Annotated in this window: 95 protein-coding genes and 2 pseudogenes (2 of these 97 cut by a window edge); 54 read left to right on the forward strand and 43 right to left on the reverse strand. The window is 64.5% G+C overall.

All coding sequences use genetic code 11. The features are described from left to right. The 4 genes from MUN46_RS09390 to MUN46_RS09405 all read right to left on the reverse strand — a co-directional run. Positions 1-735 carry the 5' portion of an IS1634 family transposase gene (locus tag MUN46_RS09390; RefSeq protein ID WP_285230605.1) on the reverse strand. Its footprint begins 234 nt before the window's first position, so 735 of the gene's 969 nt are visible here — the first part of the coding sequence; it begins with the start codon at positions 733-735; its stop codon lies off the left edge, out of view. Between the two features lie 415 nt (positions 736-1,150). Continuing rightward, positions 1,151-1,990: a hypothetical protein gene (locus tag MUN46_RS09395; RefSeq protein WP_243376966.1), complete on the reverse strand. Its 840-nt coding sequence runs from the start codon at positions 1,988-1,990 to the stop codon at positions 1,151-1,153. A 240-nt stretch (positions 1,991-2,230) separates the two neighbouring features. Beyond that, positions 2,231-3,796: an FAD-dependent oxidoreductase gene (locus MUN46_RS09400; protein WP_243376967.1), complete on the reverse strand. Its 1,566-nt coding sequence runs from the start codon at positions 3,794-3,796 to the stop codon at positions 2,231-2,233. Between the two features lie 48 nt (positions 3,797-3,844). Beyond that, positions 3,845-4,198 carry a cytochrome c3 family protein gene (locus MUN46_RS09405; protein WP_243376968.1) on the reverse strand — a complete coding sequence of 118 codons (354 nt, stop codon included), beginning with the start codon at positions 4,196-4,198 and terminating at the stop codon, positions 3,845-3,847. A 133-nt stretch (positions 4,199-4,331) separates the two neighbouring features. Between MUN46_RS09405 and MUN46_RS09410 the strand changes: the two genes are divergently transcribed. The 4 genes from MUN46_RS09410 (at position 4,332) to MUN46_RS09425 (ending at position 7,130) form a co-directional block, all read left to right on the forward strand. Continuing rightward, on the forward strand, positions 4,332-5,252 hold the full coding sequence (locus tag MUN46_RS09410; protein ID WP_243376969.1) for a LysR family transcriptional regulator: 921 nt from the start codon (positions 4,332-4,334) through the stop codon (positions 5,250-5,252). 184 nt (positions 5,253-5,436) lie between these two features. Continuing rightward, a complete protein-coding gene (locus MUN46_RS09415) occupies positions 5,437-6,204 on the forward strand; it encodes a hypothetical protein (protein ID WP_243376970.1) in 768 nt (255 codons plus the stop codon). Positions 6,205-6,230: 26 nt separating this feature from the next. Beyond that, on the forward strand, positions 6,231-6,710 hold the full coding sequence (locus tag MUN46_RS09420) for a hypothetical protein (protein WP_243376971.1): 480 nt from the start codon (positions 6,231-6,233) through the stop codon (positions 6,708-6,710). Positions 6,711-6,788: 78 nt separating this feature from the next. Further along, positions 6,789-7,130, forward strand: a complete 342-nt coding sequence (locus MUN46_RS09425; protein WP_243376972.1) for a hypothetical protein — start codon at positions 6,789-6,791, stop codon at positions 7,128-7,130. Positions 7,131-7,175: 45 nt separating this feature from the next. On the opposite strand, the gene MUN46_RS09430 is transcribed toward MUN46_RS09425, so the two are convergent. From MUN46_RS09430 to MUN46_RS09440, 3 genes are all read right to left on the reverse strand, one after another. After that, positions 7,176-8,057: a DMT family transporter gene (locus MUN46_RS09430; RefSeq protein ID WP_243376973.1), complete on the reverse strand. Its 882-nt coding sequence runs from the start codon at positions 8,055-8,057 to the stop codon at positions 7,176-7,178. Between the two features lie 150 nt (positions 8,058-8,207). Continuing rightward, a complete protein-coding gene (locus tag MUN46_RS09435; RefSeq protein WP_243376974.1) occupies positions 8,208-10,019 on the reverse strand; it encodes an FAD-binding protein in 1,812 nt (603 codons plus the stop codon). Between the two features lie 172 nt (positions 10,020-10,191). Further along, a complete protein-coding gene (locus MUN46_RS09440) occupies positions 10,192-11,523 on the reverse strand; it encodes a sodium-dependent transporter (RefSeq protein WP_243376975.1) in 1,332 nt (443 codons plus the stop codon). A 194-nt stretch (positions 11,524-11,717) separates the two neighbouring features. On the opposite strand from MUN46_RS09440, the gene MUN46_RS09445 reads away from it, so the two are divergent. The 10 genes from MUN46_RS09445 to MUN46_RS09490 all read left to right on the forward strand — a co-directional run bounded on the left by MUN46_RS09445 (position 11,718) and on the right by MUN46_RS09490 (position 22,883). Further along, complete coding sequence (locus tag MUN46_RS09445) at positions 11,718-12,089, forward strand: hypothetical protein (protein WP_243376976.1); 372 nt, start codon at positions 11,718-11,720, stop codon at positions 12,087-12,089. Positions 12,090-12,283: 194 nt separating this feature from the next. Then, positions 12,284-12,997: a DUF6803 family protein gene (locus tag MUN46_RS09450; protein WP_243376977.1), complete on the forward strand. Its 714-nt coding sequence runs from the start codon at positions 12,284-12,286 to the stop codon at positions 12,995-12,997. 203 nt (positions 12,998-13,200) lie between these two features. After that, entirely contained in the window at positions 13,201-13,620 is a 420-nt protein-coding gene (locus tag MUN46_RS09455; protein ID WP_243376978.1) for a PepSY domain-containing protein, read from the forward strand. Between the two features lie 170 nt (positions 13,621-13,790). Beyond that, a complete protein-coding gene (locus MUN46_RS09460; RefSeq protein WP_243376979.1) occupies positions 13,791-14,465 on the forward strand; it encodes a response regulator transcription factor in 675 nt (224 codons plus the stop codon). Further along, positions 14,465-15,931, forward strand: coding sequence for a sensor histidine kinase (locus MUN46_RS09465; RefSeq protein ID WP_243376980.1), 1,467 nt, complete (start codon positions 14,465-14,467; stop codon positions 15,929-15,931). Before MUN46_RS09460 ends, MUN46_RS09465 begins: the two co-directional genes overlap by 1 nt. Before the next feature lie 755 nt (positions 15,932-16,686). After that, entirely contained in the window at positions 16,687-19,248 is a 2,562-nt protein-coding gene (locus tag MUN46_RS09470; RefSeq protein ID WP_243376981.1) for an autotransporter outer membrane beta-barrel domain-containing protein, read from the forward strand. A 777-nt stretch (positions 19,249-20,025) separates the two neighbouring features. Further along, entirely contained in the window at positions 20,026-20,436 is a 411-nt protein-coding gene (locus MUN46_RS09475; RefSeq protein ID WP_243376982.1) for a TIGR04076 family protein, read from the forward strand. Between the two features lie 21 nt (positions 20,437-20,457). Then, a complete protein-coding gene (locus MUN46_RS09480) occupies positions 20,458-21,579 on the forward strand; it encodes a phosphate/phosphite/phosphonate ABC transporter substrate-binding protein (protein ID WP_243376983.1) in 1,122 nt (373 codons plus the stop codon). Between the two features lie 21 nt (positions 21,580-21,600). Continuing rightward, positions 21,601-22,269, forward strand: coding sequence for a sensor histidine kinase (locus tag MUN46_RS09485; protein ID WP_243376984.1), 669 nt, complete (start codon positions 21,601-21,603; stop codon positions 22,267-22,269). Continuing rightward, positions 22,266-22,883 (forward strand): response regulator transcription factor, encoded by a 618-nt coding sequence (locus MUN46_RS09490; RefSeq protein ID WP_243376985.1) that lies wholly within the window; start codon positions 22,266-22,268, stop codon positions 22,881-22,883. Before MUN46_RS09485 ends, MUN46_RS09490 begins: the two co-directional genes overlap by 4 nt. 47 nt (positions 22,884-22,930) lie before the next feature. Here the strand turns inward: MUN46_RS09490 and MUN46_RS09495 are convergent, their stop codons facing one another. Next, the gene (locus tag MUN46_RS09495; RefSeq protein ID WP_281069875.1) at positions 22,931-23,272 is read right to left on the reverse strand and encodes a cytochrome c3 family protein; all 342 of its coding nucleotides are present in this window, start codon (positions 23,270-23,272) and stop codon (positions 22,931-22,933) included. A gap of 239 nt (positions 23,273-23,511) precedes the next feature. On the opposite strand from MUN46_RS09495, the gene MUN46_RS09500 reads away from it, so the two are divergent. Next, positions 23,512-25,101 (forward strand): FAD-dependent oxidoreductase, encoded by a 1,590-nt coding sequence (locus tag MUN46_RS09500; RefSeq protein WP_243376986.1) that lies wholly within the window; start codon positions 23,512-23,514, stop codon positions 25,099-25,101. 225 nt (positions 25,102-25,326) lie between these two features. Here MUN46_RS09500 and MUN46_RS09505 read toward each other — a convergent pair whose 3' ends face one another. After that, on the reverse strand, positions 25,327-26,523 hold the full coding sequence (locus MUN46_RS09505; RefSeq protein WP_243376987.1) for a hypothetical protein: 1,197 nt from the start codon (positions 26,521-26,523) through the stop codon (positions 25,327-25,329). 380 nt (positions 26,524-26,903) lie between these two features. Between MUN46_RS09505 and MUN46_RS09510 the strand changes: the two genes are divergently transcribed. The 6 genes from MUN46_RS09510 (at position 26,904) to MUN46_RS09535 (ending at position 36,448) form a co-directional block, all read left to right on the forward strand. Next, positions 26,904-28,064, forward strand: coding sequence for a 2-hydroxyacyl-CoA dehydratase subunit D (locus MUN46_RS09510; RefSeq protein WP_243376988.1), 1,161 nt, complete (start codon positions 26,904-26,906; stop codon positions 28,062-28,064). A gap of 22 nt (positions 28,065-28,086) precedes the next feature. Beyond that, a complete protein-coding gene (locus tag MUN46_RS09515; RefSeq protein ID WP_243376989.1) occupies positions 28,087-29,412 on the forward strand; it encodes a 2-hydroxyacyl-CoA dehydratase family protein in 1,326 nt (441 codons plus the stop codon). 269 nt (positions 29,413-29,681) lie between these two features. Continuing rightward, positions 29,682-30,476, forward strand: a complete 795-nt coding sequence (locus tag MUN46_RS09520) for an acyl-CoA dehydratase activase (protein WP_243376990.1) — start codon at positions 29,682-29,684, stop codon at positions 30,474-30,476. 24 nt (positions 30,477-30,500) lie between these two features. After that, positions 30,501-31,247, forward strand: a complete 747-nt coding sequence (locus tag MUN46_RS09525) for a hypothetical protein (protein WP_243376991.1) — start codon at positions 30,501-30,503, stop codon at positions 31,245-31,247. Positions 31,248-31,335: 88 nt separating this feature from the next. Beyond that, the gene (locus MUN46_RS09530) at positions 31,336-32,127 is read left to right on the forward strand and encodes an ATP-binding protein (protein WP_243376992.1); all 792 of its coding nucleotides are present in this window, start codon (positions 31,336-31,338) and stop codon (positions 32,125-32,127) included. 238 nt (positions 32,128-32,365) lie between these two features. Next, positions 32,366-36,448: a DEAD/DEAH box helicase gene (locus MUN46_RS09535; RefSeq protein WP_243376993.1), complete on the forward strand. Its 4,083-nt coding sequence runs from the start codon at positions 32,366-32,368 to the stop codon at positions 36,446-36,448. A gap of 48 nt (positions 36,449-36,496) precedes the next feature. Here MUN46_RS09535 and MUN46_RS09540 read toward each other — a convergent pair whose 3' ends face one another. The 4 genes from MUN46_RS09540 to MUN46_RS09555 all read right to left on the reverse strand — a co-directional run bounded on the left by MUN46_RS09540 (position 36,497) and on the right by MUN46_RS09555 (position 40,167). Further along, entirely contained in the window at positions 36,497-36,904 is a 408-nt protein-coding gene (locus MUN46_RS09540; protein ID WP_243376994.1) for a TorD/DmsD family molecular chaperone, read from the reverse strand. Further along, entirely contained in the window at positions 36,904-37,212 is a 309-nt protein-coding gene (locus MUN46_RS09545) for a hypothetical protein (protein WP_243376995.1), read from the reverse strand. The genes MUN46_RS09540 and MUN46_RS09545 overlap by 1 nt, the downstream gene beginning before the upstream one ends. A 127-nt stretch (positions 37,213-37,339) precedes the next feature. Beyond that, complete coding sequence (locus MUN46_RS09550; RefSeq protein WP_243376996.1) at positions 37,340-37,933, reverse strand: 4Fe-4S dicluster domain-containing protein; 594 nt, start codon at positions 37,931-37,933, stop codon at positions 37,340-37,342. A 2-nt stretch (positions 37,934-37,935) separates the two neighbouring features. Next, positions 37,936-40,167 carry a molybdopterin-containing oxidoreductase family protein gene (locus MUN46_RS09555; protein WP_243376997.1) on the reverse strand — a complete coding sequence of 744 codons (2,232 nt, stop codon included), beginning with the start codon at positions 40,165-40,167 and terminating at the stop codon, positions 37,936-37,938. Between the two features lie 508 nt (positions 40,168-40,675). Here MUN46_RS09555 and MUN46_RS09560 point away from each other — a divergent pair. Together MUN46_RS09560 and MUN46_RS09565 are read left to right on the forward strand one after the other, a co-directional pair. Further along, positions 40,676-40,798: pseudogene (locus MUN46_RS09560) on the forward strand (GntR family transcriptional regulator); the annotation flags it as partial. A 12-nt stretch (positions 40,799-40,810) separates the two neighbouring features. Next, positions 40,811-41,371, forward strand: a complete 561-nt coding sequence (locus tag MUN46_RS09565) for a GntR family transcriptional regulator (protein ID WP_281069877.1) — start codon at positions 40,811-40,813, stop codon at positions 41,369-41,371. A 43-nt stretch (positions 41,372-41,414) separates the two neighbouring features. On the opposite strand, the gene MUN46_RS09570 is transcribed toward MUN46_RS09565, so the two are convergent. Then, positions 41,415-42,566 (reverse strand): MFS transporter, encoded by a 1,152-nt coding sequence (locus tag MUN46_RS09570; protein ID WP_243376999.1) that lies wholly within the window; start codon positions 42,564-42,566, stop codon positions 41,415-41,417. Between the two features lie 123 nt (positions 42,567-42,689). Between MUN46_RS09570 and MUN46_RS09575 the strand changes: the two genes are divergently transcribed. Then, the gene (locus tag MUN46_RS09575) at positions 42,690-43,340 is read left to right on the forward strand and encodes an alanyl-tRNA editing protein (protein WP_243377000.1); all 651 of its coding nucleotides are present in this window, start codon (positions 42,690-42,692) and stop codon (positions 43,338-43,340) included. 271 nt (positions 43,341-43,611) lie between these two features. Here MUN46_RS09575 and MUN46_RS09580 read toward each other — a convergent pair whose 3' ends face one another. Further along, positions 43,612-44,187, reverse strand: a complete 576-nt coding sequence (locus MUN46_RS09580; RefSeq protein ID WP_243377001.1) for an NAD(P)H-dependent oxidoreductase — start codon at positions 44,185-44,187, stop codon at positions 43,612-43,614. A 172-nt stretch (positions 44,188-44,359) separates the two neighbouring features. Continuing rightward, positions 44,360-45,487 (reverse strand): porin, encoded by a 1,128-nt coding sequence (locus MUN46_RS09585; RefSeq protein ID WP_243377002.1) that lies wholly within the window; start codon positions 45,485-45,487, stop codon positions 44,360-44,362. 323 nt (positions 45,488-45,810) lie between these two features. Here MUN46_RS09585 and MUN46_RS09590 point away from each other — a divergent pair, with 323 nt between their 5' ends. Together MUN46_RS09590 and MUN46_RS09595 are read left to right on the forward strand one after the other, a co-directional pair. Continuing rightward, entirely contained in the window at positions 45,811-46,533 is a 723-nt protein-coding gene (locus MUN46_RS09590; protein WP_243377003.1) for a Crp/Fnr family transcriptional regulator, read from the forward strand. Between the two features lie 162 nt (positions 46,534-46,695). Continuing rightward, positions 46,696-48,225, forward strand: coding sequence for an FAD-dependent oxidoreductase (locus MUN46_RS09595; RefSeq protein ID WP_243377004.1), 1,530 nt, complete (start codon positions 46,696-46,698; stop codon positions 48,223-48,225). A gap of 128 nt (positions 48,226-48,353) precedes the next feature. Here the strand turns inward: MUN46_RS09595 and MUN46_RS09600 are convergent, their stop codons facing one another. Then, positions 48,354-48,830, reverse strand: coding sequence for a GNAT family N-acetyltransferase (locus tag MUN46_RS09600; protein ID WP_243377050.1), 477 nt, complete (start codon positions 48,828-48,830; stop codon positions 48,354-48,356). A gap of 483 nt (positions 48,831-49,313) precedes the next feature. Here MUN46_RS09600 and MUN46_RS09605 point away from each other — a divergent pair, with 483 nt between their 5' ends. The 3 genes from MUN46_RS09605 to MUN46_RS09615 are packed head-to-tail and all read left to right on the forward strand — an operon-like array spanning position 49,314 to position 50,401. Then, a complete protein-coding gene (locus MUN46_RS09605; RefSeq protein WP_243377005.1) occupies positions 49,314-49,964 on the forward strand; it encodes a porin in 651 nt (216 codons plus the stop codon). Continuing rightward, positions 49,958-50,224 carry a hypothetical protein gene (locus MUN46_RS09610; RefSeq protein ID WP_243377006.1) on the forward strand — a complete coding sequence of 89 codons (267 nt, stop codon included), beginning with the start codon at positions 49,958-49,960 and terminating at the stop codon, positions 50,222-50,224. Before MUN46_RS09605 ends, MUN46_RS09610 begins: the two co-directional genes overlap by 7 nt. A 3-nt stretch (positions 50,225-50,227) precedes the next feature. Then, positions 50,228-50,401 carry a hypothetical protein gene (locus MUN46_RS09615; RefSeq protein WP_243377007.1) on the forward strand — a complete coding sequence of 58 codons (174 nt, stop codon included), beginning with the start codon at positions 50,228-50,230 and terminating at the stop codon, positions 50,399-50,401. A 471-nt stretch (positions 50,402-50,872) separates the two neighbouring features. On the opposite strand, the gene MUN46_RS09620 is transcribed toward MUN46_RS09615, so the two are convergent. The 3 genes from MUN46_RS09620 to MUN46_RS09630 form a co-directional block, all read right to left on the reverse strand. After that, entirely contained in the window at positions 50,873-52,186 is a 1,314-nt protein-coding gene (locus MUN46_RS09620; RefSeq protein ID WP_243377008.1) for a 2-hydroxyacyl-CoA dehydratase family protein, read from the reverse strand. A 20-nt stretch (positions 52,187-52,206) separates the two neighbouring features. After that, positions 52,207-53,358 (reverse strand): 2-hydroxyacyl-CoA dehydratase subunit D, encoded by a 1,152-nt coding sequence (locus tag MUN46_RS09625; protein WP_243377009.1) that lies wholly within the window; start codon positions 53,356-53,358, stop codon positions 52,207-52,209. Between the two features lie 100 nt (positions 53,359-53,458). Continuing rightward, positions 53,459-54,982: an FAD-dependent oxidoreductase gene (locus tag MUN46_RS09630; RefSeq protein WP_243377010.1), complete on the reverse strand. Its 1,524-nt coding sequence runs from the start codon at positions 54,980-54,982 to the stop codon at positions 53,459-53,461. Between the two features lie 199 nt (positions 54,983-55,181). Between MUN46_RS09630 and MUN46_RS09635 the strand changes: the two genes are divergently transcribed. Both MUN46_RS09635 and MUN46_RS09640 read left to right on the forward strand, forming a co-directional pair. Beyond that, on the forward strand, positions 55,182-55,922 hold the full coding sequence (locus tag MUN46_RS09635) for a Crp/Fnr family transcriptional regulator (protein WP_285230607.1): 741 nt from the start codon (positions 55,182-55,184) through the stop codon (positions 55,920-55,922). 1,042 nt (positions 55,923-56,964) lie between these two features. Further along, positions 56,965-61,854 carry an ESPR-type extended signal peptide-containing protein gene (locus MUN46_RS09640; RefSeq protein WP_285230608.1) on the forward strand — a complete coding sequence of 1,630 codons (4,890 nt, stop codon included), beginning with the start codon at positions 56,965-56,967 and terminating at the stop codon, positions 61,852-61,854. Between the two features lie 421 nt (positions 61,855-62,275). Here the strand turns inward: MUN46_RS09640 and MUN46_RS09645 are convergent, their stop codons facing one another. From MUN46_RS09645 to MUN46_RS09655, 3 genes are all read right to left on the reverse strand, one after another. Then, positions 62,276-62,629, reverse strand: a complete 354-nt coding sequence (locus MUN46_RS09645) for a cytochrome c3 family protein (protein WP_243377013.1) — start codon at positions 62,627-62,629, stop codon at positions 62,276-62,278. Between the two features lie 37 nt (positions 62,630-62,666). Beyond that, positions 62,667-64,157 carry an FAD-dependent oxidoreductase gene (locus tag MUN46_RS09650; RefSeq protein ID WP_243377014.1) on the reverse strand — a complete coding sequence of 497 codons (1,491 nt, stop codon included), beginning with the start codon at positions 64,155-64,157 and terminating at the stop codon, positions 62,667-62,669. 164 nt (positions 64,158-64,321) lie between these two features. Continuing rightward, a complete protein-coding gene (locus MUN46_RS09655; RefSeq protein ID WP_243377015.1) occupies positions 64,322-65,797 on the reverse strand; it encodes an ISAs1 family transposase in 1,476 nt (491 codons plus the stop codon). A 411-nt stretch (positions 65,798-66,208) separates the two neighbouring features. Between MUN46_RS09655 and MUN46_RS09660 the strand changes: the two genes are divergently transcribed. From MUN46_RS09660 to MUN46_RS09690, 7 genes and pseudogenes are all read left to right on the forward strand, one after another. Continuing rightward, the gene (locus tag MUN46_RS09660) at positions 66,209-67,318 is read left to right on the forward strand and encodes an alpha/beta hydrolase (protein ID WP_243377016.1); all 1,110 of its coding nucleotides are present in this window, start codon (positions 66,209-66,211) and stop codon (positions 67,316-67,318) included. Between the two features lie 150 nt (positions 67,319-67,468). After that, positions 67,469-69,073, forward strand: a complete 1,605-nt coding sequence (gene cls / locus MUN46_RS09665) for a cardiolipin synthase (protein WP_243377017.1) — start codon at positions 67,469-67,471, stop codon at positions 69,071-69,073. A 118-nt stretch (positions 69,074-69,191) separates the two neighbouring features. Further along, the gene (locus tag MUN46_RS09670) at positions 69,192-69,512 is read left to right on the forward strand and encodes a hypothetical protein (RefSeq protein WP_243377018.1); all 321 of its coding nucleotides are present in this window, start codon (positions 69,192-69,194) and stop codon (positions 69,510-69,512) included. 22 nt (positions 69,513-69,534) lie between these two features. Further along, positions 69,535-69,885, forward strand: coding sequence for a rhodanese-like domain-containing protein (locus tag MUN46_RS09675; protein WP_243377019.1), 351 nt, complete (start codon positions 69,535-69,537; stop codon positions 69,883-69,885). 164 nt (positions 69,886-70,049) lie between these two features. Further along, on the forward strand, positions 70,050-71,030 hold the full coding sequence (locus MUN46_RS09680) for a DUF362 domain-containing protein (protein WP_243377020.1): 981 nt from the start codon (positions 70,050-70,052) through the stop codon (positions 71,028-71,030). A 227-nt stretch (positions 71,031-71,257) separates the two neighbouring features. Continuing rightward, a pseudogene (locus MUN46_RS09685) lies at positions 71,258-72,283 on the forward strand (DUF362 domain-containing protein). Between the two features lie 248 nt (positions 72,284-72,531). Beyond that, positions 72,532-73,053: a cupin domain-containing protein gene (locus tag MUN46_RS09690; protein ID WP_243377021.1), complete on the forward strand. Its 522-nt coding sequence runs from the start codon at positions 72,532-72,534 to the stop codon at positions 73,051-73,053. A 17-nt stretch (positions 73,054-73,070) separates the two neighbouring features. Here MUN46_RS09690 and MUN46_RS09695 read toward each other — a convergent pair whose 3' ends face one another. Both MUN46_RS09695 and MUN46_RS09700 read right to left on the reverse strand, forming a co-directional pair. Beyond that, positions 73,071-73,877, reverse strand: a complete 807-nt coding sequence (locus MUN46_RS09695) for a ZIP family metal transporter (RefSeq protein WP_243377022.1) — start codon at positions 73,875-73,877, stop codon at positions 73,071-73,073. Positions 73,878-73,935: 58 nt separating this feature from the next. After that, positions 73,936-74,886, reverse strand: coding sequence for a LysR family transcriptional regulator (locus MUN46_RS09700; RefSeq protein ID WP_243377051.1), 951 nt, complete (start codon positions 74,884-74,886; stop codon positions 73,936-73,938). Positions 74,887-75,327: 441 nt separating this feature from the next. Between MUN46_RS09700 and MUN46_RS09705 the strand changes: the two genes are divergently transcribed. The 8 genes from MUN46_RS09705 (at position 75,328) to MUN46_RS09740 (ending at position 85,520) form a co-directional block, all read left to right on the forward strand. Further along, positions 75,328-76,431: a porin gene (locus MUN46_RS09705; protein ID WP_243377023.1), complete on the forward strand. Its 1,104-nt coding sequence runs from the start codon at positions 75,328-75,330 to the stop codon at positions 76,429-76,431. Between the two features lie 166 nt (positions 76,432-76,597). Next, entirely contained in the window at positions 76,598-79,264 is a 2,667-nt protein-coding gene (locus MUN46_RS09710; protein ID WP_243377024.1) for a molybdopterin-containing oxidoreductase family protein, read from the forward strand. Between the two features lie 3 nt (positions 79,265-79,267). Beyond that, positions 79,268-79,861 carry a 4Fe-4S dicluster domain-containing protein gene (locus MUN46_RS09715; RefSeq protein WP_243377025.1) on the forward strand — a complete coding sequence of 198 codons (594 nt, stop codon included), beginning with the start codon at positions 79,268-79,270 and terminating at the stop codon, positions 79,859-79,861. Positions 79,862-79,891: 30 nt separating this feature from the next. Further along, positions 79,892-80,716, forward strand: a complete 825-nt coding sequence (locus MUN46_RS09720) for a polysulfide reductase NrfD family protein (protein ID WP_243377026.1) — start codon at positions 79,892-79,894, stop codon at positions 80,714-80,716. A 28-nt stretch (positions 80,717-80,744) separates the two neighbouring features. Then, positions 80,745-81,392, forward strand: coding sequence for a TorD/DmsD family molecular chaperone (locus MUN46_RS09725; protein WP_243377027.1), 648 nt, complete (start codon positions 80,745-80,747; stop codon positions 81,390-81,392). Between the two features lie 113 nt (positions 81,393-81,505). Continuing rightward, positions 81,506-82,153, forward strand: coding sequence for a 4Fe-4S dicluster domain-containing protein (locus tag MUN46_RS09730; protein ID WP_243377028.1), 648 nt, complete (start codon positions 81,506-81,508; stop codon positions 82,151-82,153). After that, the gene (locus MUN46_RS09735) at positions 82,150-84,354 is read left to right on the forward strand and encodes an FAD-dependent oxidoreductase (protein ID WP_243377029.1); all 2,205 of its coding nucleotides are present in this window, start codon (positions 82,150-82,152) and stop codon (positions 84,352-84,354) included. The genes MUN46_RS09730 and MUN46_RS09735 overlap by 4 nt, the downstream gene beginning before the upstream one ends. A 56-nt stretch (positions 84,355-84,410) precedes the next feature. After that, positions 84,411-85,520, forward strand: a complete 1,110-nt coding sequence (locus MUN46_RS09740; protein WP_243377030.1) for a 4Fe-4S dicluster domain-containing protein — start codon at positions 84,411-84,413, stop codon at positions 85,518-85,520. 62 nt (positions 85,521-85,582) lie between these two features. Here the strand turns inward: MUN46_RS09740 and mmuM are convergent, their stop codons facing one another. The 4 genes from mmuM to MUN46_RS09760 form a co-directional block, all read right to left on the reverse strand. Continuing rightward, entirely contained in the window at positions 85,583-86,539 is a 957-nt protein-coding gene (gene mmuM, locus MUN46_RS09745) for a homocysteine S-methyltransferase (RefSeq protein ID WP_243377031.1), read from the reverse strand. Positions 86,540-86,603: 64 nt separating this feature from the next. Then, a complete protein-coding gene (locus MUN46_RS09750; protein ID WP_243377032.1) occupies positions 86,604-87,254 on the reverse strand; it encodes an NAD(P)-dependent oxidoreductase in 651 nt (216 codons plus the stop codon). Between the two features lie 73 nt (positions 87,255-87,327). Next, positions 87,328-87,711 carry a cupin domain-containing protein gene (locus MUN46_RS09755; protein WP_237979230.1) on the reverse strand — a complete coding sequence of 128 codons (384 nt, stop codon included), beginning with the start codon at positions 87,709-87,711 and terminating at the stop codon, positions 87,328-87,330. Between the two features lie 59 nt (positions 87,712-87,770). Next, positions 87,771-88,220 (reverse strand): MarR family winged helix-turn-helix transcriptional regulator, encoded by a 450-nt coding sequence (locus MUN46_RS09760; RefSeq protein ID WP_243377033.1) that lies wholly within the window; start codon positions 88,218-88,220, stop codon positions 87,771-87,773. Between the two features lie 127 nt (positions 88,221-88,347). Between MUN46_RS09760 and MUN46_RS09765 the strand changes: the two genes are divergently transcribed. Continuing rightward, positions 88,348-88,998, forward strand: coding sequence for a nitroreductase (locus MUN46_RS09765; protein ID WP_243377034.1), 651 nt, complete (start codon positions 88,348-88,350; stop codon positions 88,996-88,998). Here the strand turns inward: MUN46_RS09765 and MUN46_RS09770 are convergent. From MUN46_RS09770 to MUN46_RS09785, 4 genes are all read right to left on the reverse strand, one after another. Next, on the reverse strand, positions 88,995-90,713 hold the full coding sequence (locus MUN46_RS09770) for an ATP-dependent nuclease (RefSeq protein WP_243377035.1): 1,719 nt from the start codon (positions 90,711-90,713) through the stop codon (positions 88,995-88,997). The genes MUN46_RS09765 and MUN46_RS09770 overlap by 4 nt on opposite strands. A 131-nt stretch (positions 90,714-90,844) precedes the next feature. Beyond that, a complete protein-coding gene (locus tag MUN46_RS09775) occupies positions 90,845-92,155 on the reverse strand; it encodes a ferric reductase-like transmembrane domain-containing protein (RefSeq protein WP_243377036.1) in 1,311 nt (436 codons plus the stop codon). Positions 92,156-92,244: 89 nt separating this feature from the next. Beyond that, complete coding sequence (locus MUN46_RS09780) at positions 92,245-92,661, reverse strand: deoxycytidylate deaminase (RefSeq protein ID WP_237979225.1); 417 nt, start codon at positions 92,659-92,661, stop codon at positions 92,245-92,247. A 66-nt stretch (positions 92,662-92,727) separates the two neighbouring features. Then, positions 92,728-95,229, reverse strand: coding sequence for an excinuclease ABC subunit UvrA (locus MUN46_RS09785; protein ID WP_243377037.1), 2,502 nt, complete (start codon positions 95,227-95,229; stop codon positions 92,728-92,730). 149 nt (positions 95,230-95,378) lie between these two features. Between MUN46_RS09785 and MUN46_RS09790 the strand changes: the two genes are divergently transcribed. Next, on the forward strand, positions 95,379-96,038 hold the full coding sequence (locus tag MUN46_RS09790; protein ID WP_285230609.1) for a cyclase family protein: 660 nt from the start codon (positions 95,379-95,381) through the stop codon (positions 96,036-96,038). On the opposite strand, the gene MUN46_RS09795 is transcribed toward MUN46_RS09790, so the two are convergent. After that, positions 96,035-96,721, reverse strand: a complete 687-nt coding sequence (locus tag MUN46_RS09795) for an alpha/beta hydrolase-fold protein (protein WP_243377039.1) — start codon at positions 96,719-96,721, stop codon at positions 96,035-96,037. The two genes, MUN46_RS09790 and MUN46_RS09795, sit on opposite strands and share 4 nt — an antisense overlap. A gap of 153 nt (positions 96,722-96,874) precedes the next feature. Between MUN46_RS09795 and MUN46_RS09800 the strand changes: the two genes are divergently transcribed. Further along, positions 96,875-98,173 carry an NRAMP family divalent metal transporter gene (locus tag MUN46_RS09800; protein WP_243377040.1) on the forward strand — a complete coding sequence of 433 codons (1,299 nt, stop codon included), beginning with the start codon at positions 96,875-96,877 and terminating at the stop codon, positions 98,171-98,173. A gap of 118 nt (positions 98,174-98,291) precedes the next feature. After that, positions 98,292-100,289: an LTA synthase family protein gene (locus MUN46_RS09805; protein WP_243377041.1), complete on the forward strand. Its 1,998-nt coding sequence runs from the start codon at positions 98,292-98,294 to the stop codon at positions 100,287-100,289. Positions 100,290-100,318: 29 nt separating this feature from the next. Here MUN46_RS09805 and MUN46_RS09810 read toward each other — a convergent pair whose 3' ends face one another. The 8 genes from MUN46_RS09810 to MUN46_RS09845 form a co-directional block, all read right to left on the reverse strand. Next, positions 100,319-101,500: a sugar transporter gene (locus tag MUN46_RS09810; RefSeq protein ID WP_243377042.1), complete on the reverse strand. Its 1,182-nt coding sequence runs from the start codon at positions 101,498-101,500 to the stop codon at positions 100,319-100,321. An 85-nt stretch (positions 101,501-101,585) separates the two neighbouring features. Next, on the reverse strand, positions 101,586-101,867 hold the full coding sequence (locus MUN46_RS09815; RefSeq protein WP_285230610.1) for a DksA/TraR family C4-type zinc finger protein: 282 nt from the start codon (positions 101,865-101,867) through the stop codon (positions 101,586-101,588). Positions 101,868-101,948: 81 nt separating this feature from the next. Continuing rightward, complete coding sequence (locus MUN46_RS09820) at positions 101,949-102,734, reverse strand: ABC transporter ATP-binding protein (RefSeq protein WP_243377044.1); 786 nt, start codon at positions 102,732-102,734, stop codon at positions 101,949-101,951. A gap of 23 nt (positions 102,735-102,757) precedes the next feature. Further along, complete coding sequence (locus MUN46_RS09825) at positions 102,758-103,762, reverse strand: FecCD family ABC transporter permease (RefSeq protein ID WP_243377045.1); 1,005 nt, start codon at positions 103,760-103,762, stop codon at positions 102,758-102,760. Positions 103,763-103,775: 13 nt separating this feature from the next. After that, the gene (locus MUN46_RS09830; RefSeq protein WP_243377046.1) at positions 103,776-104,885 is read right to left on the reverse strand and encodes an ABC transporter substrate-binding protein; all 1,110 of its coding nucleotides are present in this window, start codon (positions 104,883-104,885) and stop codon (positions 103,776-103,778) included. Positions 104,886-104,906: 21 nt separating this feature from the next. Continuing rightward, complete coding sequence (locus tag MUN46_RS09835; RefSeq protein ID WP_243377047.1) at positions 104,907-106,115, reverse strand: nitrogenase component 1; 1,209 nt, start codon at positions 106,113-106,115, stop codon at positions 104,907-104,909. Next, on the reverse strand, positions 106,112-107,443 hold the full coding sequence (locus tag MUN46_RS09840) for a nitrogenase component 1 family protein (protein ID WP_243377048.1): 1,332 nt from the start codon (positions 107,441-107,443) through the stop codon (positions 106,112-106,114). Before MUN46_RS09840 ends, MUN46_RS09835 begins: the two co-directional genes overlap by 4 nt. A gap of 18 nt (positions 107,444-107,461) precedes the next feature. After that, positions 107,462-108,265 carry a nitrogenase iron protein NifH gene (locus MUN46_RS09845; RefSeq protein ID WP_243377049.1) on the reverse strand — a complete coding sequence of 268 codons (804 nt, stop codon included), beginning with the start codon at positions 108,263-108,265 and terminating at the stop codon, positions 107,462-107,464. Positions 108,266-108,646: 381 nt separating this feature from the next. Between MUN46_RS09845 and MUN46_RS09850 the strand changes: the two genes are divergently transcribed. From MUN46_RS09850 to MUN46_RS09865, 4 genes are all read left to right on the forward strand, one after another. Beyond that, positions 108,647-109,894, forward strand: a complete 1,248-nt coding sequence (locus MUN46_RS09850) for an IS256 family transposase (RefSeq protein WP_285230521.1) — start codon at positions 108,647-108,649, stop codon at positions 109,892-109,894. 267 nt (positions 109,895-110,161) lie between these two features. Then, entirely contained in the window at positions 110,162-111,841 is a 1,680-nt protein-coding gene (locus tag MUN46_RS09855; protein ID WP_243376752.1) for an ATP-binding protein, read from the forward strand. Between the two features lie 197 nt (positions 111,842-112,038). Continuing rightward, on the forward strand, positions 112,039-112,782 hold the full coding sequence (locus MUN46_RS09860; RefSeq protein WP_243376751.1) for an endonuclease: 744 nt from the start codon (positions 112,039-112,041) through the stop codon (positions 112,780-112,782). 119 nt (positions 112,783-112,901) lie between these two features. After that, the gene (locus MUN46_RS09865; protein WP_243376750.1) at positions 112,902-113,759 is read left to right on the forward strand and encodes a lysozyme inhibitor LprI family protein; all 858 of its coding nucleotides are present in this window, start codon (positions 112,902-112,904) and stop codon (positions 113,757-113,759) included. A 309-nt stretch (positions 113,760-114,068) separates the two neighbouring features. Here the strand turns inward: MUN46_RS09865 and MUN46_RS09870 are convergent, their stop codons facing one another. After that, positions 114,069-114,099, reverse strand: partial view of a DUF2721 domain-containing protein gene (locus MUN46_RS09870; RefSeq protein WP_243376749.1) — the final stretch only. The gene runs 419 nt beyond the window's last position; 31 of the gene's 450 nt are visible here — the last part of the coding sequence; its start codon lies beyond the right edge, outside the window; the stop codon is at positions 114,069-114,071.

Raw genomic sequence — 114,099 nt, forward strand, 5'->3', positions numbered from 1 at the left:
CACGAGTCCGAGAACTACCTGGACCTCGTTGACCTTGTGGTCCTTGCTCAGCCCGAACTGGCGCAGCTCGCCTTCTTTCCGGCTCTCAAAGGCATATGTCGTCACGTCATAAAAGGCGGCTGAGACCGTGCGGTTCAGCCTGCTGCTGATCTCGCGGTTAAGGTGTTTGACAATCGCTTCCTTGTCCTCCGCAAGCCGGTCGAGCACCCGGTACACGACATTGTTGTCTGCGATGCCGTCGAACGGCACGATGCTTGAGCCGCGCTCCTCGAAGGCTTTTTTCTTGCTGCCCGGACTGACGATCCTTTGCGAGCACAGCAGGAACGCTGCCTTGTCGTACGAATACTCGATTTTGCGCTTGCTCTGCAGATAGCGGAACACCTGCGGCAGATTCAGATCGTCCTTCCATACCTGCCGAATGACGGCAGCGCCGAGCTTCAGCCTTGCGGCGCACGAATAGTCAGCGCCTTTTTGGGACTGCTCGAGCTTGCGGATTCTTGTCTGGGCCGAGTTGTCTAGCTCCTCCAGCCTGGCCTTCCTGACCGCCTCGTTCTCGGCTGCCACGCGGGCACGCAGGTTCTTGAGATAGTCGGGATCTTCTTGCTCAAGGACGTCGAGGTTGCCGTGATTCTCCAAGAGCCGCGACCGGGGCTTGCCGTCCGCATTGCGGTAGCTCTCGACAACGCGGACGTACTTGCGCCCCTGGGTCGTGACGATGGCAACGTGTTTGGACATGGAGAGCTCCCGGTAACTGACTCTGGATACCAGCATTATACCACTAATGGACTACATTGTAACTACGTAGAGTGTAAAATTTTTGCCCCGCCGACCCAATGCCGACGGGGCTTTACTCAATTTTTAGCTGAAAAAGACGGGAGCTTTAAGCGCTGTTTTTCCTGTTTGTTTCACCTTCCGGCGCGCGCCCGGCCCTCTCTCCCCGGGCGTGCGCCGGATTTTTTTCCTTCTTTAAAGACGATCAAATGCGGACGCCCTTTTCGGGGGAAGCACAGAGGGAACAGCCGCGGCGAGGCATCACAGGAAGAGCTCGAAGGACGCCGCCGTCGTCAGCAGAGCATCCGCTCCACTCTGGGGCACCGGCGCTGCTGCGCCTGTGAAGTGAAATAAGCCGTCCTCCGAACCGGGGTGCACTTCAGCGGGTGGCCGCAAACATTTCCTCGTACGCCCAGTCGGCCACCTCTCCGTTCAAGTCAAGGTAGGCACTGAACACGAGCCTCATTCCCTCGCAGACATCGCCGGGATCCGCACTTCTAGGCTCGTTCAGCGCGGAAAGAAGAATGAGCTTCCGCTTGTCGGAGATCCCCGAGAGCCTCGCCTCCAGGGCTTTTTCCAGCGCTTGGTCCGCAAGCTCCTTCTGCGCCGCAGTCGGACGGCGCACGGGCGGATTGCCCTTCACCTCAGCCAGCGTCGCGCGAACTCCCCGATCCATCTGCGCCCTGAAAGCCTGAAGGCTGAGGCCATTGAGGAAAAGGTGGTTTGCGGCTGCAAGCTCCGTAGAACTCGCGAGCGTTGGATCATTCAGTATCTGGGCGCGGCAGGCGCGACTGTTGGGCGAGGTGAGAATCCGACGCAGGTACAAAGCGATGAGCGCGCGCTGGTCTTCATAAGGCAGGCGACTCGCGCCCTTGTCCGAGAGCGAGCTAAAGAGGTTCCGGCCCAGGCTTGCGGAAAGCTCGTTTGCTTTAGCAGAATCCTTCATTGAAAACACCCCGACCTGCCTCAGCTGGCTCACCGCATAGCGGGCAAAGTCTGGATCCGCAAAGAGCCGCTTCACAGCTTCGGCCGCCACCCGGTTTTTTTCCGCAGGCTCAAGCCGCTCCGTCCGAGCGTAGTAAGACTCAAAGTCGACCTTTTGCATTTCACGCGAGAGGTAGACCGCAATCTGCTCGTCGGTAGGAGCAGGAACCTCAGCAGGAGCTGCCCCTGCGGCAAGCATCAGCGCGCAGAAAACCGGTATGAAGATTTTTCTCATGTTCTGGACACCTTCGCGGCGGAAATCGGGCCCGGCCCCCGTGCGGAGCAGCCCCTCGCTTCTATTGTAGGGAAGCGCCCTCCCCGCGGACGGAAAAACAAATGCGCTGGAAAGCTGAAGGCAGAGAAAAAAGCGGCGCGGGGAGCTGCCCCGCGCTTTAAGGAATAACGCCGCGCTCCCTGGTTTCCCCAAAAAGAGTGCGGCGGGGCTTTCGCCCGAGGAGAGATTCTGTTCTAAGAATCAGAGCGGTTTTTCAGCCGCGGCGCTCGCGCCCGCGATCTGGCCGTAGACCAGGGCCTCGCAGACGTTGGAGGACCCTTGGTAGATGGAGCCCCAGATCGAGCCCAGCTCGCCCGCGACGAAGAGGTGCGGGATCGGGCGGTTGTAGACGTCCATCACGCGGGCCTTCGCGTCGCGCTTCGGACCGCCCTGGGTGTTGAGCAGCGCCGGGTAGCACTCGATCGCGTAGTACGGGCCCTTTTCGGCAAGCGGCGCGGAAAGCGTCGGGACGTCGGTGCCGGCGAAGGCGGACTTGCCCGTCTTCTTGATCTTGCGGCCGAACTCGGTGTCGGCTCCCGCCCTGATGTCCTTGTTCCAGCGCGCGACCTGGGCCTTGAGGTTCTCGGCCGGGACCTTGATCATCTTCGCGAGCTCGTCGAGCGTGTCGGCCTTCTTCACGATGCCGCTCTTGATCTCAGCCGAGCTGTCCGCGCTCCAGTGGTAGCCTTCGATCCCGGCCGCGTACCCGTACTTGAAGTGGGTGGGCCGTCCGGCGAGCCGCCCCGCCTCGTCCATCACGATGTAGCAGGGAATCGCGGGATAGCGGTGATGCACGCCGTCCAGCTGGTTCACGGCGTAGATGAAGCCGTGGAAGTCGACGCCCGCCTCGTTGCAGAAGCGTTTCCCGTCCTGGTTCACGATGATGTAGTTCGGGGTCATCATGGTGACGAAGACCGCGGCCTTGCAGCCCGGGATCCTGATCCCGAGCGGGCAGGAGTAGGAGGTCATGTGCCACATGCGGGCGCCCATCGAGGCCGCCATCCGAAGCCCGTCGCCGGTGTTGCCGGGGTTGCCGAGCCCGAGCACCTTCGTGCCCTGGCAGAAATTCTGCAGCGACTGCTTGTCGTATTCGTAGCCGCCGGTGGTGAGAATGACGCCGCGGCGGGCCCTGATGCGCACCACGCGGCCCTCGTGCCGGGCGGTCGCGCCGACCACCGTATTGCCCTCACGGATGAGCTCCAGCGCGGGCGAGCTGAGCCAGGTCTCGATCTTTCTCTCCTCGACGCATTTCTTGAGCGCGGCGATCAGCTCGATGCCGCCCGACTTCTTCCCGCCCACGCGGTACTTCGTGATGTTGTCGGCGTGCGGCAGGTACGGATAGTTCGCGTGGCCCGTGACGCGCAGCCTCGCCCCCGGTGCGATCCGCTTGAAGAACTCGGGGAGCTTTACCGCGCCTTCGCAGAAGGTCTTCACGAGCTCGCCGTCCATCTCGTTGTCGGCGAAGAGGAAGGTCTTCTCGAGGTACTCGTAGGCCTGGCCCGCGTCCTTCGGGATGATGAAGCCGCCGCCGGAGGCCTCGGTGTTGCCGCCCGCGCGGGGCATTTTCTCAATGAGCAGCACCTTCGCGCCCGCGTCGTGGGCGGTGATCGCGGCCGCGGCTCCCGCGCCGCCGTAGCCGATCACGAGCACGTCGGTCGTGACGTCGAATTTTTCCCCGCTTTCAGAGGCGTGCGCCTGCAGGGCGGGAATCGAGGCGGCGGAGGCCGCGGCAAGTTTCAGAAATGAGCGTTTGGTCAGTGACGGCATGATTTTCTCTCCTTGGGTGTTAAAAATGAGCAACCGCTTCCCGGGCGGTCACTTGATGTGAAGTTCCTTGCTGAAATCGTGGCAGCGGGCGCACTCGAGCACCGGCTTCTGGTGGCCGCGGTGGCACTTCGTGCACTCGATTTCGCCCAGATGCGAGTCGTGGGGATTCACCTCGAGCGAGTCGGTCTTCTCAGCGAGCTTCGCGTAGGTGCCGCCGTGGCAGGCGAGGCACGTTTCCTTTTTCACGGTCCGGGGGCCTTTGGCGGTCTGGTCGGAGCCGTGGCAGGACTCGCACTTCACGCCCGCCTTCACGTGGCGGTCGGCGAGCATCGGAGTGTCCGCGGCAAAAGCCGCGGAAGACATCAAAATCAGGGCCAGGGCCGTTAAAGCGCCTTTCATCATGGCGGTTCTCTCCTCATTCTTTTCCGAGCGTTGTTTTTATTCGGTTTACGCTTCGGATGACGGAGAAAAGGCTATCCTAAAGATCTAGCTCCGGCTTCGGAATTTTCAAAGGCTGAATTTGTAATAGACAAAAATGAGGCACTATTCCCTTACCGACATCGAGCTCTTTCTCGCCGTCTCCGATGAAGAAAACCTCACCCGGGGCGCCTCGCGCGTGGGACTTTCGCCATCCTCGGCCTCGATCCGGCTCAAGAACATTGAGGAAGCGCTTCAGGTGAAGCTTTTCATCAGGCGAAAAAACGGGCTCGAGCTCACGCGGGCGGGACGGGTCGCGGCGCAGGAGGCAAGGCGCGTTGTCAAAGACCTTGACGCGCTTGAAGCGAGCCTCTCCCCCTTCGCGCAGATGGAAAAGGGCATCCTTCGGATCGCGGCGAACTACGGAGCCTCGGTCGACTTCCTGCCCGACGACATTTCCGAGTACCTCGTCGAAAACCCGCTCGCGCGGATCGTGCTCGAGCAGAAGAGCTCGCTTGATGTCGTAAAGACCGTGGCCGAGGGCCGCGCGGACCTCGGAGTCGGAGCCTACGAGGGCGACTATCCCGGAGTCGAATTCCGGCCCTACCGCGAGGACCGCCTGGTGCTCGCCGTCCCCGCGGGGCACGAGCTCGCCGGGAGAAAGGAAATAGCCTTTGCCGAGAGCCTCGCCTACCCCTTCGTGTCGCTCACCGACGAGAGCGCGATGCAGCGCTTCATCTTCGAGCACGCGGGCGAAGAGGGCAGCCCCATCACGCCCAAGGTTCAGGTGGACAACCAGCGGCTCCTGATGAAGCTTGTCTCGAGGAAAGTGGGGATCGCGGTCCTCAGCACCCGGGGCGCGTCCGGCAATTTCTGGCCCGGGGTCCGGTTCGTGAGGCTCACGAACCGGTGGGCCGAGTGCCATCTGCGCATCGCGCTCAGCCGCAGCGCGGAGCTTCGGGGGCCGGGCGCGGACCGCTTCGTCGAGTTCCTCGAAAAGCGCCGGGGCAAGGCGGCCTCAGCCAGCGCCGCCTCCTGAGGACTCCGGCCGAAGGCGGCGGTCCCGGTCCTTTTCCCCGCGCACCTCGCAACGGGTCCGCCCTGCGGCAGCCCCCGCTTTGGTCACAAATTTGTGATTTCGCCTTCTGAGCCCCGGACGGATTCTTATCCCCTAAAATGTCTCTTTACAATTATTAATTTTTGTAAATACAAAGGAGAGATCCGTGGCTTCAAAATTTCTGGCCCCCGCCGCCCTCTGCGCGCTCGCTCTCGGCGGATGCGCGATCACCTCTTCGGTCAACGAAGTGAACAAGGGCGTTTACACCATTTCGTCTCTCGGGAGCCTGGGACAGCCCGGTAGCGACCTTCTCGATGAGCTCTATGAAAAGGGGCACAAGTACTGCGACGAGAAAAAGCTGCAGTTCAAGCTCCTGAGCCAGCAGACCAACAACGGAACCTACACGGGGACCTCCCGCCCCTTCTCCGCCCCGTCGACCTCGGGCGGGGGCTTCTGGGGCGGGTTCAACCAGGGCATCTCGAACATGGTCATCCCGACCGGAACCTACGGCCGGGCGAGGATCTATTTCACCTGCGTGAATCCCGAGGCCGAAGCGGGCGCCGCGGACTCCTCCGAGCCCAAATTCCGGAAAATCTTCTCCTCGCCCCACCACACCACGTACTACATTCCGGGATTGACCCAAAAGGGAGTGAATCAACTCGACGGATCAACGCTCTACCAGATCGCCGTTGCGAAAGATTATGCCGAGAAGCAGAGCAGCGGCGCGCTGAGCTCCATCATGTCCTACGGGCTCTACTGCTCGAACGGCCTCATGCTGCCGCTTGAAAATCGGCTCTATGAAGAGCATTTCCCCTCGAACAAGCAATTTTCGAGCGAGAAATTCAGTGCGGCCCACCAGCCCGCCCCGTCCCTGCTGGAGAACGCCCTTAAAAACCAGGAATACACGTCCATCTACCAGGAGCTCTGCCGTTAAGGCGGCTATTGTCGGAGCATCACGTTATGCAGCTTCTTAAATTCCTTGCCGCCTCGGCTCTTTCGTTCGCTCTTGTCTCGGCCGCCTGGGCGGAGACCTACTCGGCCACCCTGAGCCGAAAAGATTCCAATATCTATGAAACAAACCCTTCGAGCCTGATCATTAAGACGAAATATTGTTATGAATACGCTTCGTACGATGACAGTCTCATCGACACGGACCGCAGAACGGTCTACTTCAAGGATTCCAGGGAAACCTGCGACCTTGATTCTGTCTATCGCCCCGTCCACCCCTCTTCGGGAAGATACAAGGCGGAAGTGAGTCGGGAAGATGGCAACTGGTACCGAACAGATGCCGGCCTTTATCTGAAAACCGAGAATTGCCTTGAACTCGCACTGAGCGAAGAAGTGTCGATCCGCCTTACGAGCTTCGGTTCGGGGCACGTGAAGTTCGACAACGGAAACACCTGCGGTATCGACGGGGTGTATCAGAAACTCAGTTTATAAGTCAGCGCGGGCCCGGGAACCCCCGGGCCTTTCCTCTTGAACTCAATTTCCCCGTCCCCCGGGACGGGCCGGAGCCAGATGATGAAAAAACTCCTTGTCCTTTCCATTGCCCTTTGCCTTCCCTTTGCGCAGGCCTGCGCGGAGCACATCCGCAGCGACGGCATGGGCGGCTTCTATACCGATCAGGGGCACGTGAGAAGCGACGGCATGGGAGGCTACTACCACCCGAACGGCGACCACCAGCGAAGCGACGGCTTTGGCGGCTATTACCACAATAACGGCAGCCACACCCGAAGCGACGGTTTCGGGGGCTATTACACCCAGGACGGCGGCCACATCAGGAGCGACGGCTTCGGCGGCTATTATCTTCCGAACGGCGAGCACCAGAGGAGCGACGGCATGGGAGGGTTCTACCGCTGAACCCCCGCGGGCTGCCTTTCCTTTCAGACCGGAGGCTGAATAAGCCTAAGCGCCCGCGGAGCGCCTCTCGGAGAGGAGCCGCATCACGCTTGCGGCCGCGCCCGAGGCGAACACAACCGCCATCCCGGCCACTGAGAACAGGTCCGGAGACTCGCCGAAAAAGAGGATGCCCGCGAGCGTCGCAAAGAGAATCCCGGAAAAGTCGTAGATGGAGTTCAGAATCGGGTGCCCGTAGGTCCAGGCGTAGGTCATCGCGATCTGCGCGATGACGGCGCTCACCCCGACGCCAAGGAGCGGCGCGATATGCCGCGGCTCCACCGCGTGAAAGCCCTCGGACCCCGCCGCGGTCGCGGCGAACCCCGCAAGCACCCCGGCCAGCATGAAGTAAAACACCGTGCGCTCCCGGGGCTCCTTCTGGCCTGCGAGCTCGCGCAGCGACCAGGAGACGCAGGCCCCGCAGAAGGCCGCCCCGAGCCCCAGGGCGACCCCGACCGGGTCAAAGCCCGAGGCGCCGGGGCGCGCGATGAGCAGCACGCCCCCGAACCCGGCCGCGGTCACGGCAACGAGCGGCCACTCGACGGGCCTGCGCCGGGCGAGGCTCGAAGCGATGAAAAACACGATGAAAATGAGCGCGCTGCTGTAGGAGATGGACTGCGCGAGCCCGAGCGGCAGCAGCTTCAGCGCCGAGACCTCAAGCGCAAAGCAGAGGGTGCCCGCCGCGCAGCGCTTCAGGTGCGAGAGCGGATAGCGGGTGCCGAAGGCGACCTTTTTCCTCACCATCACCGCGGTCATGAAGACAAGCCCTACGAGCGAGCGGTAGAAGACCACTTCCCAGGCCGAGAAATGCCCCGTGCAGATTTTGGCAAAAAGCGCCATCAGCATGAAGAAAAAACACGCTGCGAGCATCCAAAGCGATCGGACGGCCATAGTCTCCGGAATCCAGCGGGAAGGGAAAAGGGACGGCAGAGAAAAAAAGAAGCGGGGCGGACCCGATGGAGGGCGCACTCCGCTTCATTCTACCGGCCGGGGAGAGAAAGGAGACGCGAAAGCCCTCCCTTCTCTATTTCCCCCGCTCCTTTACTTCTGCCGGTTCTTCAGCGCGCTTTCGGCTGCGACGTAGCCCGAGACGATCACCCAGGTGTTCTTGAGCGTCGTCAGGGCGTCAGCGCCGTTTGCGCCGCCCACCACAGAGCCCGCGCCGAAGAGGTTCCCGATCGGCTTGCCCTGCGTGTTGAGGATCCTCATCTGGGCGTCGGCCTTGAGGCCTCCCAGCGTCGTCTGATAGCGGCCCTTCTGCTCGACGATGTGGTAGGGGCCCTCGCCGATCGCCTTGAGGGTCTTGCGGCCGAAGGCCTTGTCCTCGCCCGCCTTCACCGAAGCGTTCCAGTCGGCGATCGTCTGCTTCAGGCCCTGGGCATTGATGCCCATCTCTTGCGCGCAGTGATCGATCGTGCCCTCGCAGATCACGGGGCGGCCGTGGTTGCGGATCGACTTCCAGGACTCGAAAATCGCGGCCGAGGTGACCGTGTGGTCGTCAACCGCCTTCTTCTGGTAGATCTTCCAGGCCGCGTCGTCCATCACGAGGTACATGATGTAGTTCTTCTGCGCGAGGGTGGCGCGGGCGAGGTCCTTGAGCGAGCTGTTCTCGTTGATGAAGCGCCGCCCGTCGGAGTTCACGTAGATCGCGCTGTTGCGCACCGCAAGGGTCGAGGAGCCGGTCGTGTCCATCGAGCGGCCGGGCTGCACTTCGATCCCGTTCGGGTAGATCGTGATGCAGTCCATGTTGATCTTGTCGGCCCCGATCGCGCGGGCCATCTTGAAGCCGTCGCCGGTTTCGGTGGGGAGCCCGTAGAAGAGCGCATGCTTCGCCTGCTCGGGCACCATCGCCGGGTCGCCGCCGTAGCCGCCGGAGGCGAGGATGTAGGACTTCGCCTTGAAGTTATAAGGCTGGCTGTTCACGCCCGAGGCCTTCACGCCGATCACGTTCCCCGCCTTGTCGGTCACAAACGAGGTCGCGCGGGTGTCGGTCATGATGATGCCGCCGTGCTTCTTATAGATGTCGAGCATCTGCTCCTGCCAGTGCAGGGAGTTGCCCTTCGCGCTGATCTGTCGCGCCGCGCTGTGGCCCGGGAACTTCACCCAGGCCGCGCCGTACTGGATGTGCAGGTCGTCGATCAGCCAGTCGCCCACCTCGCCCGTGCGCTGCGCGGTCATGCGCGCGAGCACCGGGTCGTTGCGGTTGTCGCCGCCCTTCAGCATGTCCTTGTAAAGCAGCTCGGGCGAGTCGTGCTGCTCCTTGATCACTTCCTTCTGATAGCGGGTGCCGGTGGCCGCGTAGCCGCCGTGGTTGAGGGCCGAGACCCCGCCCACCGCCGCGCGCTTTTCCATGAGGATCACCTTCTTGCCGGCAAGCGCCGACTTCACCGCGGCCGTGATGCCGCCGTTGCCCGCGCCGATCACGAGGATGTCGGTGCTCACTTCCCTGGGCGCCGCGCCCGCGAGCGACTTGTGCTTCATCGGCTTCGTGAACCCGCTCACGTCAGCGCCGGTGCTCTTTAAGGCCGCGGCCACCGCGTTGATGATGCCCATCGAGGAGAGCGTCGCGCCGCCCACCGCGTCGACCTTCACCGTCTGGTTGTCGACGATTTCCTTCGGGACGCGCGAGAAGGCCGGGTCGGAAATGCCGACCGACTCCTTGTGGCTGAGGACCTTCACCTGCGTGATGCGGCCGGCCTTGGTCGTCACCTCGACCTTCACGGGGCCGTTGCGGCCCATGCTCTCTCCGGTCCAGCTGCCGTCAGGCACCGCGGCCGAAGCGGCGCCCGAAGCGCCGGCAAAAAGCGAGGCCAGGGCGGCCGCAAGGGCGAGCCGCTTCATTTTCATCTGCATATTTTTCTCTCCAATATGAAAGCCCCGAAAGCGCCCGCCGGTTCCCTTAAGCGGGGAGGAAGGCGGGGCCGGGCTCACGGGGAGGAGATGGTATACCGGAGGCAAGCCGCCCCGCATCAGGGGCATCCCGGGCGGCTTTTCCCGCACCAGGATCCGTGGAAACCCTCCCCTGTCAGGCAAGCCCCGTCACAAGCACCGCGATCACGAGAACCGGGCAGGCGACCGTGAGCAGCACCCGGAAAAGCCGGTACCAGCCCTCCGGAAGGCTCGAGCCGGTCGCGACAGCCCGCCTGAAGGCAGGCCAGCAGAAGACGCTCGCGAGAAGGGCAACGGCAAGGCCCCCGAGCGGAAGCGAAATGTTGGACGTGAGGAAGTCGCACCACTCGAAGGGGTTGCGGCCGAGGAACTTCGAGTCCGCAAGCGGCCCGAAGGAGAGCGAGCAGAAGATCCCCACCGCCATCACGGCCACCGAGCAGAGCCCCGCTGCGGCCGAGCGCGAGAGCCCGTGCTCGTCCACGAGGAACGCCGCGTCGAGCTCCAGGAGCGACACCGAGCTCGTGAGCGCGGCAAAGGCGAGGCACGCGTAGAAGGCGATCGCGAAGAGTCCCCCCGCGGGCAGCTGCGCGAAGACCGCGGGCATCGTGACGAAGGTGAGCCCGGGGCCGGCGGCCGGGTCGAGCCCGAAGGCGAAGACCGAGGGCATCACCATGAGGGCCCCGAGGATCGAGGCGAGCGTCGTGAGCCCCACGATCTCGGCGCAGGAGCGAAGGATCCGGCTGTCCTGCGGGAGGTAGGAGCCGTAGGTCATCATGCAGCCGCAGCCCACGCAAAGGGAAAAGAACGTGAAGCCTAAGGCCGCGTAGAGGCTCTCGCGGGTGAAGGCCTCGGGCCGGAAGGCAAAGAGGTAGGCAAGCCCCTTCCCCGCCCCGGGGAGCGTGAGGCCGCGCACGATGAGCACGAGCATCAGGATGAAAAGCGCGGGCATCAGCACGCGCGAGAGCCGCTCGATCCCCTTGTTCACCCGAAGCGCGACGATCCCGGCCGTGAGCGCGAGGAAAAGCGCCTGGTAGCCGATCGCGAGGGTCGGGTTGCCGCTCACCGAAGCGAAGCGGGCCCCGAGCTGCGCCTGGTCGGTGACGAGCCCGCGCCCGATCAGGGCGTCGACGAGGTAGGCGATGGTCCAGCCCCCGATCGCCGAGTAGAAGGCGAGGACGAGAAGGCCGGTGGCGACTCCCATGTAGCCCACCGGCACCCAGCGCGGGCCGCCCAGCTTCCTCATCGTGGTCACGATGGAGCCGCGCCCCATGTAGCCCAGCGTGATCTCGGCCGTGAGGAACACGAACCCGAGCGTGAGCGACAGGAGCACGTAGGGGAGCACGAAGGCCGACCCCCCGTTGCTGCCCGCGAGCCACGGGAACTTCCAGATCGCCCCCAGCCCCACGGCGGCTCCGGCCGACGCAAGGACAAAACCGGCTTTCGAAGCCCAGGTCGCCCGCTCTGACATTTGCGCATCCTCCTGTTAGCAATTGCAACAGGCAACCTTATCACAATGCCCGGCGCTGCTGTCCCGGGAGCGCCCTCCGGGCCAGCTCTTCCTTAACATATCGAAACACGGCGGCGTTGACGCCCCGCCCCGGCAAAGGTAGAGTCCCTGACTGAAAGAATTCTCATTTGGGGATCTCCTCCACACTCTTGCTCATGGTTCACGCGAACGCTTTTCTGAGGACGGCGCTTGGAGCGCTCTTCCTCCTCGTTCTGGCCGCGGCGCTGCTGCTGCGGCCGGGCGCCGCCGTGAGCATGATGGCGGAGGGCCCGACCGCTTCAGCCGCTGCGGCCGCAGCCGCGCAGGGCGCGCACGCCTGCTGCCCGGACGGCACCATGCGGCTTCGCGCGCATGCCGCCGCCCCGCAGGGGGGCGGCTTCCACCACTTCTGCTGCGAGCTCACGCTCGCCGCGGGCGAAGCCCCCGAGGGCTCGGCGGCCCCGGCCCCGCAGGCCCCCTTCCCGGCGGCGAGGCTTCCGGCTCCGAAGCTCCTTGCGGCCGGCATCTACCGGCCGCCGATCGCCTGATTCTCCCGTCGCTGCGGCGCCGATTCCTGTTTGCGCCGCCTCTCTTCGGTCCTGCACCCGCTGGGGAAGGCACAAACGCCTCAGGCGGCCCCCGGGGGTCCGAAGAGCGCATGAAGCGCCCCCGGTCGCAGAACTTTTCGACCGCCCTGGGCCAAAGCTTTTATTCATTTGAAAAATTGACTGGAGAATTTCCTATGTCCATGACGCATTACATGGAACTGCTCATGGTGAACTCGCCCTGGAACCTGATTCTTTTCATGGCGATTCCCGTGATCCTTGCCGAAACCATTGCCATTACCGAACTCATCAACCTCTTCTCCCCTGGCCGGCACCCGGCCCTTGTCACCCTGAACCGCGTCTGCGGCGTGCTGGCGGGGCTCGTCTTCCTCGCGATCGGCCTCTACCTGATCCCCTCCGTCGTGGTGCCGGTGACCGAGTTGAAGCAGTGGCGCACCTGGGTTGACGTGGTCTCGGTGCTGGCCTACCTGCTGGCCGGGATCCCGATGATCCTCATCGCGCTGCTGCACGCGCGGGTGCTGATGCGCAGCGCCGCCGAGCGCGCCCGCCAGGGCTTCCACATCGGCTGCGTGGCCGCCTTCCTCGTGCTCTCGCACGTCGCCATGATCTTCGGCATGGTGGACCCCGCGATCGCGGGCTGGCAGGATCCGGCCGGCACGATGCAGATGCAGCACATGCACGGCTCCATGAACGCGGACGACCCCATGGGAGGCCACAAGATGGGCGAGGCTCCGGCCCCGCAGCCCATGCCGATGCAGGGCCAGATGGGCGAGCCCGGGGCCGGCTGCCCCTTCCACGGCGGCGCCGCCTCTTCGCCTGCTGACCCGGGCGCGGCCCACGAGCACATGGGGCACCAGGGCATGAACATGGGCGGCTCCGCGAAACCGTAACAAAGCGGGCGGCTTTTCTACACTTTTTTACCCCGACTTAGGGAAAACTAAGGAAAAGCTACCCGTGGGCTAAGTTTCGCCGCTTAGACTTCGTGTCAAGAGATGAGGGAGCGCGGCCCCGCCAAAGCGGCGGAACCTTTCCGCCCAAGGGGCCGCCCCCTCTTTGAACACTTGAACGCAACCACTACTGGAGGACATCCATCATGAAGAAAAGCGCTGCCGTTTTGATTGCCGCCGCCACTCTCGCCCTTTCCGGCGCCGCCTTCGCGGCCTCGGACGCTCCGGCCCCGAGGCCTCTGGGCGGCCCCGCCTACGGCCAGAACGTCAACCCGAAGATCGCCATGGCCGAGGCCGTGGCCACGGCTGAGAAGGCCTACGGCGGCCAGAGCCGCCGCGCGCAGCTGCGCGGCTCGCACTACGGCCTCGTCTGGGACGTGCTTCTGCAGGACAAGGACGGGAAGATGATCTCCGCGCTCGTCGACGCGCAGAGCGGCAAGATCCAGGCGGCCTTCGACCTCGGCAACCGCAGCACGAACGGCTACGGCTGCCCCTTCGGACCCATGGGGCCGCGCGGCCACTGGGGCATGGGCCCGGGCATGATGGGCGGCCGCGGCTGCTACTGAGCCGCACGCCTCAAAGGGGAGCGGCTGCCCGCGCTCCCCGCTTAAACTAGAGGGGCCGGAGAGAGACTTCCGCCCCCTCTTGTTTCCTGCCACGGAAGCCGCCCCGGCGCGGCTTCCGTTTTTCTTTTTTTCTGCGGGACGGGAGGGACGCCCTTCCCCCCTCTGGCGCCATGAAGATCCTGCTTATCGAAGACGACCCTTTCATCGCGCGGGCGCTCTGCGCCGCGCTGGAGAGCGAGGCGCACACCGTGCTCTGGGCCCCCTCGGGGCCCGAGGGGCTCGAGGCCGTGAAAAGCGGCTCGCCCGAGGCGGTGCTGCTGGACCTGGGGCTGCCGGGCATGGACGGGATCGACGTCCTGAAGAGCATCCGCGCGATGCCCAGGCCCCTGTGCGACCTCCCGGTGATCGTGGTCACAGCGCGCGAGGCGCTCGAGAGCCGGCTCGAGGGGCTGGACGCCGGCGCGGACGACTACGTGCTCAAGCCCTTCCACACCTCGGAGCTGCTCGCAAGGCTCCGGGCGGTCATGCGCCGCAAGGCTCCGATCGCCGAGGAGGTGCTGCGCTCGGGAAAGCTCGCGCTCAACACCGTCACCCACGAGTGCACGGTGGGCGGCACCACGGTGACCCTTTCCAAGCGCGAATACGCACTTCTCGCCGCCCTTCTCGTGCGCCCCGGGGCGATCCTCTCGCGCCGCGCGCTCGAGGAAAAGCTCTACGCGCCGGGCGACGAGCCCGAGGGGAACGCAATCGAGTACCTGATCCACGTGCTTCGCAAAAAAATTGGCCCCGGCTTCATTGAAAACATCCGCGGGCTCGGCTGGCGCATCAGGAAGGAGAGCGCCTGATGGCCCCGCAGCGCTCGAAGTCGCTTCTGTCGCGCACGCTGCTTGCGGTGGCCGTCTCGACCGTGCTCGTCATGGCGGCGGCCCTCGCCCTCCTGTTCCAGAACGTCCGGACCGACGCGCTCGCCACCCGCGACGCGCATCTCGAGGACATGGCCGTGGCGCTCGCGCGCGCGGACGTCGCCAACGTGATTCCCGGGGCGCTCACCATGGCCCCCGAGCAGTTCGAGAAGCGCCTTGACTCCGACGAGCCCCTTGTCGTGCGGCGCCGCCGCATGATGATGATGCCGGGCGAGACCGTGTTCGTGAACCCCATGAAGCGCACCGAAATTCCGGCGGGCGAGCCGGTGGCGATCCGCATGATGACGCTGCAGGGCCAGACCGTGCACGTTGCCTTCAATTCGCCGCTCCGGTCCGGCCTCACCACGCGGCACGTGGACGGCGAAGACCTGCGGATCTGCGTGGTCTTCCTGCCCACCGGGCGCTACACGGCGGTGGCCGAGCCGCTGCAGCAGCGCGACCGCTCGGCGATGAAGGCGGCGGCCGCCGCGGTGCTGCCGCTGGCCGCGCTGCTGCCGGTGCTGCTGGGCGTGATCGCCTGGGTCCTCTGGCGGGCTCTGAAGCCCCTGGACGCCGCCACGCGCGAGGTGGCCTCGCGGCGCGCGGCCAATCTGGAGCCTCTTTCCGTCGAAGGCGTCCCCGATGAGATCCGGCCCTTCGTGAACGCCGTGAACGCGCTCCTCGCCCGGGTGCGGGAGGCGAGGACCCGGGAGATCCGCTTCACCGCGGACGCCGCGCACGAAATCCGCTCGCCGCTCACCGCGCTCACGCTCGAGGCCGAGCACCTCGACCGCATCACGGATTCGCCCGAAGCGAAGCCCGTCGTGCGGCGGCTGCGCGAAGGGCTCGAGCGCTCGGTAAAGCAGGTCTCGCAGCTGCTTCTTTTCGCGCGGGCGCAAAGCGGCGAGGCCCCGGAGCTGCTGCGCCGCGACGCCCGCCCCTGGTACCTCTCGGAGCTCGCGGGCGAGGCGCTCGAGCCGCTGCTCGACCAGATCGAGAAAAAGGGCCTGAAGTTCTCGGCCGAGGGGCTGGATGAAAAGGGCGAGCAGCCCGTCTCGGGCGTAAGCCGCGCCCCGGCCTTCGCGATTTTGAGAAACCTCCTGGAAAACGCCGTGCACTACACGCCCGAAGGCGGCTCGGTCACGCTCGAGGCGAAGCGCACGGACCAGGGCCTCTCGCTCACCGTCCGGGACACGGGGCCGGGGATCCCGGAGTCCGAGCGGGAGCGGGTGTTCGATCCCTTCTACCGGATCAAGGGCACGGGAGTGGCGGGCACGGGCCTGGGGCTTGCGATCGTGAAGAGCTACGCCGACATGGCAGGCGGCACCGTGGCGCTTTCCGACGCAAGACCGGGTGAGAGACCGCCGGGGCTGTGCGCGGAGGTGTTCCTGCCCGCCTCGAAGGACTGACCTCCCCTTTTGCTTCATCTTCACGCGCGGCCCTAAAACAGCGGGAAAAAGAGTAAGCCGCGCAGACGTTCAACAAAAGCGGAAACAGGACCTTCGGAAACGGTCTGCGGCAGCCCGCCGCCGTCGCTGCGCCGGAAGCCCGAGGGGCCTTCGAACCGCCGGAGACGTACTGCCCTGAGCGAAGAATGAATCGACCCAGCCCCTCCACAAGCCTGAGGCCTTTCGCCGATTAGGCGGTCCGGCGGACACTCTGGCAGCGGATCCGCAGCGACAGGCTCCGTCCGAGTGACGTCACCCGCTTCAGCCGCCCGTCCATCTCCTGCCCTGCGCCGGCTCTGAGGAGGCGGCTGCCTTTGAGCGAAAAGCTCTCAGCCCCGCGGCGGACCGGGCTGAAGCTTCCGGACGGCTCCCTCGCCTCGGTTCGCTGCAAACAGGGATAAACGCCTGCAGTCGAATCAGTCCGGCGATTGGTCCGCAAGGCCTGATTTTCCCGTTCCTCCAAGAGCTCTGCGTCCGAAAATCCCGTTTCTTTGCTACCCGAAGCAACAGCCCCCTCGAGAGCGGGCTTCGCTCTTGTTTTGCTCTGTCCCCTGAGGGCACTGAAGCTTACAATAAAATTTACATGTATTAATTTTTCTTTACAAATATTAAATCCAGGCTTTATCTCAAAGGCCGCATTCAAAGGAGGAGAAATGAGAGTGGCTGAAAATTCAAGAGTTTGTATAAGGGGGGCATGGACAGAGATTGCCGCAGCGGTGTTTGCAGCCTGTACAGGACTGGCCGCGCTCCCGGCGGGCGCTGCTCAGATTGAGCTTCATGATGCAACCATTACAGAAAGGAGCCAGTCGCTTTCCAATGCCGAAGGCTACTATGTAAAAGACGGAAACCAAGCGACAATCACGTATACAGCCAGCAGCAGCGCGACCGAGCTCTTTTACAAAACATCGGTTGACCTCAACAATTCGGGCCGGCTCAATATCAAGGAAACGCTGAATTACTCGCTTTACAGTCCCATCTGGACGACTTATTTCCATGGCGGGAGCGATTCCGCCCTGGATATCGAGGCCTCGACCACCCAAAGTTACTCATCAATTCTCGGCAACTTTGATTTTGACACCAATGCAAGAATCGCTGCTGACGGCAAGCACAATGTCCTGATCGACGTGGGCACGGCGAGCTTGGTCAACAACATGGAGCCGTATCACTACGCCATTTACACCTCATACCGGGACAACGGCCAGCCAGGCGCATGGGTAGAGGTGAAGGCGAAGAAAATAACGCTTAAGGCCGGCGAAGCCGTTTTCGCTCAATCAGGCAACCGAGTGACCCTGAGCGGCTTTAACAACCTGGACATCACCTCGGGGACCAAATCCGCGATCCGCACTTTGAGTGATTCCACAGTCGAAGTTCTCGGCAACTCCGGCAGCACGGCGACCATTTCCAATGACGGCAGCAAATACGCCGCCATCCAGAGCGGCCAGGCGGGCGCCTCCACTGTCCTGAAGGCCGGTAGCCTCATCATGAACTCGACCAACAACTCGGCGGTCGATGCGGAAGTCGGCTCGGTGGCCATTCAGGCCGATCAGATCCAGGCCGAGACCGGCGTGACCGGAACGCAGTCTGTAAACACCTCCTCCAACAGCGGCGGCAACGGCAATGTCTTTGTGGTCAAGAGCAACGGCGAAGTCACCTTTAAAAACTTCAACGGCAGCTCCGATCCCTCCAGCTTCAAGGCGACGGGCAATATTTATGTGGAAGACGGCGGCAAGGCAGTCTTCCCCTTTGCCGGCTCTTCTTCCTCCCTCACGGGCGGTGCGCTCGTTGAGGGCGGAAGCGCCGCCCTCCAGTTTAAGAACGGCGCGTCCTGGAACATGACCATGGACAGCTCGGTTTCCAACCTGGAGGTGGAGAGCGCAGCGATCAACGTCGGCTACAACGCGCCGGAAGGCACCTACCGGAAGCTCACGATCGGAACGCTCACCGGCAGCGACGGCACGTTCAGCCTACGGGCGGATGTGAACGCCGACAAAGCCGACCAGATCATTATCACGGACAAGGCGAGCGGCAGCCACAAGCTCTTTGTCGCGGGCAGCGGCTCCGAGCCGCTGCCTGAGGCGATGTCTACCTTCCTCGTCCAGGAGACCGCCTCTACCGTCAGCGCGGGCAGCGACGCGACCTTCGCGCTTGCAAACCAAGGCGGCTATGTGAATGTGATCGATCAGGGCAATTACGTCTACACCCTCGCCGACCGCACGGTCGACACCGACTCCGGCCAGGCCCGCGAATGGTACCTGAAGCGCGTGGAGCGGCCCGTCGAGCCGGTCACTCCGGACGAGCCGGTCACTCCCGTCGAACCGGCCAATCCGGACAAGCCCGTCGTTCCGACGGTCCCCATACTGTCGCCTTCAGCCGCTACAGTGCTTGCCATGGGCAGCTCCAGCAGCATGACATCCAACTTCATCACGGGGCTCGATGACCTGAGGAAGCGCCTCGGAGACGCCCGTCATCAGGACGGGACGGGGCTGTGGGCGAGCGCGGGCGGCAGCTATTCGAGGTTCACGGGCTACCAGGGGAAGGTGCTTCGCAAGAGCGCCTTCCGCGTGAACGTGGGCGCGGACCGCAAGGCAGGAGACTGGATTCTCGGCGGCTACTTCCACTTCACGACCTCGGACGACAAGGCCCGCAACGACTGGAACACGAGCCGCGGCGACTCGAACTCGCAGAGTTTCTCGCTCTATGCGACCCGGCTCTTTGCGGGCGGCAGCTACCTCGACATCGTCGCGGGCGCCGACCTCTATCACCAGGAGATGCGCGGCACGATGCTTGACGGCCGCAACTTCAAGGGCAATTACACGACCCACGGCTTCGGAGTATCCGTGGAGGGCGGCCATCAGTTCTGCTTCGGCGAGAGGGGGGCGTGGTTTGTGGAGCCTTCGCTGCAGGCGTCCTGGTATCGCGCCGAAGGCGCGGACTACCGGCTCACGAACGGCATGAAGGTGGATGAGGACAACATGACAAGCGTCACGGGCCGCGCGGGCGTCCTCGCGGGCCGGCGCTTCTTCGGGGCTGACGGGAACTTCACGGGCGACCTCTACGTCAGGGGCGGCGTGCTCTACGAGTTCAACGGCGACCAGACGGTGCACGTGAACGGCGAAAAGTACGACGTGGACGGACTTGGAGCTCGCGGCTACGCGGGCATCGGCGGCGAGAAGTACCTCAACAAGAGCGTGAAGCTCTACGGGTACCTCGAGACGCAGCACGGCCACCGTTATGCCACCGAGCTTGAGGGACTGCTGGGGCTGAAGGTCTCCTTCTGAGCCCTTGAAGCAGGCACGCCTTGAGCAAACCGCCTCCGGCCCCTCCGCCGGAGGCGATTTTTTCCCTGACTTTTATGAAGCGGCGTCGTTTTCGGGGACGCAAAGTAGCCCAAAGCAATGCCCATGCCATTGGAATCAGAGCGCGGGCCTCTGCGAGAGGCTTTTACAAGGGGGCCGGAGAGCCGGGAATTTCAAAGGAGCCCTTTGTGTTTGTTCCATTTTCAATCAGGGCTTTTGGGGGCAGGATTGCCTGGGCTTAAGTCACCGAACGCTGGAAACCGCTTCGTAAAGCCGTGCTCTGCTGACTGGGCCACGGCCCTGTTGGTGACTGCGGTGCGGCCAGGCCCCGCAGCGTCAGGTCCGACGGAATTGATGCGGCCGACCGAAAAGCTCCTGACAAACTTATTGAACCGCAGCGCCCGAAACGCATTCGTCTCCGGGGTGAGAAACCGGCAGACTCCCTCTGAAATTTAGTGCGCAAGGGGCCGGGCCAAGGCCGGGATCGCGAGAAGCTGCCCGCCCGAGGACCGGGCCTGGGGCTCACGGGTCGTGAAGACCTACGCCGACATGGCAGGCGGCACTGTGACGCTTTCCGACGCGAGACCGGGGGAGAGCCCGCCGGGGCTCTGTGCGGAGGTGTTCCTGCCCGCCTCGAAGAACTGACGCCCCGCGTCCCCCGCGCAGGGCCCCGGGCTAAAATGACCCGGGGGAGCCGCCCCTCAAGCGTCCGGAAACAGAAAAAAAAAGCGGTCCCCGCCCTCAAAAGGAGAGCCCGCCATGAAGCACGAATGCAGGATCACGGTCCTCGAGACCAAGGTCTTCCCCGACTACCAGCAAAAGTACCTCGCCAACCCGCACTCAGGCCCCTGCCCCTGCTTCAAGGCGGGCGACACCTTCCTGCTGCGGCGGGACGAAGAGCAGGACGACTTCTACCACCTCATGAACGGGCGGTTCTGCGGCGAGGCCTGGGACGCGATCAGCAGGTACGTCTACACGGCGCTGCAGGGCGGCTCCATCATGCACCGCTGGACAAACGACGAGCGGGTGATGATCGCCTGCTGCAACGACGGCACGAGGCCCGTGATCTTCAAGATCGAGAGGATCGACATCCCGGAAACCGACGAAGAGCGCGAGTGGCTCTCGAAGCAGAACTTTAAAAACGGCGCAGACTCGGCCCATACGGGCTGAAAAAAAGGCAAAAGCGGGCCCATGGACAAACCTCTGCATCTCCCGCCCTCCCCGAGGCCGCGCGCCCGGGCGGCGCTTTTCGCGCTCGCGGCGGCACTCGCCGCGCCTGCCTCCCCCCTGACCGCCCAGGCCGCCCCGGTGCGGCTCGGGGTGAGCGAATTCGCGGACCTCTCCGTGAACGCCCCGATCCTGTCCGCCACCGAGCGGCTCCTTTCCGAGGCGCTGGGAGAGAAAAACCTCGAAGTGCGCACCTATACGGTCGCGGGGCTGCAGGCCGCGGCGAAGGCGGGGGACGTCGACATCATCATCTCCTCGGCCGGCACCTACCGGAGGCTTGCGCTCGAGGGCGCGGGGCTCGTGAACCTCGCCTCCGTCGCCTCGGACCGCTCCCCCGACCCCAACTACGCCGACGGCTCCGTCTTCTTCGTGAAAAAGGAGCGCGCCGACCTGCAGCACATCGCCGACCTCAGGGGAAAGACGGTCGCCGCGAACCACGCCTACGGGTTCTCGGGCTGGCAGATCGCGCTGGGGGAGCTGCGGCGCCGGGGCTTTGACGAGACGAAGTTCTTCGGGGCCGTCCAGTTCCAGGGCCACGAGGTCCGGGGCGTGATCGAGGCGGTGCGCTCGGGCCGGGCCGACGCGGGGATCGTGCGAAGCTGCCTGCTCGAAGACCTGAAGGAGGCCGGACGCGAGTTCCGGGTGCTCGACCCCCGCGAGGGCGACGCGAGGCTTGCCTGCGCGCACTCGACCGACCTCTACCCCAACTGGACGGTGTCCATCCTGCCCGGCACCCCGCCCGAGGTGAGCCGCCGGGTCGCGAAGGCGCTTTTTTTCATGCCGGAGATCGAAAACGGGCTTCGCTGGAGCGTCGCGACCGACTTCCGGGCCGTCGACCGGCTGCTGCTCGAGCTGAAGATCGGGCCCTACGCCTACCTGCGCGAGTTCAGCCTGCGGCGCTTCGTCACGGAGCACGCGCTGCCGATCGGGATCGGGCTTTGCCTTCTCGCCGCGCTCCTGCTGCACTCGGTCACGGTGGGCTGGCTCGTGAGGCGCCGCACCTCCGAACTCGAAGAGGCGCTCGAGAGGGAAAAGCGGCTCGAGCGCGAGCGCGCCCTTGCCGCCTCGAGGCTAGAAGATCTGTAGAAAGAAAGCATCATCGGACAGATGTCCTCGATCATCGCCCACGAGCTGCGCCAGCCGCTGGCCACGATCTCGATGTACTGCTACGGGCTCATCCGCCGCATCGAGGACGGGCGCGCGGACCGCGGGACCGTCGTCACTTCGCTGCAGAAAATCAGCGAGCAGAACGAGCGGGCCTCGGACATCGTGCGGCAGGTGCGCTCCTACGCGAAGGGCAACCGCGAGCGCAGCCCCCAGGACCTCGCGGCGCTTGCCCGCGCGGCGGCCTCCGACATGGCCAAGACGCTGCAGGGGAGCAAAACGAGGCTCACGCTCCGGATCCCGCCCGGACCCGTTCCGGTGCTCACGAGCCCGCTTGAGATCCGGATCATCGTGACGAACCTGCTGCGAAACGCCGCGCAGGCGCTCAAGGACGCCCCGCAGGGGGACATCGTGCTCGCGCTGCGGCGCGAGGGCGGCGAGGCCCTCCTTGAGGTGAGCGACAACGGCCCGCGGATCGACGACGCCCGCTGGCAGGCGATGACCGAGGAGCGGCCCGCCACGACCAAGGCCTCGGGGCTCGGCCTCGGGCTTTCAATCGTGCGCTCGATCGCCCGCGACCACGGAGGCCGCGTGGAGCTCGAGCGGCTCGACCCCCGGGGGCTTCTCGTGCGGGTGGCTTTCAGGCTTTTGGAACAGGGAGAAAAATCATGACGGCGCTCATCCGCCTTGTGGACGACGACCCCGCGGTGCTCGACGGGCTCACTTTCCTGCTGGAAGGCGAGGGCTGGGAGGTGAAGGCCTACGGCAGCCCGGGCGAGTTCCTCCGGGAGGACGCCCCCTCGAGGCCCGGCTGCCTCATCCTCGACATCAACATGCCGGGCACCTCCGGGTTCGACCTGCAGCGGGTGATGAACGAGCGCGGGTACCGCCTGCCCATCATTTTCCTCACCGGGCACGGCAGCATCGAGTCGGCGATTTCCGCCATCCGGCACGGCGCGGTCGAGTTCCTCGAGAAGACCGCGGACAACGCCCGGATACTCGAGGCCGTGCGGAGCGCGGTCGGGAAGTCGAGCAGCGGCTTTGCGAACCTCGACGTCGAGCCCTTCGAGGCGAAAAAGAGGGTGGCGCAGCTCACCGAGCGCGAGCGCTCGATCGCCCTCATGGTCGCCGCGGGCCTTCTCAACCGCCAGGCGGCCGAGCGGCTGGGGATCTCGGTGCGCACCGTGGAGGCGCACCGCCTCACCCTTTTTCGGAAGCTGGGCGTGAAAAGCGCCCCGGAGCTCACGACGCTGCTCGAGCTCGCGGGCGAGAAAATCGAGCGCTGAGGCAAAAAAAAGCTGGGCGCCCCCTTTTCATCCCGAAGCCCCGGAGCTCACGGCACCTTCATCGAGAACTCGTGGCACTGGTCGCACACGAGGAGGGGCTTTTTGTGGCCGGAATGACACTTGTCGCAGGCGCCCTCGCCCAGGTGCGAGTCGTGCGGGTTCACGTCGAGGTTTTCCGTCGTCTTCGCCAGGGCCTTGTAGCTGCCGCCGTGGCACTTGAGGCAGCTGTTCATGTCCGGGGCCTTGTCCTTGCCGGCCGTGTGGCAGCTCTCGCAGGCGACTCCGCGAGCGGCATGCCGGTCCGCGAGGAACTTCTGTTCGGCCGCTCCCGCGGTGGCCGAAAGCAGGAGCCCCGCGAGCGCCGCGGCGAGGATGAGCGTGTTCTTCATGGTCTTTCTCCTTTGTTCTTTTCTTTCCGGCGCCGCCCCAGGCGGCCGCCATGATGCACATTGTGTACCTCCGCACTACTTAAGTAGGTTGACGGGCGGCAAAACAATAATTATTAATAAATCAATATGTTATCTTGTTTTCCGTTGACGCTTCGCAAGGTACTTAAGTAGTTTCGTAAGCACAATGTCCTAAGCAGTCCGGCTGAAGCGGGCTGATCCGACACCAAGGAGAAGACAAGATGATCAAGCTGTCCAAGAGAAACTTTCTGAAGGGTGGCGCGGCCGCGGCGGCCGCGGCCCTGTGCGGCGCCGAGGCCCAGGCCCGCCCCGCGCAGCTTCCGAAGAGCTGGGACATCACGACCGACGTCGTGGTGCTCGGCTACGGCGGCGCGGGCGCCTGCGCTGCGATCACGGCGAAGGACGCCGGCGCGCAGGTGATGATCTTCGAGAAGATGGAGCAGGGCGGCGGCAACACCGCGGTCTCCTCGGGCGGCATGATGATCCCGAACGACGCCGACAAGGCGATCTCCTACCTCCTGAAGACATTCGACTTCGCCAATTCCGAAAAAGACGAGAAGCAGGTCCGCGCGTTCGTGGCCGAGGCCATGAAGTCGAAGGACTTCCTCTTGTCGCTGCGGCCCGAGCAGAAACTCTACATCTATGGCCACGCGGGCTTCCAGAACATTCCGGGCGCCGAGGCGATCGACAAGTGGCGCTTCCGCACCCCGAAGGGCTCGAAGCTGCGCGGCGGGGACGTCCTCTTCTCCAACTACCGCTACGCGGTCGAGGAAGTGCGCAAGATCCCGGTCACCTACAAGGCCCGGGCCCTCGAGCTCATCCAGGAAAACGGCGAGGTGCTCGGCGCCGTGATTGAAATCAACGGACAGAAGAAGACGGTCCGCGCGAAGCGCGCCGTGATTCTCGCCACCGGCGGCTTCGAATTCGATGACGTGATGCTCTCCAACTACACGATGGGCCAGAAGTTCCACCGCCTCGGCAGCCCCGGCAACACCGGCGACGGCATCCGCATGGCCCAGGCCGCGGGCGCCGACCTCTGGCACATGAATGCCCTCTCCTGCCCGCTCGGCGTCCAGGTTCCGGGCCTGAAGACTGCGCTGCAGTTCGGCATGCTTGCCCCGAGCTACATCTTCGTCGACCAGGACGGCCGCCGGTTCGTGAACGAGAAGTTCGACAACCACACGGGCGTCTACGCGGTGAACGTGCTCGACGCCGTGAAGCACCGCTATCCGCGCATCCCCTGCTACGCCGTCTTCGATGAGGCGGCCCGCAGGGAAGGCACCGTGGTGGGCGGCGCGACCTCGGGCTTCGCGATCAACCGCGAGGGCTACCGCTGGAGCCGCGACAACTCGGTCGAGATCGAAAAGGGCATCGTGAAGAAGGCCTCGACGCTCGAGGAGCTCGCGAAGGTGATCGGCGTGCCGGCCGAGAATCTCGCCGCCACCGTGAAGCGCTGGAACGAGCAGATCACCGCGGGCGCCGACAAGGACTTCGGCCGCCCGATCAAGAAGAAGGGCAAGGCGGTCTTCGAAGGCCGCGACGCGCCGATCCTCGCCCGGCCCCTGGGCGACGGCCCCTACTACGCGGTCGCGCTCTACCCGAGCCTCCTCAACACGCAGGGCGGCCCGCGCAGAAACGGCCTGGGCCAGGTGCTCAACCCCTTCAAGCGCCCGATTCCGCGCCTTTACAGCGCGGGCGAGCTCGGATCCATGTGGGGCCACATCTACCAGGGCGCGACGAACAACTCCGAGGCCTGCGTCTTCGGGCGGATCGCCGGCCGCACGGCCGCGGCCGAAAAGCCCTGGTGCTGAGTTCCGCGGGGCGGGCTTAAGGTGCGGCGCTTTTTTAAAGGGGCCTCTCTCCTCCCCTTGAATGAAAGCTCCGCCCCGTTTCCCCCGGAGCCCCTTTTCTTAAGCCGCTGTCCGAGCGCTTCGGGCAGCGGCTTTTCCGCTCAAGGGAAAACGCTCCCATGCAGGCGGGGCTTCCTTTTTCCCTGCCGCCCGCAGGCTCCGTCCGCCCCGCGGCAGTATTCCGCCCTACGCTGAAGGGCCGGCCGCGGTCTCTGCGGAGGAAGTGAGCGCCGGGCGCTGCGCCGGGGGTTCTTCTTTCTGCGCCCTCTTTTCTTTCTGTTTCCGCTCCCATTCCTGATTCCTTTCGATAAAGACGGGCTCCTGTTCGAGCACGATCTCCTCGAGCCGCTTAAACGCCGCCTTATAGGCCTGCTTCTCAAAGTGGAATTCAAAATCGTACGGATAAACGGAGCGCTTCACCTGCGAGTGCGTGAAATGAAACCAAACCACCTCCCCGGGCCGCTCGAGGCAGACCGCGGTAACGCCCCATTGGACAGGGCTCAGGCATTCTGCGCTGAAGCAGAGGGACAGATAGCTGCGCTCCGGCTTCTTTTCGGATTTCTCAGGCCTTAAATAAGACAGCAGGCCCTGGGCGTGCATATGCCCGTATTCATCGTCCGGGTTCCCGGGCTCCCTTCCGTCGAACCGGGCCTCGGCCTCGACGATCATCGCATCGAGCCTGCGGCCGTCGACGAGGATCCTCACGGCAGGATTTTTGGGCCATCCTTCCCTCAGCGCCCATTTTTCTCCGGCTGCGGCAGCGTCAAAAGACTCGAACTGGAGCGTGTTGAATTTTTGCCCTGCGGCCGATCCATCCGGCTCCCCCCGCGAGGGCTGGCACAACTCCAGCTCTTTCCATTTTTCATCTGATTCCTGACCCGCTTCAGAACGTATGCGCTCCTCCTCGCGCGCGAGCTCCGCGAGCCTGTCGAGCGCCGCCTCATAGGCCGCCTTCTCAAAATGGAATTCAAGATCGTACGGATAAATGGAGCGCTTCACCTGCGTGTGCGTGAACTGGAGCCAGACAACCTCCTGCGGCTTTTCCTCGCAGAGGGCGTACACGCCCCAGCAGTCCGTGTACTGGCAGGCATGGCAGCAGCTGAGATCCGCCCAATGGGTTTCGCCGGGCCTCAGGCCTTTGCGGGGCCTGAGCCCTCCCAGCAGCACTCGGGCAGACATGTGGCCGTATTCACTGTCCGCCCTCCAGGGAGACAGTCCTTCGAACCGCGCCTCGGCTTCAACGAGAATCGCGTTGAGGTCCCGGCCGTCGATGAGGATCCTCACGGCAGGATTGCTGGAGAAACCAGGGTCCAGCGCCCACTCTTCACCAGCCGCGACGGCGTCAAAGAGCTCGAATTGAAGCGTGTTGAATTTCCGTTCCATGGCTGGCTCCTCTTTGTTCCCTGACGCCCGAGGGCATGCTTCCAATATAAATCCCGAAAGTGACCGGGAGCTGAAGCGGGGATCGGGCGGGGATGGGCTTCCCCGGCGCTTCGGGGCCGCCCTCCCTCCTTAGAAACTGTCGATTGGACAACGGTTTCAAATCCCTCCGGAGGCTAATCTGTTTTTAGTTAGAAATAACTAGAAGAAGGCGGCCTTACGCCCGATGGTTTCCTTGCGGAAAGACCCCCCTCTTCCGGATTCAGGCGCCCTGTGGGGCCCCCGGTTCCCGGGGATTCGCTCCCGGCGCGCAGAAGAAAAAAGGAAGAGCCCCGAGCCTGCAAAAAAGCAGCCGGGGTTCGCACAAACAGGAGGCATCTCTCATGAAACGGACAAAACCGACCCCGGTGCTTGACTGGTTCAAGCGTACGGCCCAGGTGCTTGAGAATCCCGAAACCAAAGCCTGGAAGGCCGCGGGCGGGAAAGTGATCGGCATGTTCTATCCCGACACGCCCGTGGAGCTGCTCGAGGCGGCCGGCGCGATGACCTTTTCCTTCCGCGGGAACACCGCCGAAGGCACGGAGATGGCCGACGCCTACTTCAAGCCGCTCGCCTGCGAGTTCACGCGCGCGACCTTCAACGAGATCCTCGAGGGCAGGTACGGGTTCCTCGACGGAGCGGTCTGGTTCAACAACTGCGACCACATGCGCCGCATCTGGGACAACTGGAAGGCCTGCAGGAAGGACTGCCCGGCCTACTCCTTCATCTATTTTCCGAAGAAGAGGGACGACAACGGCTACGGCTTCTTCAAGGACCAGGTGCGCGCGATGATCGCGGCGACCGAGGAGCGCTTCGGCGTCAAAATCACCCCGGAGAAGGTCCGCGAGGCGATCCGCGCGACGAACGAAACCCGCCGCCTCATCCGGGAGCTCTATGAGCTGAAGAAGGGCGAAGAGGTGTACCTGGACGGCGCCGAGACCGCCTCGGTCCTCATGACGCTCAGCTCCGTGCCTCGCGCCGTGGCGAACGAAAAGCTCGCCGCGCTCATCAAAGAGCTCAGGGCCGGGGAAGAAACCGTGCGGCCCGCCTGCCGCTTCTTCTACGACGGCTTCCACGCCGACCGCCCCGAGATCATCGGGATGCTCGAGCAGGACGGCGGCGTTGTGGTCTGCGACTCGCAGGGCAACGGGCTTGCCTCCGCGGCCTGCGACATTCCCGAGGAGGGCGACCCGATCGAGAACGTCATGCACTATTACTACTGGGACAAGGTGCCGCAGCCGCGCGTCTTCGGCACGCAGAAGCAGAGGCTCGACCGGGTCGAGGCGCTCTGCCGCGAGTTCAAGTGCCAGGGCGTGATCGCGATGCGCATCGCCTTCTGCGACCAGGAGGCCTTCGAGCAGCTCATGCTGCTGTGGCGCGCGAAGAAGAACGGCGTCCCCTTCATGCAGCTTGAGACCACCTACAGGCCCGAAGGCATCGGCCAGATCCGCACCCGCATCCAGGCCTTCCAGGAAAGCATCGCCTCGCGCACCGCGGCCGCCTGACAGAGAACAAAGGACAAAGAAAATGACAGAAGCGAAAACTGACCTTTCCAAACTCGACGGCACCGAGCGCACCCAGGAGTACGTCGACCGCCTGAACGGCATTCTCGCGCAGATGTCCAAGGCGCCGGCCGAGCAGAGGAACCCGATCGTCGAGGCCCTGCTCGGGCTCTTCCGCGACTGGAACCAGGACAAGATCAAGGCTTACCGCGAGGGAAAGCCCATTGCCGTCACCTGGTACGGCAACGCCCCCGAGATCCTCAACGGCATGGGCATCCTCAACTACAACCCGGTGGTCGACCTCATGATGCACCTCGGGTTCACGAACTACGCCGACGCCTACAAGTGCGACTCGTTCCCGCTCGACGGCAACGTCTGCTCGCTCATCCGCTACGCGATCTACGCCGTGCAGAACAGGCTGCTCGTGAAGCCCTCGGTCATCATCGCGATGGGCGAGCCCTGCGACGGCGAGCTCATGGTGCACCAGGCGATGAAGGAAAGCGACTTCTTCGGCAGCGCCCCGATCTACCAGATCGACCCCTCCTACGGGCACGACAGGAAGGACTTCGAGTACGTCGCCCGGCAGCTGAAGGAAATGGCCCACTGGCTTGAGAAGGTGACCGGCGCGAAGTACGACTTCAAGCGCGTGGCCACCGTGGTGGACGAGACCAACGAGCAGTACCGGATCTGGAAGGAGATCAACGAGTGCATGAAGGCCTCGCCCGCGCCGTTGCCGGGCTTCACGGTGCCGGAGGTGATGTGGCCGCTCACCCAGCACCTGCCCGCCGGCGACCCGCGCTGCACGGCGGTGGCCCGGATGCTGCTCGGGGCCGCGCAGGAGAACGTGAAGAAGCACGTGGGCCCGGTGATGAAGAACGAGATCCGGATCGTCTGGCCCGACCTCGATCCGCTCTGGAACGGACCGCTCACCGAGTGGCTCGCGAAGAAGTGGAACGCGACCGTCGTGATGACCGACCAGCAGTACTCGAAGCCCTACGAGGTGATCGACACGAGCAGCGAGGACGCGATGTTCTACGGGCTCGCCCGCCGCGCGGTCTTTGAGGTCCCGATGATCCGCCAGGGCCGCGGCTTCGTCGACGTGCTGATCGAGGACCTCACCGACATGATCAACGAGTACCACCCCGACGTCGTGATCGCCCCGGGCCACATGGGCCACAAGGACAAGGCGGGCAACACGCAGTTCCTGAAGAAGGTCTGCCGCGACATGGGCGTGCCGCTGCTCAACCTCACGACGAGCCTCTTTGACGAGCGCTACACGCCGCTCGAGAAGGTGGAGAACGACATCAGCAACTTCCTGTCCGTGAACGGCTTCAAGCCCAATCCGGACTAAGCTGCCTGAAGCCTCCCCGGCGGGGCCCTTCCCCGCCGGAGAAACAGCCCTGCCATCCCGCCGCCCCGGTCCATCCGGAGGCGGCGGGATCGCTTTTGGGAGGATACGAACCTGCTGCGGGCCCCATGGACACAAAGAGAAGTGTCAGTTGGGCAACGGTCCGCTCTTCCTCTCTCGGGTAACCTATCCATAGATAAAAATAATTAGTCGAAGTCCGGCGCGCCTCTCCGAAAGGGAAGCGCTTTCAGCCCGGAAGCAAGGAGTACGAAATGAACATCTACGCAGGCCTTGATCTTGGCAGCACCACGGGAAAGGTCGTCCTGATCGACGACGAGAAGAAGATCCTCGGCTGGTCCATCGTCCCCGCCGTGGGCGGTCCTGAGAAGACCGCGGCGCGGGCCCGCACGGAGGCCTTCCTCAAGGCGGGGCTGCCGCAGGACACTCCGGTCGCCTACCTCACCGCGACCGGCTACGGCCGCAACAGCTTCCAGCAGAAGAACGAGGAGATCTCGGAGATCTCCTGCCACGCGCTCGGCGCCCACGAGCTTGCGCCCTCGGTGCGCACGATCGTCGACATCGGCGGCCAGGACTGCAAGGTGATTTCAATCAACAGCCGCGGCCGCGTGATGGACTTCCAGATGAACGACCGGTGCTCCGCCGGCACCGGCCGCTTCTTCGAGGTGATCGCGCGGGTACTCGGCATCTCGCTCACCGAGCTCTCGGAAAACGCCCTCAAGTCCTCGAACCCGAGCCCGATCTCCAAGCAGTGCTCAGTCTTCGCCGAGTCCGAGGTGATCTCGCTCGTGAACCAGGACGTGCCGCTGCCCGACATCTGCGCGGGCGTGACCGAATCGATCGCGCGCCGCATCAAGGGCATGATCTACAAGGTGGGGCTCGAGGAGGACCTCGCGCTCACCGGCGGCTGCGCCCAGAACAAGGCGCTCGCCCTCGCGCTTGAGCGGCACCTCGGGGTGAAGCTCGCTCGTCTTTCGGAAAACCCCCAGATCATGGGCGCCTTCGGCGCCGCGATCTTCGCCCTCGAGCACTCGAAGGCCGCCGCCTGACAAAGATAAGAGGCAGAAAAAGCAATGAGCACGCTGGAAAAAGAAGTGGGAGAGCTGCAGAAGGCGCTGGAAGGGCGCGCCGCGGAAACCTTATCGACCGCGGGGATCGAGCCCGCGGCGAGAAACGGCCGCGCGGGCCTCATCCTCGAAGGCGAGGCGCGGGCGAACCTGGGCTCGCCCGAGATCCCGAGCGCCCGCTACCTCCTCTATTCGAACGCGGAGCTGCCCGGCGGCGACCGCGTGAGGCTCATCGGGCGGGAGCTCTCGGAGCTTCCCCGCGAGCCCGTCGCCTTCGCGCAGGCCGCGGTCCTCTACGGGCCCGGGGTCACCTCGGAGGTCTTCTACCAGTTCATGCAGCGCCACCAGAGGCTCCTCGACCAGCCGGGCTTCATGGTGAAGACCGCGAAGGACAAGCTGATGGCCCGGGTCCTGCCGGAGGCCGCAGCCAAAGGACTCGAGGCGGTCTCCGCCACCTTCCTCGACCGCGTCCACGCGGCCTTCCCGCAGGTGCAGGCGGTGGATCTCCTCTGGGTGACCGGAAACGAGGCTCTCGTGAAGGAGCTCGAGGCGAAGGCCGAGGCCGCCTCCGAACTTCTCACCTCGATCAAGGCCGGGGTCTGGAAGGAGCGCGGGTTTGACTACAAGTCCTGCCAGCTCGCGGGCCACTGCGGCTCGTGCGCCGACAAGAAGACCTGCTCCTCCATCCGGCAGATGGAGGCGAGGGTGAAGCTCAAGCACCGGCGCGAGGCCGCCTCGCAGGCCGCCGCCTGAAAGGCGCGGCCGATCGTAATTTTCATTCCTCGCCCGGGGTCCCAAAGGGGCCCCGGGGCGAACTTAAAGAAAGAAAAGGACAGGGAAAATGGCTGAAAAGCATATCCAGGGCAAAATTGTTGCCGTCTGCGGCAAGGGCGGAGTGGGGAAAACCGCCTTCACCACGATGCTCACTCGAGTGCTGAAGGACGACCCCGCGACCGGGCGGCTCCTCGTGGTCGACGCGGACCCCGCGATGGGGCTGCTCTACGCGCTGGGCGTCGACACCAGCAAGTCGATCGGCGCGGTGAGGGAGAAGATCCTCGAGGCGGCCGAGAAAGGCACCGCGGGAGAGAAGGCCGAGGTGGCCGAGCAGCTCGACTACCTGATCCTCAACGCGCTGCAGGAGGCCGACGGCTTCTCCTACCTCGCCATGGGCCACATGAACGCAAAGGGCTGCTTCTGCTCGGTGAACGACCTGCTGCACGACTCGCTCGCCCAGCTCGTGAACCAGTTCGACACGATCCTCATCGACGGCGAGGCGGGCATCGAGCAGATCAACCGCCAGGTGACCGACCACGTGAACACGCTGCTGCTCGTCACCGACTCGTCCTTCCGCGGCCAGCAGACCGTGAAGACGATCGAGAAGCTCGTCGCCGACGGCTACGTCCCGGCCTGCGAGCGCATGGGCGTGGTGCTCAACCGCATCCCCGGCGACGAGCGCTCGAACGAGGACCTGAAGAAGGTCTTCAACCTGCCCGTCTACGGCTTCATCCCCTTTGACAGCGAGGTGGAGCAGTTCGACCGCAGGGGCGAGTCCCTCATGGGGCTGCCCGCGGGGAACGCGGCCCTCAAGGCCGTGCGCGCGACGATCGCGGCGGTCGACGCAAGCGAGCGCTGAAAATAAGCGCAAGCCTTCTGAAAGCTCTGAAGCCGGCATGAAGCGCCCGGTCCCTTTGAAGGGGCCGGGCGCTTTGCCTTCAGGCGAAGACTTCGGCGGCTGCCGCAAAGAGCGCGGGCCCCTTCGCCAGCCGCATGGGAACTACAATGTGAGAAACGCCCGGGATCCGCCCGGGAGACTCACCTTTCCCGGCAGGGGCCCCGGCCTTCCAGGAGTCCCTCCGAAGGATTTTCCCATCGTGAACTTCAAAGACCTTCCCGACCTCGTCCGATCACTCCTGCAGCTGCTTGCGCTTCTTGGCGTTCCCGCGTTTCCCACGGAGATGAAGGCGGCGCTCGCGCGCAGCGGCATGACCAACAAAGAGGCCGCAAAGTGGGTGGAAACGCTGGAAAAGGAGGGCTGGATCGAGCCTTCCGGCGTCAAATTTCAATTCTCTTCCCGGGGATACCTCGAGCTCGCCCGAGCCCTGAGCCCCGAAGAGCTCGAAGCGGCGGACACAGGGATGCTGTACTACTTTCACAGCTACCTGAATCCCGAGTCCGCCCGGGCGGTCCTCGTCGGAATGTCGAAATGCCTGCGCGGCCTTCCCCTGGACTCAAGGGACCGGCTTCGCCTGCAGGACTACCTGGTCACGATGCTGCTGGAGACCCGCGGCGACCTTCTCCTCGTGATTTTCCTCACCCCCGGGTTCGAACCGATGCTGCCGCTCATCCCACCCCAGGCGGTCGAAGCCTTTTACGGCAATGTCCTCGCCCAAGCCGAGGACGAGATTCCTCTGCGCGACGACGCTCTGGAGCGGCTCAGCTCCGGCCTTCAGGCAAGCGCCTTGGGCGAAGGCAGCAGGCAGGCGCTCGCCGACGAGCTCACGCTGCGCCAGGACTTCGTCCAGCACGGCAGACCCAGCGAATGCCTCGCCCGAATGCATGCAGGAACCGAGCCCTATGACGTCCTGCAGGCGATCCTGCTGCTGCAGGAAGGGCGCGACGACGAAGCCCTCAAGCTGATCAAGGAGACCCGAAGGCGCTTTGACGGCAGCGACCTCTTCGACCACTACCTCAGCAACTTCGTGCTCGGAGCCGCGCTCTACCGCAAAAAGGACAAGCCCGCGGTCTACCGGTCTCTGGGCGCGATCGCAAACCGATGCCGCAGGCTTGAGTCGCCCCTGCGGGGCCTCGCGCTGCTTGTGATCTGCGAGATGGCCCTGAACCGCCAGGTCTCCGAAGACACTCTGACCCGCGTGAAAAGCTTCTGCCTGGACCGCGACGCCCATGGTTACCTCGCAAAGGCCCTGGTCCGCTCGATCTGCCTTCATTTCCATGTCCTCTCAGCAAAGGAGGCGGGGCTCAACCTGAAGGCCTGCAGAAGCCTCGCCGAGGAGCCGAACTCCCCGAAGTTCATCGACGCGCAGCTGCTCGCCGCCCTCGGGATGAAGGAGGAGGAAAAGCGCCTCTACGAGCGCTGGGGCGTGAAGGGGCTGCTGCCGCCCTTTGCGAGCAAGCCCCAGTGGGAGAGCCTCCTTGAAAGCCTCAGCGTGCGCTGCGGCATGATGAAGAAAAAGGCCAGGCCTGCCGAGGCCGGCGCGGTGCGAGAGCGGATCGTCTACCTGGTCGACCCTGAGACCTTCACCGTCGCGCCGCTTCTGCAGAAGTCCAAAAACGGGGCGTCATGGAGCCGGGGCCGCAACGTCGCGCTTTCCAACTTCAAAAAGGCTGCGCTGCCCTGCATGACGGCCGAGGACCGGTCGGCGGCGCAGCTCACCCAGAGATACATGAGCTGGGAAGGGCCGGTCTATTCGCTCAGAGGCGCTGAGGTCCTCCTGCGGCTGGCCGGATGCGGCCGGGTGTTCAACGCCAGCAATCCCGAAGAACGCTTCGAGATCCAGACCGCGCCCCTCGTCCTCACCGTCCGGAAAAACGAGGATGGCAGCTACACCCCTTCGGCGAACCTCGGCTCGGGCGATGACGAGGCCGACCCCGGTGACATCCCGTCCGTCATCGTGCAGAGCCGCACCGACCGGGGCGTCACGCTCACCGCGGTGAGCGGCCCGCAGCGCGACATCCTGCAGGAGCTCCTCACGATGCCCTCCTTCCCCCCGGAGGCGAAGGAGAAGCTCTCGGCCTTCCTGGCCGAGGTCTGCCCGGTGCTCCCGGTGGTCTCCGACCTGATCGGATCCGAGTCGGCTGCGCCCTCGCGCCAGGGCTCGAGCGTCGTCACCTTCCGGGTCTCGCCCTCGGGGAAGGAGGACTTCCTCATCCGCGCCGACGTTTTCCCGCTCCCGGGGGTGGAGTTCGCCTGCCGCCCGGGCGAGGGGCGCGAGAGCCTCTTTCTGCCGACCCGCGAGGGCCAGGTGCAGGTGCTGCGCGACCTGAAGCTCGAGTCGCAGCACTACGAGGCGGCGCTCTCCGAGCTCTCAGGCCTCGGCTCCTGCATGGAAGGGCCCGGCAGCTGGCGCTGCGGGCTCGAGGACTGCCTCGACTTCCTGGGGGCGCTTCAGCGCTGTCCCAAGGGTTCCGTCGAGGTCCAGTGGCCCGCAGGCGGGAAGCTCACTCGATCGCGCGGGCGCATTTCCTTTGACTCGCTCAGGATCTCGGCCGGCCGCGCCGGGGCCTGGCTCGAGCTCGGGGGCGAGGTCGACGTGGACGGCCGCTCGCTCATGACGATCTCGCAGCTCCTCGAGGCGGTCCGCGCCGCAAAGGGCCGCTACGTGCGGCTCTCGGAGGACAGCTACGCGGAGGTCTCGGAGGCGCTGAAAAAACGGCTTCGCGCGGTCTCGCTCCTTGCAAGGGAAAAAGGCGGGAAGGTGGAGCTTCCCTCCGTCACGGCCCCGTTCCTGCAGGACTTGAGGCGCGGGGGCGCGGCGCTCAGCGCCGACCAGGCCGCCGACGCCCTCTTCGAGCGCATCGACGAGGCCTCGAAGCTTTATCCGAAAATCCCCCAGGACCTTCGCGCGGACCTGCGCGACTACCAGGCCGAGGGCTACCGCTGGATGTCGCGGCTCGCGAGCTGGGGGGCCGGGGCGTGCCTCGCCGACGACATGGGGCTCGGGAAGACGGTGCAGGCGATCGCGCTCCTCCTCTCCCGCGCAAAGGAGGGGCCGGCGCTCATCGTCACGCCCGCCTCGGTCCTTTACAACTGGAAGAGCGAGCTCGGGCGCTTCGCGCCGGGGCTTCGCTGCGTGATGTTGGGAGCCGGAAACCGCGAAAAGACCGTGCGGGAGGCCGGCGCGGGCGACGTGCTTCTCACGACCTACGGGCTTCTCGCGAGCGAATCCGACCTTTTCGCGGGCCGCGCCTGGCGCACGGCGGTGCTCGACGAAGCCCACATGATCCGCAACCGCGGCACCAAGACCGCGCAGGCGGCGCAGCGGCTTGACGCCGCCTTCCGCCTCATCCTCACGGGCACCCCGGTGCAGAACAACCTGAGCGAGATCTGGAGTCTCTTCGAATTCATCAACCCGGGGCTGCTCGGCAGCTTCGAAGCCTTCACCGGGCGCTTCATCACGCCGATTGAAGTCCGCCACGAGCCGGGGGCCCGGCAGACGCTGCGGCAGATCATCTCGCCCTTCGTGCTGCGCCGCACCAAGGCCTCGGTCCTTGAGGAGCTGCCGCAGAAGACCGAAATCACGCTCCCGGTGGAGCTGAGCGAGGCCGAGCGCGCGCTCTATGAAAAGATCCGCTCCGAAGCCCTGATCCGGGCCGAGGAGAAGGAGACGAGCACGATCGACCTCCTTGCCACGCTGATGAAGTTGCGGCAGGCCGCGTGCAGCCCGAAGCTCATCGATCCCTCGCTTCCGTTCGAGTCCTCCAAGGAGGAGGCCTTCATGGGGCTCGTGCGCAACCTCATCGCCGCCGGCCACCGCGCGCTCGTCTTCAGCCAGTTCACGAGCCACCTCGCCCTGATCCGCCAGGCGCTCGACAAGGCGGGGATCCCGTACCTCTACATGGACGGCGCGGTGCGCGCCTCCGAGCGCGCCGCGCTTGCCGAAGAATTCCAGAAGGGCGGGACGCCGCTTTTCCTCATCAGCCTCAAGGCGGGCGGCACGGGCCTCAACCTCACGGCGGCCGACTACGTGATCCACCTCGACCCCTGGTGGAACCCGTCGGTCGAGGACCAGGCCTCGGACCGCGCCTACCGCATCGGGCAGACGATGCCGGTCACGATCTACAGGTTGATCGCGCGCGGCACGGTCGAAGAGCGGATCCTCGAGCTGCACAGGACGAAAAAGCAGCTCTCGGACGCGCTGCTCGAAGGAACCGACGCCCCGAAGTCGCTCTCGCGCGAGGACATCGTGAAGCTGCTCGAGCAGTCGACGGGGGAGTAAGACTCCTCGAAAACGCGCAGGCCCCCTTAGGAGAGGGGGGCCTGCGCTTCAAAAGCCTGGGGCGGCGGGGACAGCAGCCGCCTGCCTTTCCTTTTTTCCTTTTAAGGCGGAGGCCTGCTCCTCCCCGCTTCCCAGCAGCTCCCCTTCGAGCTGCAGGAAACCCTCGGTGATCAAGGAGGCCGCCTTGTAGAAGTCCGTCCCCGGGCACTTCCTCACGTCCGCGCAGAAGGCGGGAACCCAGGGCGAGAGGTGCTCGGCGAGGGACTTCTTCTGCTCCCCCGAGGTCTTCTCCGCGGCCGCCGCATCGCCCTTTCCCCGCGCGGCGCGCTCCTCGGCGATGAGGTTCGCCATGAACTCGAGCTCAAGCCCCAGGTGGTCTTCCGGGAGGTCCTTGTCCTTTTTGGCAAAGCCCTTCTCGCTGTAGATCCGGCAGACCTTCTCCCAGGCCTCCTGCATCACGAGGTGGTCCTTGCTCGTGTAGACGGACTCGATCGGGAAGGCCGCGCCCCCTCGTAGATCCCGGCCGCGAGGAAGATCCTCGCGTAGTCGACCGCGAGGTCGGTGACGGGGTCTTCGCCGGGCGAGGCGAGGTACTTCCTCATCCGGCCGTAGCCCTCATCGAGCGCGGCGTTTCCGGTCGACTCCGGGAAGGCCATCTTCCGGACCGCCTCCCAGAGCGGCGCGTCGACCTCGCTTCGATAGAGCCGGCCGAGAAACCGGTAGAGGCCCTCGCGGTTCGCGAGAATGAGCTCAGTTTCATCCATTTGTCGTTCCTTTCGTTTGAAAGAAAGGTGGGCGGAGCGGCTCCGTCCCCTTCCCTTTGCGTCTCGATCCTGCGGAGGCCGAGGGGGGCTTCAGCAGCCCCCGCCTCCCCTGCGCCCCCCAAAAAGCTTACTTCGGCTTTGCGGGGTTCGACTGCCAGGTCGCGGTCTTCTTGTGCAGGATGTAGCGCACCGTGGGCTTGTTGCCGTAGTCGGGAAGCGAATGCACGTTTTCCTTGCCTGCGGCGGCGAGGACCTTCGAGACGTTGCTCTTCGGGTCGTCCACGTCGCCAAAAAAGCGGCAGCGGGCCGTGCAGGCCTTCACGCAGGCGGGCTGCTCGCCCACGGCCTGGAGGTGCTCGCAGAGCGTGCACTTCTCCACCACCTTCTTCTCCGCGTTGTAGGAGCGGGCGCCGTAGGGGCAGGCCTTCATGCAGGCCTTGCAGCCGATGCACTTCTCCTTGTCGATGCGGATCTGGCCGTCGGCGGTGCGGTAGGTCGCCTTCGTGGGGCAGACCTTCACGCAGGGCGCGTCCCTGCAGACCTGGCAGACCGCGGGGAGGAAATACTCCTTCAGGTTCGGGAACTTCCCCATCGGGCCCACGTCGATCACGCGGGTGTAGTACATGCCGAGCGGCACGCCGTTTTCAAGCTTGCAGGCGATCTCGCAGGCGAGGCAGCCGTTGCAGCGGTCGAGATCGATCACGAGTGTTTTCTGGGCCATGATTAGAACTCCACATTCTTTGTCGGATCAGAAGGCTTGGGCAGCCACGCCTTGAACTGTTCGGGCCTCGTCCAGACGCCCTTCGGGGCGCCCGGGGCCTTCGAAATCCGCACCTGGTAGCCGCGAAGCGTGTAGGTGCCCACGAACGCGTTGAACGGCGGGTCGTTCTTCGACAGGCAGTTCACGTTCATCTCCTTCCAGCCGCGGGTCGCGGTGTGAAGGTTCTCCGGGTTCCAGAAGCGCTCCATGTAGACCACGCCGGGGTTCACGCCCTGAGTGACCCTCACGCGCGCCGTGATCTTGCCGCGGCGGCTCTCGACATAGGCCCAGTCGCCGTGCTTCACGCCGTACTTCTTCGCCGCGTCCGGATGCACCCAGATCTCCGGCACCGGATAGATCTCGCGCATGAACGGCACGTTGCGCAGCGTCCCGTGGTGGTACATCGGGATGCGGCCGTTGGTCATCACGAGCGGATACTGCTTCGTGATCGGACGCAGCGGGCTCTCGGCGGGCTCGTGGTACTGCGGCAGCGGATCGTAGTCGTGCGAGGCGGGCGGCAGCTTCTCCTTCGCGTAGGGAGCGCCGGTGCGGCCGAGGTTGATGAAGACCTCGCCGTAGAGCTCGAGCTTGCCGGACGGCGTATGGAACCCCTTCGGCTTGCCGGTCTTCGGATCCTTCTGGCTGTAGACGTGGTACTGGTTCCACTTGTCAAACGGCATCCAGGTGTAGGGGTTGTGCGCGAGGAGCTTCTTCCAGGTGAGCCCGATCCTGGAGAGGTTCATGTCGAGCAGCTGCTCCATCGAGTCCCAGTACGGGACGTCGAGCTTGCCGCCGTGGGCCTTCATCCAGGCCGCGTCGCGGGCCTTTTTGCAGTTCTCGTGCCCGAGCTCCGCCAGCCGCTTCACGAGCTGGCCCCAGAAGAGCGTCTCGTCGCAGGTCTCCCAGAGGTGGGTGACCGCCTGGCGCGCGAACACCATGTTGAGGTTCTCGACCAGCATGTTGGTCTCGAGCCACTCGGTGGCCGGCAGCAGCATGTCCGCGTACATCGAGAACGAGGTCGGGTACATGTACATGTGCACGATGAAGTCGAGCTTCTTCATCGCGGGCTCCCAGGAGGAGGCGTTGCCAAGCACCGCGAACTTGTTGCCGGAGCGCTCGATCCAGATGTGCGGCTGGTAGGGCTTGCCCGTCTTGATCGCGTGCAGCACGGCCGGGATCTGCGCGGCGTCCCACTGCAGGAGCCCCTTGTACTCGATGCCGCCCAGGCGCTTCTTGAGCTGGCCCTTCGGAAGGATGAAGGAGCAGGCGGTGGCAAGGCTTCCGGCCGGCACCACGTTGCTCGAGGGGCGGCGCTGCATGAGCGCGCCGGGCTTCTCCACGTTGCCCATGAGGGCGTTCAGGATGCAGGCGCCCATGGCCGCCTCGACCGAGTCCTGGTTCTGGTCGGTCGCGACGCCAAGCGAAATGCCGCCCGGGCCCGAGACGTAGATCTTGATCGCCTGCTCGATCTTCTTTGGCTCAAGCCAGCAGGTCTTGCCCGCCTTCTCAAGCGTCCAGGGCTCGCAGCGCTCCTTCAAGAGCCTGAAGCCCGTCTTGCAGGCGATGCCGTTTACGGCGTGCTCGTCGGCGATCGAGGTCGTGGGGCCGCCGTACATGAGGCCGAAGGCGAGCGTGCGCGGCAGGAAGCACTGCGCGCAGCCCGGCTCGAAGAAGTTGGGGGTGCCGAACGTGTTGGCGAAGCGGCGCACGCCGCGGAAGGCGGGGTTGCCGCCGCCGCCCGTGGAGACGAGAACCGACTCGGCGCCCCACTTGCGGCGCGCCTCCATCAGCTTCTTGGCGATGATGTCGATCGCCTCCTTCCAGGAGATGCGCTTCCACTTGTTCTCGCCCCTCCTGCCCACGCGGATCAGGGGGTACTTGTTGCGGTTCGGATTGTAGAGAGCCCAGACGCCGGCCAGCCCCTTCGCGCAGAGCGTGCCCTTGCTCATCGGGAACTCGGGGTTGCCCTCGACCTTCACCACGCGGCCGTTGCGCACGTGGGCGAGCACGCCGCAGTTGTGAATGCAGGCGCGGCAGCTGGTCTTCACGATTTTGGTTTCGTCCTTGCGGCGGGCCGGGGCGGCGTGGGCCTGCGCGACAAGCCCCTCGCCCGAGGGGCCGGCGACCGCGGCCGCGATGCCGGTGATCGATGTGGCCTGGAGAAAACTTCTCCTCGATATCAGGGACTGCTCCATGTTCTGTCTCCTATTGTTGCAGTCGACGGCCCCGCCCCACTGGAGTTATTGGAGTTGCCGGGCGCAGGCCGTTCGTATCAATTCAGTCTTGGCTGAATTGGCCAGACCATCCCACAAACAGGTCACTCCGTCAAAAATCCGTTATGGCAAAACAGGATAGCGATATAGAATAAACAGGATTTGATAAAGGTTTTCCCAGTCTTAAATCCGACTTGAAAGATCGGGATAACTGCGCTCACTGGTTTGATTTGATTTGTAAAAATATTTAAAGGATCCCCGCCGCCCGGAAACCGGGCCTATATGGCCGGAGCTATATAAGCCGCAGCTTCAGCAGTCCGCACCCAAAGTCAGGTAACTGACTTTGACGCCACGGAAGCGGTTTCCCCGGATCCTTCCAACCCGACAGAAAGCAGCATCATGAAAACACCACCGCTTTACTTGAACGCCAGGCAGCAGATCCTCGAGCGGATCCGCCGGGGCGAGTGGAAGCCGGGCTCGAGAATTCCCGGCGGGCTCGAGAATTCCCGGCGAGCTCGAGCTCGCGGCGCTGCTGGGCGTGAGCCAGGGCACCGTGCGCCGGGCGGTGCACGAGCTCTGCGAGCGCAACATCCTGATCAAGCGCCAGGGCAGCGGCACCTACGTGATGAGCCCGCGGGAGAACTTCGAATTCTTCAAGGACCGGATCAACTGGCTCGTCCCCGACGACCCGCGCGCGGGCATCCGGCTCGGGAACCTCGTGCGGGTCGAGCGGCTCGAGGCGCCGCTGCGGGTGGCCGAGCGGCTGGGGCTCCCCGCCGGCAGCGAAGTCTTCCACATCCGCCGCCTCTACAAGTACGAGCGCGAGACGACCGTCTCCACGTTCGACGACGTCTACCTGCCCGCCGGGCTCTTTCCGGGGCTTACCGAAGAGATGCTGCGAAAGACGAGCGACGCGGTGCGAAGCCTCTACCCCTTCTACGAGTCGCACTACGGGCTTGCGGTGGCCTACATGGAGGACGAGGGCCGGGCGGTGCTCTTAAACCACAAGCAGGCCGTTTTCGCCGACGTCCCCATGCCCTACCCCGCGATCAGCGTGGAGCGCCGCTCCTACACGCTCGACGGCCGGATCGTGGAGCTGCGCATCATGGTGAGCGTCACCGACCGGCAGAAAATGGTCCAGCGCTTCGGCACGGATCCGAGGGACCTGAAGGAGACAAAGGACTGAGAGCCCCCTCCGCAGGCCGCCCGGGGACTCCGGCGGCCGCGCTTTACTTCCTGAAGGCGAGGCTGCCGGCCGCCAGGAGCAGCGCGAAGGCGATCGGGATCAGGAACGCCTTTTCCATCCCGATCGAGTCGGAGACCGAGCCCAGCAGCGGCGGCAGGAACAGCAGCGTCCCGTAGCCGATCGTCGAGACCGCCGAGCAGGCCGCCCCCGGGTCGACGCCCGGGCAGCTGCCCGCGCGGCTCATCACGATCGGGACGGCCGGGGCCACGCCCGCGCCGGCCAGGAAGAACCCGGCCAGGCAGACCGCGGGGCTGTCCGCGGCAATCGCGACCACAAAGCCCGCGGCGACGAGCAGCCCGCCCGCGGCAAGCAGCGTCGCGTCGCCCAGGCGCTCGCGCAGGTGGTCGGTGAAGAGCCGCACGAGCGCCATCGCCGCGGCCGCGGCCCCGAAGCTGAGCGCCGCGGTCGACTCCGGCGCCCCCTTGACCGAATGCAGGAAGATGCTCCCCCAGTCGCCCACCACGCCCTCGCTCGAAAAGGCGCAGATCTCCATGAAGCCGCAGAAATAAACGAACAAGGGCAGGCGCGGGCGCCGCGCGGCGTCCCGCCTGGGGATGTCCTCCTGCAGGTGCCGCCCGGCCGGGGCCCGGCAGGCGAGGCACACGAGCGAGAAAAAGAGGAAGTTCGCAAAGGCCCCGGCGCCCGCCCAGGCGAAGGCCGCGCCCAGCGCAGCCCCCAGAATGCAGCCGAGGCTGTAGCCCGCCTGCATCCGCCCCATGAGGCGGCTGCGGCTGTGCGCCTCGAGCAGGATCGCCTGCGTGTTCATGCAGACGTCGAAGATGGCGACCGCAAGCCCCAGGCCCGCAAAGACCGCGAAAAGCGAGAACTTTCCGGGGGCGAGCCCCGCCAGCGGCAGGAGCAGGAACAGCGCAGCCGAGGAGACCCGCAGGAGCCGCGCCGAGGTGTAGCGGCGGATGAGCCGCCCGCAGAACAGCAGCCCGGTGACCGAGGCCGCCCCGAGGCAAAGGAGCGCGAGCCCCACCTCCGCGTCCCCGATCCCTGCCCCCGCCTTGATGGCGGGCATGCGCGAGGTGAGCAGCGAATAGTACCCGCCCGCGGCCGTAAAGAAGAAAAAGCAGCTCAGAGCGTCCGACGGCAGCAGCCGGCCCCGATTGGTCACAAGCGCACCCTTCAAGAAAAAAGTCCTGAAAGTTCCGAGTTTATCGGCCCTCTCCCCGGTCCGCAAGAGGCCGCGCGGGCGCTGTTTTAAAATGATCCGCTGCTTACGCTTTTTTTATTTTGCTGAAGGACCGCGCCCATGCCCACCGAAAGGCTTTACTACGCGCCAGGCTGCCTTGAGGCGGACTGCCGCGTCATCTCCTGCTCCCCTCTTGAGGGAGGACTCTTTGCCATCGTGCTCGACCGCACGCCCTTCCACCCGAAGGGCGGGGGCCAGCCCGCGGACCGCGGCACGCTTGCGGGCGTGCCGGTCGAGGCGGTCTACGAGGACGGCTCGGGCTGCATCGTGCATGCCGCGGCGGGCCCCCTGGCCGAGGGCTCCTGCGTCCGCGCCCGGGTCGACGAGGCCGCGCGGACCCTGCACTCGAGGCTGCACTCCGCGGCCCACCTCTTCTCCGCCTGGCTTGAGTCGCGGGGCTGGCAGGCGGTGAAGGGCGACCACTTCCCCGGCCAGAGCCGCGTGGTGTTCAAGCCCCGGGACGCCGGCAGTCCCCCGCCCCTGCCCGAGGCGCACGAAATCGAAGAGTTCCTGGAAAAGACCGCCGAAGAGAAGCTGCCCTTCAGGCAGAGCGTCGACGCCCGGGGCTGGCGCACCGTCACCTGGGGGAGCCTCCCCGCCTATCCCTGCGGGGGCACGCACGTTGCAGACACCTCCGGGATCGGGACGATCCGGGTGACGAAAATCAGGTTCCGGAAGGGCGAGCTCTCCGTCTCTTACGAAGCCGCCTGAAGCGGCGGGCCCGGCGCGGGTTCGCGCGCCCGCCCGAAAAAAAAGGCCTTCGGCTCTGCAGAGAACCGAAGGCTTAAATCTAGGAGACTGACCCGAAGGAAAGGAGCGGCAGGCCGTCGCCGGCTGCTTTTTCTTTCCTCCCGCAGAAGGAGGCCCAGGAGACATGGGGCCCCGTTCCATACTTGAGTACTTTACTCGGATTTAAGGAAAAATCAATACCCGAGCAATCCAGTACACAATTTTTTACTTTTCCCTTTCCCCCGGCCGGTCATCAGGCCTTCCCGAACACGCGGGTGAGGTGCTCCTTCCAGCGCGCGAGGTCGGAGTCGATCTTCGGATTCTTCACAACGTCGTTGCAGGCAAAGGAAGGCAGCGGCTTCATGCCGAGGAACTGGTTCGCCTTGTGCAGACCGAAGAAGGTCGCGTCCATCCCGCGCCCCTCGAAAAACTCCTTCGGGTCCGTAAAGGCCGTGCGGGGCGCGTTCCAGGTGGCCGAAATCATGTAGCGCTTGTCGGTGAGCAGCCCCCCGGTGCCGTAGTTGTGCTCGGGGTTGTCGCGGTGACGCCCGTCGCCCGTGATCATGCCGGGGCCGAACACCAGGTCCTCGTAGTTCTTCAAGGCGGCCGGGGGCTCCATCCACCAGGCCGGGAACTGGTAGATCACGGCGTCGGCCCAGAGGATCTTCTGCCTTTCCTTCTCGGGCTCGTACGGATCCTGCAGCCGGGTGATCTGCACCTTATGCCCCAGGGCTTCCAGCGTCTCGCGCGCGGTGTCGGCAAGCAGGTGGTTGAGGCCGCCCCGGGAGCTGCCGTAGGCCAGGCCGCTGTCAACGATGAAAACATTCATGAGAAAGACTCCTTAAAAAAACGTCAGGGTTCTGCGGGTGAATGTAACTCTTTTGCCCGAAGGTCCCGAGGCCGCAGACGAAAAGCCGCCGCATCGGGGGGACAGTTCAGTTCACCCCCTCAAAGCGGCGGCTTTTCCTAAAGCGGAGAGGCCTCTGTCCGGGCCCAGACTCTTAGAAGCGGTGGCGGATGCCCACGAACACCTGCTGGGTGTCATTGCCCGGGGCGCTCGTTGCGAAGTGCTCGGCGCTGTCAGGGCCGGCCTCAATCGCGAACTGCGCGTTGTCTTCCTGGATCAGGGCCTCGACGCCCGCGTAGAGCATCGTGCGCTTGGAGAGGTCATAGTCGAAGCGCGCGCCGAAGCTGTAGGCGTCGGACTTCTTGAGCGTCCTGTTCTTGTAGTAGGCCGCGGTGGTGTTGAGCCTGCCGCCCAGCATCGGGGTGGTGGTGCCGATCTGCACGATCCAGAAGTCATTGCGGGCCGCCGTGTCGTTGCCTTCCTTCCACTCGAACTGGATCGCGGGCTTCGTGAACCCGAAGTCGTAGCTCATGGCGAGCTCATAGTACTGGTCGTGGCCGCGGCCCGTGCGGTAGAACCCCGGAGTCGGGGTCGAGAGGTTCTGGTAGAGGGCGCTGCCCATGATGAAGAGCGGTCCCTTCGCGTACTGCAGGGCGATGTTGTAGACGTTGCCGTTCGAGCTCGAGGTCTTGTCGCCCTCGCCGAAGGCCATGTAGGCCATCGCGGAGAAGCCCGCGTAGCTCGGGGTGGCCCAGAAGATCGAGTTGTTGCGGCGCACCAGGTCGTCATTGGTGGGGTCGGAGCCGCCCATCGTGGCGCCCGGGCCCGGATAGAAGAACGGAGAGGAGGCGGTGCCCAGCGACAGCCCGTTCACGTCGCTCATCGCCCAGGTGAGGAAGTGGGGCGTGTACTGGCGGCCGAACGAAATCTGGCCGAAGTGGCGGTTCTGCAGGCCCACCCAGGCTTCGCGGTGGAAGATCCTGTTGGTGTTGCCGGCGTAGGACTGGGCGTAGGTGCCGTCGTCGGCGAGGAACCCGGACTCGAGCTTGAAGACGGCCTTCGTGCCGCCCCAGACCGGGAGGTCCTCCTCACCCTTGAAGCCGAAGTAGCTGCCGGTCGAGCCGCCGGAGCTCAGGGCCGAGCTCACGGTGCCGCTGTCGTTGTTCACGGCGACGTATTCATCGATCGCACCGTAGACGGTGACGGAAGGGGCGGCCTGGGCCGCGGCGGCTCCGAGCCCCAGTGCGGCCGCGCAGGCGGCGGCAACGAGTGATTTGCGCATTTGTCTTCTCCTTTGTCTTGAAGTCTCGGATTCCAGCCGCGGCGAAACAGCGGAAATCCGGCTCCTGATAAGGCAAAGATATGAAAATTCGAAAACCAACTGCGTTGCCTAGGCGACAGTTTGTGAAAAATGGGAGGTTTTGCCCGCAGGGAGGCAGATGTGCTGTTGCTTTTTTGCAACAACCTGAAGAGTTCTTCCTGAAAACGTGGCCTGCCGCACAGAAAATTCTGGCCTCCGAGGCCAATCGCCGCTACTATGGGCCTTACCCTCCCAGGCTCCCCCCGTAAGCAGCCGGGAAAGGCCTCTTTTTAGGAGAGCAATCCGTGCGTCAGGTTTTTCTCAGCCGCCCTTGGATCCATCATGAAGAGCCCGGCCCTCTGGCCGCCATCTTTGAAAAATACGGCGTCCGCCGCAAACTGCCGAAGGGGCACCTCTTCACCCACGGCGGGGAGCAGGGCGACGTGAGCTATCTCGTGAAGGGCATGGCGTTCTTTTCCATTCCGGACAATGAGGACCGGGACCGGATCTTCGCCCTGCTGCCGCCCCACCGGGTGATCGGCGACCTAGACGCCCTCACGGAGTTCCACCTCAACATCATCGCGGTGACCGCCCGCCCCTCCGAGGTCCTCACGGTGTCCGGCGACCTCTACCGGCGCGAAGTCCTGAAGGACCCCAAGCTGCTCTATCTCTATACGCGCAGCGCGATCACCAAGGAAGAAGCCCATATGGAAGGGCTTTTCGCGAACTTCACCTTCCCGCTCGAAAAGCGCCTGATCGCGCTTTTCTCCGCCATCATCGGCACCTACTACCCCTTAAAGCCCCAGGACTGGAATCCGCTGCCCCTTAACCTCACGACCTTCGAGATCGCCGACATCGTCGCCTCCAACCGCTCGACGATCAGCACCATTGTGAACGAGTGGGTCGACAAGGGGCTCGCCCGCCGGGACGGCAGGCGACTGGTGCTTCACGGCGCCCTTTTTGAAAACGACTACGACTGGACGCGGGAGCTCGACCAGGCGCAGCGCCGGCGGATGCTCGGGAAATAAGGCCAGAGAATCTTCCCGTCCCAGCCCTCAGCGTTTTTTTGTTGCTCAGTCGACACCGCTTCCGTGCTTCTCTTTATATCCTTTTCCTTATGGGCGGAAAGAGCCGGGCGGATTCTTCGCCTCCTGCTTTCCGCAGCACAGCAGACAAAGGAGATGTCACCTATGAGCTTCAAGAGATTCCTGTCCAAGACGGCGGTGGCGGCGGCTGTCATCGCGATGGCCGGCGCTGCGGGCGCCGCTGAGAACAGCCTGGCGGCCGACGTGGTCGTCGTGGGCGGCGGCGCGGCCGGCATGGCCGCCGCCACGGCCTCGGTCGACGCGGGCCTGAAGACGGTGCTGCTTGAAAAGAACGCCTTCGTCGGCGGCGGTGCCGCCCTGGCCGAAGGGCTCTTTGGCGCCCAGACCGAGTGGCAGAGGCTGAGGAACTACTCGCTGCCGGTCGACTACGCCTACGACCGAATCATGAACTTCACCCACTACAAGGCGAACGGCGCCCTGGTGAAGCGCTTCCTTCGGGGCTCTGCCGGCAACCTCGACTGGCTCGCCGCCCATGGGATGAAATTCAACCTCACGCAGATGTCCACCACGGAGCTCATCTCCTGGCACGTCGTCGGCCCCTACAAGGGAACGGAGCACGGCGCGGCCTACATCCAGCTGCTCAATGACTACGTGCTCGCCCACGGCGGCAAGATTTACACCAATACCCCGGCCAAGTCCCTCATCAAGGAAGGCGGCAGGGTTGTGGGCGTGAAGGCCGCGGACAACAAGGGCAACACCTACACGATCCGCGCGAAGGCGGTCGTGATCGCCTCGGGCGGCTACGGCAACAGCCCCGAGAAGCTGCGCGACTGGGCGCACGTGAACCCGAAGCTCGTGCAGCCGACCGCGCCCCTTAACAAGACGGGCGACGGCATCGTGATGGCCCGCGAGGCGGGTGCGGCCCCGGGACCCGTGGGACTCATGCTGCATCCCGGCACTGAGGGCAAGGGCATCAAGTTCCTGGGCGACCTCTACTCTCTCACCTGGGCCCCGCGCAGCATGTGGGTGAACGCCGACGGCAACCGCTTCGTGCGTGAGACCGTGGTGCACGAGTTCTCCGACACCGGCAACGCCCTCATCGCGCAGCGCGGCGAATACGCCTGGGCGATCTTCGACGAGAACCAGGTGAAGTTCTACGAGACCAAGGGCATCGACAACGGCGTGGGCGTCCTGATCCCGACCGGCAAGAAGCTCACCAACCTCAGGAAGGAAATGGCCGAGGCTGACGCCGCCAACTCCGACGGCTTCAAGAGCGCCGCCACCCTGGACGAGCTCGCCGCGAAGATCGGAGTTCCGGAAAAGAACTTCAAGGCCGCGGTCGAGCAGTACAACAAGGCCTGCGAAGTGGGCTACGACGCCGCCTTCCAGAAGGAGTCTCCGTGGCTGGTGCCGCTCAAGAAGGGGCCGTTCCACGCGCTTCGCGTGAAGCCCTACCACTTCACCTCCTACGGCGGCGTGGTGGTCGACCAGTACCTGCGTGCCCTTGACACGAACGGCAAGCCGATCACCGGCCTTTACGTGACCGGCATGGACGCGTCCGGCACCTACGGCGACACCTACCCGGTGTTCACCTCCGGCAACGCCTTCGGCTTCTCCTCCTGGTCCGGCCACGCAGCCGTCACCCAGGCGATCAAGGATCTGAAGCTCAAGTAACCGTCTGAAACTCTCTCCACTCAGACGGAGCCGCCGGGGCTCAAAAACAGTCCCGGCGGCTTTTCTTTTGTCATCCCTCAAAAGCGCCTCTCCCCCTCTCGGGAGGGGCCGGCGGTACGCGGCCCGCGCTACTCCTGCGCGAGCTTTCTCAGGGCCTCGCCTTCCACCCGATAGTTCGTCCAGTCCGACATCGGGCGCGCTCCCCGCGACAAGTAAAAGCGGATGGAGGGCTCGTTCCAGTCGAGACAGGTCCACTCGAGCCTGCCGCAGCCTTCCTCCAGGGCGATTCCGGCCAGGCGCTTCAAAATGGCGCCCCCGATCCCCCTGCCGCGGAACTCCGGCAGGACAAAGAGGTCTTCCAGATAGATCCCCGCCCGGCCGAGGAAGGTTGAAAAATTGTAGAAATAGACCGCAAAGCCCGCCTCCCGGCCCTCCACCATGGCAAAAAGCACCCTGGCCTTCTTTTTGTCAAAGAGCCATTCCTCGAGCACCGCCTCGGTGGCCGTCACCTGATCCTGCAGACGCTCATAGGCCGCAAGCGCGCGGATCATTTGCAGGATGACCCCCACGTCCTTTCTCTGCGCCTGCCGGAACGTCACCGCCATTTCAGCGGAATTCTCGCCCATAGTTCTTTTCTCCTCTTCTCTTCAGGCTCCGGAAAAACGCGGGCCGTTATCTTTGCCGAAATACAGTGCTTCTTTTCAGTATAGAAACCCGCCAGCCCGCGGCGGCCCCGGAGGAGGTTGTTTCCAAAGTGTTTCTGATTCTCGCATTTGGTTGCACTTCAGAAAGGTTTTTTGCAGGCCCCGCAGGTATAGTTTCAGGCATGGGAATCAAGCGTTCCCCTGCGAATCGGCACCGCCCCGAACCGCAGTATTCTGCATGGCGGACTCTCCTTTGAATGTGTTTTTCCGGCAGCTTTGCAAAAAGTCTGCCGGTTTTTTTTGCCTGCTGCCGCACCTTCTCTCCCATCGGCCGTGCAGCTGCCCCGCGGACGCTCCTTGAACTGCCGTTAACAAAAAAACATCGATAAATCAATCCTCTCTATAGACTTTAATTCAGGAGAATTTGTCTTCAAAGAGAGCTAGATGAATAAAGCCGCAAAGTTCTTCGCTACGGCGGCTGTCCTTGCCGTGAGCGCTTCCTCAGGAACCTCCTCTTACCTGAAGATCAACGGCACCGTAGACACATTCATCGCCGTCAACCGTATGGGCAGCGAGTACTCGAGCGCGCTTTCAAGCGGCGGCGTCAACGCGACGCACATCGGAATGCAAGGAGTGGAAGACCTTCAAAACGGCAGCCAAGTGTTCTTTAACCTTGACACCGCGTTTTACATCGACCAAGGCTCGTACAGCGGGACGAACGACGGCCGTACATTGTTCGACCGGGAGGCCGAGGTCGGCATCCGCGGCTACTGGGGTCCGCTCTCGTTTGGACGCCAGTACACGCCGCACTTCCTCACCTTCCTCTTCTACGACCCAACAGGCCTTTCAATCGGCTCTTCGGACTCGAGCTTCTTCATGGCAGGTCCCGCGAGCACCTGCGGCGACAACGGCGAGCTCAGCCGAATCAACAACTCTTTCTCCTATGTTCTTCCCACTTCGATAGGCCTCACTAATTTCCTCTTCATGTCTTTGGGCGAGCAGACTGCCGGCCGCGGCTCAAAATCGAGCACCAAGGGAAATTTGTACAACTCTATGCGGCGAAGTTCGACCACGGCGCTTTCTCGGCCATGGTGAGCTTCCTTTATCAGAACCGGATCCAAACCGTCATTTCCCATGAGCCCTACGACGTCAAGTGGCTCAACGCCTCCATGAGCTACGACTTAGGCTTTACGAAGCCTGTGCTGCAGTTTGAAAAGAAATGGGGCTCCGCAGAAAATGGATCCAGCAGCTTCTGGATGGTCCAAGCCGGAACTTCGACCCCGGTCGCGGGAGGCCTCTGGATGGTTTCAGGCTTCTATTTCAAGAATCAGTCTCGCAGAAAAGCCGACGCGTGATCAGTGGGCACCAAGTACAACTATCCACTGTCCAAGCGCACTCGCATCTACTGCGGCATCCAGGCAGTTTTCAATGAAGACAACGCGGGCTATGCGGTCGAAGCGGGAACCGACTGCTCCCTGCACTTCAATTTCGCCCCGACGGACTTCCTCTACAAGACCAACTACCGCGGCTAGGACGCTCAAACGGTGTTTGCCGGCATCAGCCACGAATTTTGACCGGACCCGCCGGCCAAACCGCAGTCCTTCCGCTTTTAGAGCCCCGGTGACGACCGGAGGCTTTAGATTCGAGCTTTGGCTGCAGGGCCGCCGCTCGCCCTGCGCTCTTAGCGCAGCCCTGCCGCCGAAGCCGAGGCTGCCATGGACGATCTGTCCCGCTGCGGTTTGCTCCCCCGAGGGAAAGAGCGCTTCTAAAAGAACCACGCCGGAGCTGGAGGAAGGGAAACAGGTTCAGCAGATCCGGGTCTGCCCCGGCCCGTCGGGCAGCGCACCCCAGAACCGCATCCGGCTGAGCAACGGTTTTCATCCCGGGGAAAGCAGGTGCTGAAAAGGCCTTCAGGAGAGGCCTGGCATCTCCTGAAGGCCTTGTTAAGCTTCTCCCGCGCGGGCCCGGCCACTGCCTGAAGGCAGGTCCGGGCCCCTCGGGTCTCAGCGCTGCTCGCGAAGCGGCTTCCAGCCGTGCGCGCTGAAGAAGTTCGAGATGTCGCTCGTCATCTTGTCGAAGTTCCCGCAGCGCGAGTCAAACAGATCGGTCGTCATGCTGAGCAGCGGGACGTCCAGATCCCGGCAGGCCTCGCGCAGGAACTTCGCGATGCCTGACTGGTCCTTGTGGCCCATGTGGCCGGGGAAGATCACGCAGTTCGCGTTGAGGTTCTGCACTTCGCGCGTGAGGTCTTCCGTAAAGAGGTCGACGGTTCCGCGTCCCTGCCGGATCATCGGCACCTCGGTCGTGCCCCTTCTTGCAAGCCCGAGCAACGTGCTCTCTTCGCTCGAAGTGTCGATCCACTCATAGGGCGTGAGTCCGGTAAACGACCCCACCACTACGGCGCCCCACTCCTTTGCGAGCCAGTCGGCAAGCCTCATGTCCCAGAGCGGATTGAGATCCGGCCAGTAGACGCGGATCTGTTCGTGCGGCACCGCGCCGACGTGATTCGCCGCGTTTTTCTTCGCCATGTCGAGCACCGCGCGCATCGCCTGCGTGACGCGCTTGTCGCCGCAGGGGATCAGGTGCTGCATCAGGTACCAGAAGGCGTCGTTCACCGCAAAGGAGGGCAGCGGGCAGGGAATGGCCGACGCGCACTGGTTCACCTGCTTCCAGAGGTCGTACTGGACGTTGGTCTCGTCAACCACGGCCTTGAGCTTTTCAAAGCTGTACTTCACGCCGCAGTGTTTCTCGTAGAAGGCGATCAGCTCGCGCAGCTGATCGGCGACATAGCGGTAGTCCCGCTCGGTCGTCCCGTAGGTGGGGTCGATCTGATAGACGGGGGCGCCCGCCGCCGCTCCGATCTCCTCCCAGGACTGATGGATCATGAGCTGCCCGTCGCAGGGCTCGGCCATGGCAACGAAAGCCGTGGGCTTTGGCATCAGGTGATTTTTCATCGCGTAGATGCCGAAGCGGATCAGCGTGCAGACGTGGGGATCGAAGTCGAGCTTGTCTAGCTCGTAGGCGTCGGCGTGATTTGTCACTCCGAGGTGAAAGAAGATGTCGGAAATCGGGTTGTAGTCGACAATGCCCATCGAGTCCGAGATCTCGGGCAGGTTTCCGTACCAGCTCACGATGAAGGGCTCGCCCGCCGCTGCCGCGTGCAGCACGCGCTGGTCGCGCTCGCGAAGGGCCTCAAGCAGGAAAATCGCGAGCGGGTTCTGCTGCTCGGCGGGCAGCGCCTTCATCTGGTCGATCATCCCGGTGAGGCGGGTGACGTACTCCTCGATTCGCTCCGTGCCTGGAATCTTTGCTGTCATTTTCTTGTTTCTCCACTTTTTCAGGACCCGCGCGAGCTGCGGATGCTTTCGACAAAAGCCTGGATGCGGGTTGCGAGCTGACCCCGGTTCTGCAGGATGTAGTCCGTCTCTAGCTCGAGTGACGGAATCCCCTGTTTTTCGAGAACCGGGCGCAGCATGTACTGCTCGAAGGCCCAGAGGTCGCACATCGTAAGGCGGGTCACAATGACGCCGTCCACCGCGTAATCTTTCACGAGCCGCAGCAGGTGCCCGGCGCGCGCCGGAGCTGTTCCGAACTTGCGCGGCATCGCGGGGGTCTCCTCGAAGTAGTAGCTCACGAGAGCCTCGAACGGATCCGCGTCCTCGCGGACGTCAAGCTCGCAGGACTGCTCGCCAAAGCCCGTGCTGTCGACCACAATCTGGCCGCCCTCGCTCTCGAGCGTCTCAAAGAACAGCGGCTCGTCGGCATGGGCTCCCATGTAGAGAAGCCGCACCCCGGGCTCGAACGTTTCCGCGCACGACTTGAGCGAAGCGATCAGCTCCCGAAGCAGCGCGTTGTAGTCTTCAACCGGCAGGGACTTCCCGGCCATCATCACGAGCAGGAGCTCCGTGCCGGTAAGGGCGATGCGCCTGCCCTTCTGCATCGCATAGAGCTCGCGCTGCAGGCGGCGCTTTTCGTTGTGCAGGCGGATCGCTGCGCGCAACCGCTCCTCATTGAGGGCGACACAGAACCTTTCCTCGGTTCTGTGCAGGAAGTCGCGGATCTGCTCCGCATAGAAGCGCCTGGCCAGCTCCCCGCCCTTTTTCGGAGCATAGATGAAGCTGTAGACAGGGGAGACGGGCCTGCGGACCCAGTTGTCATAGATGCGCCGCATGTGGTCGCAGCTGTTGTAAATCACCGCGCCGTCAAGGAAGTCCCACTTTCCATTCAGGATTTCGTTGAAGGTGTGGCGGGTGTAGCCGCAGGTGAGCTCCCTGAAATACGGGTCCGCGAGCTCGGTTCCGTCCGAGCCGGTGCCCCGCAGAAGCACGGGGACGGCGCCCGCCGCGCTGATGATTTCCTCGGGCACCTCGTCGTAGAGCACCCCGACAATCTTCCGGCCTGCTTTCTTCGCGCGCTCCAGATAAGGGTTCCCGATGGTGCGGGCCGCCGACATCAGGGTCTCGAGCGCCGGTATGGCTTTTTGTCTCATATCCTTCTCCTGCGAGAAGCCGCCCGGGAGGAGCGCAGAGCGCCCTTCGGGGACGGCGGGTCTTTTTTTCAGAAGCGGAGGACGCGCCTCCGCTTCCTTTTCATTTCCCCATATCCTTCAGGGCAGTCTCGGCCGCCGCTTTGCCCGACCAGGCCGCAAAGCCGAAGAGATGGCCCGAGGTCCAGGTGGTGTAGGTGTCGCCGTACATCCGGCCCGTCTCGGCCCCGACCGCATAAAGCCCTGGAATCGGCCGGTCGTCGCCGTCAACCACGCGCAGGCTGCGGTCGGTGCGGGTGCCGCCCAGCGTGCAGAACCAGTAGGGGCGCAGCCTCAGGGCGTAGAGCCTGCCCTTTCCGATCGGGCGCAGCCACTGCGTGAGCTTGAAGAACTCGCCGTCGTACTTCTCCTCGGCCGCGCGGTTGTAGGTCTCGAGCGTCTTTTTGAGCGCGGAGGGCGGCACGCCGATGGCCCGGGCGAGCTCCTCGGCCGTGGCCCCCGACTTCACGGCGTCGCTGCCCTGAGCGATCGCCGCATTGATTTCGCTGCGGATGTTGGGCAGCTTGGTCATCGTCGGGATGATGACGCCCACGCCGACGTCGGCGCCCTGGGTCTTCATGTAGTCGATCGCGGCGTCATCGAAGATCACCCAGCCTTCGCTGTGCAGCTGCGAGGCGATCGCATTGCCGGCCAGGGCGAACTCGAATGAAAGGGTCTCGGGGGCGAAGCGCTCGCCGTGATCGTTCACCCAGAGGTTTGCAGGCTGCCAGCTCATCACGTAAAGATTGCTCAGAAACTTGATGCCCCTGCCCTCGGTGCCGGGATGCATGACCGCGGTCGCCGCGGTCTGCGCGCCTCCTGCAGCCTTCGCCATGAGGAAGCCGTCGCCGGTCTTATGCAGCGGGACGCTCGACTTCACGCGTGCGGGATCGTAGCCTAAGAGGCTGCGGACCAGCTCCGGGTTGTCGCCAAAGCCCCCGGTGGCGAGGATGACGGCAGAGGCCGAAATGTCAAGCTCGCCCGCCGCACCTTCAGCCTTCACGCCGGCCACGCGCCCGTTTTTCATGATGAGGCTCTTGGCCGGCGTGCTCAGCAAGGTCTTCACCCCAAGCTTCGCGGCCGAGTCCGCAAGGGCGTGGACGTAGGCCGCCCCGTGCTGGTCGCCCTTGTACTGCCCGATCACGTGCCAAGTGAGGGTTTCAGAGGGGCTCACCTGGATGGCCTCGAACTTCACGCCGTGCTGAGCGACCCAGTCCAGGGTCGGGGCCGACTGCTCGAGGTAGAGCCTGCGGAACTTCGCATCGGACTTGAAGTGATCGAAGCGCTGCAGGTATTCGGCCGCATGCGGGATGGAAAGCCCGTAGTTCTTCGCCCTCTGCCAGCGCGACTCGATGCCGAAGAGCCCCTCGGCGAAAGCCGCGCCGCCGCCCACCACCCCGTTTTTCTCAAGCAGCACCACCTTTGCGCCAAGCTCCGCAGCGCGGACCGCGGCCGCAAGCCCGGAGCCGCCGCCCCCGACCACAACCACGTCTGCCGAAACCGCCTGGGCCGCGGCCCAGGCGGGAACAGACGCGCAGGCCCCTAGCACTCCTGCCGCCGCGAGCTTGAGAAAACCTCTTCTCTTCATCTCCCCTCCCCCTTCAAAAGAACTAATTCGGATGAATGAAATCTTAGGCAGAGCCCTTTTCCGGAGCCGTGCGGCAGCGCACACTGAAGAAGCCACTGTGTCCTGGCAGACGGTTTCGGGCTCCTGCGGGCGCCGGGGGATGGTTCCTTTTCTTTTTTTAGGCTAGATTTCCAAAAGGCTTCTTTGCAGCACTTTGACTTTGAAAACCTTGCTTGAACAGACTATTTTTCAGACCGCCCCCTGGGTCATGCCCGAGGAGCCCCGGGAAATCCAGGACATCTTCCGTTCAAAGGGAAAGCCCGTCCGCTTCTCGCTCGGCGAGATGATTCCCCACGGGATCGAGAAGGCGGCCGTTCATCTCCTCACGAAGGGCGTGGTCCTTTTCGGCTACTACGACGCCGGCGACCGGCTTCAGGTCTTCAACATCCTGCTGCCGGGGCGCTGCGTGGGGGAGTTCGACGCAGCGGCCTGCCCGGACAGATCGGTCGCCTTCCCGATCAACGCCGCCTGCGTACGGCCCGTCGAGGCGCTCAGCCTTGACCGCTGCGAGTATGTGTCGGCCCTGCGAAGCTCGACCTCCCTCATGGAGACGGCCATGCGCTCCTGCATCTGGAAGCACCACTGCACGATGGAAGGCATGATCTGCAACTACACGCTGCCTGTCGAGATGCGGCTGCGGGTACTGCTCTACTCGCTCATCGAGGCCTACTACCGGCTCTCCGAGGGCGGCTGGAACCCGATTCCGGTGCCCCTCAGCGTGACCGCGTTTGCGACCGTTGTCTCAAGCAACCGCTCCTGGGTGAGCCGTTTGTTCTCCCAGTGGAGCTCCGAGGGACTTCTTAAAAAAGACGGCAGGATGCTGCTCGTGCACTCCTCGCTCTTCGATCCCATCAGGGGAAACAAGAATCTGCGGGAGATCGCCCGGACGCGGGCGGCCTGACCGCCGGGCTCCTCTCCTGCCCGCGCCCCGGGCCGCCAGCCGCGTAAAGCCGCCTCTCCTGACGCAAAGCCCCCGCTTCTTCCAGGGGACCAAGCGCTTGAAAAGCGCCTCTGGCCATCAAGCTGAAGGCCGCTGCTTTCCTAACGTATCTCCTGTTTCCGGCAGAGGCCCAGGCGTCCGCCTCAGGACAAGCGGGAGGAGCCCGGGAAATAAAGAGAGCTCGCCCCCAATCTCAATTCATGAAATGGCCGGTCCCTGAGGCGGATCCTTGCCTGTAAATGGAGTACTCTGCACACATAATTGAAAGATTTGCTTATATATCGAGAAATTAAAGATCTTTTGAACAGCTTCCGCTTCTTTTTCTAAAAAATCGTTTAATTTTAAATTAATTCATTCTCAATATCTTACAAATCTGCTTTGGCCGCTTCCTAGCCGTTTTCCTTTGATGGAACATCCCTCTAAGAAAAAATTCCTTTATTTTTAAGCACTAACTTATTAATTATATATTTTTTGATTGCAATCAATAGCTTCTCAATGTGCTTTTGTTACATTCATCCACGGAAGCGCCGGAATTTTCTGCATCAGCTTTTGAAGCCTGAAACCGAGGCGGCCGGGGACACCCCCGCCGGCCCCGCTATTCATACGGAGAAAGGATCAGCCGTGAAGCACAGCCTGCCGAGACCTGCTGCGAGTCAAAGCAAGACAGACGCCCGCCCCGCGCGGACGCGCATCGCTGCTTCCAGACGCAGCCCGCCCTCCAGGGCTTTTTTTTACATCCCGCGCAGTCTTCTTTCCGCTTTCCCTCCGGCGCGTGCGTCAGCCGCAGGTATTTATTAGCTGTTCATCAGATTCACGACTCTGCTAGTGCCGGAGTCAAAGGGAGTCCTCTACTTCCTCCCTGGTGTTCAGGCACTAAAGCGAATTTTTCAGCAGTCCCTGTTTGGGGTCTTTCCGCAAGGTGTACGCGCGGACGGACCCGATTCAGGACTCAAAGAATTTCCGCTAGTTTTTTCTCAAACCGAATCAAAGGAGCTTTTTTCATATGAACAAAATCTACAGAGTTGTCTGGGACACCTCCCGAAATATGTTCGTCGTTGCGAGCGAATTCGCGAGGGCTCATAAGAAGGGCGCCCGCAAAGCCGCGACGGCAGTTCTTCTTGGTGGAATCGCCGCGGCCGGGGTGGGAGAAACAGCCTATGCGGCTACGATTGCTGACTCACCCACTGGCATAGTCATCAAGGAGCTGGACGGAGGGACCTTGATTACGGTGACAGAAACAACCGGGAAAACTGTAATTCAGGACAAGACGGGCGACTATACATTTACCCTTAACCCGCAAGATGGAACCATCTCCAACTCAGTCCCTTCGTCCGACGGCTCGACAACAACCACAACCACTAAGACTCTTTCAAAACTTATTCAATCAGGAGAAGACGCCGAGCTGAACACTGTCACCGCCACAACATTGACCGAGACTGCTCAAATTGGCTCTACCGGAAAGAGTCTGTCTGATCTCGTGACTGACACCGCAACCAACAAGGCTGCCATTGAAAAGAAAGCTGACGCAACCGGCGGAACCCTGACTGATGCAACCATTACCGGTGCTTCAAAAATTGAGGGCTCCACGTCAATGGACACTACGGGCAATATCAAAACCACAGGGACGTTGTCTGCCGGCAGCATCGACGGCAACACACAAGTCGGCGGAGCCTCTCTCACAGACATCAAGACCAAAGCCCTCGATGCGGTCCAGTATGATTCAACGACAAGCCAGCTGTCCTATGGAGGAAGCACCGGCACCAGCAAGACTGTTGACAACCTTAAGTTGAACGGGACTTTGAACGCGGGAGCGACCACAGTCTCCAGCCTTGACGCCGGTGCAGGAGCCATCAAGACCACGGGCGCCCTTCAGGCGGGTTCCGCCGCCGTTACGGGTGCTCTTTCGGCCGGCGAGACAACACTCACCAGTACGCTCGATGTCGTCGGCGCCACTAATCTCAAAAGCAGCCTGACGGTCGCCGGTGCCACAACTCTTAATGACACACAGGTAAAAGGCGATCTCACGGCTACCGGGCAGATCAAGGGCAAGACCGGCTACTTCGGCAATGAGACCCAGCACGTCTCCGTTGCTGACGGCAACATCACAGCTACCGGAAAGATGACGGCTGCCACCGGAAGCATCGGGGCTGTCAGCTTCACTTCTGACGGTAATGTAAGCGGCGTCAACACCCTGAGTGCAAATACCATTTCCAGTACCAACGGAGGCAAGCTGGGAACCGTGCAGATCACTTCTGACGGGAACGTCTCCGGCGTCAATAAACTGACCGCTACAAGCGGAAGCATTGGAACCGTCGACGTCTCCTCTGACGGGAATGTGACTGGAGTCAATAATATGACCGTCGCAGGTACGACGACTACCCGCGATCTCACCGTTACAGGAACCTTCAACACCGACAAGGTACATGTCGGACATGAAGACGACAACTATACCGATATCGATAAGGGCAAGATTTCGAACAAGTCTTCCTCCACGACTCAGTCGGAATCTGCTTCGCTGGACTACAGCGGTCTTGAACTGAAGCTGAATGACTCTTCCGACAGCTCGCAGCTCGGCCTTAACGCCACTTCCAGCAACGTCAGCCTCTCTGTGACTGACAAAGATGGCAACTCCGCTTCCTCGGATGTGACCGCCACCTCCATCACGAATAAGGTGGCAGACAAAGCAGGGACCAACTCCGTCACTGAGGCCAGCACGCTTCAGAACGGTGCTGCCCAAAAGAGCACGACGGTGGCCGGCACATCTTCCTCCACTTCTATCGTTCAGACGGCTGAAAACATCACGCTGACGGCCTCGAACGGCACAGTCAAGACTGCCGCTCAGACGATAGAGAATACCTCGACGGGTGACACCACCAACACGGTCGGCGGCAACCAGACCACCACGGTCAAGGGCGACGTGACCGAAGACTACCAGTCCAACCAGACCACCAAAGTCGCCGGCAACCAGAGCAATGAAGTCAAAGGCACTCTCACGGAGAAAGTGACCGGGGATGTGAGCGAGACTTACGGCTCGAACCTGACCACTTCCGTCGCCAAGGATCAGACCACTACTGTGGGCGGTGCCCAGGTTACCAATATCACCAAAGATCAGACCACCACGGTCGGCGGCGCCAGGACTGACACCGTCACCGGCAAGGTCACCGAGGACTTCAAGTCCGACATGGAGACCAAGGTGGCCGGCTCCCAGATGACCAGCGTCACCAAGGACCAGACCACGACGGTGGGCGGCGCCAGGACTGACACCGTCACCGGCAAGGTTACCGAGGACTTCAAGTCCGACATGGAGACCAAGGTGGCCGGCTCCCAGGTGACCAGCGTCACCAAGGACCAGACCACCACGGTCAAAGGCAACCAGGCCAACAACGTTGACGGCAAGCTCTCCGAGACCGTCAAGGGCGACGTGACCGAGGACTACCAGTCCAACCAGACCACCACGGTCGCCAAGAACCAGACCACCACGGTCAAAGGCAACCAGGCCAACAACGTTGACGGCAAGCTCTCCGAGACCGTCAAGGGCGACGTGACCGAGGACTACCAGTCCAACCAGACCACCACGGTCGCCAAGAACCAGACCACCACGGTCAAGGGCAACCAGGCCAACAACGTTGACGGCAAGCTCTCCGAGACCGTCAAGGGCGACGTGACCGAGGACTACCAGTCCAACCAGACCACCACGGTCGCCAAGAACCAGACCACCACGGTCAAGGGCAACCAGGCCAACAACGTTGACGGCAAGCTCTCCGAGACCGTCAAGGGCGATGTGACCGAGGACTACCAGTCCAACCAGACCACCACGGTCGCCAAGAACCAGACCACCACGGTCAAGGGCAACCAGGCCAACAACGTTGACGGCAAGCTCTCCGAGACCGTCAAGGGCGATGTGACTGAGGACTACCAGTCCAACCAGACCACCACGGTCGCCAAGAACCAGACCACCACGGTCAAGGGCAACCAGGCCAACAACGTTGACGGCAAGCTCTCCGAGACCGTCAAGGGCGACGTGACCGAGGACTACCAGTCCAACCAGGCCACCACGGTCGCCAAGAACCAGTCCACCACGGTCAACGGCAACCAGAGCAACACGGTCGCCGGAACGCTCACGGAGAAAGTGACCGGGGATGTGAACGAAACCTACGACTCGAACCAGGCCACCACGGTCAAAGGCAACCAGAGCAACACGGTCGCCGGAACGCTCACGGAGAAAGTGACCGGGGATGTGAACGAAACCTACGACTCGAACCAGACCACCACGGTCGCCAAGAACCAGACCACCACGGTCAAAGGCAACCAGGCCAACAACGTTGACGGCAAGCTCTCCGAGACCGTCAAGGGCGATGTGACCGAGGACTACCAGTCCAACCAGACCACCACGGTCGCCAAGAACCAGACCACCACGGTCAAAGGCAACCAGGCCAACAACGTTGACGGCAAGCTCTCCGAGACCGTCAAGGGCGACGTGACCGAGGACTACCAGTCCAACCAGACCACCACGGTCGCCAAGAACCAGACCACCACGGTCAAGGGCAACCAGGCCAACAACGTTGACGGCAAGCTCTCCGAGACCGTCAAGGGCGATGTGACCGAGGACTACCGGTCCAACCAGACCACCACGGTCGCCAAGAACCAGACCACCACGGTCAAGGGCAACCAGGCCAACAACGTTGACGGCAAGCTCTCCGAGACCGTCAAGGGCGACGTAACCGAGGACTACCAGTCCAACCAGGCCACCACGGTCGCCAAGAACCAGTCCACCACGGTCAACGGCAACCAGAGCAACACGGTCGCCGGAACGCTCACGGAGAAAGTGACCGGGGATGTGAACGAAACCTACGACTCGAACCAGACCACCACGGTCGCCAAGAACCAGACCACCACGGTCAAGGGCAACCAGGCCAACAACGTTGACGGCAAGCTCTCCGAGACTGTCAAGGGCGATGTGATCGAGGACTACCAGTCCAATCAGACCACCACGGTCGGAGGAAACCGGAGCAGCACGGTCGCAGGAACGCTTACGGAGACTGTAGCCGGCCTTGTGACGGAGAACTACAACGGCGGCCAGACGACCAATGTCACCGGCGACCGGACGATCACCATTACCGGCAATCAGAGCGCTACGATTGGCGGCAATCTTGACAACCGTGTCACCGGCGCCATCACCAACAGCGCCCAGTCAATCGCCAATACGACGGTCGGCGATCTGACCAACACGGTCGGTGGAAACCTGACCAACAACGTCACCGGAGCTTACGGAGTCACTGCTGGATCCATCAGCAACATGTCCAGCACGACGATTGTCCAGCAGGCTGGACAGTCCATCACGCATACGGTCGGCTCGACCAGCATCGTGATGACCGACGGCAAGGTCGACGCAGGCGGAGCTCAGTTCACCAACCTCGCTCCGGGAACCCTCTCCAAGGATTCCACCGATGCCGTAGTCGGCAGCCAGCTGTGGGCGACGAACCGCCGCATTGACAATCTCAATGAAGACATTGACAAGTCCGGCGCCGCAGCCGCTGCTCTGGCCGCTCTGCACCCGCTTGATTTTGATCCGGAGCACCGGTTCTCGATTTCCGCGGGTCTCGGTCACTACAAGAGCAGGGAAGGCGTTTCGGTCGGCGCCTTCTGGTACCCGACTGACACGGGCAATCTGCTGATTTCGGCAGGTTACGCCGCTTCGGGCTCGGACAGCCATATGGTGAATATGGGCGTTTCCTACCGCTTCGGCGGCAGCTATAAGCGTCCGGCCGACAGCCAGGCCAAACTGGCAGAAGCCGAAGCGAAGAACCGCGCCCTCGAGGCCAAGCTTGCGGCTCTGCAGACGAAGTTCGACGCTCTGGCATCGAAGGTGGACTCGCTGACTGCCGCCAAGTAACAAAAAGGCAAAACAGCCTGCCGGGCTGCTCCATCCGAATCGGAACTTTCGGATTCCGCAGCCCCGGCAGAGGTTCACAGGCCCTTCAGACATCTTTATCTGAAGGGCCATTCTTTATTCTGTCCGGCCCAGAGCCTCTTCTGGACTCTGCCCTGCGGGTTCATCCTGCGCGGTCCGGGCATGGCCCGGTTCAGCCGCCGGCACTAAAAAAAACTCCTCGGGACCTCGCAGGGCCCCGAGGAGCGCTCGGACAAAAAAACAGGAAAGGCCTTTTAAAATTAATTCTTTCCCCGGTTGAGCGACCCGCACCGTGTCCGACTGGCACGGTGCCGTCTCTGGTGCTCAGGCCAGCCCGGTCCGGGATTGCGGCCCACACATCGAAAGACCGCAGCGCACAGGGGCCGCAGCCTTTCGACCCTCCTTATTTTGGCTGCATGTCGAACTTGTGGCAGTCATTGCACATCAGGACAGGCTTCTGGTGCCCCTTGTGGCAAGCCGTGCACTTCACCTCTCCCAGGTGCGAGTCATGGGGGTTCATCTTCATGGCCGCGGTTTTCTGCGCCACTTTCTCATAGGAGCCGTGGCAGGCAAGGCATTTCTCCGTCTTCACCCTGGAGCCGGGAGCGGGCGTCTTCACGCCGTGGCAGCTTTCGCATGTTGCGCCGCGGGCCACATGGCGGTCGGCCAGATACGGGCCGCCCGCGGCCATGGCCTGCGCGGCAAGGGCGAGCCCCGCGGCAGCCAGCAGGGCAGCAGTGAGTTTCCTAAGCATCATGTTCTCCTTTTCTTATATGTTCCTGCGCCGCTGCGGCTCAGATCTTCGCGGCCTTCGCCCGGGCGGCCATCTGCTCGGCCGCGATATGGCCGAAGACGGTCGCGCCCCCGAGCTGGGAGCCGCCGATGTAGTCGCGGAAGAAAAGGCCTCCGGCGGCGTTACCCGCCGCGTAGAGCCCGGGAATCGTGTTGCCGTCCAGATCCTGGACCTCGGCCTTCGTGTTGATGAGCGGGCCGCCGAAGGTAGCCGTCATGCCGCCTTCAAACGGAATCGCGTAGAACGGGGCCTTTTCGATCTTCGCGGGCTTCCTGTACGTGTTGGGGGGATTGAGCTTTTCAAGCGAATGGGCCTCAACCGCCCGGTTGAAGGCATCGACGGATGCTCGCGTCGCCTCGGGCGGCAGCCCCACCTTTTTGCAGAGCTCCTCGATCGAGTCGGCCTTGCCGTAGGGGTTATGCAGGCGCTCGAACTTCGGGATCGTGGTGCCCAGCACGGGGCAGTCCGCGTCCACGATGGCGAACGCTTTGTTCTCAATAGTCTTCTCGGCGCAGGTCTTCGCCTTGATCACATAGGTGTTCTGCTCGTTCATGAAGCGCTGCCCGCGCAGATCCACGATGATGCCCCGCATCGAGTTGAGGACGTCGGCGGGATTCACATGCGTCTCGGCCACGATGGGGCCGGCGTGGAACTGGTCCATGTTGACAAGCTTCGCGCGCAACGGCTTCGTGAGCGAGATGTTCTCGCCCGTGGTGCTGCGCGAGCCTCGGATCGCAAGCCTCGAGGCCCAGCCCCCGATGTACATGTCGGTCATCTCGGGGTTGGCGGAAAAGCCCCCCGTCGCGATCAGCACGCCGCCCTTCGCGCGGAAGATTCTGCGGCCGCCCTCGGCCTTCGCCACCACGCCGGTCACGGCGCCTGTCCGGTCGGTGAGCAGCCTCACCGCGGGATGCTCGAAGAAAAATTCAATGTTTTTTCTCTGCCTCGCGGCCTTGAGCAGCGTCTTCACCAGCGTGCCGCCCCCGGTTCCGCCGCCTTTGGTCACGCGGTGACCGCGCCCGAGCCGCGGCCAGGGGCTCATCCGGATCTTCTCGAACTTCACGCCGATTTTATCGGCGAGCCAGTCGACGTCCGGCCCGATGCGGTCGGCGTAGGTCTCGGTGAGCCTGCGGTCGGCGCGGCCGGCCGAAACCTTCATCATGTCGGCGATGAACGCCTCCCTCGAGTCCTTGATGCCCTGTGCCTTCTGCTGCTTCGTATTCCAGGCGTTGAGCGTCCCCAGCGCGTAGATCGCGTTCCCGTCGGGCCGCTCCCGCTTTTCGAGCACGGCCACCCTCGCCCCGAGGTCTGCGGCCCAGATCGCAGCAACCAGCCCCGCGCAGCCGGCGCCAATGATCACCGCGTCAAACTCCCGCCCCTCGGCCCGCGCCGCGCGGCGGGCCCCCGGAGCAGCCAGGGCCGGAAAGCTACCGGCCGCCGCCAGCGCCACCGCGCCGCCGATGAGCGAGCGCCTTGTGAGATCGAGCTTCATCTTCTCTCCTCCTTCTTTTTTTCTGCTAAGGGCGCACGGCGCGGCCTTCCTGCAGCGTCTCTGCACCGCACCGGGCGTAAATCTGCTGTTCTAAAGGAAAATTGTACTGCTGGGCTCGCGGAAAAAGCCACGCCCCTCCCACAGCCTCAGGTACCTGACAGGGCCTACGCATGAACAGCCGCCTGGTAAACCCTCGCTAAAGCGGCGAGAGCCGTTTGAGCAGAGCGCAGTTTGTTCATCCAACGCTTTTTGCTTGTGGGCTCAGCGGCTGATTCTTTGCTCTCTTCATTCTGAAGCTTGTTCAGCACCCCGACGGCAAATTTGTTGAGCAGGACGCGGTTGTAAAGGTAGTTCGCATTTTTGCACTGCGTTCGGTCCTGCTGGAAATCCACGTCGAGGACGTAATGTAGCTCGTTCTCCACACCCCGGTGCCTCCTGACCGCCCGTGCGGCCTGCTCGGCAATCAGCCGGCTGTCCCAGCGCAGCGTGGTGATGAAGTAGCGCTCCTGGCTGGATTCTCTGCCGGTCTTTTTGTCTGTTGACTCGGTCACTGCTGCGACGATGCAGCCTTCCTCCAGTCCAATCCAGTGCCCGCACTGCGCCGGCCCGAGCACGGATCCCGGCAGGACGCGAACGCTCCTGCGCTCCAGTCTGCCGTGCTCCAGCGCGGCGCCTCCCGTCCAGGACCTGGCCCGGGTTTCAGTGACGTCCAGAAACGCCATCCGGATGTCATGCCAGAGGGTTTTCTGATTTTCCCTGACCGCCAGGCAGTAATCGGCCCCGGCTTCCACCAGGGATTTGGCAAAACTCCTCTGCGTATTCATGGCATCCGCGGTCACAACGCACCCGCTCAGGTCCAGTCCTTCGACCATGGAGGCCGCATGGGTGATTTCATTTTCCTTCTCGCCCACGACCTTCTGGCACAGCGCCACTCCGTTTTCCGTGTCATGGAAGGCCAGCGCAAAGCGGCCCGAGGCGGCTTTTTCCGTACGACTTGCCCGAACGGCCTGGCCGTCAACGGCCGCAACGCGCGAGAGATATTGGTCCAGCAGCGGGGTGACCAGGCGTTTGTAAAACGAGGCAAATTCGGCCGGGTCAATCAGCATCAGCAGACGCCTGACCGTGTCATGCGGGATGTTTTCCCTGGGAAAATCATCGAAGAGCGCTTCCAAGGCCGGGCGGCTCGATGCCCAGAAATCGGCGATCTGCACGCAGCTGGTCTGTCCCGAAAGACTGGCAAGAAGCGAAACGAGATAAACGTAGTCCAGCGGATATACGACCTTGGACTGTTGACGACTGTCCTTGACTTTTGACGCGGAATCAAGCGCTGCCTTTACGCCGTCGGGCACTGGTTTCGTTTCCGCGGCCGTCTGCTTTCCCGTTCGAGCAGACGATTTCTCTGCGGCTCTGGCGGCTGTCTCCTTCAGTTCCTTGACCTGCTGCTTGAGCAGGTAGCTCTTGGAGAACTGAAACTTTCCGTCAACCACGACGCCGACCTGCGTGCGGATCTCCTTCCCGCGCTTCTTCGACGAATCGTAGACATACTTCGATTTGAAAACGTAGTAGCGCTTGTTGGTGGCGTTCCAGTTCACTCGGCAGCCTTCGGGAATCAGCTTCAGGATCTTCTGGTCGACGGGCATTGGGGCCTCCTATGATCTTGATCTATTATAATATATATTATATGTATATTTATAAAAGTCACGGCCTATCCCTTGAGTTTTCAAAATTTTCATTTTTTAGAGCTTGTCTTTCATGCGTTCGCCCTGGGCACCTGACCGCCGCCTTTTCTCCCGCGCCAGGAAGCTTGTTTCAGGCAAAAAAGAAAGGGGCCGCCCGGCCTTCAAGGCAGCCCGAAGCCGCGGAAAGCGCCGGAATCTAAAGCCACGTCCGCTCCAGGGGCGAAGAAGGCCCCGCTGTTTCGCAAAGTTCATAAAAAGATCAATTAAGGCAGTTTCCCGGTGACGCTCCGTGGGAACATTTCTCCTGTTCATTTCCGCCCGGCCCGCGCGCTAAAGCGCAGAAGGTAGGCCGGGCGCGGCAAGGAGACAGCAATGGACAAGAAGCGTTTCATCCGAGGGGCCCTTGGCGCCCTTTCCTCCGGCGTCATCGCGCTGGGCGACGGAACGGCCGCCGCTGCGGACACCCCCGGGCCCTCGCGGGCGCCGGCGGAAACCATCCAGGCCTCGAGCCTCTCCCAGGCCTGGGACAAAGTCTTTCCCGAGGACGCCCGGGTCGCCCACCGCAAGGTGGTCTTTCACAACCGCTACGGCATCACGCTCGTGGGCGACCTCTACGAGCCCAGAGCCCGCTCCGCCGGGCAGAAGCTGCCGGCGATTGCGCTTGCAGGCCCCTTCGGCGCGGTGAAGGAGCAGGTCTCGGGCCGCTACGCGCAGGAGCTCGCCGCCCGCGGGTTCCTCACGCTCGCCTTCGATCCGTCGTTCACGGGCGAGAGCGCCGGGCAGCCGCGCAACACCACCTCCCCCGACATCAACACGGAGGACTTTTCCGCCGCGGTGGATTACCTGCTCAACAATCCTGAAACGGACAGAGGGCGCGTGGGCATCCTCGGCATCTGCGGCTGGGGCGGCTTTGCCCTCAACGCCGCGGCGCAGGATCCCCGGATCCGCGCCACGGTGACCTCCACCATGTACGACATGAGCCGCAACATCGCCAACGGCTACTTCGACAACGGCAAGCCCAAGGAGGAGCTGCGGGCCTCCCGGATCGCCGCGAGAAAGAGAATCAGCGCCCAGCGCACGGCCGACTACAGGACGGGCCTCTACGCCATGGCGGGCGGCGTCCCGGAGAAGCTTCCCGCCGGCGCGCCGCAGTTCGTGCGCGACTACCACGACTTCTACAAGACAAAGCGCGGCTACCACCCGAGGTCCTTCGGCTCCACGACCGGCTCGACCCTGAGCTCGCTGCTCGCCTTCATGAACACCCCGATCAACGTCTACGCCGGCGAGATCGAGACCCCGGTGCTCCTGATCCACGGCGAGAAGGCGCACTCGCGCTACTACAGCGAGGATGTCTACAGGCGCCTCACGGGGCAGAACAAGGAGCTGCTCATCGTCCCGGGGGCGGTGCACACCGACCTCTACGACCGCATGGACGTGATCCCGTTTGACCGGATCGAGGCGTTCTTCAGGAAGAACCTCTGAAAGCCCGCCCTCTCTTTCTTTAATCCCGCCCAGCCCCCTGCAGGGGCCGGACGCTCCTCTCCCTCCCGCCCTGCAAGGCTCCGCCTGAAAGAGGAGCCTTTCATCCCAAAGCCTCTTAGAATCAGCCCTTGAAGAGGGGAGGAGCCGGCATTGAGCAGCACGCAGGAATTTTTCAACAGGGCGAAGCGCAGGACCGCGGACCGGGGGCTGCGCCTGCTCAAGCAGGGCAGGCGCGGCTTCTGGGGGCTGCTGTTCAGCCGCACGGGATTTCTTCTGGTCCTCATCGCCGTGCAGGCCGCGTTCCTGTTCCTCCTCGCCTACCGGCTCGCGGGCTACGCGACGGACTACATCTTCGTGTGGATGGCGGTGAGCGTTCCCATCGTGCTCGCGCTCATCAACAGCCGCATGGACTCGAGCGCGAAGATCACCTGGCTCTTTCTCATCCTGGTGCTGCCGGTGCTGGGAGTGCTGCTCCTGCTCTACACCAAGTACGACATCGGGCACCGCAAGCTCAAGCGCTCGGCCCGCGAAATCGTGAGGACGACCCGGCACGCGATCCGGCAGGACCCGGGCACCTGGGAGCGGCTGCGCTACCTTCACCCCGAGACCGCGGGGATCGCGCGCTTTCTTGCCCGCACCGGCTGCTACCCCGTCTACGAGGCAAGCGGCGTGAAGTACTTCCCGATGGCCGAGCCCGCCTTCGAGGACATGCTCGATCGGCTCGAGCGCGCGAAGAAATTCATCTACCTCGAGTACTTCATCATCGAGGAGGGAATCATGTGGGGCCGCATCCTCGAGATCCTCGCGAAAAAGGCGGCCGAGGGGCTCGACGTGCGGGTGCTCTACGACGGAACCTGCGAATTTTCGAGGCTTCCGGGCGACTATCCCGAAAAGCTCCGGGCGCTGGGGATCCGCTGCCGGGTCTTCTCCCCCGCCTGCCCGTTTCTCACCACGCGGTTCAACTTCCGCGACCACAGGAAGATCATGGTGATCGACGGGGAGACCGCCTACACGGGGGGCTTCAACCTTGCCGACGAATACATCAACCTGCACTGCCCCTACGGCGTCTGGAAGGACGCGGAGGTGCGGATCACGGGGCGGGCGGTGGCCACCTTCACGCTGATCTTCCTGCAGATGTGGGCCGACGAGCAGGAGATCGACTCGCTGCCGGACGCGAGGCTGTCCTCCCCGGACGACCCCTCGGGCACGGGCTTCGTGATCCCCTTTGCCGACAATCCGATGGACTCCTACAAGGTGGGCGAGAGCGTCTACCTGTCGATCCTCAACCGGGCCCACCACTACGTGCACATCATGACCCCGTACCTGATTCTGGACGGCGAGCTCGAGACCGCGCTGCGGCTCGCCTCGAGCCTCGGGATCGACGTGAAGATCATCGTGCCGGGGAAAAACGACAACCCGTTTGCCGACGCCCTGGCGCGCTCGCACTACCTGGGGCTGCTCGAGGCGGGGGTGAAGATCTACGAGTACACGCCGGGCTTCGTCCACTCGAAGGTCTGCACGAGCGACGGGGGCCGCGCCTTCGTGGGCACGATCAACCTCGACTACCGCAGCCTCTACCACCACTTCGAGTGCGGGGTGTTCCTGCGCGAGGCGGACTGCATTTCGGACATCGAGGCCGACTTCCAGGCCACTCTCAGGCAGTGCCGCCGCATCACCCGCCGCAGCGTCCGGCGCGAGAAAACGGGCCGCAGGCTCCTCGGGGCCGTGCTCAAGGTGATCGCGCCGCTGATGTGAGCCCCTCAAGGCCGCCCGCGGGCCTCGTCCGGGCGCCCTTTCAGGCCTAGAATCGGGGCAGTGCGGCAGAGCGCCTTTTTCCCGCTCTCTGCGCAATCCCTTTTTTTGGAGAATCAAGATGATGCGCCAGATGCTTATCGTGCTTGCGGCCGGAGCCTTCAGCGCGGCCTCCTGGGCCGCCGCGTCCACGCCCGCCGCTGCCTCCAGCCCCGCCGCGGCCGGCTCCTCCCCCAGCGCCGCCTCCCAGGCGGGCGAAGCCGTGAAGGACACGGGCCGCAGCGTCGGCCACTTCTTCCGCGACGCGACCCGCGAGACCGGCCACTTCTTCCGCGACACCACGAAAAAGATCGGGCACGCCACCTCCGGCGCCGTGAAGGGCGCGAAGGAAGGGCTCGAGGGGTCGGAGGCGGCCTCCTCGAAAAGCAGCAAAAGCCGCTGACCGGCGCCAGGGAGCACAGACCGTGCCGCAGCAGAAGAATCTGGGAGGGCTCGCCCCGCAGGCCGCCCTCGAGTACATGGAGAAGACGCCGGACCTCGTCATCGTGAACGTCGCAGGCCGGGGCTTTTACGACCGAAACCACTTCGAGGGGGAAGTGAACATCCCCACCGAGGACCTGGGAGAGGAGGAGTCGAAGAAAAGGCTGCTTGCGCTGCCCAAGGGGCGGCCCGTCATGCTGCACTGCCGCCGGGGCCGCATGGTGGTGGGCTGGTTCGAGACCCTCCGGCAGCTGCGGCCCGACATCCCCGAGGTATCCTACATCGCGGGCGTGCCGCCCTTTGACGAGTACAACGACTGGAAGCGGGGCTGGTGAGCGGAAAAGGCCCGCCCCCGCGCCGCCCGTGGATTGCTGCCCGAAACCGGACCCGGATCATGAAGCATCCTTTGAAGCAGCCAGCCGCATGACCCGGGCGGCCTATTTTCCTAGAATCCTTCCATTCACTGGATGGCCCTTGATCAGTTCAGGAGAGAAAAAAAATGACCTTTGCTAACAGCTCGCCCCAGGAAGGCCCGGAAGCCGCCCCCTTCAGGCAGGCCCCGGTGGTCGGCTGCCGCCGCGTTTCCGCCGCCCAGGCCGGCGCGGACACGGCGAAGGTTTATTTCTCGCGCAAAATCGACGCCGAGACCCTCATCCGGCTCTACAGGCTCGTGAACGCCGGCATCACCGGCAAAGTGGGCATCAAGCTGCACACCGGCGAAAAGCACGGCCCCAACATCCTGCCGCGCGACATGGTGCGCGCCTTCCAGGCCCAGATCCCCGGCAGCGCGATCGTCGAGTGCAACACGCTCTACCACGGCGACCGCTTCACCACCGAGGACCACCGCGAAACGCTCAGGGTGAACGGCTGGACCTTCTGCCCGGTCGACATCATGGACGAGGACGACAGGTACGTGAACTTCCCGGTGAAGGACGGCCTTCGCCTCAAGGAAGTCGCGATGGGGGCTCACCTCGCGGACTACGACTCGCTCGTCGTCCTCACGCACTTCAAGGGCCACGCAATGGGCGGCTTCGGCGGCTCGCTCAAGAACATCGCGATCGGCTACGCCTCGGGCCACCTCGGCAAGGCCCAGGTGCACGGCGTGGGCATCGACAACCAGCCTGAGGACTGGAACGCCTGGCCCGCAAAGGAACCGCTCATGGAGACGATGGCGGACTCCGGCAAGGCGGTCTGCGACCATTTCGGGCGTCACATCACGTTCCTCAACGTCCTGCGCCGCATGTCGGTCGACTGCGACTGCGCGGGCACGAGCGCGGCCGAGCCCACCATCCCCGACATCGGGATCCTCGCCTCGACCGACATCCTCGCGATCGACCAGGCCTCCTGCGACCTCGTCTACGGCTCGGGCCACAACCACGACCTCGTGGAGCGCATGGAGTCGCGCCACGGGCTGGCGCAGCTCACCGCCATGCGCAGGAACCGCATGGGAGCCGGGACCTACCAGCTGATCGAAATTTAAAGCGCGGGAAAGCCTCCGCACTGATTCAGCGGGCCTGCCTCCGGAGCGCCGGAAGCAGGCCTTTTTGAATTCCCCCTGCCGAAGCTTGGCCTGCGCCCTGCCATGCACAATTTTCATCCTTTTTCATGTTAAAAAATAATCGAATGCATTCAAAAACTTAGTGATATAGTCCATGACAGGCGGCCGGGGATCTCTCCCCGGGCGCCAGAGCACAGGGAGAATATTTCATGAACGTTTCCAAGCGCACCCTTCTGAAGGGGGCGGGCGCTGCCGCCCTCGCCACCATCGTCCCGGCGGAGAGCCAGGCCGCCGGCTCTGCCTTCAGGCAGGCCCCGGTCGTCGGCTGCCGCCGGGTCTCCGCCGCCCAGGCCGGCGCTGGGACCGCCAGGGTCTACTTCTCACGAAAAATCGACGCCGAGACCCTCATCCGGCTCTACAGGCTCGTGAACGCCGGCATCACGGGCAGGGTGGGCATCAAGCTGCACACCGGCGAAAAGCACGGCCCCAACATCCTGCCGCGCGACATGGTGCGCGCCTTCCAGGCCCAGATCCCGAACAGCGCGATCGTCGAGTGCAACACGCTCTACCACGGCGACCGCTACACCACGAAGGGCCACCTCGAGACCCTGAAGGTGAACGGCTGGACCTTCTGCCCGGTCGACATCATGGACGCGGACGACAAGTACGTGGACTTCCCCGTGAAGAACGGCCTGAGGCTCAAGAAGGTCGCCATGGGGGCGCATCTCGCCAATTACGACTCGCTCGTCGTCCTCACGCACTTCAAGGGCCACGCGATGGGCGGCTTCGGCGGCTCGCTCAAAAACATCGCGATCGGCTGCGCCTCGGGCCGCGTCGGCAAGGCCGAAGTCCACGGGGTGAAGCCCTGATCGAGCAGCCTCAACTGGGGCGCGATGCCCATGAAGGAAGAGTTCATGGAGCTCATGGCCGACTCCGGCAAGGCGACCTGCGATCACTTCGGTCGCCACATCACGTTCCTCAACGTCCTGCGCCGCATGTCGGTTGACTGCGACTGCGCGGGCACGAGCGCGGCCGAGCCCACCATCCCCGACATCGGGATCCTCGCCTCAACCGACATCCTCGCGATCGACCAGGCCTCCTGCGACCTCGTCTACGGCTCGGGCCACAACCACGACCTCGTGGAGCGCATGGAGTCGCGCCACGGGCTTGCGCAGCTCGACGCGATGCGGCGAAACCGCATGGGGGCCGCGACCTACCAGCTGATCGAAATCTAAAGCGCGGAAAAGCCTCCGCACTGATTCATCGGGCCTGCCTCCGGAGCGCCGGAAGCAGGCCTTTTTCGTGAGCCGGAAATGGAGGTGAAAAGCGCCATGTTTTATGCAAACAAATGATTATAAAAATTATTAATGCATAATTTTTATTGTTTGAGGCAGGTTTTGAACAAGGACCGCCGCCTCAGCCGGAAGCGCAATCCCCGAGGCCCGGGTCCGACGCCTTTTTCTGCCCCTTTTTGGGCACAGCCATGAAAAAAACGAGCCTCTTCCTTCAGGCCGCGCTCCTTGCCGCCTCGCTTTCCGCCCTCCCCGCCGCGCACGCGGCCGAAGCGCCCGCGCCCGACGCGCAGACCGTGCACGAAATCACTCGGCCGCTCCAGAAGGCGGGCGGCACCGTCTTTCCGATCGGCCGCCTCAACACGGGCTACGCGAAATACTTCACGGGCACCACCTGTCTCGCGGGGCTGGGCGGCGACAAAGCGCTCGGGGTCTCGAACGTCACCTTCGCCCCGGGCGTGATCAGCCGCTGGCACATCCACACCAGCTCCTGCCAGGTCCTCACGGCGGTCTCCGGGCGCGGCTGCTACCAGATCTGGGGCGAGCCCGCGCGCGAAGTGAAGCCGGGCGACACGGTCACGATCCCCGCGGGCACGAAGCACTGGCACGGCGCGGCCAGGGACGGCTGGTACCAGCACCTCTCGATCATGGCGCCGTCCAAAACGGAGTGGCTGGAGCCGGTCGACCCCGCCGAGTACGCGCGGCTTAAGTAAGTCCCTGAGGCGCGCCTTCAGCCGAGCGCGGTGTCCAGCACCATCATGAGCAGGAACCCGCCCAGCACGGAGAGCGTCCCCTCGTGATGGCGCGAGTCGAGCGAGCAGGCGGGGATGAGCTCCTCGACCACCACGTACATCATGGCGCCCGCCGCGAAGGCGAGCAGCCACGGCATCATGGGGCCGGCCGACCCCGCGAAAAGCGCGGCCGCAATGCCGAACACCGGCTCGGCCGCCCCCGACATCACGCCCCAGAAGAAGGCCCGGCCGCGCGTTTTCCCGGCCTCAAGCAGCGGCAGCGACACCGCCGCCCCTTCGGGGATGTTCTGGATCCCGATGCCCAGCGCCAGCGCCGCGGCGGCCGAAATCTCGGCCGGGTCCTCGGTCAGCCCCGCAAGCGCCGCGGTAAGCCCCACCGACATCCCCTCGGGCACGTTGTGCAGCGTGATCGCGAAGACCAAGAGCGCGGTCCGGGGCAGCCTCGACTTCGGGCCCTCGGGCGAGGCCTCCATCGGGTGCTGGTGCGGCAGCAGCCGGTCCATGAAAAGCAGAAAGAGAGCGCCGGCCGCAAAGCCCCCGGCGGGCGGCAGCCATCCGGGCAGCCCCAGCTTCACCGCGCCCTCGGCCGCGGGGATGAGAAGGCTCCAGACCGAGGCCGCGATCATGATCCCCGCGGCGAACCCGAGCGAAGCGCGCTGCAGGACGGGCGAGGCCCTGCGGCCTGAGAAAAGGGCGACCGCGGCGCCGAGCGCCGTCATCGCGAAGGCAAAGCCCGTGCCCTTTGCGGCATAGAGCAGGGCGTCAGTGGGAATGGAGAAAATCATGGCAGTTAAATAAGAATAATTCTCATTTTCAAATAATACCGGAACTCTCACGCGCCCGTCAGCCCTTCCCGAAAAGCTTGTAGAGCACGGACTCGGCCTGCCCCGTGCGCCCGCGCGCCGCCTCCTTCTCCTTTTTGCACCACCAGAGCGCGAAGGCGTGCAGCTCGTCGGAGAGCCCCTCGCGGTCGCGCCGGGTCACGATCGAGAGCTCCTGGGGCTTTCGCCTCCAGCCGCGCAGCACCGGCACCACCTCGCCCGACTCGAGCTGCGGCAGCAGGTGCTGCGGCACGCAGTCGATCACGATGCCCAGGCCCTCGAGCATCATGTGGTTGAGCGTGAGCTGAGCGTCGGTCATGAAGACGTTCTTCCATTTTAGAGCCGGCGAGATCTCGCCCGCCCTGTCGTAGAGGTAGCTCGTCCTCTGGTGCATGCCCTGCCGCAGCAGCAGCCCCGTGTGGTTCTTCAGATCCTCGATGGTCTTCGGCTCCCCGCAGCGCTCGATGTAGCCGCGGGAGGCGAGCGGGACGGCCACCGCCTGGATGCAGAACCGGATCACGAGCTCGGGGCTCGCGATCGGGCGGTCGATGAGGGCGACGTCGACGCGCCCCGAGAGCACGTCCTCCACGGGGCAGGAGGAGCGCAGGTAAAAGTGCACCCCCGGGTGCTCCAGCGAGTACCGGAAGAGCTGGTCGTGCAGGTAGCACTGGTTGAGGTCGGTGGGGGCCGCCACCGTGATGATGCTGTTCGTGTCCTCGTCGAAGAGCTCCCGCAGGTCGAGAAAGCCGCTCGAGAGCGGGTTCACCGTGTCGGCCACCACGTGGCCCCGGGGCGTGAGCTTGAAGGGCCGCTTCGAGCGGTCGAACAGCGCGTAGCCGAGCGCCTGCTCGATCTCGGCCACCATGTGCGAGACCGCAGGCGAGTCCAGGTCCAGGAGCCGGGCCGCCACCGAGATGGACCCGGTTTTGGCCACGGCGAGAAAAGCCCGCCAGGCGAGCAGATTGTCAAGCACTGACTTCAATGAAACACCTCGCAGCGGGGAGTGCCGCGGGCTCCCCGCCCGCGTCCCCTCGTTGTTTTTTAAAGCCAGCCTGTCAGTCATCCTGCCTTCGACTATACGCAAAAAAGCCTCCGCAGGAAAGTGCCCGGACCTCCGCCCGGTTGACTGACTTCGCAGCTTCGGGGCCTGCTGAAGGACTTAGCTGTCTACGCCCGAAGGCCTAATCAAATTAACGTATTTCCAATTTAACTTGGCGTTTTGCCGTTTCGGAAAAAAAGCTCAGACCCCAAAATTTTTAAGCGGGTGGAGAGGGGTCCCTCTGGCCGAAAAGCCCGGCCTGTCAGGCATCCGCCCCGCCTTCACCCGCCAGGAGACATAAACCGTTCCCGCCCGCAGCCCGGGGCTGCCCCCCGGCGGACAAGAAAGCGGGCGGCATTCAAAGGAGAGCTTTTCATGCAGAAGAAGTCACTCGTCGCGCTGGGCATCCTCAGCGCCCTGTCCATGGGCGCCTCGGCCGCTCAGGTTCAGCTCTACGGCATCATCGACAACAGCCTGGTGTTCGAGTCCGTGAACGCGAAGGACGGCGCGGGCCGCACCAACACCCTCTACATGTCCTCGGGCGAAGAGCTGGGCTCGCGCTGGGGGCTGCGCGGCTTTGAGGACCTCGGCAACGGCAACCGCGTGGGCTTCGACCTCCAGAGCGGCATCCGCACCGACGACGGCACCTATCAGAGGGGCCGCGCCTTCGCCCGCGAGGCCTCGATCTACTGGAAGAGCAACTACGGCAAGCTCAGCCTCGGCCGCATGGACGCGATCATCGGCACCCGCACCTCCGCGGGCAAGATCGCCTTCCTGAGCGCCTGGGGCGACGGCTACGGGCCTTACAACCCGAGCCTTGCCAACGTGATCTCGGAAGCCGATTACGTTGACAACGCCATTTTCTACGAATCCCCGTCGTTTTCGAACTTCACGCTGCGCCTGCAGTACAGCATGAAGATGGACAGCACCGCCACCGGCACTGAGAACAAGGCGAACTCCAACCGCTACGCCGGCGCCACCCTCACCTACGACAGCGGGAAGCTGAAGGGCGTGATCGGCTACGACCGCACCTTCTACGGGCACACCGCGGGCGAGGATCCCGACGACGGCTACACGGTGACGGCCGGCGGCATGTACGACTTCGGATTCATGGACCTGCACCTCGGCCTGCAGTACTTCGACGAAGTGAAGGCGAGCACGATCCGCGGCCTCTCCTCCTGGGCCGACGTGCCCGCGAAGGTGAAGGGCTGGGGCGCCACGCTCTCTGCGGGCTTCCCCGTCTGGGGCGGCAAGTTCATCGCCGCGCTCTCCTACCTGGACGGCGAGAACGCCGACAGCGTGAAGGCTGACACCGACGTGAAGCGCATGGTGGGCGGCGTGGGCTACCAGTATCCGTTCAGCCAGCGCACGCACATGTACGGCATCCTCGCCGCCGGCCGCGACGAGGTGAAGGTCTCGGGCGACAAGGTGAAGCCCGACTACTACAAGGCTGTGATCGGCATCCGCCACAGCTTCTGATCCGGCCGGGAAAAGCGGCTCACGGGACCGGCTGATTCCCCGGAAGCCGCCTGAAACGCAAGCAGCAAAACCGGCCCTCTCGCCCGTTCTCCGGGGAGCGGCCGCCGCCTTTCTGTAAGGCGCGGCCGCGGCAGAGCGGGAGATACAAGAAAAATGGAGACAACCCATGAGAAAACTGGCTCTTTCTAGACGCAGCTTCATCCAGGCCGCAGCCGGAACCGCCGCCTTAAGCGCGATGCCCGACGGGCTCGTGGCTGAAGCGCAGGCGGCGCAGAAGCAGCACGCCGCGGCCCGCGACGGCACGAAGATCGTGAAGACCTGCTGCCGCGCCTGCATTCACAACTGCGGCGTGCTCGTGCACGTGCGCAACGGCCGCGTGGTGAAGATCGAAGGCAACCCCGAATACGGCATGACCCGCGGGTCCATCTGCCCGAAGGGCCTCACCGGCATCCAGGCCCTCTACAACCCCAACCGCAACAAGTACCCGATGATCCGCGTGGGCAAGCGCGGAGAAAACCGCTGGAAGCGCGTGTCCTGGAAGGAGGCGATCGACATCCTCGCCAGGAAGCTGATGGAGACCCGCCGCAAGTACGGCGCGGAGGCCGTCATGTGCACGACGGGCGGCGGCGGCAACCCCGCCTTCCGCTCGATCGCCCGCTTCTGCAACATCTTCGGCACCCCGAACTGGTACGAGCCGGGCTGCGCGCAGTGCTACCTGCCGCGCACCCTTGCCTTCGGCATCCAGTACGGCGGCCCCTCGACCTCGATCGCCGACGAGGCGTGCCTCGACATCTACAACGCAAAAGCGCCCTTCAAGAGCCTCGTCTTCTGGGGCACGGACGTCTCCTGGAGCTGCCCGGCAGGCGGCGGCCAGGCCACGGCCGACATGCGCGCCCGCGGCGTGAAGACCGTCTGCGTCGACCCGCGCTTCGTGCCTGAGGCTCAGAAGGCGGACGTGTGGCTGCCGATCCGCCCGGGCACCGACGTCGCCCTGATGATGTCCTGGATCAAGTACATCCTCGACCACAACCTCTACGACCACGAGTTCGTCATGAAGTGGACGAACCTGCCCTACCTCGTCAACACCAAGACGAAGATGTTCCTGCACGGCAATGACATCGAAAAGGGCGGAAACCCCAAGGACTACGTGGTCTGGGACAAGAAGACGAAGAAGGCCCGCCCCCTGTCCTACCCCTGGAACAACGCCTACGACGTGGAGTTGGACGGCGAGCACACCGTGAACGGCGTCGCCTGCAAGACGGGCTTCAGGCTCTTGAAAGAGCGCTGCGCCTCCTGGACGCTCGAGAAGGCCGGCAAGATCTGCTTCCTCGACCCGAAGAAGATCGAAGAGGCGATCAAGATCTACGTGAAGGGCCCGGGCGGCATTTCGCTTGGCGTCGCGACCGACCAGTGCCCGAACTCCGTTGAGGCGGCCAAGGGCGTCGTGATCCTCAACTCCATCATGGGCTACGTGGAAAAGCCCGGCACGCTGATGCAGCGCTTCCCGACCCCGGGCTGCGCCCCGGCCAACTCGCTCGCCCCGCGCGCCACCTTCATGCTGCCCAAGGGCCAGCTCCCCAAGAGGCTGGGCAGCAACGAGTACAAGGGACTGCTGCAGTGGAGCGCCGGCCACGTCACCTCGTTCCTGAACGCGATCCTCACCGGCAAGCCCTACCAGCCGCGCGTCTGGATCGAGCGCTCCGGCAACAAGATGGGCGTTCTCGCGAACCCGCAGGCCTGGGTGCCCGCCTTCAAGAAGATGGACTACATGGTGCACATGTACATGTACCCCACCTCCTTCACGAACTACTGCGACATGGTGCTGCCGGTGACCGAGTGGCTCGAGACGAACCACATCGTCGAGTGCCTGAACAAGATCTTCGCGCGCCAGGAGGTGGTGCACCTCTGGGAGACGGTCGACGAGACGCTCATCTGGTCGAAGATCCTGCTGCGCTGCGCCGACCTCGGGCACGAGAACTGCATCAAGGCAAAAGACCCGAAGATCATGGGCGACGAGCTGCCGCTGTGGAACTCCATGGAGGAGCTGCTCGACGCGAAGCTCAAGAAGCGCGGCCTCACCTGGAAGAAGCTGCTCGCGCACAACCCCTACACCTGGATGCCGTTCGACAAGTGGAGCGGCTACAGGGTCTACGAGCGCAAGAACCCGAAGACGGGGCTGCCGGTGGGCTTCCATACGCCTTCGGGCAAGCTCGAGCTCTACGGCGAGGTCTACATCACGCTCGGCCGCACCGGCAAGCCCTACGCCGACCAGCCGCTGCCGCCCGCCTCGCACGACTACGATCCGCTGCCCTTCTACATGGAGCCCTCGGAGTCGCCGCTGCGCGCCGCCGACAAGGCCTATCCGCTCACGATGACCAACGGGCGCCTGCCGATCTTCCACCACGGCACGCTGCGCAACACGCCCTGGACGCGCGAGCTCTATCCGGTGCCCGAGATCTGGGTGAACCCGGTCGCAGCGAAGAAGTACGGCATCAAGCACGGAGGCTGGACCTGGGTCGAGAGCCGCCGCGGCAAGATCCGCGCCGTCGCCCGCGTGACCGAGGGCATTCCCCCGACCACGGTGTACATGGAGCGCTTCTGGCTGCCTGAGAACCTGCACAAGAAGACGGGCGGCTGGCAGGAAGTGAACGTGAACTGCCTGTCGAAGAACACCGCGCCCTTCAACGAAGTGGTCGGCACCTACACGCTGCGCGGCTATCAGGTCCGCATCTCGCCTGCGAAGAGCGCCCCGGAAGGCGCCTGGACCAAGCCCGAGCAGTTCAAGGTGTGGCTGCCGCAGCCTTCTGACCCCACCAAGCATCCGGAGTTCTAAACCATGGCACAGAAAACATTAGTCATCGACCTCGACCGCTGCACGGGCTGCCATGCCTGCGAAATCGCCTGCAAGCAGGAAAACAACGTCCCGCTCGGCATGTACTACAACAAGGTGCTCGCCATCGGCCCGATGGGCAAGTATCCGAACATCCACCAGTACTACCTGCCCGCGGTCTGCCAGGTCTGCAAGGACGCGCCCTGCGTGAAGGTCTGCCCGACGGGGGCCTCGTACCGCACCGCCGACGGCCAGATCATGATCAACAAGGAGAAGTGCATCGGCTGCAAGCGCTGCATGGCCGCCTGCCCGTACGGCGCGCGCACCTTCAACGCCGAAAAGAAGGTGGTGGAGAAGTGCACGCTGTGCGACCACCTCCAGGCGATCGGCGAAAAGCCCGCCTGCGTGAAGGCCTGCTGCGCCCACGCCCGCTTCTTCGGCGATCTTGACGACCCGAACAGCGACGTCTCCAGGGCGATCCGGCACGCCGGCGCCGAGAACGTGCACAGCCTGCCTGACTTCGGCAACAAGCCCACGGTCCGCTACATTCTGCACAAGAAGACGGCGACGTGGCAGAAAAATCCGCCTAAGATGAGCTAATAAAGCGGCGAAAAAAAGAGGCTGAACACTATGGGAAACGAATGGGCCATGATGCTGTTTACCTCGCTCGTGTGTCTCTCGGCGGGGCTCTCCGTAGTCACCGCGCTGGGCGAGTGGAGGGACTATCCCCTCGCGCCGCTCGTGCGCACGGGCGAGGCCGCGGCAGCGCTTCTCGCCCTGGGGTTCCTCTCCATTTTGTTCAGCCTCGGACGTCCCCAGCTCTTCATCGGGATGCTGGGCAACGCCGCCTCCTCATTTTTTCCGGTCGCAGTCCTGATGGCGCTCGCCTTCGCGGCGCTCTTCGGGTTCTGCGCGGCGCACTACCGGGGGGCCGAGTTCTCGACCACCCGGGGGTTCGCGCTCGCCGCGGGGATTTGCTCTTCTCTCCTGGTCCTCGCGGCGGGCCGGACCATGGTGATGCCGTGGCGCGAGGCCTGGAACACGCCGATCATACCGGCGGCGTTCCTCGCCTGGGCCTTCGCCTGCTGCTGCTACGCGGCGCAGGCCCTTTCCGCAGTCACTGGGCGGAGCGCGCGCCTCGGGCGCGCGTCCCGCTTTGCATGGGCGGTGCCGGCCGTGCTTGTCGCGGCCTACATCGCCTTCCTTTTCACGAGCGAGGCGCTCCGCGAGGATGAGACCGCCTGGGAGCCCCTCACAGGGAGCCTCGCCCCCATTTTCTGGCTGGGAGTCGCGGGAGCAGGCATCGTGCTGCCCGCCGTCCTCACCTGGCGCGGCAAAGGCTCCGCGCGCGCCTGCCTTGCCGCGATGATCCTCACCGTCGCGGGAGCGGCGGCCTTCCACATGGTCGTCTGGCAGCTCGGGATGCCCTCCTGGGACTTCTTCTCAGCCTCTTGAAACACAATTCACCGGGAGTTCTGCACAGATGGATCCGATTGCCGAAAACATGAAAAGCCGCGAGGACATGTACCGCCTCCTCGGGCGCTTCTACTACAAGGAGGCCGACGCGGACTTCATCAGGCAGCTGCGGGGCCTGAGCTTCAGCCAGACCGGCAGCCCCTCCTTTGACGAGGGCGCGAAGCTGCTCGCCTCGGCCGTGTCCGCCATCGACCCCGAGGGGAACCTGGACGGCCTCGCCGCGGACTACGCCCGGATCTTCCTCGGAGCGGGAGTGGTCGACGAGGTGTCGGCCTTCCCCTTCGAGTCCGTCTACACGAGCCCGAAGCACCTGGTCGCGCAGGACGCCTACGAGGAGGTCTACAAGATCTTTGAGAAGGCGGGGCTCGCGAAGGCCGACCGCGACCTGCTGGAGGACCACGCCGCGCTGGAGCTCGCCTACATGGCGCGCCTTTGCGCGAAGGCGCGCGAAAGCGCCGAAAAAAAGGATGAGAAAGGCCTCGACGCGGCGGTCGAGGAGCAGGCCGAATTCCTGCAGAAGCACATCCTCAACTGGATGCCGGGCTTCTGCGCGGACATCCGCAGATGCCCCGGGGGAGACTTCTACAAGGCGGCCTCCCTTCTGACCGAGGGGTTCCTGGGGCTTGAGAAGGAGGGACTTGAGGAGAGCGCCTGAAACACCCAAAAAAAACAGCGAACGCATGCTTCGGGAGCCGGCCCCTAAAAAACAAAACAACTTCGGGCGCCGGCCCCTCTCGCATCTTCACCTGAATACGGGAGCGAGGAAAAGTGGCAGACAAGGAGACGACAAAGACAAGGGCGGGCGGCCCGGCCCTGAGCCGCCGTGAGGCCCTCGCGGCGGCCGGCGGCATCGCCGGCATGCTCGCGCTCGGGGGCGCCGCGGCCTGCACCGAGGGCAGACCCCTGGTGCGGCCGCCGGGAGCGGCGCGCGAGAAGGACTTTCTCGCGCTTTGCATCAAATGCGACCGCTGCACGAGCGCCTGCCCGCTGCACGCGATCGGCCCGGCCTCCATCACGGACGGGTTCGTGCAGATGCGGACCCCCAGGATGGACTTTCACCACGGCTGGTGCAACTTCTGCATGAAGTGCACCGAGGCCTGCCCCACCGGGGCGCTCGAGCCCCTTGCGGAGCCCGGGCCCTTCGATCACCCGAAGGCGATCGGAACGGCCGAAATCACCAGGAACTGCATCGCGCTTGCCAGGGGCGGCTGCACCAAGTGCTACGAGGCCTGCAACGAGGGCGCGATCACCCTGAACGACGACAACGTGCCGGTGGTCGACCCGGAGCTCTGCACGGGCTGCGGGCTCTGCGTGCTGGTGTGCCCCGCCAACGTCCTCGGCTCCTTCTCGGGCTCGAGCGAGCGCGGGGTCGAGATCCGCCCTCCGAAGGGAAAGAAGGGAGGGGCTGACAAATGAAAATCAGGAAAATCTCCCGGCTGCGCTGGTTCACGGCGCTCGCCTTCATCGTCCTCGCGGCCGCCGGCATGGCCTGGCACACCGGCTGGGGGACGCTCTCGTCCTTCGGCTGGAAGTCGATCGCCGCGGTCTGCCCGCTGGGCGGGCTCGAAACCCTGATCGCGGGGCACTCGCTCACGCTGCGGGCCGCGGTGGGCCTCGTGATCGTGCTCGCGCTGGTCGCGCTCTTCGGCCGCATCTTCTGCGGCTGGATGTGCCCGACCCCGCTCATCCGCAAAACCTTCGGCGCAAAGGACGACCGCCTCCCGCGCCGGGAAGGCGCGGGGCGCGTGATCCCCATCTATCCGGAAAAGGCGGCCGCGAAGGCTTCTTCCCGCATCCCGAAGAACACGCCCCTTTACATCCTCGTGGGCGCCCTGGGCTCGACCGCGGTCTTCGGCTTCCCGGTCTTCTGCCTCATCTGCCCGGTGGGGCTCACCTTCGGCGTGGTGATCGGCGCCTGGAGGCTCTTCCAGTTCAATATCGGCGACTGGTCGATCCTGCTTTTCGTCGCGCTGCTCGCCCTTGAGCTTTTCGCTCTGCGGCGCTGGTGCGCGTCCTTCTGCCCGCTGGGGGCGCTGATGTCGCTGCTCTCGCGCGCGAACCGCACGTTCAGGCCCGTGATCGACGAGTCGAAATGCCTGCGGGCCAAGGGTCTCGACTGCAACGTCTGCCGCAGCGCCTGCCCCGAGGGCATCGACCTCACGAAGCCCGCGACGGCCGAGGAGCTCGCGCGCTGCACGAAGTGCCACGCCTGCTCGGACGCCTGCGCCGAAGGGGCGATCAGCTTCCCGCTCTTTTCGAGGGCCGGGGCCTGCGCCTCAGGCCTGAAGCCCGCGGCGGCGGCCGCAGCCCCCGCGGCCCCCGCCCCGGCCGCTCCGGCCCCGGAGGCTGCCGCCTCCCAGGCAAAGGAAGAGCCGCAGCGGCCCTTCGCGCTCAAGGAAGCGCTCCTTGAGAGCCGCCGCTGCATCATGTGCGGCGAGTGCGAGCGGGTCTGCCCGATGGGCAACCCGATCCCCGAGTGGATGGAGAAGCTGCGCGAGGGGCGTCCCCGCGAGGCCGCAAGGCTCATGCTGGGCCCGGGCTCGATGCCCGAGATCTGCTCGCGGGTCTGCCCGACCGAGCGGCTTTGCGAGCGCTCGTGCTCGCGCGCCGAGCACGGGGACGCGATCCAGATCCACTTGATCGAGCGCGCCGTCGCCGATGCGGCCTTGAAGCGCGGGGATCTGCCGCGGCGCATCAGAAAGAACGGACGGCGCGCGGCCGTGGTCGGGGCGGGCCCCGCGGGCCTTGCCTGCGCGGACGTGCTCGCGCACGCGGGCTTTGCCGTCACGGTCTACGACAAGAACGCGCAGTGCGGCGGGCTGCTCTTCTACGGCATTCCCGCCTTCAAGCTGGAGCGCGGCCTCGTGCTCGCGAGGCGCCGCGCGCTCGAGGCCCTGGGGGTTGTCTTCAGGCTCGGAACCGCGGTTGGAAAGGACGTTGGCTGGAAGAAGCTGCTCGATGAAAACGACGCGGTCTTTGCGGCCTGCGGAGCCGAAAAGAGCGTCGCGCTTGACGTCCCGAACGCGGGGGCCGAGGGCGTGAGCCCCGCGATCGGGTTCCTGCGCGAGGCGGCGAGGGCCGCCGCGGAAGAGCCCGGAGCGAAGGCTCCCCTCTGCCGCGGCCTGCGCGTCCTCGTCCTCGGAGGCGGCGACACGGCGGTCGACTGCGCCGAGAGGGCGCTGGAACTCGGCGCCGCCTCGGTCACCCTCGCCTACCGCGGGGAAGAGACGAAGATGCGCGCCTCGCGCTCAGGCGTCCTGAGGCTCAAAGAGCGCGGCGTGAAGTTCCTCTTTGGCGCCTCGCCCGCCGCGGTTCTCGCGCCTGAGGGGCGCGCGGCCGGAGTATCCTTCGCCGACAGGCGCGAAGAGCCGGCCGACCTCGTCCTTGCCGCCTTCGGCTTCAGGGCGGCGCCCGTTCCGGAGCTTCAGGCGCTGGGCGCCCGCTTCGACGCGAGGGGCCGGCTCGTGACCGGCAGGGACAGCGCCCGCACCGATATTTCCAGGCTCTACGCCGGAGGCGACGCCGTGCGCGGCGCCGCGCTCGTGGTCGAGGCCGTCTCGGACGGCCGCCGCGCGGGGCTTGAGATCGAGCGCGACCTCGGAAAGAGCCGCCCCTGACGAGCCTTGAGGCATAGAAAAAAACAGGAGACAAAGAGGCTTCAAAGATGCAGCAAATGGATCAGTCAGAGCCAAAGAAGGAGGAGAAGCAGGAGCTGCCCCTTGAGATAGACCGGGGGAGGTGCGTGCGCTTCAGGCACGCCTCCGGCACCTGCGACGCGTGCGTGAAGGCCTGCGGCAGCGGCGCCCTCGTCCTCCGGGACGGGCTTTTCCGGGTCTTTCCGCAGAAGTGCACGCAGTGCGGCGCCTGCGCCGCAGCCTGCCCCCTGGGGGCGGTGCGGCTCCCCCCGCCGGTCCGCCCTCCGCGCGAGGAGATCCTGCGCGCCGCAGGGAAAGAGAAAAGCCTCGTGCTCTCCTGCTCCAGGGCCGCGGAAGGCGGCCGGGGCCTGCGGCTGAAGTGCCTGCTCGCGCTCGACCGCGAGACGCTCATCGAGGCCTTCGCCTCGGGCGCGGACGAGATCGAGTTCGTCGCCGGGAAATGCGCTTCCTGCCCGAGGAAAAGCCCCCGCACGCTTGAAGAGCGGATGAAGGAAGTGCAGGAGGCGGCCTGCGCCGCGGGCTTTGAGCCGCGCTTTGCGCTGCGGGTGAACCCGGGCGGGATCGAGCTCGGGCGGCGCTTCCTTTTCAGGCGCCTCGCGCAGCGCGTCGCCGAACCCGAAAAGGAAGCGGAGGTCACGCTGCAGCCCAACATCGCCGACTACTGCAACCCGGAGGACGACCGCTCGAAGCACGAGATCCCGCCGCGGCGCTCGCGGCTGATTGAAGCCCTCGCGAAGCTCAGGGAGCGCTCGGGCGGAGCGGGCGACGCAGCCGCAAAGACCGCGGGCAAAGTCTTTTTCAAGCCCCGGATCGACGCCGCGGAGTGCGCCGACTGCCTCATGTGCGCCGCGGCCTGCCCCACGGGCGCGATCCGGCTTGAAAAGGACGACAAGGGCACGAGGCTTTACACGAACGCCCGCGCCTGCGCGGGCTGCGGCCTGTGCCTGGACCTCTGCTACAAAAACGCTGTGAAGCTCGAGCCCGCCTCTCTTGAGGAGGCGGCCTCGGGCGAAGAGACGCTGGAGTGCGAGCACGCGGCCGGGGAGGACTCCGGCGACAGCTCGGGCGGCGCCGACGACTGGGGAAAGCTCGAGAGCATGTTCACGGTTCCGGTCTACAGGACCTGAAAAAAGAGAGCCGGACAGCAGGGAGAAAAGCGCCTTTCGGGAGCTCCCGAAAGGCGCTTTTTTCAGCTCTCTGCGGCCCGCGCCTTTTCGACCAGCGCGGCGATCGCGCGGATGTCGGCGGGCAGCGTCCGGCAGCATCCCCCGAGGCAGCGCGCGCCCAGCGCGAGCCAGGCGGGAACGAACCGCTCCCAGCCTTCGGCGGAGCCCGCGCCGCCTCCGCCGCAGAGGCACTTCCAGGTCTTCGAGCCCCCGTCCCAGGCCCCGCCCGAATTGGGATAGGCGATGAGGGGCTTGCCCGTCCCGCGGGCAAGGAGCCTTAAAGCCCCGGCGACCTTCTCCCGGGGCACGCAGTTCACGCCTGCCGCCTCCACCTGAGGGACGGCGTCGAGTACCCGCGCGAGCTCGGCAAGCGGCGTGCCGTCGGGCAGCCGCGTCCCGCTCGGATCCAGCGTCACCGTGACCCAGCAGGTGAGCGGGAACTCCTCGAGCAGCGAGAGCTCCGCCTCGATTTCGTCCAGCCTCGGCTGGGTTTCAAAGGCGATCAGGTCGGCCCCTGCGTGAAAAAGCGCCTCAAGCCTCAGGCGGTGGAAGCGCCGGTAGTCCTCCGCCGAAAGCCTGTAGGCGCCCGTGTATTCGGAGCCGTCGGCAAGAAAGGCGCCGTAGGGGCCGGCCGAGCCCGCCACGAGCGTGCCGGAAAAGCCGGGACCGGAATCGCGCGCGGCCCCGCGCGCGAGCTCAACGGAACGCCCGATGAGCGCCGCGGCTTCCCCGGGGCCGATCCCCCTTCGGGCAAAACCCGCCTCGGAAGCCTGATAGCTCGCCGTAATCGCGATGTCCGCCCCGGCCTCGAAATAGCTTCGGTGGACCGCGCGTATCTCCTGCGGGGAGTCGACGAGCGCCTTCGCCGTCCAGAGCGGGTCCTTCAGGTCGAGCCCCCGGACCTCGAGGGCAGTCGACATGGCCCCGTCGATCACGGCAAAGCGCCGCTTTTCGAGTAGTTCAGACAGCGGAGCGCGCATCGTTATTCCTCCTCTCAAAGCCGGACCCCGCCCCGGCGTCCGAGGCTGGCCTTTTTCGGGGCTTTTAGTACCCGATCGTGAAGCGCTCCCGGTGGTGGGCGGGCTGCTCGAGCTCGTCGACCATCGCCTTGGCGTAGTCGGCGTAGGAGATGTGGCTCGTCCCGGTCTTCGGATCCACGATCAGGTCGTCGCCGCCCAGCCGGTAGGCTCCGGTGCGGGCTCCCTCCTCGAACTGCCCAGCGGGCGAGAAAAACACCCAGTCGATGTCCTTTTCCTCTCTCAGGGTGTTGAGGTAGAAATCCCCGAGCGGGCGGACGCCGTCCATGATAGCCTCCGGAATCGCCCCGGAATCGACCACCCGCAGCCCCGGGGCGCAGAAAAGCGTGCCCGCGCCGCCCACGATCAGAAGCCGGCCCGCGCCGGAGGCCTTTGCGGCCTCGAGGATCTTCGGGTAGTTCTCTTTGATGAGCTTGCCGATCTCAGGATTCGCCCAGCCCGGGTTGTAGGCGGAAATCACCGCGTCCGCGCCCTTTTCAGCCGCGGCGAGCTCTTTTTCCTCGGCCACGTCGAGGCTCACGGCCTCAAGGCCCGGCGACTTCTGGAGCTTCGAGACATCCCGCACCACGGCCTTCACCTTGTGCCCGCGCCCGAGCAGTTCCTTCAAAATGGCGCGTCCGACCGTGCCGGTCGCGCCGATCAATACCACATATGCCATTTTTTTATCCTTTCGATGAGTTAGAAATGAGAGTGTCTGGGTGCAGGGGCAGCCCGCCCCCGCCTTTCCGCTTTTACTGCCAGGGCGCCTTCTGGTCCTTCACGATCTGGCCGTCGGTCATCGTGAAGCCCTGGAGGCTCCCGGCCCGCGCCTGGATGCAGATGTAGGTGAGCCCTTCCTTGTCCGAGGCACGAATCGCGCGGGCGCCCTGCGGGTCGATGCGGAAGGCCGTGCCGGCCTTGATCGGCGTCACCGTGCCGTCGACGTAGAGCTCGCCGCTGCCCTCGGTCACAACGTAGATCTCCTCGTTGCCGGTGTGGCGGTGCACGAAGGGGACGCCGCGGCTGCCGGCCGGCAGCCGGTTCACGGACACCTCGGCCGAGGTGAGGGAGAGCGCGTCATGGAGCTCGACGCGGGGAGCGGAGACATCCGTCTGGGTCACTTTGAAATTCGTCATGTTTTTGTCCTTATTTTGTTCGAAAACGAACGATTGATTGAAAAAAATCCCTTGTTTTTTTACTTCTGCCTGCCGTCTTCCCCGGCGAACGAAGCGGCGCAGCGCTCGAGGAAGTCCTCGAGCGCGGCCACCTCGTGGCCGCGCAGATTCCGGGTGAGCCGCTCATTGAGCCGCCGCGAGATGCGCTCCTCGCGCTCCCTGAAGGCGCGGCCCTTCTCGGTGAGCCAGACGCCCACCGCGCGGCTGTCCTCCTCGGAGGGGCGCTTTTCGATGTAGCCCGCGGCTGCGAGCCGGTCAACCAGCACCGACACCGTGGACTTGGTCCTGCGGGCCGCGCGGGCGAGCTCCGACACGCTCAGGCCGTCCCGAAGGTAAAGCGAGTTGAGGATGTCCCCGTGGGCGGGCGTGAGATCTGCGGCGCCCTCCCTGCGGAGCTCCCCGCGGAGGAACTCGTTCGCGTTCTCAAGGAGCCGCGAAGCGAGCCAGACAATTTTTGTGTTCTGTTCCATGGAGTGAAAATATAGTTCGTATACGAACAATTGTCAAGTCCTCTTCCTCGCCGGGGAAAATGCCCCCGGGGTTAGACTTTTCCCGTGGCGGGGAAAAATCCTTCAGCCTCCTTTCGGGAGAAAAGTCATGGAATTCTCTGAACTCGTGAAAGCCCGGCACTCGGTGCGGCTCTTTCGGCCCGACCCGGTGCCTGCAGAAGTTCTTCGCTCCATCGTGCGTGACGCGCAGCGCGCTCCCTCCACCGTAAACGCCCAGGACTGGCGCGTCTGGATCGCGGTGGGCGGGGCCCTTGAGGCGATTCGCTCCGAATACCAGGCGAGAACCAGCAGGAACGAGCCGCGTCGCCCGGACTTTCCGCCCACCTCCGGCGCGGGGTGGTCTGCGGCCGCCCGCGCCCGCCAGAAGGCCTTCTCGGCCTCGCGCACGGCTGCCGGCCTCAACGCGGTGAAGATGGCCTCCCAGGCGCAGCTCTTCCACGCGCCGGCGGTCGCCTACATCACGATCCCGGACCCCGCGAACCTCTGGGCGGTCCTGGACGCCGGGGGCTTTGAAGCGATGTTCCTGCTTTCCGCCGCGAACCACGGCCTGGGCGCGGTCCCGGCCTACAACCTCGTCACCTGGCCCGGCCCAGTCAAGAGCGTTCTGGGGATCCCGGAGAGCGAAAAGCTCGCGATCGGGATTGCGCTCGGCTACGAGGAGGACTGCCCGCTCAACCGCTTCCGCTCGAGCCGCGCGCCGCTCGAGGACTTTCTCGTGATCCGGGACGAGGCGGCCTAAGCGGGGGCGAGCCAGCCCGCGACCCGGTCGAAGGCCCGGCCGACGGCCGGCGGGATGAGCTCCGAGGCGGGCTGTCCGAAGGGGTTCTCCTCGATCGCCTCGGCGAGAAAGCCCGAGTATTCCGACTTCGTCTTTTCCATGCGGCGGCGAAGCGACGAAGGGGGCTCGCGCAGGATCCGCCTTTCCTGGCGGCGCCTCCAGTCCTCGCCGCGGCGGGCCCGGTCGGCGTACATGCGCGAGAGAGCAAGCGCGATGAGCCCGCGCAGGCTTTCCCGGGAGGCGAGCTCGCCTTCCATCGCAAGACCCTCCGACAGGAAAAAGAGCCCGCAGCCCGCGGCGGGTCCGCCGGGCAGTCCCTGCTCGGCGAAAACCCGCGAGGCCTGGCGCCGCAGCACCTCCTTCGCATCCCCGTCGCAGTCGCTCACGACAACGAAGGGGCGCTGCATCACCGCCGCCATCCGCAGGTAGGGCTCGTAGCTCTTGCCCTCGACCCCGAGAATCGAGAGGCCGAAGTCCTCTGGCGGGGCGCCGAAGCGCACCCGGAACATGCCGCGCAGCAGCTGCTCCTCGGTGATCCCCTCAGCGAGGATGAGCCCCCGAGCGAAGAGCATGTCGCCGCGGTTCCGGAGAATGAGACGCTTGATGGAGCGGATGTCGGCGGGATCTGTGCGGCGCGGCAGCCACCGCACGCGCACGCGCCCTCCGGAGCGCACCATGAAGCGGTAGTTCAGGGGCTCGATCCCCGAGGCGACGAAAGGCGAGTGGGTGGCAAGGAGCACCTCGCCCGGCAGCTGCCGCAGGTGCCCCGTGATCGAACGCTGTGCGGTCGGGTGCAGGTGCAGCTCGGGCTCCTCGACCGCGGTGATGAAGTGGGAGGCCTCCCCGCGCCCGGCCCGCTGCGCGGCCAGGAGCCGCTCGAGCGTGATCGTGGACAGAAGCAGCGCGATGCGCCCCCCGCCGCTTTCCTCGAGAAAGGGCGCGAAGGCCGCGGGCGCCTCGCCCCGGCCGATGAGCGAAAAGAGCCTTTTCACCTCCCCGAGCGTCACCGGCCCCCGGGGGAGCGCACGAGCGGGGGTCTGGCCGTCAAGCACCGAGACAAAGCGCTCAACCGCGGCGCGAAGCGCCCCGAAGTCCTTTTCCTCAAGCCCCTCCTCGGGGCCGCCTGGCGAGAGCTCGCGAAGCGCCCGGCTCACAAACGACCCCGGGCGGCGCAGCTCCGCCGCAAGGCCGCTGCCGGAGCGGACCGGCACCAGCGTGAAGCACGAGGGCGGCTGCGCGAGCACCGCCCCCTCCTCTTCCCTCCAGCGCACGAGCAGCCGCCGCTCGAGCCCTGCGGCGGACTCCCCGGGGCCCCGCCTCAGGCGGGTCCGGAAGGCGAAGAATTCGCGCCCGGAGCCCGGCTCGTACGAGGCAAGCGCCCCGAGCGCCTCCTTCCAGAGGCCCTCGAAGCGCTCCGCGCGGGCACCGTCCGCGCGGCAGGGGACGAACATCAGATCGACCAGGGCCTCCTCGCCCCGATGCCCGGACGGGTCCACAAAGAAATCGGTTGAAGGACGGGCGGAGCCCTCCGGCTCGAGCGCGAGCCGCAGGGCGGCAAGCACCGTGGACTTGCCCGCGCTGTTGGGCCCGATCAGGACCGTCTGGGGCCCGAGCGTCATCTCAAGGCTCGAAATGCCCCGAAACCCCCTGATTCTCAGCCGCTCGAGCCTGATCATGGCGCTTTCCCCCTTATCCCCGCCTTGTTCGTCTGTGCGTCAGGCGGCGCGCTCCTGTCCCCCCTTGTCCCTCAGGGCTCATGGGCACGCGCCTTGCCGCAAGCCCATGGTAGCGCCTCCGGGGGGCGCTTTCAGCAGGCTTCGGAGCGAAAGGCGCCCTGCCCCCCGAGCTCCTTCCAGCGCCGCCTGAAGGCGAGCGCGAAGGCGCGGCTGCCGCAGACTTCAACGCGCCCCGTCCCCGGCGGGATCACCAGCGCAGGATCGGCCCGCCGGTGGTCGTCGCCTGTCTCGAACACCCGGAGCTCGATCCCCGCAGCCTCGGCGAGCCGTTTCGCCTCCGGCAGGAACGGCTCGCGCCCGGCATGCCGCACAAACCACCAGAGGGTCGCCCGCGGCGCCTCCCCGGTGCTCCTGCGGCGCGCCGCCGCGGCCTCCAGCCACGCAATAAAGGGCGCGAGCCCCAGCCCGCCTGCGATCCAGCTCTGCGGGCCGCCCGCCTCCCAGACGGGGAGGAAGGAGCCCCAGGGTCCTTCGATTTCCAGCTCCGAACCGGGCTTGCGGGCGGCAAGCGCCCGGGTCCAGTCCCCCGCCTCCTTGATCCAGAAGGAGACCGTGCCCTTCCCCGGATCCGCGGCCACCACCGTGAAGGGATGCGGATCCTCGCGGTCACGGGGCAGCGACAGATACGCGAACTCGCCCGGGCGAACGCTGCGCGCGAGGGTGCTCTTCGCGACGAGCACGAACTCGCCCTCGGAGCGCTGCACCGAGACCACTTCGCCCATCGACCGCAGAGCGCTCCCCGGCCGGCGCCGGATGATCGAGACCGCGGCCCAGGCCCCGAGCAGGGTCACTGCGACGTTGAGCCACCCGAGCGGCATCGCGAGCTCCGTCTCCTTCATGAGCCTCAGGGCGTGCAGGATGAAAAAGAGATAGACCCAGGCCCAGGCCCGGTGGCTCTTCTCCCAGCGCGTCCAGTCGAGCTTCCCGCTTGCGCGGCGCGCGTCGCGCCAGATCACGCGGATCAGGTAGAGCGTGAGCAGGATGCCCGTGAGGGCCCCGAACGGATGCAGCCAGATCCAGACCGCCTCGCCGAGGCTGCCCATCACGGGCCGCTCGGCCATGCCCGAGACCTGCTCGACGGGCAGCATCGAAACGAAGACGGGGGCGAGGACGTGCAGGAGAGAGGCCGCGGCCATCCCCCAGCCGAGCTTTCGGTGCGCACCCATCAGGCGGTCGAGAGGCTCGCCCCCCACCCGCTCGATCCAGCGCGGGCGCGCCGCGATCACGAGAGCCTCCGCCCAGAGAAACCAGGCCGCGAGCCCCGTGAGAAGGAAAATCTGGTGCTGGATGCCGCGGCTGTTCAGCTCAAAGGGAAAGAAAAAGACCCCGGCGAGCCAGAAAAGGGCCGTGAGCCCGAAAAGAACAAGGTTGATGCGAAGCATGGCAAAGGAAGCTCGTTAAATATGCACAAATAATACATATTTAATATGAACCCTGCCTGAAGCCCCGGGCAAGGGGCTTTTTTCTTTTTCTAGAGCTGCTCCACCCGGATTCCCGCCTTCCTGAGGAACTGAATGCCGCGGTCGTCTCGGTAGATCTGGTGGTAGTAGACCGCGCAGATGCCGCACTTCTGGATGAGCAGCGCGCAGTTGATGCAGGGGCTGTGGGTGATGTAGATGCTCGCCCCGTTGGAGGAGTAGCCGTTGTAGGCGAGCTTCGCAATCGCGTTGAGCTCGGCGTGCTGGACCTCGGGCTTGGTGACGAGCTTGCCGTCGATCTCGTCCTCGCAGCAGTTGTCGTAGCCGGTGGGCATCCCGTTCCAGCCAAAGGAGATGATGGAGTGGTTCTTCACGATCACGCAGCCCACCTTGAGCCGGCGAGCGTAGCTGCGCTCGGCCGCGATGTGGGCGATCTGCATGTACATCTGGTTGTCTTTCTTGATATCCATGACGCTTCCCCCTTCTTGCGCACTGCCCATCATATCTCAAGGCCCGGTGCGGGCCCCGCGTCCCGCTCAGAGGTACCGGCCGGTGGCGCTTTCCGGGCAGCGACGCAGGTCTTCGGCCGTGCCCGCGGCGACGATCCGCCCGCCCCTGTCGCCGCCTCCCGGCCCCATGTCGACGATGTAGTTGGCGTTCGCGATGAGGTCGAGGTCGTGCTCGATCACGACGAGCGTCGCCCCGGAGGCGATGAGCCGCTCGAACACCGAAAGGAGCGAGCGCACGTCCTTCGGATGCAGCCCGATCGTGGGCTCGTCGAAGATGAAAAGCGAATCGGCCTGGGCGCGGCCCGCCTCGCCCGCGAGCTTGAGCCTCTGGGCCTCGCCGCCGGAAAGCCCCGGGGTCTGCTCGCCAAGCGTCAGGTACCCGAGCCCCAGCTCGTGCAGGGTCTGAAGCCGCCGCGCTGCAAGCGGCACCTCCGCGAGGGCCTCGATCGCCTCGTCCACGCTCATCGCCATGAGCTGCGGCATCGAAAAGGACTGCCCGCTTCCGTTCGTCCAGAGGATCTCCGAGGCCTGCGGCGCGTAGCGCGAGCCCCGGCACTCGGGGCAGTCGATCTGCACGTCGGGCAGGAACTGGACGTCAAGGCTCACCGTGCCCGTGCCGTCGCAGCCCGGGCAGCGCAGGCTCCCGGTGTTGTAGGAGAAGGCCCCGGCCCGAAGCCCCCGCTTCTTCGCCTCGGGCGTGCGGGCGAACAGCCGCCGCAGCTCGTCGTGGACCCCGGCGTAGGTGGCCACCGTCGAGCGCACGTTCACCCCGATCGGGGTCGCGTCGATCAGCTTCACCTGCGCGATCCCGCAGGGCTCGACGCGGAGGACGTGGGGCGGGAGCGCAGCGCCTGAGGCCGCCGCCCGCAGGGCCGGCGCGAGGCTTTCGAGCACGAGCGTGGTCTTGCCCGAGCCCGAGACCCCGGTCACCGCCGTGAGCCTGCCTTTCGGGAAGTCGACTTTGAGGGGGCGCACGGTGTGGACCGGCCCGGTCTCAAGATGAATCCGCCCGAGAGCAAAGATCTCGTCCCTGGAAACGGGCTGCCGCACCCGCACCGACTCGCGGCCCGACAGAAAGGGGCCGATCACGGAGCGGGGGCTGCGGGCGAGATCGGCGGGCGTTCCGCAGGCGATCACCCGGCCGCCGTTCTTCCCCGCGCCGGGCCCCATCTCGATCATCCAGTCCGCCCGCTTCAGCACCTGCAGGTCGTGGTCCACGAGGACGACCGAGTTGCCGTCCGCGACCAGGTACTCCATCACGCCCGCGAGCCCCTCGAGGTTCGCAGGATGAAGCCCGATCGAGGGCTCGTCGAGCACGTAGAGCACCCCGGTCGTGCGGTTTCGCACCGCGCGGGCGAGCGCCATGCGCTGCCGCTCGCCGTTGGACAGGGTCGAGGCGGCGCGATCCAGCGCGAGATACCCGAGCCCGAGCTCGAGAAGCCGCCCCGCGGCGTCATGAAACGACCCGCAGATGGACTGCGCCATCGCCCGCATGTCCGGCGGGAGGCTGTCCGGCACGCGGGAGCACCAGGCCTCGAGCTCCTCGAGCGGCATCGCGCAGGCCTCATCGAGCGAAATCCCCAGGATCCGGGGCGCCCGGGCGGCCTCCGAAAGCCTCGTGCCGCCGCAGTCCGGGCAGACCGACTCCTTGAGAAAGCGCTCCACCCGCTTCATCCCCTTTTCGTCCTTCACGCGCGCGAGGGCGTTTTCCACCGTGTACTTCGCATTGAAGTAGGTGAAGTTCATGTCGCCCGCGGCTCCTGTGGTCTTGTTCTGGTAGAAGATGTTCTTCTTCACCGCCGGGCCGTTGAAGACGATGTCGCGCTCGCGCGCGGTGAGCTCGCGAAACGGCACGTCGGTCCGCACGCCCATTGAGCGCGCGATGTCCTTCATGAGCGACCACATGAGGGTCTGCCAGGGCAGCACCGCGCCCTGATCGATTGACAGGCTCTCGTCGGGCACGAGCGTCGACTCGTCGACCGTGCGCACGATGCCGGTTCCGCCGCACCTCCGGCAGGCCCCGGCGCTGTTGAAGGCGAGCTCCTCGGCCGAGGGCCCGTGGAAATGCGCGCCGCAGACCGGGCAGACGAGCTCCCGGCCGAGCGCGACGCTGATCGAGGGCGGCACGTAGTGCCCGTTCGGGCAGCGGTGGCTCGCGAGCCTCGAGAACATGAGCCGCAGGACGTTGAGCAGCTCGGTGGCGGTTCCGAAGGTGCTTCTCACGCCGGCGATGCCGGGGCGCTGCCGCAGCGCAAGCGCCGCGGGCACGTAGCGCACCTCGTCGACCTCGGCGGCCTGCGCCTGCGACAGGCGCCGCCGCGTGTAGGTGGAAAGGGCCTCCAGGTAGCGCCTCGAGCCCTCGGCGTAGAGCACTCCGAGCGCAAGCGATGATTTCCCCGAGCCCGAGACCCCTGCAATTGCCGTGATGCCGTGCAGCGGCACGTCGACGTCCACGCCCTTCAGGTTGTGGACTCTCGCGCCCCGCACTTCGATGGCCGCGGGCTCTCCGCGGCCTCCAGTCTGTTCCATGCCGCCTCCCCCTGCTCCGAAAACAAGAACCGTGCGCTTCCTGCCCTCAATGGGGGGCCCTTCAAGGGGACTCCGGAAAAGGGGAGCGAGCGACGTTTCCGCCTATATTAGACTGCGGGAGGACACCCCTTTTGCCTTTCAATCTGCAAATGCAGCAGGACAGCGCCATGACGGCCCTTGACTTCACCCGGACGATCCGCCCGGGCATGCCCCTTTTCCCCGGAACCCCGCAGCCTAGCCTTCAGGCGATCGCCCGGATCGAGGGCGAGGGCTTTCGCGAGACGCAGCTCCTTCTCACCTCGCACACCGGCACCCACATCGACGCCCCCGCCCACGTCTTTCCCGGCGGGGCGGCGCTCGAATCCTTCCCCGCCTCGCAGTTCGCGGGGAGCCTTGCCGTGCTCGACGCCACGGGCTTTGCGCCGGACTCGGAAATTCCCGCCTCTTTTCTCGAGGAGAACGCGGCTGCCCGCGCGGCCGAGTTCCTGTTCTTCCGCACGGGCTGGGAGCGCTTCTGGGGACAGGAGAGCTACTTCGAGGCTTACCCGGTGCTCTCCGCCGGGGCCGCCCGGTGGGCGGCGGACAAGGGCAAGAAGGCGCTCGGCTTTGACACGCCCGGGATCGACCCGGCCGAAGACGCTTCCCTCAGGCTCCACCGGATCGTGCTCGGGACCGGACGGACGCTGGTGATTGAAAACCTCTGCGGCCTTTCCGCCGCGCCCGCGGGGCTTCTCTCCTGCGCGGCGCTGCCGCTTAAATTCGAGGGCTCGGACGGGGCCCCCGCCCGCGTCATCGGCTGGACGCCCTAGGCGGAGGGAGGCTCGAGCGCCCAGGCGATCCCCCGGGCGAGCCGCCCGCAGGGGTCGGTGAAGTGCCCGCCCGGGTTCCACTCGAAGGCCGAGCGGATCCCGCGGCGCCGCAGGCTCTCGTAAACCGCTTCGGTCGCCTCGCCCACGCGCGCCATGAGGGGGCTTCGCGCCCGGGGCTCGCGCTGCCCCAGCGACAGATAGACCGCCTCGGGCGCGGGATCGGGCGCAGCCGCGGCGAAGCGCTCCGCAAAGCCCGGGTACCAGAGCGACCCCGAGCAGGAGACGAAGCGGCGGAAGGGGCCCGCGCGGCAGCCCGCCCAGAGCGCGAAAAGACCCGCCATCGAGTAGCCGGCGAGGATCCGGCGCGAAGGAGCCCCGGGCAGCGCCGCCTCGAGGGCCGGGAGGATCTCCGAGGTGAGCCGCCCGAGGTAGGCGGCCGCGCCCCCGGCGAAGCCCCCGCCCAGCCCCGGCAGGTCCTCGCTCCAGGGCGAGAGGTCCCGGTTCCAGAAAAGGCCCGTCACCGAGGCGAGCGCAAAGTCCCGGCAGCGCGCCTTCCGGCAGGCTTCGAAAAGGGCGCCGCCGTCGTCCTCGTATTCGTTCACGACAACGAGCGCGGGCGCTTCCAGGGGCTCGTCCGCCCAAAGCCTCACCGTGACGCCGCCCGCGCGAAGGCTCACCTGCATTTTTTACCCTCCCTGCCGGCCGCGGAAGCCAGGGGGCCGGCCGCCCCCGCCGGCACTCCTTTAAAGCTCCGGGCTGTTTCATTTTGAAACATTTTCTAAAAAAACCTAGAATCTGACAATCCCCCTCATAAAAAAAGACAAAAGGCTGAAGAAATGCCTCAACAACAACACCTGGAAAACATCAACCCCATCTCCTTCAGAGAACTCGTGAGGACGCTCGGCCCCGGCATCATGGCGGCCTCGGCCGCGATCGGCGGCTCGCACCTCGTCTCCTCCACGCAGGCCGGAGCCCTCTTCGGCTTCGCGCTCGTGGGCTTCATCCTCCTCATCAACTTCATGAAGTACCCGTTCTTCCGCGCCGGCCCCACCTGGACCATGGCGACCGGCGACGAGCTCATCGCGGGCTACGCGAAGCTCGGCCGCGGCTGGGTCTGGCTCGTCTGGGCGCTGATGGCCTACGGGGGCTTCACGAGCACGGCGGCCTGCTGCGTCTTCTCGGCGGGCATCCTGCACTACATGTTCCCGGTGATCCCGATGCCGGTGTGCTCCGTCCTCGTGATGGTGAGCTGCGCCGCGGTGATCATGATCGGGCGCTTCAAGCTGCTCTCCGAGGTCTCGAAGCTGCTCGTGGCGCTGCTCTCCTTCGTGACGGTGCTCGCCGTGGCGATCCTGCTCTGCTCGGTGAACGGCGACGGGGTCTCCTACCTCGCGGCCGCCTCCTCGCGCCCCGCGGTCTCGCCCTGGAACCTCGCGGGCCTGGGCTTTCTCGTGATGCTCACCGGCTGGATGCCCTGCCCGCTTGACATCACGCTCATCCAGTCGTCCTGGATCCGCCGCCAGAAGTCGCTCATGCCGGTGTCGCGCGCCGGCGCGTTCTTCGACTTCAACACGGGCTTCATCGTGACCGCGCTGCTCGCCGCGGTGTTCTGCGTGCTGGGGGCCCTCGTGATGTTCGGCGCCTACCAGAAGCCGATCATGCAGGGCGGCGGCTTCACGAGCCAGCTGATCGACCTCTACGCCGCCTCGATCGGGCGCTGGTCCATCCCCTTCATGAGCCTCATGGCGTTTGCCTGCATCTGGGGCTCGACCGTGACCGTGATGGACGGCTATGCGCGCGTGTGCGCCGTGGCGCAGCTCTACCTCAAGGGCAATCCCAACGGGGACTACCGCCCCGGCATGAACTTCTGGATCGCTTTCGAGTTCCTCGCGGGCCTCGCCCTCATCTTCTTCTTCAAAAACGAGATGATCGCGCTGCTCAAGTTCGCCATGATCTGCGCCTTCTGCACGACGCCGATCCTCGCCGCGGTGAACTTCCACCTGATGACGGGGAACTTCCTGCCCAAGGAATGGCGCTACGGCCAGGTGCTGAAGGTCTGGGGATGGGCCGGGCTCATCTTCCTCTTCGGCTTCCTCGGGGTCTTCCTCGCCTGGTTCAGCGGGCTGCTCCACTAAAAGCGGCGCTGAAGGCGGCCCCTGAAGCGGGCCGCCCTTTTAGCCCCCCGGGAGGGAGCGAGAGCTCCCTCCCTTTTGTTTTTTTGTTTTTTTATGAAGAGGAGTCCTGAAGCTAAAAATGAAACCCGAATCCATCGGCTGGTACGGGCGGCTCGGCCGTGCGGCGGCGTTCCTCGCCCTCAGCCTCGCGGTCCTCTCCGCCCTGCGGATTGCGTTTTTCCTCGCCTACCGGCCGGGCGCGCTTGCGCTGCGCGAGCTCCTGCCCGCGCTGGGCGTCGGGCTGAGATTTGACCTCAAGTGGCTCGCGGTCGGGCTCGTGCCGGCCTGGATCTGCCTGCTCGCCTCGCGGGCCGCGCCCCGGCTCTGGCGCGCGGCCTGCTGGCTCGCCCTTGCGGCCTTCGCCGCGATGGTCGCGCTCGACCTCGTGAACTTCGGCTTCTACGGCTTTTACGGCACGCCGATCAGCGCGATCATCTTCGGGTTCGTGCAGGACGACACCGCGGCCATTGTGAAGACGATCTGGAAGGACTGGCCGGTGGGGCTCTACCTTCTCGTCCTCGCGCTGCTTGCCGCGCTGCCCTTCGCGGCCTCGGGGCTCTTTCCGGCTTCCCGGCGGCCCGAGCCGTCCCGCCTGTCCTTTGCCCTGCAGGCCCTCGGCGGGACGCTGCTTCTCGCGCTTGCGATCCGCGGCAGCCTCGGCGTCTTTCCGCTCAACCACCTCGCCTTCTCGGTTTCTCCCGTCGCCTTCGTGAACGAAACGGTCCCGAACGGCGCGGCGGCCCTCCACGAAGCCTATAAAAACCACAAGATCCTGGACATCCGCGGGGGTGAAGCCGAGACGCTGCGCTCGATGGGGTTCGGGAGCGAATCCGAGGCGCTCGAGGCGCTCCGGGCGGTGCGGCCGTCCGTCCCGCCCGCCGCTTCCGCGCCCGCCGTGCAGCCCCATGTGATCGTCGCGCTTATGGAGTCGATGGGGCGCGATCTCTTCGAAAGCCACCGCCCGGGGATAAACGACACGTTGGGCGAGCTCGCCGCGCAGCTGCCGGGCGCGGTCGTCTTCAAAAACGGCGTGAGCATCGGCATCGGCACCTTCAACTCGCTCGAGGGGCTGCTCTTTGACACGCCGGAGACCCCCATCACGCAGAGCCGCTTCGGGCGGAAGACCTTCCCGTTTTCACGCGTCCTCGCCTATAAGAAGGCGGGCTACCGGACGGTCTTTCTCACGGCCGGGCCCGAGAGCTGGCGGCAGATCGACGTGAACTTCCCGCTCCAGGGGTTCGACGAGATCATCGGGGCCTCGGAGCTCAAGCGCCGCTACCCGCAGGCCGAGTCCCTCACCTGGGGGATCGGCGACGCCTGGATGTTCAAGGCGGCCGAGGAGCGGATCGCCGAAGCGGACCAAAAGGGCGAAAAGCTCTTTTTGTTCATGCTCTCGGCCACCAACCACGGCCCCCACCGCGTCCCTGACGGCGTTCATGTGAACCCGGTCGAAAGCGCGGCGCTGCCGTCCTTCATCACGGACACGAGAACTGAACTGAGAACCGCCGTCCTTCGGACTTACCAGTACGCCTGCAGCGAGCTCGGACGCTTCGTCGCCCGCGTGCGGGGCCGCACGGGAGGGCGCCCCGCCCTGATCGCCGCGACCGGCGACCACAATGTGCGGCTCAGATACAACGCCGCAGGGGTGGAAAACCGGGCGCAGAACGGCGTTCCGCTCCTCTTCTGGCTGCCGCAGGAAATGCGCGGGCTCGAGCGCCGCGCGGACACCTCGCGATGGACGGGGCACCGCGACCTCTTCCCCACGCTCGACTCGCTCGCGCTCGGGATCCGCCCGGAGCTCAAGGACGGGCGCGACCTCTTCGGAGGAGACCGGTTCGACCTCGTGGAATCCTACGATGGCTTTGGCAAAAAGGGCTTCGCGATAGGCGCCTGGGGCGCCGCGGCCATGCAGGGCGGAGACCGCGTGGACTGCTACCGCTGGAAGGCGGGCAGGCTCGAGCGCGCGCTGCCCTGCCCGGCGGAGATTGAGAAGATGGGCCGCGCGGCCCGGGCCGAGGAGGCGCTCTCCGACCTTGCGGTGAGGCGCGGAATCCTGGGCGGCGCGGCCGGCCGCTGACAAAAGCTTTGTCCCGGGGCGGGCCCTCTTCAGCCGTGAAGCCTCGGGGCGAGCTTCCTGAAGAAGACCCAGGCCGCTAGCAGCGCGACCAGCCCCCCGCAGAACCCCACCCAGGCGACCGAGGAGGCCTGCTCGACCCGGCCTCCGATGAAGGCTCCCGAGCCGATCCCCAGGTTGTAGATCCCGGAGTAGGCCGACATCGCGATCGTGACCGCGGCGGGAGGCGCCTCCTCGATGATGAGCGACTGGAAGACGAGGTTGAAGACCATCACCGCCATGCCCCAGAAGGCGCACAGCGCCACCTCCGCGGGCGCGCAGAACGAGGCCGGGTAGAGGAGCAGCAGCGATGAGGCGATCCCCAGGATCGCAAAGCGCCTGAAGGCCATGCGGTTTCCGTCGTAAAGCCGCGAGTAAAGCACGCTCGAGGCGATGCCCGCCGCCCCGTAGAGCATCAGCACCCAGGTGACGGCGGACTCCGACAGGTGCGCGGTCCTCGTGAGGAAGGGCTCGATGTAGCTGTAGCCGCAGAACTGCGCGGTCACCGTGAGCGCGGTCACCGCGAAGATCGCGACCAGCACCGGCATCCGGAGGATCCCCGGGATCTTCTCGGGCGCCACGTAGCTCGTGTTGGGCACGCGCGGGAACTCCCGCAGGATGAAGGCGAGAATGAGGAAGGCGACCGCCGCGACCGCACCGAACGTGCAGCGCCACCCGAGCACGAGCCCGATCGTGCGCCCGAGCGGCAGCCCGGCAATCAGCGCGACCGAGGTGCTCGCGGCGATGACCGAGAGCGCCGTCGCGCGCCGCCCCTCGGGGGCGACCTTCACCGCTACCGGCGGCGCGATCGCCCAGAAGACCGAGTGCGCGCAGGCCACGCCCACGCGGCTTGCCATCAGCATCCAGTAGCCGGTGGAAAGAGCCGAGGCAACGTGGCTCACGGCAAAAAGCGCCACCGTGGCGGCAAGCAGCTTTCTGTACTCCATGCGCGAGCAGAGCACCATGAGCGGCACCGACATCACGCACACCACCCAGGCGTAGAACGTGATCAGCAGCCCCGCCTTCGAGGTTGCGATGCCAAAGTCCGAGGCGATGTCGGAGAGCAGCCCGATCGGCATGAACTCCGAAGAGTTGAAGGCAAAGACCGAGCAGGCCATCGCGGCAAGCGGCAGCCACGCGCGCAGGCCCGTCCTGCCCTGAGCAACAGTATCCATAAGAAAACGAACCGAAAAAACCGGAAGGCTCCCGGCCGGGGGCCCTCAGGCTTCAAGCAGAAAAATGGAAAGAAAAACCTAGGGCCTAGCGCAGCTGGCTGTCCTTGCTGCCGCGGCGGTTGTAGAGATGCGCCGGATGCTGAAGCTTGTCGGCCTTCTCCTGGCAGCGCACACAGAGCCGCACGCCGGGCAGCGCCCGGCGCCGGGCCTCCGGGATCTCCTCGCCGCACTCCTCGCAGTAGCGCAGGCTCTCGCCCCGGTGAAGGTTCTCCCTCGCCCGGGCGATCTCGTCGTTGAGCGAATCCTCGATCTGGTCCTGCACCGCGCCGTCCTGAGCCCAGCCCACCGCCATGGCAGCCTCCCGCACAAAGAAAAACAAACCACCAGCCCTGAGACAGTGGGACTATAGTCCAATTTCCGCCGCTCGAGGGGACGCCCCCGGGGCCGCTCAGGCGACCGGCACCACGCAGGCGTACTTCGGGCGCTCGGGAAGGTCGAGCGGGATGATCCTCACGCGCACGCCGAAGCTCTCGGAGAGGTTCTGCTCGGTGAGCACCCCGGGGGCGGGCCCGAAAAGCGGGGGGCGCCCGGGCAGCATGAGAAGCGACTGCGAGCTGATCTCGAGCGCGTGCGAGGGGAAGTGCGTGTTGATGATGGAGCCGATCCCGCGCTCTTCGGAGAGCCGCTGCAGCACGCGAAGCACCCGCAGCTGGTTCTTGAAGTCGAGGTTGCTCTCGGGCTCGTCGAGCACCAGCACCTCGGGGCGCGCGGCGAGCGCCCGGGCGACGAGCGCGAGCTGGTACTCGCCGCCCGAAATCCGGCTGCAGAGCTTGTCGGCGAGGTGCGCGATCCCCACCGCCTCGAGCGCTTCGCGCGCGATCTCGCGGTCGCGGGGGCCCGGGCGGGAAAAGTCCCCGATCCTCGCGCTGCGGCCGAGGAGCGCGAGCTCCCCCACCGTGTACACGAAGGGGAGCGACCGGGCCTGCGGCACGTAGCCGATCCTCGACCAGAAGCGCCGCGGGGAGAGGCTCGAGGCCTCGACCCCGTCGATGTAGGTGCCGCCCGAGCTCCAGCGCTGCAGCCCCAGCATGCAGCGCAGCAGCGTGGTCTTGCCCGCGCCGTTGCGCCCGAGCACGCTCATGATGCCGCGGCAGTCGAACGTGAAGCTCACGCCCTCGAGCACCCTTTTTCCCCCGGGATAGGAGAAAGCGCCGTTCTTCACCTCAAGAATCATTTTTTCCGGCTCCTTTGCCCGCCTCAGCCGAGCGAGCTGCCCGTGCGGCGCAGCAGCGCGATGAAGACCGGCGCGCCGATGAGCGCGGTGAGAATGGACACCGGGAACTCGATTTCGGCCGCCGACCTCGCGGCCGTGTCCGCGGCGAGCACGAAAAGCGCGCCGAAAAGCAGCGACGCGGGCACCACCCGCTCGTTGCTGTTGCCAAGCAGGAGCCTCGCGAAGTGCGGGATGAGAAGCCCCACCCAGCCGATCAGCCCGCACATGCTCACGACGCTCGCGGTGATCATGGTGCCGCTCACGATGACGAGCGCCCGCAGCCTCCCCGCGGGGATCCCCAGCGAGCGGACCTCGTCGTCGGGAAGCGACAGCGCGTTGAGCCTCCAGCGCAGCAGCCAGATGAGCGCCGAGCCCGCGGCGATGAAGGGCAGCCCCAGCATGAGGGTCTGCATGTTCGCCCCGGTGAAGGTCCCCATGATCCAGTAGGTGATCGAGGGCAGCACGTCCTGGGGGTCGGCGAGGTACTTCACGAGCGAGATGAGCGCGGAAAACATCGCCCCCACGATGAGGCCCGAGAGGATCAGCATCAGGATCGAGCTTCGGCCGCGCACGCGGCTCACGGCCCAGACGAGGGCTACGGCCGCAAGCCCCGAGAAGAACGAGATCACCTGGATCGCGACGCCCCCGAGCCCGAGCAGGATCCCCAGCACCGCCCCGAAGGCCGAGCCGCTCGCGACCCCCAGCGTGTCGGGAGTGGCAAGCGGGTTGGAAAAGAGCGCCTGGAAGGCCGCCCCCGCCACCGCGAGCCCCGCGCCCGCCGCCACCGCGAGCAGCACCCGCGGCAGCCGCACGTTGAGCACCACCGACTTCATGACGCCGGTGACTCCGGGGTCCCCGGTGAGCGGGCAGGCGAGCGTTCTGGCCACCTCGGGGATCGACAGCCCGTAGCGCCCGCAGCCGAGCGACGCGAGAAAAAGAAGCGCGAGAAGAAAGCCCGCCGCCCCCATGATCCAGTTCTGCCTGCTCACGGCCCGGCCTCCGTCAGCGCCCGCGCGCGGCCGGCGAGGTGATGCGGCCCTCGGCCACGTTGCTCTTCGGCCTGAAGATCGACTCGACCTGCCGGTCGGTGAGGCGGATGTTGAAGAGCTCCCTGTAGTACTTCTTCACCTCGGCGTTGAGGTTCACGTCCCGGAAGCGCTCGGGGTAGACGGTCTTTGCGAGCCAGAGCAGCGTCATCGGCGTGTCGGCCGAGGGCGTGTAGCCGCGGTAGAGCCCGAGCGGCATCTTGTAGACGCGCCGCTCCTGCACGGCCTTCACCTTCGACCAGTCGTGGAATTTGCTCCCGTAGAGGTCCGCGGGGACGGTGTTCGTGAAGTTCGTGATGAGGACCGTGTCCGGGTTCCAGCGGTAGACCTGCTCCATGTTGATCTGCGCGTTGGCGTTTTCGGCCTTCACGCCCGAGGCGACGTTCTGAGCCCCGACCGCGTCCGCCCAGTACTGGCCGAAGAAGCGCCGTCCGCTCGTCACGATCTTGCGGTCGTCATACTGGAAAAGGAAAAGCAGCCTGCGGCGCTGCGAGGCCGGGATCGAGGCGACGCGCCTGGAGACCATCGAGGCCACCGAGCGGCTGATCCTCGCGGCCTTCTCCTTCTTCGCCTGCCCGGGAAAGACTTCGTCCAGGAGCTTGATCCAGGCCTCGTAGGTGTCGAGCACGTTGTAGTTCCAGCGGTTCACGCTCACCGCAAGGGCCGGGATCCCTGCGTTGTCCAGCATCTTGAGCGTCTTCGCGTCGCCCGCGTTCACGAAGACCACGTCGGGCCTGAGCTTCATGAGCGACTCGACGTTCACCGTGCTGCCGTTCATGAAATTGGTCGGGACTTTCTTGATTTTCGGGTAGATCTCGCCCAAAAGGCCGTTTTCCGCGGCCAACATCGAGACTTTGCTCATGCCGGCGATCTTGTCGGCGCCCCCGAGGAACACGGCGGTGACCGAGGCGAAGGGGAAGATGTTGGTGATCACGACGCGGTTCACGTGGTCCGGCACCTCGACCTTCCTGTCCAGATGGTCGACCACGACGCGCGCCGAGGCGGAGAAGGCGGCAAGAACCGCCGCGGCCGCGGCCAGCGTTTTCACAAGGAGCTGACGTTTCATTTCATTCATCCTTTTCTTTAGTCATGAAGCCTGCCAGGGCAGAAGCGGCTCCCGGCTCTCCGCCCCGTCAAACCACCGGTTGAAGCGGCCTCCCGCGAGGCGCGGCATCGAGTCGAGCCAGATGCGGCCCGAAAAAGCCTGGTGCGGCAGGTCGACGAAGCGCGGCGACCCGCCCCTTAAGACCATCCGGTAGACGGGGTCGGCCACGACAAGGGCCGCCTGCGGGAGCAGCCTCAGGTAGTCGTCCTCCGTGCAGCCCGCGGCGTCCCCCGGTCCGAGCAGCGCCGGGTCGCAGGTGAGCGACGTGAGCACGCGCACGTTCTTCAGCCCGTGGTCGCGCACGAGGCTCGCGCGGACCGCGGCGCTCACGACGGGCTCGCCCACGACGTAAGCGGGCTTCGAGTCCTCTTCGATGTTGCCGCGCACCCCGCAGGCGAGGTTCGCACAGCCGCCGCCCGAGGCCGCCTCACGCAGCTTCCGGCAGACGAGGTCGGTCATGAAGCGGCCGACGGGCGCGCCCACGACAAAGGGCGTCCCGAAGCGCCTCAGGAGGAGCTTCGCGGCGGGCAGCCCGCAGCCCGAGACGACGAGATTCGCGTCGGCCGCGCCCGAGCGCCCGATCTCCTCGAGGCTCGAGCCCATCGCCCAGACCGAGAGCACTTCAAAGCCCTCGCGCTCGAGCTCCCCGCGCAGGTCGGCCGAGGTGTGCCGGTACTCGAAGTCCAGCGGCGTCACCCCCAGGACGTTCACCCGGGGCTTTGCGCCGGGCCCGCTCCCCGGCCCTTTAAGGCAGAAGCGGTCCGCGAGGTGCCAGAAGGCCTTGCCCGCGCCCTCCACGTAGTCCTTCGTCCCGTTCGTGTCGATGCCGAAGGAGGGGATGCCGGTGCGCTGCTCGATCTCGCGGGCGATGCCCTCGTAGTCGCAGCCGCACATCATCGGGATCGGGGTGCCCGCGAGTGCGATGAACTTCGGGCGGTAGTCGCGCGCGGCCGAGGCGACGTCCCCGATCAGCCGCTGCTCGTTGCCGAGCACCGCGTCGACCTCGGTGAGCCCCGAGATGTAGACCATCGAGGGCGTGTCGTACCAGCGCGGCTCGTCGTGCGTGCTGTAGGTGGAGTTGCAGCCCGAGGCGTCGTGCATGACGAGCAGCCCCCCGAGCTCGTAGAGCGCCGAGCACATGGAGGAGTTGTCGGCCGCGTAGACCGGGAGAAAAGCGTTGGCCTGTTTCATAAGCAACCGTTCCTTGTGCAGCCGAGCGCCTTCACCTGGATCAGGTCGCGCGCGCTGCGCGGCGTCCTGAAGGCCTCCGCCATGAGCTCCAGCATCCGCGCCATGCCCGAAATCCCGTCCATCCCGCCGCCTTCGATCATGTTGACGAAACGGTCGGTGCCGGTGAAGAAGGCGGCCTTCTGACCGATCGCGAGCACGGGGCGCTCCGGGGCCGCGCGGCGCGGCGCAGCAAAGACCATCCCCGGGTGCACGGTCGGGTGCACCCGAAGCTCCGGGCGCCTCGCCTGAAGCCACTCGAAGTCGCCCTTCTCCGAGGCCTGGAAGGCGTCGCAGTAGAGGTCCGTCACGTTGAAGCCCGACTCGAGCAGGAACCGGGCGAGCGAGAGCGGCCGGGTGGCGGCCGTGTAGTCGAGTGCGACCGGGGCGCCGCCGACCGCCGCGCGGGTAAGCCGCAGCGACTTTTCGAGCCGCTCCTCGGCCGGGGCCGGGTCGAAGGTGGCGCCAAGCTCCCGCGCGAAGCCGGCGAGCATCCGGCGGTTTTCCTCGAGCCCGAAGCCGCAGGAGAACATGGAGGTCTCCTGTCCCAGGCGCTGCCTGGCCCAGTCGAGCATCGGGCCCGCGACCGGGTTCACGGCGATCGCGCGCTTTGAGCGCGCGAGCTCCTGGTACTCGCCGTAGGTGCGCGCGGCCGTGATCGTCCGGAAGGGACGGCCCGAAGCGCGCACGATCCGCGCGAGGTCGGAGTCGGCCGTGGGCGGCACCACGTCGCCGTAAACCGTGACGCCCTCGTCCAGGTCTTCGCGGCGCCGCAGCAGCGTGTAGATCTGGCGCCGGTTGCAGGCGTCGGGCGAAATCCTTTTGCGCAGGATCGGCGTCATGTAGCCGTCGGTGAAGTCGATTCCGGGGTGCAGGGCCCGCAGCCGCTCGAAGGTGAACGTGAGGTCGGTGCCGATGAATTCGTGCACGCAGCTCGTGTAGACGATCACGGCCCGCGGCCTGTAGGCAATTTTCTTCAGGATGTCGCCCACGCCCTCGATCAGGACCTCCTCGGTGTTGCCTTCGAGCAGGTTGCTGTCCTCGATCGTGATCGTGGAGAAGCGGTCGAGCGCCCGGACCTCGGCCGCGCTCAGGACCACGCCCCTCAGGCAGGCCTCGGCGCAGACGAAGACGATGTGGGTCTCGGGCACGAGAAGCCCCAGGTGCATGATGGTCCAGGGGCCCCGGGCCGGGGCGCTGTACTCGAGCGCCGGGGAAAACGGCGCGGGAAAGGCGGCCTCGCCGATCGAAAGGACGGGGTCGGGGCGCGCGGCCCGCGTGAGCAGTGGCATGGCTGAGCTGCCCTCCCTTTAAATGAAGTCGCCCGCGCGGATCGGGACGAAGAGCTCGTCGCGCGCCCTGGAGGAGGCGGCAAGCACCGCTTCCGACAACCGCTCGAACTCCTTTGCCATCGGCGAGTCCGGCAGGCAGTCGACCACGGTCCCCTGCCGCCGCTCGGCCTCCTGCACGTCGCCCGAGCGCGGCAGCCGGTAGATCACGCGCGAGCCCACGGTGCGCGCGAGCTCGTCCACCTTCCGGTCCTCGTCCTCGACGAGGCGGCGGTTGAGGATGATGCCCGAAAGCCGCGCGTAGCCGCGGTTTTTGAAGTTCTCGACGGCCTGCGCGATGCAGCCCGCGGCGTAGATCGCCATGTTCTCGCCCGAGGTGACGATGAAGACGTTGTCCGCGTAGCCCTTCCGGATCGGCATCGCAAAGCCCCCGCAGACCACATCGCCCAGCACGTCGTAGAGCACAACTTCCGGCCTGATCCGCTCGAAGGCGTGCGCGGCGGTGAGCGCTTCAAAGGCGGCCACGATGCCGCGGCCCGCGCACCCCGTTCCGGGCGAGGGGCCGCCCGCCTCGACGCACCAGACGCCGTTGGGGGCGCGGTGCACGATGTCCTCGAAGGCGACGCGCCCGTTCGGCCGGCGGCGAAGCGCGTCGAGCACGCTTTCAATCCTGCGCCCGCCGTTGTGATAGATGGTGCTGTCCGCCTTCGGGTCGCAGCCGATCTGCAGGACCGAGAGGCCCTTTTTCGCAAACGCCGCCGAGAGGTTGCTCACTGTGGTGGACTTGCCGATTCCGCCCTTGCCGTAGAGTGCGATTCTGTACATGAAAGACTGAGAAAAGAAAGCTGAAGTTTTCCGTTCGAAATTCAATGCGAAGGATGGATCCCGGCGGCGCTCCCGCCTGCCCGGCCAAATCCTTGAGGGTTAGGGATTTTAACCGCAAATGGTTATGCGAAGTTTTCCATGCCAAGGGTTATTAATTACTTCTTAAGTGATATCTTTCATTCAGACGGTTCTTCGCAGAGCAACAGGCCTTTGCCCTGCGCTGTCAGGATCCCGGGCCGGAGCGCCGGGATCATTTCAACGTTTCACTTCAATGCATTTCAATTCACTTTGCTGCGATGGCCGTCCAACGCTCTTGTTATTCAAGAGGGTGTAAAGAATTTTGTGGGCGCTCTGAGATAATGCTTCTTGGAGAGCCTAAATATGAGACGCACACCTGATCCTTTTGACAAACTCGCGGAACAGATTCTGGAAGACCTGAAGAAGTCCGGCCGGGAAATCAAATCCTCCGGGGAAGCGGATGATTTCATGGCCCACCTGCTGGGGCGGCTGCTGACGAAAATGCTGGAGGGCGAAATGACCCATCATCTGGGTTATGAAAAGGGCCAGGCACGTCCGGGTGACAATGAGCGCAATGGCCACAGCTCCAAAACCCTGAAGTCTCCCAAGCTTGGAACCATCCATGTGGACGTACCCCGGGACCGCAAAGGCCGCTTCACACCCCGGATTGTTCCGAAGCACAAAAGGACGCTGGATGGGTTCGACGAAAAAATTTTGGCCCTTTATGCCCGAGGCCTGACGACACGGGAAATCCAGGGCTATCTTTACGACGAATATGGGATGGAAACCAGCGCCGAGTTCATCAGCGATGTGACCGACGCCATACTTCCCGAGCTTCAGAAATGGCAGGACCGTCCTCTCAGCCCTGTCTATCCGGTGATTTTCTTTGACGCCATCAGGATCAAGACAAGGGGCGAAAACGGGGTGGTCACTCCCCGGGCAGTCCATATCGCCCTGGGCGTGGATACCGATGGAAAGAAGGATGTCCTGGGTCTTTGGATGGCCGAAAATGAAAGTGCCAAATACTGGCTTAAAGTCTTTAACGAGCTGAAGAATCGAGGCGTCAACGACATTCTTATCGCCGTCACGGACGGGCTTAAAGGGATGCAGGAGGCTTTGGAGACGGCTTTTCCGAAAACGATGCTGCAGACCTGCATCGTCCATTTGATCCGCAACAGCCTCAAAATGGTCAACTACAAGGATTACAAGGCGGTTGTTGCTGCGCTGAAGCCTGTTTACCGTGCTGTCAACGCCGAGGAAGCACGTCAGGCGCTGAACGATTTTGCCCAGTCGGAACTTGGGAAAAAATATTCCTACATCGAAAAAATCTGGCTGGACGCATGGGATCGCGTGATTCCTTTCTTTGAGTTCTCACCCGCCGTCAGGCGGTTGATCTACACCACCAACGCCATTGAAAGCTTGAACCGGGACCTGCGAAAGGTTGTCAAGACAAGAGCTTCTTTCCCAAGCGAGACCGCTGCGCTGAAGCTGCTTTACCTGGCGATCCGAAAGGTGGAGAGGAGATGGGTGAGGCCATCACCTTATTGGAAAACTGCCATGCGAGAATTAACCATTGAGTTCGGAGACAGGATCGCACCTTTCTTCGATTAACCTAAAGGGGGCGCCCACAAGAATTTCCATACCCTCTTATTCAATAATTATCTTTTAATATTCAATATATTAAAGATATATTTTTCGCCTTTGAAATTTTCAATTCAATGTAATTCAACTCATCATAAACTCATCATCAACTCATCAATACGAACATTTATGCAATTTTGAATTGATCAGATCAATTAAAATTGACATCAAATACAGTTTTGATGAATTGAATGCAATTGAATTGCATTGGAATGCCTGAAAAGCAAGGATGTTTTTATGACAGAACAGGAGTTGCCGGAGCGCGAATCCCTGCTTGTTGAATTCAAGAGCGACAGGGGAAAGAAAGGCGGAGGCTATCCCGATGATGAACTGGTCGAGGAAGCAGTCGGGATGGCCAACACTGAAGGAGGAACGCTCTACCTTGGTGTCGAGGAGGACGGCCGGCCCACCGGCGTAGGGGAGCATCACCGCGACCCTGTCGGCCTTGCCGCTCTGATCGGCACCCGAACCCGCCCGTCGCTGTCAGTGCGCGCGGAAATCGTGAGCATCAAGGGGCTTCAGGTCATGGCCGTTCACATTCCCAAAAGCTTTTCGGTCGTGGCTACGGTCTCAGGGAAAATTTTAAAGCGAAGGCTTAAGGCAGACGGATCGCCTGAAGTCATCCCCATGTACCCGTATGAGATTTATACGAGGCTTTCTGATCTTCGAAAGCTCGATTTTTCTGCCCAGCCGATCCAGGAGGGTTCCCCTGATGATCTGGATCCGAATCAGATGGTTCGTCTTCGCGCCGCGATTGAAAACCAGCACGGCGACCAGCAGCTGCTTGGTCTCACTGACGAGGAGCTCGCCCAGGCTCTGCGGCTTACCGCCCGCGTGGGCGACAAAATATATCCGACCCTGACCGGTCTTCTGCTGGCCGGCAAGGAGGCGAGCCTTCAGCGCTTCGTGCCTACTGCTGCAGCCGGCTTTCAGGTCCTGCAGGGTACGAAGGTTTTAATCAATGAAACCTTCACCAAACCGGCGGTCGAGCTGGTTGAGCTGTTCATGGAGTACATGAAGGCCTGGAATCCTGAGAAAGAATTTGATTACGGACCCTACAGGATCCCGATTCCGGAGTTTTCCAAAGCAGCTTTCCGCGAGGGCCTGATCAATGCAGTCGCCCATCGCGACTATTCCATGCTTGGATCGGTCCGCGTTCAGATTGACGACGAAGGCTTAACGATCAGCAGCCCGGGCGGCTTTATTGAGGGAATCACAATCAACAATCTGCTGACCGCAGAGCCCTCCGGAAGAAACCCGTCGCTTTACGATGCCTTGAAAAGGATCGGGCTCGCGGAAAGGACAGGACGCGGGATAGACCGCATTTTCGAAGGATCAATCACCTTAGGGCGGCCATGGCCGGATTATTCGGAATCGACTTCAAAAAACGTGGTCCTTTTCATCCCTCGGGCGAAAGCGGACATTCGATTTATCCGCCTGCTCATGGACGAGCAGGAGAAAATCGGGCATCCCCTGGCCATTAACGCGCTTTTAGTCCTCTCCGCAGTTTATGCGGGGCGGAAACTGAGCGGCGGAGAACTGGCGGCAAAGACCCATATTCCCCGGCACCGGCTGCAGCCGCTGATTGAAAATCTCATCGAGCAGGGACTGATTGAGGAAATCGGGCGCGGCAAATCCAGAATGCTGATGCTGGGGCAAAAGGCCTATTCAAACGCCGGCAAAACAAAAGAATATATAAGGCAGAAAGGCATCGACTCCGTTCGTTTTCCTGAAATGATTCTGGAGCTCGCCAGGCGGCAGGGAGGCGCCGTCACCAAAAATGACGTGATTGAGCTGCTGCACATTTCCAGTCAGAAGGCTTATAGAACGCTGCAGGCGATGCGCGAAGACAAGCTCCTGGAACTGGAGGGCAGGGGAAGACTCGCTTTTTACAGAACTACCGGGAAAACAGCATGAAAGGTTTTCGTCTGCCAAAGTTTTAAGAGCAGTATGAAATCGGGAGGTGCCCACCTTTCATTTTCGGGATGAAAGTGCGCGTTTAAAGGGAAAAGCCAGAGGGGCGGCTTTCGCCCGGCGCCCCGCTTCGGGAGTACGCTTGAGGGCGTCGATGCCCAGCGTCAACAAACAACTCATCGTCATTTGGAGAATCCGCCTTGAAAGCCACCCTTTTGCTGCTTCCGGCCCTCTGCCTCGCCGCCTCCGGCGCCTTCGCCGCGATCCCCGGCAACACGACCGACGAAAGCTTCGCGCACGCCAAGAAGACCCTGCTCGAGAAAGTCTTCTACGACCACCGCGTGACCTTTTACTGCCGCGCCTCGTTTGACGAGCGCAAGAACATCACGCTGCCGAAAGGCTTCACGACCCCGACGCACGAGGGCCGCGCGAACCGGCTCGAGTGGGAGCACATCGTCCCGGCCGAGAACTTCGGGCGCGCGTTCGAGGCCTGGAGAAACGGCGACCCGCTCTGCCAGAACTCGAAGGGAGCCTTCAAGGGGCGGCGCTGCGCGAACCTCGCGAGCCGCGAATACCGCCTGATGCAGGCCGACTACTACAACCTCTACCCCGCGATCGGGGCCGTGAACGCGATGAGGAGCAATTTTCCCTACACGCAGTTCGCCGCTGACACGCCCGCGACCTTCGGGACCTGCCCGATGAAGATCGAGGACCGCCGGGCCGAGCCGCCGGACTGGGCGAAGGGGCTTGCCGCAAGGACCTACAAATACATGGCGGCGGCCTACCCGCAGTTCCGGATGAGCGACCAGCAGCGCCGCCTGATGGACGTCTGGGACAAGAAATACCCGGCCGACGACTGGGAGTGCCTGAGGGCGAAGCGCATCAAGGCCCTGCAGGGCAACGCCAACCCCTTCACCGAAGAGTCCTGCGCCCGCAGGAAGTAAAGGCTTAAAGCCCGGGCGGCGGAGGGATGTCCCCCCAGAAGCGGGGCCCCGGCGCCGCCTTTTGATTTTTTAAACGAGGCCGCGGCGCGGAAAAGAGCGCCCGCGGAATCAGGAACAACATGCAAAAAACATTGGCAGCCTTCGCTCTTGCGATCGCGCTCGGGGCCTCTGCCGCCTCGGCCGCGAGCTTCAACTGCGCAAAAGCCCGGTCCTATTCAGAAAAGCTCATCTGCTCGGACCCGCAGCTTTCCGCCGCGGACGACGATCTCGCCCGCGTCTACGACGCGGCAAAGGAGAAAACCGGGAATTCGAAGCAGTTCCGCCGGTTCGTGGAGGAAAACTGGAAGCGGCGCGAGCAGTGTGCGGATCCGGCCTGCGTGCGCAGCTGGTACCAGAGCTCCCGCGCCGCCTACGAGCGCATCGCGGGAGGCGCCGCCCTGCCCCGTGAGGCCGCCGCAAAGAAAGCCCCGCCCTGCTTCGTGAAGGGGCTGAAGCGCTGCGTCACCTACCGTTTCAAGGACGCCCCGGGGCTGCAGCTCAACTACAGCGACGGCCGCCGCTTCAAGGTCTCGATGTACTTCGACCGGACGGTGGAAGTCGCCTACTACATCGATGAGAACAACAGGAGGATCGGGATCCCCGCGGACTTCCGGCCGATGTTCTCCGAAAAAGACATGGCCGATCAGACCAATGGGCGCGAGGACTACGCGCTCGGGCAGTACGACTTCGACGGGGACGGCGCGGACGAAATCGTACTCGCAGGCCGCACCTGGGCGCCGGACGGCATGAACGGGCTTGCGGTCACGGTCTACCGCATCCGCGACGGCAAGACCTGGTCCTTCGGGGCCTCCGACATTTCTGGCGACCCGGCCGCCCGCATCGGGGCGAACAAAGTCTTCATTCCGAGGAATTTCCGGGGCTTCGTCCACGAGTGGACTTTCTATCGGGACGCCTTCCAGTACGAGGAAACGAACTGAAGGGCCCCGCCGCCGGCTTTACCCCCTGACGCCGGCCGCCTCGTCCGCGCCCCTTCGAGCACCGCCCCGCGATCCTGTATTCGGAGCCCTGCCCGGAAAGAGCACTGCTCCTGCCTGAAAAGCCCGGGGGCGGGGAAAGACCAGGAAAAACGGGGGACATGAGGCGGCCCGGAGCGTAAAAAAATCCCGGCAAAGCCGGGAAACGGCCTCTGCCGGGATTTCAGGCGCAGGCGGGAAAGACCCGCCGGGACGGCGCAAGGCGCAGAGGGCCGGATGGAGTGAAAATCCGGTCCGCCCCGCTTCTGCGGCTTAGTTTTCCTTATGCACGCGCGGGTGCACG

Origin of the sequence: Mesosutterella faecium, from assembly GCF_022809315.2 — a bacterium.
Lineage (GTDB): Bacteria > Pseudomonadota > Gammaproteobacteria > Burkholderiales > Burkholderiaceae_F > Mesosutterella > Mesosutterella faecium.

Coding starts and splice junctions, on each gene's coding strand:
- MUN46_RS09395 (WP_243376966.1), bottom strand. CDS start 1,990: ATGAGAAAAATCTTCATACCGGTTTTCTGCGCGCTGATGCTTGCCGCA.
- MUN46_RS09400 (WP_243376967.1), bottom strand. CDS start 3,796: ATGCCGTCACTGACCAAACGCTCATTTCTGAAACTTGCCGCGGCCTCC.
- MUN46_RS09405 (WP_243376968.1), bottom strand. CDS start 4,198: ATGATGAAAGGCGCTTTAACGGCCCTGGCCCTGATTTTGATGTCTTCC.
- MUN46_RS09410 (WP_243376969.1), top strand. CDS start 4,332: ATGAGGCACTATTCCCTTACCGACATCGAGCTCTTTCTCGCCGTCTCC.
- MUN46_RS09420 (WP_243376971.1), top strand. CDS start 6,231: ATGCAGCTTCTTAAATTCCTTGCCGCCTCGGCTCTTTCGTTCGCTCTT.
- MUN46_RS09425 (WP_243376972.1), top strand. CDS start 6,789: ATGATGAAAAAACTCCTTGTCCTTTCCATTGCCCTTTGCCTTCCCTTT.
- MUN46_RS09430 (WP_243376973.1), bottom strand. CDS start 8,057: ATGGCCGTCCGATCGCTTTGGATGCTCGCAGCGTGTTTTTTCTTCATG.
- MUN46_RS09435 (WP_243376974.1), bottom strand. CDS start 10,019: ATGCAGATGAAAATGAAGCGGCTCGCCCTTGCGGCCGCCCTGGCCTCG.
- MUN46_RS09440 (WP_243376975.1), bottom strand. CDS start 11,523: ATGTCAGAGCGGGCGACCTGGGCTTCGAAAGCCGGTTTTGTCCTTGCG.
- MUN46_RS09445 (WP_243376976.1), top strand. CDS start 11,718: ATGGTTCACGCGAACGCTTTTCTGAGGACGGCGCTTGGAGCGCTCTTC.
- MUN46_RS09450 (WP_243376977.1), top strand. CDS start 12,284: ATGTCCATGACGCATTACATGGAACTGCTCATGGTGAACTCGCCCTGG.
- MUN46_RS09455 (WP_243376978.1), top strand. CDS start 13,201: ATGAAGAAAAGCGCTGCCGTTTTGATTGCCGCCGCCACTCTCGCCCTT.
- MUN46_RS09460 (WP_243376979.1), top strand. CDS start 13,791: ATGAAGATCCTGCTTATCGAAGACGACCCTTTCATCGCGCGGGCGCTC.
- MUN46_RS09465 (WP_243376980.1), top strand. CDS start 14,465: ATGGCCCCGCAGCGCTCGAAGTCGCTTCTGTCGCGCACGCTGCTTGCG.
- MUN46_RS09475 (WP_243376982.1), top strand. CDS start 20,026: ATGAAGCACGAATGCAGGATCACGGTCCTCGAGACCAAGGTCTTCCCC.
- MUN46_RS09480 (WP_243376983.1), top strand. CDS start 20,458: ATGGACAAACCTCTGCATCTCCCGCCCTCCCCGAGGCCGCGCGCCCGG.
- MUN46_RS09485 (WP_243376984.1), top strand. CDS start 21,601: ATGTCCTCGATCATCGCCCACGAGCTGCGCCAGCCGCTGGCCACGATC.
- MUN46_RS09490 (WP_243376985.1), top strand. CDS start 22,266: ATGACGGCGCTCATCCGCCTTGTGGACGACGACCCCGCGGTGCTCGAC.
- MUN46_RS09495 (WP_281069875.1), bottom strand. CDS start 23,272: ATGAAGAACACGCTCATCCTCGCCGCGGCGCTCGCGGGGCTCCTGCTT.
- MUN46_RS09500 (WP_243376986.1), top strand. CDS start 23,512: ATGATCAAGCTGTCCAAGAGAAACTTTCTGAAGGGTGGCGCGGCCGCG.
- MUN46_RS09505 (WP_243376987.1), bottom strand. CDS start 26,523: ATGGAACGGAAATTCAACACGCTTCAATTCGAGCTCTTTGACGCCGTC.
- MUN46_RS09510 (WP_243376988.1), top strand. CDS start 26,904: ATGAAACGGACAAAACCGACCCCGGTGCTTGACTGGTTCAAGCGTACG.
- MUN46_RS09515 (WP_243376989.1), top strand. CDS start 28,087: ATGACAGAAGCGAAAACTGACCTTTCCAAACTCGACGGCACCGAGCGC.
- MUN46_RS09520 (WP_243376990.1), top strand. CDS start 29,682: ATGAACATCTACGCAGGCCTTGATCTTGGCAGCACCACGGGAAAGGTC.
- MUN46_RS09525 (WP_243376991.1), top strand. CDS start 30,501: ATGAGCACGCTGGAAAAAGAAGTGGGAGAGCTGCAGAAGGCGCTGGAA.
- MUN46_RS09530 (WP_243376992.1), top strand. CDS start 31,336: ATGGCTGAAAAGCATATCCAGGGCAAAATTGTTGCCGTCTGCGGCAAG.
- MUN46_RS09540 (WP_243376994.1), bottom strand. CDS start 36,904: ATGCAGGAGGCCTGGGAGAAGGTCTGCCGGATCTACAGCGAGAAGGGC.
- MUN46_RS09545 (WP_243376995.1), bottom strand. CDS start 37,212: ATGGATGAAACTGAGCTCATTCTCGCGAACCGCGAGGGCCTCTACCGG.
- MUN46_RS09550 (WP_243376996.1), bottom strand. CDS start 37,933: ATGGCCCAGAAAACACTCGTGATCGATCTCGACCGCTGCAACGGCTGC.
- MUN46_RS09555 (WP_243376997.1), bottom strand. CDS start 40,167: ATGGAGCAGTCCCTGATATCGAGGAGAAGTTTTCTCCAGGCCACATCG.
- MUN46_RS09565 (WP_281069877.1), top strand. CDS start 40,811: ATGAGCCCGCGGGAGAACTTCGAATTCTTCAAGGACCGGATCAACTGG.
- MUN46_RS09575 (WP_243377000.1), top strand. CDS start 42,690: ATGCCCACCGAAAGGCTTTACTACGCGCCAGGCTGCCTTGAGGCGGAC.
- MUN46_RS09580 (WP_243377001.1), bottom strand. CDS start 44,187: ATGAATGTTTTCATCGTTGACAGCGGCCTGGCCTACGGCAGCTCCCGG.
- MUN46_RS09585 (WP_243377002.1), bottom strand. CDS start 45,487: ATGCGCAAATCACTCGTTGCCGCCGCCTGCGCGGCCGCACTGGGGCTC.
- MUN46_RS09595 (WP_243377004.1), top strand. CDS start 46,696: ATGAGCTTCAAGAGATTCCTGTCCAAGACGGCGGTGGCGGCGGCTGTC.
- MUN46_RS09600 (WP_243377050.1), bottom strand. CDS start 48,830: ATGGCGGTGACGTTCCGGCAGGCGCAGAGAAAGGACGTGGGGGTCATC.
- MUN46_RS09605 (WP_243377005.1), top strand. CDS start 49,314: ATGAATAAAGCCGCAAAGTTCTTCGCTACGGCGGCTGTCCTTGCCGTG.
- MUN46_RS09610 (WP_243377006.1), top strand. CDS start 49,958: ATGGTGAGCTTCCTTTATCAGAACCGGATCCAAACCGTCATTTCCCAT.
- MUN46_RS09620 (WP_243377008.1), bottom strand. CDS start 52,186: ATGACAGCAAAGATTCCAGGCACGGAGCGAATCGAGGAGTACGTCACC.
- MUN46_RS09625 (WP_243377009.1), bottom strand. CDS start 53,358: ATGAGACAAAAAGCCATACCGGCGCTCGAGACCCTGATGTCGGCGGCC.
- MUN46_RS09630 (WP_243377010.1), bottom strand. CDS start 54,982: ATGAAGAGAAGAGGTTTTCTCAAGCTCGCGGCGGCAGGAGTGCTAGGG.
- MUN46_RS09640 (WP_285230608.1), top strand. CDS start 56,965: ATGAACAAAATCTACAGAGTTGTCTGGGACACCTCCCGAAATATGTTC.
- MUN46_RS09645 (WP_243377013.1), bottom strand. CDS start 62,629: ATGATGCTTAGGAAACTCACTGCTGCCCTGCTGGCTGCCGCGGGGCTC.
- MUN46_RS09650 (WP_243377014.1), bottom strand. CDS start 64,157: ATGAAGCTCGATCTCACAAGGCGCTCGCTCATCGGCGGCGCGGTGGCG.
- MUN46_RS09655 (WP_243377015.1), bottom strand. CDS start 65,797: ATGCCCGTCGACCAGAAGATCCTGAAGCTGATTCCCGAAGGCTGCCGA.
- MUN46_RS09660 (WP_243377016.1), top strand. CDS start 66,209: ATGGACAAGAAGCGTTTCATCCGAGGGGCCCTTGGCGCCCTTTCCTCC.
- MUN46_RS09670 (WP_243377018.1), top strand. CDS start 69,192: ATGATGCGCCAGATGCTTATCGTGCTTGCGGCCGGAGCCTTCAGCGCG.
- MUN46_RS09680 (WP_243377020.1), top strand. CDS start 70,050: ATGACCTTTGCTAACAGCTCGCCCCAGGAAGGCCCGGAAGCCGCCCCC.
- MUN46_RS09690 (WP_243377021.1), top strand. CDS start 72,532: ATGAAAAAAACGAGCCTCTTCCTTCAGGCCGCGCTCCTTGCCGCCTCG.
- MUN46_RS09695 (WP_243377022.1), bottom strand. CDS start 73,877: ATGATTTTCTCCATTCCCACTGACGCCCTGCTCTATGCCGCAAAGGGC.
- MUN46_RS09705 (WP_243377023.1), top strand. CDS start 75,328: ATGCAGAAGAAGTCACTCGTCGCGCTGGGCATCCTCAGCGCCCTGTCC.
- MUN46_RS09710 (WP_243377024.1), top strand. CDS start 76,598: ATGAGAAAACTGGCTCTTTCTAGACGCAGCTTCATCCAGGCCGCAGCC.
- MUN46_RS09715 (WP_243377025.1), top strand. CDS start 79,268: ATGGCACAGAAAACATTAGTCATCGACCTCGACCGCTGCACGGGCTGC.
- MUN46_RS09720 (WP_243377026.1), top strand. CDS start 79,892: ATGGGAAACGAATGGGCCATGATGCTGTTTACCTCGCTCGTGTGTCTC.
- MUN46_RS09725 (WP_243377027.1), top strand. CDS start 80,745: ATGGATCCGATTGCCGAAAACATGAAAAGCCGCGAGGACATGTACCGC.
- MUN46_RS09735 (WP_243377029.1), top strand. CDS start 82,150: ATGAAAATCAGGAAAATCTCCCGGCTGCGCTGGTTCACGGCGCTCGCC.
- MUN46_RS09740 (WP_243377030.1), top strand. CDS start 84,411: ATGGATCAGTCAGAGCCAAAGAAGGAGGAGAAGCAGGAGCTGCCCCTT.
- mmuM (WP_243377031.1), bottom strand. CDS start 86,539: ATGCGCGCTCCGCTGTCTGAACTACTCGAAAAGCGGCGCTTTGCCGTG.
- MUN46_RS09750 (WP_243377032.1), bottom strand. CDS start 87,254: ATGGCATATGTGGTATTGATCGGCGCGACCGGCACGGTCGGACGCGCC.
- MUN46_RS09755 (WP_237979230.1), bottom strand. CDS start 87,711: ATGACGAATTTCAAAGTGACCCAGACGGATGTCTCCGCTCCCCGCGTC.
- MUN46_RS09760 (WP_243377033.1), bottom strand. CDS start 88,220: ATGGAACAGAACACAAAAATTGTCTGGCTCGCTTCGCGGCTCCTTGAG.
- MUN46_RS09765 (WP_243377034.1), top strand. CDS start 88,348: ATGGAATTCTCTGAACTCGTGAAAGCCCGGCACTCGGTGCGGCTCTTT.
- MUN46_RS09770 (WP_243377035.1), bottom strand. CDS start 90,713: ATGATCAGGCTCGAGCGGCTGAGAATCAGGGGGTTTCGGGGCATTTCG.
- MUN46_RS09775 (WP_243377036.1), bottom strand. CDS start 92,155: ATGCTTCGCATCAACCTTGTTCTTTTCGGGCTCACGGCCCTTTTCTGG.
- MUN46_RS09780 (WP_237979225.1), bottom strand. CDS start 92,661: ATGGATATCAAGAAAGACAACCAGATGTACATGCAGATCGCCCACATC.
- MUN46_RS09785 (WP_243377037.1), bottom strand. CDS start 95,229: ATGGAACAGACTGGAGGCCGCGGAGAGCCCGCGGCCATCGAAGTGCGG.
- MUN46_RS09790 (WP_285230609.1), top strand. CDS start 95,379: ATGCAGCAGGACAGCGCCATGACGGCCCTTGACTTCACCCGGACGATC.
- MUN46_RS09795 (WP_243377039.1), bottom strand. CDS start 96,721: ATGCAGGTGAGCCTTCGCGCGGGCGGCGTCACGGTGAGGCTTTGGGCG.
- MUN46_RS09800 (WP_243377040.1), top strand. CDS start 96,875: ATGCCTCAACAACAACACCTGGAAAACATCAACCCCATCTCCTTCAGA.
- MUN46_RS09805 (WP_243377041.1), top strand. CDS start 98,292: ATGAAACCCGAATCCATCGGCTGGTACGGGCGGCTCGGCCGTGCGGCG.
- MUN46_RS09810 (WP_243377042.1), bottom strand. CDS start 101,500: ATGGATACTGTTGCTCAGGGCAGGACGGGCCTGCGCGCGTGGCTGCCG.
- MUN46_RS09820 (WP_243377044.1), bottom strand. CDS start 102,734: ATGATTCTTGAGGTGAAGAACGGCGCTTTCTCCTATCCCGGGGGAAAA.
- MUN46_RS09830 (WP_243377046.1), bottom strand. CDS start 104,885: ATGAAACGTCAGCTCCTTGTGAAAACGCTGGCCGCGGCCGCGGCGGTT.
- MUN46_RS09835 (WP_243377047.1), bottom strand. CDS start 106,115: ATGAAACAGGCCAACGCTTTTCTCCCGGTCTACGCGGCCGACAACTCC.
- MUN46_RS09840 (WP_243377048.1), bottom strand. CDS start 107,443: ATGCCACTGCTCACGCGGGCCGCGCGCCCCGACCCCGTCCTTTCGATC.
- MUN46_RS09845 (WP_243377049.1), bottom strand. CDS start 108,265: ATGTACAGAATCGCACTCTACGGCAAGGGCGGAATCGGCAAGTCCACC.
- MUN46_RS09850 (WP_285230521.1), top strand. CDS start 108,647: ATGAGACGCACACCTGATCCTTTTGACAAACTCGCGGAACAGATTCTG.
- MUN46_RS09855 (WP_243376752.1), top strand. CDS start 110,162: ATGACAGAACAGGAGTTGCCGGAGCGCGAATCCCTGCTTGTTGAATTC.
- MUN46_RS09865 (WP_243376750.1), top strand. CDS start 112,902: ATGCAAAAAACATTGGCAGCCTTCGCTCTTGCGATCGCGCTCGGGGCC.